Origin of the sequence: Kiloniella sp. (assembly GCF_965205715.1) — a bacterium.
Taxonomy (GTDB): Bacteria; Pseudomonadota; Alphaproteobacteria; order Kiloniellales; family Kiloniellaceae; genus Kiloniella.
This window is the reverse complement of sequence record NZ_CBDBHW010000014.1, coordinates 399,667-515,009: the sequence shown is the minus strand read 5'-3', so window position 1 is coordinate 515,009 and position 115,343 is coordinate 399,667. Positions and strand designations below refer to the sequence as shown.

General features: G+C 46.1%; 83 protein-coding genes (2 of these 83 only partly in view). 49 read left to right on the top strand and 34 right to left on the bottom strand.

Features of this window, described 5'->3' with window-relative positions:
* The 20 genes from ACOGW3_RS19255 to ACOGW3_RS19160 form a co-directional block, all read left to right on the top strand.
* Nucleotides 1-1,205 carry the 3' portion of an ABC transporter substrate-binding protein gene (locus ACOGW3_RS19255; RefSeq protein ID WP_419904447.1) on the top strand. The gene continues 424 nt to the left of window position 1, outside the view, so the window shows 1,205 of its 1,629 coding nt (coding positions 425-1,629); the start codon falls outside the window, past its left edge; its stop codon occupies nt 1,203-1,205.
* Between the two features lie 148 nt (nt 1,206-1,353).
* Nucleotides 1,354-2,610 carry an FAD-dependent oxidoreductase gene (locus tag ACOGW3_RS19250; protein ID WP_419904446.1) on the top strand — a complete coding sequence of 419 codons (1,257 nt, stop codon included), beginning with the start codon at nt 1,354-1,356 and terminating at the stop codon, nt 2,608-2,610.
* A gap of 12 nt (nt 2,611-2,622) precedes the next feature.
* On the top strand, nt 2,623-2,898 hold the full coding sequence (locus ACOGW3_RS19245; RefSeq protein WP_419904445.1) for a sarcosine oxidase subunit delta: 276 nt from the start codon (nt 2,623-2,625) through the stop codon (nt 2,896-2,898).
* A gap of 1 nt (nt 2,899) precedes the next feature.
* Nucleotides 2,900-4,819 carry a 2Fe-2S iron-sulfur cluster-binding protein gene (locus ACOGW3_RS19240; RefSeq protein ID WP_419904444.1) on the top strand — a complete coding sequence of 640 codons (1,920 nt, stop codon included), beginning with the start codon at nt 2,900-2,902 and terminating at the stop codon, nt 4,817-4,819.
* A 97-nt stretch (nt 4,820-4,916) separates the two neighbouring features.
* Complete coding sequence (gene istA, locus ACOGW3_RS19235) at nt 4,917-6,425, top strand: IS21 family transposase (RefSeq protein ID WP_419901087.1); 1,509 nt, start codon at nt 4,917-4,919, stop codon at nt 6,423-6,425.
* Nucleotides 6,422-7,234: an IS21-like element helper ATPase IstB gene (gene istB, locus ACOGW3_RS19230; protein WP_419901088.1), complete on the top strand. Its 813-nt coding sequence runs from the start codon at nt 6,422-6,424 to the stop codon at nt 7,232-7,234. Before istA (ACOGW3_RS19235) ends, istB (ACOGW3_RS19230) begins: the two co-directional genes overlap by 4 nt.
* Nucleotides 7,235-7,298: 64 nt before the next feature.
* The gene (locus ACOGW3_RS19225; protein ID WP_419904443.1) at nt 7,299-8,375 is read left to right on the top strand and encodes an aminomethyltransferase family protein; all 1,077 of its coding nucleotides are present in this window, start codon (nt 7,299-7,301) and stop codon (nt 8,373-8,375) included.
* A 13-nt stretch (nt 8,376-8,388) separates the two neighbouring features.
* Complete coding sequence (locus ACOGW3_RS19220) at nt 8,389-9,006, top strand: hypothetical protein (protein ID WP_419904442.1); 618 nt, start codon at nt 8,389-8,391, stop codon at nt 9,004-9,006.
* A gap of 120 nt (nt 9,007-9,126) precedes the next feature.
* Complete coding sequence (locus tag ACOGW3_RS19215; protein ID WP_419904441.1) at nt 9,127-10,086, top strand: GlxA family transcriptional regulator; 960 nt, start codon at nt 9,127-9,129, stop codon at nt 10,084-10,086.
* 520 nt (nt 10,087-10,606) lie between these two features.
* Nucleotides 10,607-11,965, top strand: coding sequence for an ABC transporter substrate-binding protein (locus tag ACOGW3_RS19210; RefSeq protein WP_419904440.1), 1,359 nt, complete (start codon nt 10,607-10,609; stop codon nt 11,963-11,965).
* Nucleotides 11,965-14,412, top strand: coding sequence for an ATP-binding protein (locus ACOGW3_RS19205; RefSeq protein ID WP_419904439.1), 2,448 nt, complete (start codon nt 11,965-11,967; stop codon nt 14,410-14,412). The genes ACOGW3_RS19210 and ACOGW3_RS19205 overlap by 1 nt, the downstream gene beginning before the upstream one ends.
* Nucleotides 14,402-15,763 (top strand): sigma-54-dependent transcriptional regulator, encoded by a 1,362-nt coding sequence (locus ACOGW3_RS19200; RefSeq protein ID WP_419904438.1) that lies wholly within the window; start codon nt 14,402-14,404, stop codon nt 15,761-15,763. Before ACOGW3_RS19205 ends, ACOGW3_RS19200 begins: the two co-directional genes overlap by 11 nt.
* 203 nt (nt 15,764-15,966) lie before the next feature.
* Nucleotides 15,967-17,313 carry an ABC transporter substrate-binding protein gene (locus ACOGW3_RS19195; protein ID WP_419904437.1) on the top strand — a complete coding sequence of 449 codons (1,347 nt, stop codon included), beginning with the start codon at nt 15,967-15,969 and terminating at the stop codon, nt 17,311-17,313.
* A gap of 106 nt (nt 17,314-17,419) precedes the next feature.
* Nucleotides 17,420-19,138, top strand: a complete 1,719-nt coding sequence (locus tag ACOGW3_RS19190) for an ABC transporter permease (protein WP_419904436.1) — start codon at nt 17,420-17,422, stop codon at nt 19,136-19,138.
* Nucleotides 19,139-19,173: 35 nt separating this feature from the next.
* Nucleotides 19,174-20,259 (top strand): ABC transporter ATP-binding protein, encoded by a 1,086-nt coding sequence (locus ACOGW3_RS19185; protein ID WP_419904435.1) that lies wholly within the window; start codon nt 19,174-19,176, stop codon nt 20,257-20,259.
* 52 nt (nt 20,260-20,311) lie between these two features.
* Nucleotides 20,312-21,757: a pyruvate kinase gene (pyk, locus tag ACOGW3_RS19180; RefSeq protein ID WP_419904434.1), complete on the top strand. Its 1,446-nt coding sequence runs from the start codon at nt 20,312-20,314 to the stop codon at nt 21,755-21,757.
* Between the two features lie 327 nt (nt 21,758-22,084).
* The gene (locus ACOGW3_RS19175) at nt 22,085-24,274 is read left to right on the top strand and encodes an OsmC domain/YcaO domain-containing protein (RefSeq protein ID WP_419904433.1); all 2,190 of its coding nucleotides are present in this window, start codon (nt 22,085-22,087) and stop codon (nt 24,272-24,274) included.
* Between the two features lie 390 nt (nt 24,275-24,664).
* On the top strand, nt 24,665-26,341 hold the full coding sequence (locus ACOGW3_RS19170) for a formate--tetrahydrofolate ligase (RefSeq protein WP_419904432.1): 1,677 nt from the start codon (nt 24,665-24,667) through the stop codon (nt 26,339-26,341).
* A 108-nt stretch (nt 26,342-26,449) separates the two neighbouring features.
* Nucleotides 26,450-27,346: a bifunctional 5,10-methylenetetrahydrofolate dehydrogenase/5,10-methenyltetrahydrofolate cyclohydrolase gene (locus ACOGW3_RS19165; RefSeq protein WP_419904431.1), complete on the top strand. Its 897-nt coding sequence runs from the start codon at nt 26,450-26,452 to the stop codon at nt 27,344-27,346.
* A gap of 40 nt (nt 27,347-27,386) precedes the next feature.
* The gene (locus tag ACOGW3_RS19160; RefSeq protein WP_419904430.1) at nt 27,387-27,800 is read left to right on the top strand and encodes a group II truncated hemoglobin; all 414 of its coding nucleotides are present in this window, start codon (nt 27,387-27,389) and stop codon (nt 27,798-27,800) included.
* 94 nt (nt 27,801-27,894) lie between these two features.
* Here ACOGW3_RS19160 and glnT read toward each other — a convergent pair whose 3' ends face one another.
* From glnT to ACOGW3_RS19130, 6 genes are all read right to left on the bottom strand, one after another.
* Nucleotides 27,895-29,211: a type III glutamate--ammonia ligase gene (gene glnT, locus ACOGW3_RS19155; protein WP_419904429.1), complete on the bottom strand. Its 1,317-nt coding sequence runs from the start codon at nt 29,209-29,211 to the stop codon at nt 27,895-27,897.
* 84 nt (nt 29,212-29,295) lie between these two features.
* Complete coding sequence (locus tag ACOGW3_RS19150; protein ID WP_419904428.1) at nt 29,296-30,636, bottom strand: FMN-binding glutamate synthase family protein; 1,341 nt, start codon at nt 30,634-30,636, stop codon at nt 29,296-29,298.
* Between the two features lie 10 nt (nt 30,637-30,646).
* On the bottom strand, nt 30,647-31,330 hold the full coding sequence (locus tag ACOGW3_RS19145) for a protein GlxC (RefSeq protein WP_419904427.1): 684 nt from the start codon (nt 31,328-31,330) through the stop codon (nt 30,647-30,649).
* A gap of 1 nt (nt 31,331) precedes the next feature.
* The gene (locus ACOGW3_RS19140; protein ID WP_419904426.1) at nt 31,332-32,228 is read right to left on the bottom strand and encodes a class II glutamine amidotransferase; all 897 of its coding nucleotides are present in this window, start codon (nt 32,226-32,228) and stop codon (nt 31,332-31,334) included.
* Nucleotides 32,229-32,378: 150 nt separating this feature from the next.
* Nucleotides 32,379-32,594, bottom strand: coding sequence for a hypothetical protein (locus ACOGW3_RS19135; protein ID WP_419904425.1), 216 nt, complete (start codon nt 32,592-32,594; stop codon nt 32,379-32,381).
* 21 nt (nt 32,595-32,615) lie between these two features.
* A complete protein-coding gene (locus tag ACOGW3_RS19130; RefSeq protein ID WP_419905959.1) occupies nt 32,616-33,905 on the bottom strand; it encodes an ammonium transporter in 1,290 nt (429 codons plus the stop codon).
* Nucleotides 33,906-34,130: 225 nt separating this feature from the next.
* On the opposite strand from ACOGW3_RS19130, the gene ACOGW3_RS19125 reads away from it, so the two are divergent.
* The 4 genes from ACOGW3_RS19125 (at nt 34,131) to ACOGW3_RS19110 (ending at nt 37,956) form a co-directional block, all read left to right on the top strand.
* Nucleotides 34,131-35,264: an aminomethyltransferase family protein gene (locus ACOGW3_RS19125; RefSeq protein WP_419904424.1), complete on the top strand. Its 1,134-nt coding sequence runs from the start codon at nt 34,131-34,133 to the stop codon at nt 35,262-35,264.
* Between the two features lie 69 nt (nt 35,265-35,333).
* Nucleotides 35,334-35,942: a dimethylamine monooxygenase subunit DmmA family protein gene (locus ACOGW3_RS19120; protein ID WP_419904423.1), complete on the top strand. Its 609-nt coding sequence runs from the start codon at nt 35,334-35,336 to the stop codon at nt 35,940-35,942.
* The gene (locus ACOGW3_RS19115; protein ID WP_419904422.1) at nt 35,939-36,904 is read left to right on the top strand and encodes a PDR/VanB family oxidoreductase; all 966 of its coding nucleotides are present in this window, start codon (nt 35,939-35,941) and stop codon (nt 36,902-36,904) included. The genes ACOGW3_RS19120 and ACOGW3_RS19115 overlap by 4 nt, the downstream gene beginning before the upstream one ends.
* 11 nt (nt 36,905-36,915) lie before the next feature.
* Complete coding sequence (locus ACOGW3_RS19110; protein WP_419904421.1) at nt 36,916-37,956, top strand: heme-dependent oxidative N-demethylase family protein; 1,041 nt, start codon at nt 36,916-36,918, stop codon at nt 37,954-37,956.
* Between the two features lie 98 nt (nt 37,957-38,054).
* On the opposite strand, the gene ACOGW3_RS19105 is transcribed toward ACOGW3_RS19110, so the two are convergent.
* Nucleotides 38,055-38,711 (bottom strand): helix-turn-helix domain-containing protein, encoded by a 657-nt coding sequence (locus ACOGW3_RS19105; RefSeq protein ID WP_419904420.1) that lies wholly within the window; start codon nt 38,709-38,711, stop codon nt 38,055-38,057.
* A 134-nt stretch (nt 38,712-38,845) separates the two neighbouring features.
* Complete coding sequence (locus tag ACOGW3_RS19100) at nt 38,846-39,778, bottom strand: LysR substrate-binding domain-containing protein (protein ID WP_419904419.1); 933 nt, start codon at nt 39,776-39,778, stop codon at nt 38,846-38,848.
* Between the two features lie 260 nt (nt 39,779-40,038).
* Here ACOGW3_RS19100 and ACOGW3_RS19095 point away from each other — a divergent pair, with 260 nt between their 5' ends.
* The 4 genes from ACOGW3_RS19095 (at nt 40,039) to ACOGW3_RS19080 (ending at nt 46,516) form a co-directional block, all read left to right on the top strand.
* Nucleotides 40,039-40,980, top strand: coding sequence for an ABC transporter substrate-binding protein (locus tag ACOGW3_RS19095; RefSeq protein ID WP_419904418.1), 942 nt, complete (start codon nt 40,039-40,041; stop codon nt 40,978-40,980).
* An 81-nt stretch (nt 40,981-41,061) separates the two neighbouring features.
* A complete protein-coding gene (locus ACOGW3_RS19090) occupies nt 41,062-42,102 on the top strand; it encodes a quaternary amine ABC transporter ATP-binding protein (protein ID WP_419904417.1) in 1,041 nt (346 codons plus the stop codon).
* The gene (locus ACOGW3_RS19085) at nt 42,102-44,072 is read left to right on the top strand and encodes an ABC transporter permease (protein ID WP_419904416.1); all 1,971 of its coding nucleotides are present in this window, start codon (nt 42,102-42,104) and stop codon (nt 44,070-44,072) included. The genes ACOGW3_RS19090 and ACOGW3_RS19085 overlap by 1 nt, the downstream gene beginning before the upstream one ends.
* Nucleotides 44,073-44,116: 44 nt before the next feature.
* Nucleotides 44,117-46,516: a DUF1989 domain-containing protein gene (locus ACOGW3_RS19080; protein ID WP_419904415.1), complete on the top strand. Its 2,400-nt coding sequence runs from the start codon at nt 44,117-44,119 to the stop codon at nt 46,514-46,516.
* Nucleotides 46,517-46,738: 222 nt separating this feature from the next.
* On the opposite strand, the gene ACOGW3_RS19075 is transcribed toward ACOGW3_RS19080, so the two are convergent.
* Nucleotides 46,739-47,614 (bottom strand): LysR substrate-binding domain-containing protein, encoded by an 876-nt coding sequence (locus ACOGW3_RS19075; RefSeq protein ID WP_419904414.1) that lies wholly within the window; start codon nt 47,612-47,614, stop codon nt 46,739-46,741.
* A gap of 230 nt (nt 47,615-47,844) precedes the next feature.
* Between ACOGW3_RS19075 and ACOGW3_RS19070 the strand changes: the two genes are divergently transcribed.
* From ACOGW3_RS19070 to tcuA, 6 genes are read left to right on the top strand one after another with little or no spacing between them, the layout of a single operon-like run.
* A complete protein-coding gene (locus tag ACOGW3_RS19070; protein ID WP_419904413.1) occupies nt 47,845-49,410 on the top strand; it encodes a trimethylamine methyltransferase family protein in 1,566 nt (521 codons plus the stop codon).
* Nucleotides 49,410-50,732: an aspartate aminotransferase family protein gene (locus ACOGW3_RS19065; RefSeq protein ID WP_419904412.1), complete on the top strand. Its 1,323-nt coding sequence runs from the start codon at nt 49,410-49,412 to the stop codon at nt 50,730-50,732. Before ACOGW3_RS19070 ends, ACOGW3_RS19065 begins: the two co-directional genes overlap by 1 nt.
* Nucleotides 50,729-53,164, top strand: coding sequence for a GcvT family protein (locus ACOGW3_RS19060; protein ID WP_419904411.1), 2,436 nt, complete (start codon nt 50,729-50,731; stop codon nt 53,162-53,164). The genes ACOGW3_RS19065 and ACOGW3_RS19060 overlap by 4 nt, the downstream gene beginning before the upstream one ends.
* A complete protein-coding gene (locus ACOGW3_RS19055; protein WP_419904410.1) occupies nt 53,161-55,581 on the top strand; it encodes an FAD-dependent oxidoreductase in 2,421 nt (806 codons plus the stop codon). The genes ACOGW3_RS19060 and ACOGW3_RS19055 overlap by 4 nt, the downstream gene beginning before the upstream one ends.
* 2 nt (nt 55,582-55,583) lie before the next feature.
* Entirely contained in the window at nt 55,584-57,272 is a 1,689-nt protein-coding gene (locus tag ACOGW3_RS19050) for a thiamine pyrophosphate-binding protein (RefSeq protein WP_419904409.1), read from the top strand.
* Between the two features lie 2 nt (nt 57,273-57,274).
* The gene (gene tcuA, locus ACOGW3_RS19045) at nt 57,275-58,768 is read left to right on the top strand and encodes an FAD-dependent tricarballylate dehydrogenase TcuA (protein WP_419904408.1); all 1,494 of its coding nucleotides are present in this window, start codon (nt 57,275-57,277) and stop codon (nt 58,766-58,768) included.
* 71 nt (nt 58,769-58,839) lie between these two features.
* On the opposite strand, the gene ACOGW3_RS19040 is transcribed toward tcuA, so the two are convergent.
* The 18 genes from ACOGW3_RS19040 to ACOGW3_RS18955 all read right to left on the bottom strand — a co-directional run bounded on the left by ACOGW3_RS19040 (nt 58,840) and on the right by ACOGW3_RS18955 (nt 78,807).
* Complete coding sequence (locus ACOGW3_RS19040; RefSeq protein WP_419904407.1) at nt 58,840-60,198, bottom strand: NAD(P)/FAD-dependent oxidoreductase; 1,359 nt, start codon at nt 60,196-60,198, stop codon at nt 58,840-58,842.
* Nucleotides 60,199-60,217: 19 nt separating this feature from the next.
* Complete coding sequence (locus ACOGW3_RS19035; protein ID WP_419904406.1) at nt 60,218-61,717, bottom strand: aldehyde dehydrogenase; 1,500 nt, start codon at nt 61,715-61,717, stop codon at nt 60,218-60,220.
* Between the two features lie 3 nt (nt 61,718-61,720).
* On the bottom strand, nt 61,721-62,626 hold the full coding sequence (locus ACOGW3_RS19030) for a dihydrodipicolinate synthase family protein (RefSeq protein WP_419904405.1): 906 nt from the start codon (nt 62,624-62,626) through the stop codon (nt 61,721-61,723).
* 13 nt (nt 62,627-62,639) lie between these two features.
* The gene (locus ACOGW3_RS19025; protein WP_419904404.1) at nt 62,640-63,353 is read right to left on the bottom strand and encodes a GntR family transcriptional regulator; all 714 of its coding nucleotides are present in this window, start codon (nt 63,351-63,353) and stop codon (nt 62,640-62,642) included.
* A gap of 201 nt (nt 63,354-63,554) precedes the next feature.
* A complete protein-coding gene (locus ACOGW3_RS19020; RefSeq protein ID WP_419904403.1) occupies nt 63,555-64,625 on the bottom strand; it encodes a GlxA family transcriptional regulator in 1,071 nt (356 codons plus the stop codon).
* A 266-nt stretch (nt 64,626-64,891) separates the two neighbouring features.
* On the bottom strand, nt 64,892-65,899 hold the full coding sequence (proX, locus tag ACOGW3_RS19015) for a glycine betaine/L-proline ABC transporter substrate-binding protein ProX (RefSeq protein ID WP_419904402.1): 1,008 nt from the start codon (nt 65,897-65,899) through the stop codon (nt 64,892-64,894).
* Between the two features lie 101 nt (nt 65,900-66,000).
* Nucleotides 66,001-66,927 (bottom strand): glycine betaine/L-proline ABC transporter permease ProW, encoded by a 927-nt coding sequence (gene proW, locus ACOGW3_RS19010; RefSeq protein ID WP_419904401.1) that lies wholly within the window; start codon nt 66,925-66,927, stop codon nt 66,001-66,003.
* Between the two features lie 24 nt (nt 66,928-66,951).
* Nucleotides 66,952-67,965: a quaternary amine ABC transporter ATP-binding protein gene (locus tag ACOGW3_RS19005; RefSeq protein ID WP_419904400.1), complete on the bottom strand. Its 1,014-nt coding sequence runs from the start codon at nt 67,963-67,965 to the stop codon at nt 66,952-66,954.
* A 142-nt stretch (nt 67,966-68,107) separates the two neighbouring features.
* On the bottom strand, nt 68,108-69,214 hold the full coding sequence (locus ACOGW3_RS19000; RefSeq protein ID WP_419904399.1) for a mandelate racemase/muconate lactonizing enzyme family protein: 1,107 nt from the start codon (nt 69,212-69,214) through the stop codon (nt 68,108-68,110).
* A gap of 233 nt (nt 69,215-69,447) precedes the next feature.
* Nucleotides 69,448-70,218, bottom strand: a complete 771-nt coding sequence (locus ACOGW3_RS18995) for an SDR family NAD(P)-dependent oxidoreductase (RefSeq protein ID WP_419904398.1) — start codon at nt 70,216-70,218, stop codon at nt 69,448-69,450.
* Nucleotides 70,219-70,249: 31 nt separating this feature from the next.
* Nucleotides 70,250-71,797 (bottom strand): IS66 family transposase, encoded by a 1,548-nt coding sequence (gene tnpC / locus ACOGW3_RS18990; RefSeq protein WP_419901110.1) that lies wholly within the window; start codon nt 71,795-71,797, stop codon nt 70,250-70,252.
* A 55-nt stretch (nt 71,798-71,852) separates the two neighbouring features.
* Entirely contained in the window at nt 71,853-72,215 is a 363-nt protein-coding gene (gene tnpB / locus ACOGW3_RS18985) for an IS66 family insertion sequence element accessory protein TnpB (RefSeq protein ID WP_419901111.1), read from the bottom strand.
* Nucleotides 72,215-72,553 (bottom strand): hypothetical protein, encoded by a 339-nt coding sequence (locus ACOGW3_RS18980; RefSeq protein WP_419901112.1) that lies wholly within the window; start codon nt 72,551-72,553, stop codon nt 72,215-72,217. Before ACOGW3_RS18980 ends, tnpB begins: the two co-directional genes overlap by 1 nt.
* Before the next feature lie 109 nt (nt 72,554-72,662).
* A complete protein-coding gene (locus ACOGW3_RS18975) occupies nt 72,663-73,439 on the bottom strand; it encodes an SDR family NAD(P)-dependent oxidoreductase (RefSeq protein ID WP_419904397.1) in 777 nt (258 codons plus the stop codon).
* Between the two features lie 116 nt (nt 73,440-73,555).
* The gene (locus tag ACOGW3_RS18970) at nt 73,556-75,088 is read right to left on the bottom strand and encodes a trimethylamine methyltransferase family protein (RefSeq protein ID WP_419904396.1); all 1,533 of its coding nucleotides are present in this window, start codon (nt 75,086-75,088) and stop codon (nt 73,556-73,558) included.
* A 562-nt stretch (nt 75,089-75,650) separates the two neighbouring features.
* On the bottom strand, nt 75,651-76,463 hold the full coding sequence (istB, locus tag ACOGW3_RS18965; protein WP_419901088.1) for an IS21-like element helper ATPase IstB: 813 nt from the start codon (nt 76,461-76,463) through the stop codon (nt 75,651-75,653).
* A complete protein-coding gene (gene istA, locus ACOGW3_RS18960) occupies nt 76,460-77,968 on the bottom strand; it encodes an IS21 family transposase (protein WP_419901087.1) in 1,509 nt (502 codons plus the stop codon). Before istA (ACOGW3_RS18960) ends, istB (ACOGW3_RS18965) begins: the two co-directional genes overlap by 4 nt.
* Before the next feature lie 323 nt (nt 77,969-78,291).
* A complete protein-coding gene (locus ACOGW3_RS18955; protein WP_419904395.1) occupies nt 78,292-78,807 on the bottom strand; it encodes a YkgB family protein in 516 nt (171 codons plus the stop codon).
* A 181-nt stretch (nt 78,808-78,988) separates the two neighbouring features.
* On the opposite strand from ACOGW3_RS18955, the gene ACOGW3_RS18950 reads away from it, so the two are divergent.
* The gene (locus ACOGW3_RS18950) at nt 78,989-79,573 is read left to right on the top strand and encodes a TetR/AcrR family transcriptional regulator (protein ID WP_419904394.1); all 585 of its coding nucleotides are present in this window, start codon (nt 78,989-78,991) and stop codon (nt 79,571-79,573) included.
* Nucleotides 79,574-80,308: 735 nt separating this feature from the next.
* Here ACOGW3_RS18950 and ACOGW3_RS18945 read toward each other — a convergent pair.
* Nucleotides 80,309-81,541, bottom strand: a complete 1,233-nt coding sequence (locus ACOGW3_RS18945) for an ISL3 family transposase (protein WP_419901077.1) — start codon at nt 81,539-81,541, stop codon at nt 80,309-80,311.
* Here ACOGW3_RS18945 and ACOGW3_RS18940 point away from each other — a divergent pair.
* The 4 genes from ACOGW3_RS18940 (at nt 81,528) to ACOGW3_RS18925 (ending at nt 89,664) form a co-directional block, all read left to right on the top strand.
* Complete coding sequence (locus ACOGW3_RS18940; protein WP_419904393.1) at nt 81,528-81,662, top strand: hypothetical protein; 135 nt, start codon at nt 81,528-81,530, stop codon at nt 81,660-81,662. The genes ACOGW3_RS18945 and ACOGW3_RS18940 overlap by 14 nt on opposite strands.
* A gap of 458 nt (nt 81,663-82,120) precedes the next feature.
* Nucleotides 82,121-88,021 carry an LEPR-XLL domain-containing protein gene (locus ACOGW3_RS18935; protein ID WP_419904392.1) on the top strand — a complete coding sequence of 1,967 codons (5,901 nt, stop codon included), beginning with the start codon at nt 82,121-82,123 and terminating at the stop codon, nt 88,019-88,021.
* A 95-nt stretch (nt 88,022-88,116) separates the two neighbouring features.
* Nucleotides 88,117-88,551 carry an IS200/IS605 family transposase gene (gene tnpA, locus ACOGW3_RS18930; RefSeq protein ID WP_419901154.1) on the top strand — a complete coding sequence of 145 codons (435 nt, stop codon included), beginning with the start codon at nt 88,117-88,119 and terminating at the stop codon, nt 88,549-88,551.
* A 123-nt stretch (nt 88,552-88,674) separates the two neighbouring features.
* Nucleotides 88,675-89,664, top strand: a complete 990-nt coding sequence (locus tag ACOGW3_RS18925) for a hypothetical protein (protein WP_419904391.1) — start codon at nt 88,675-88,677, stop codon at nt 89,662-89,664.
* Here the strand turns inward: ACOGW3_RS18925 and ACOGW3_RS18920 are convergent.
* Entirely contained in the window at nt 89,597-89,752 is a 156-nt protein-coding gene (locus tag ACOGW3_RS18920) for a hypothetical protein (RefSeq protein WP_419904390.1), read from the bottom strand. The genes ACOGW3_RS18925 and ACOGW3_RS18920 overlap by 68 nt on opposite strands.
* Between ACOGW3_RS18920 and ACOGW3_RS18915 the strand changes: the two genes are divergently transcribed.
* The 8 genes from ACOGW3_RS18915 (at nt 89,739) to ACOGW3_RS18880 (ending at nt 110,997) form a co-directional block, all read left to right on the top strand.
* A complete protein-coding gene (locus ACOGW3_RS18915; RefSeq protein ID WP_419901077.1) occupies nt 89,739-90,971 on the top strand; it encodes an ISL3 family transposase in 1,233 nt (410 codons plus the stop codon). The genes ACOGW3_RS18920 and ACOGW3_RS18915 overlap by 14 nt on opposite strands.
* A gap of 68 nt (nt 90,972-91,039) precedes the next feature.
* A complete protein-coding gene (locus tag ACOGW3_RS18910; RefSeq protein WP_419904389.1) occupies nt 91,040-102,241 on the top strand; it encodes a hypothetical protein in 11,202 nt (3,733 codons plus the stop codon).
* Between the two features lie 316 nt (nt 102,242-102,557).
* Nucleotides 102,558-102,920, top strand: a complete 363-nt coding sequence (locus tag ACOGW3_RS18905) for a DUF3467 domain-containing protein (RefSeq protein ID WP_419904388.1) — start codon at nt 102,558-102,560, stop codon at nt 102,918-102,920.
* Between the two features lie 92 nt (nt 102,921-103,012).
* Nucleotides 103,013-104,911, top strand: coding sequence for an HlyD family efflux transporter periplasmic adaptor subunit (locus ACOGW3_RS18900; RefSeq protein WP_419904387.1), 1,899 nt, complete (start codon nt 103,013-103,015; stop codon nt 104,909-104,911).
* A gap of 12 nt (nt 104,912-104,923) precedes the next feature.
* On the top strand, nt 104,924-107,092 hold the full coding sequence (locus tag ACOGW3_RS18895; protein ID WP_419904386.1) for a hypothetical protein: 2,169 nt from the start codon (nt 104,924-104,926) through the stop codon (nt 107,090-107,092).
* A complete protein-coding gene (locus tag ACOGW3_RS18890; protein ID WP_419904385.1) occupies nt 107,085-109,064 on the top strand; it encodes a hypothetical protein in 1,980 nt (659 codons plus the stop codon). Before ACOGW3_RS18895 ends, ACOGW3_RS18890 begins: the two co-directional genes overlap by 8 nt.
* On the top strand, nt 109,064-109,921 hold the full coding sequence (locus ACOGW3_RS18885) for an efflux RND transporter periplasmic adaptor subunit (RefSeq protein WP_419904384.1): 858 nt from the start codon (nt 109,064-109,066) through the stop codon (nt 109,919-109,921). Before ACOGW3_RS18890 ends, ACOGW3_RS18885 begins: the two co-directional genes overlap by 1 nt.
* A gap of 209 nt (nt 109,922-110,130) precedes the next feature.
* Nucleotides 110,131-110,997: a TauD/TfdA family dioxygenase gene (locus ACOGW3_RS18880; protein WP_419904383.1), complete on the top strand. Its 867-nt coding sequence runs from the start codon at nt 110,131-110,133 to the stop codon at nt 110,995-110,997.
* Nucleotides 110,998-111,070: 73 nt separating this feature from the next.
* Here the strand turns inward: ACOGW3_RS18880 and tnpA (ACOGW3_RS18875) are convergent, their stop codons facing one another.
* Nucleotides 111,071-111,505, bottom strand: a complete 435-nt coding sequence (tnpA, locus tag ACOGW3_RS18875) for an IS200/IS605 family transposase (protein ID WP_419901154.1) — start codon at nt 111,503-111,505, stop codon at nt 111,071-111,073.
* 49 nt (nt 111,506-111,554) lie between these two features.
* On the opposite strand from tnpA (ACOGW3_RS18875), the gene ACOGW3_RS18870 reads away from it, so the two are divergent.
* A complete protein-coding gene (locus ACOGW3_RS18870; RefSeq protein ID WP_419904382.1) occupies nt 111,555-111,869 on the top strand; it encodes a TauD/TfdA family dioxygenase in 315 nt (104 codons plus the stop codon).
* Between the two features lie 364 nt (nt 111,870-112,233).
* Here the strand turns inward: ACOGW3_RS18870 and ACOGW3_RS18865 are convergent, their stop codons facing one another.
* The 3 genes from ACOGW3_RS18865 to ACOGW3_RS18855 all read right to left on the bottom strand — a co-directional run bounded on the left by ACOGW3_RS18865 (nt 112,234) and on the right by ACOGW3_RS18855 (nt 113,895).
* A complete protein-coding gene (locus ACOGW3_RS18865) occupies nt 112,234-112,503 on the bottom strand; it encodes a hypothetical protein (protein ID WP_419904381.1) in 270 nt (89 codons plus the stop codon).
* Between the two features lie 325 nt (nt 112,504-112,828).
* Nucleotides 112,829-113,653, bottom strand: coding sequence for a universal stress protein (locus tag ACOGW3_RS18860; protein ID WP_419904380.1), 825 nt, complete (start codon nt 113,651-113,653; stop codon nt 112,829-112,831).
* On the bottom strand, nt 113,626-113,895 hold the full coding sequence (locus ACOGW3_RS18855; RefSeq protein ID WP_419904379.1) for a hypothetical protein: 270 nt from the start codon (nt 113,893-113,895) through the stop codon (nt 113,626-113,628). The genes ACOGW3_RS18860 and ACOGW3_RS18855 overlap by 28 nt, the downstream gene beginning before the upstream one ends.
* Here ACOGW3_RS18855 and ACOGW3_RS18850 point away from each other — a divergent pair.
* A complete protein-coding gene (locus ACOGW3_RS18850; RefSeq protein ID WP_419901077.1) occupies nt 113,882-115,114 on the top strand; it encodes an ISL3 family transposase in 1,233 nt (410 codons plus the stop codon). The genes ACOGW3_RS18855 and ACOGW3_RS18850 overlap by 14 nt on opposite strands.
* A gap of 43 nt (nt 115,115-115,157) precedes the next feature.
* Here the strand turns inward: ACOGW3_RS18850 and ACOGW3_RS18845 are convergent, their stop codons facing one another.
* A protein-coding gene (locus tag ACOGW3_RS18845) for an NAD(P)-dependent oxidoreductase (RefSeq protein WP_419904378.1) crosses the window boundary here: on the bottom strand, nt 115,158-115,343 show its 3' end. Its footprint extends 897 nt past the window's final position; only the last 186 of its 1,083 coding nucleotides appear in the window; its start codon lies off the right edge, out of view; it ends in the stop codon at nt 115,158-115,160.

Below are 115,343 nucleotides of genomic sequence, written 5' to 3'. Positions count from 1 at the left end.
ATGGAAAAACTCTGACTGCAGAAGATGTTTTGCAGACCATGCAGAGACACTCTGGTGATGAAACAAAGTCAGGTGCATTGGGAATTATGCGCGGTATTGAGTCAATGAAAGCTGACGGAAACACTTTTTCCGTAACTTTGACGAGCCCCAATGCTGATCTCCCTTATCTGCTTACTGATAATCATCTAATTATACAGCCAAACGGAGGCTTTGATGCCCCAGATGCTGGTATTGGTACTGGGCCATACAAGATTGCCTTTAATGAACCCGGCATTCGTCACGGTGGCGAAAAATTTTCAAACTATTGGGATGACAGCCGTGGGCACGCAGACCAGATTGAGCTCATAGTTCTAAACGATGCTACTGCACGTACCGCCGCGCTTCAAAGTGGCCAGGTTCACATGATAAACCGTGTGGATCCCAAAATTGCAGATTTAATGGCAAATGCTCCAGGCATTTCAGTAAAAAGTGTCTCAGGTCGCGGACATTATGTCTTTGTCATGCATACAGATACAGAGCCCTTTAATAATAACGATCTACGTCTTGCCTTGAAATACGCCATAGATCGAGAAGAAATGGTTGATAAAGTACTACGCGGGTACGGTTCTGTTGGTAATGATATGCCTGTAAATGGTGCATACCCATTGTTTTCTGACGATATTGAACAACGAACATACGACCCAGATAAGGCTAAATTCCATTTCAAAAAATCTGGATATGATGGCCCTGTAACTTTACGCACTGCGAACAGTGCTTTTTCTGGAGCCATAGATTCAGCGCAATTATTCCAACAAAGTGCAGCTAAAGCAGGGATTACGGTTGACGTAAAACGTGAGCCAGATGACGGCTATTGGTCAGAAGTCTGGAACAAACAACCATTCTGTGCTTCATATTGGAGTGGAAGGCCCGTCCAAGATCAAATGTATTCTATTGCCTATCTGTCTAGTGCTGACTGGAATGATACCCGGTACAACGATCCAAAATTTGATAAATTGCTATTCGAGGCTCGTGGTGAGCTTGATGAGGTCAAGCGTATAGCCATGTACCGAGAAATGGGCCTTCTGATTAGAGACGAGGGTGGTTTAATTCTTCCAATGTTTAATGACTTTATTGCCGCAGTAAGTGATGAAGTGGGGGGGTATGAAGATGATCCAAATGGTGAGTTGATGGGGGGGCATGCTTTATCAAAAACCTGGTTGGCATAACTCAAAATAGCTGTAACACATAATTAATTAAGGAGGTCCAACATATTTATGTTGGGGCTCCTTTTTTTAGCACCATAAAAACAAGGTCAAAGAGTAATGTTCTCTTTCTTGTGTTGCTATGCGAGCTGTTGTTTTCTCAGTCATCCCAATGATTGAGGTCCTTATGCCCTTCTCTATGCTAAAGTATGGAATACGCTCTAAGCATCGTCCATTTTTGGACATTCCACCAACACCAGATCTGAAAAAAAGTTACGATGTTGTTATCATCGGAGGAGGTGGTCACGGTCTTGCTGCTGCCTATTATCTAGCCAACACCCACGGTATTACTAATGTAGCTATTCTTGAAAAAGGATACTTGGCCGGCGGTAATACAGCGCGTAATACGACGACTGTGCGATCAAATTATATGACTGCGGCATCGATCAGTTTTTACAAAGAAGCACTATCTTTGTTTGAAACGATGTCGCACGATCTTGGTTTCAACATCATGTTTTCACAACGTGGGCAACTAACATTGGCGCATTCAGATGCGACTATGCGTAGTTTTCATCTGCGTGCCGAAATGGGCAAACATATGGGCACCCGTATCGAAGTTGTTGATACGCATACCGTCAAAGATTTGTGCCCGCACCTTAATATGGATGTGGGAGGGCATCACGAAGTACTCGGAGGATTATGGCACGCAGATGGTGGTACAGCACGTCATGATGCTGTGGCTTGGGGATACGCTAAACGTGCGTCTGAAAAGGGTGTTGAAATTCACCAGCGTACAGAAGTCACTGGCTTCAAAGCTTCTGGTGACAAAGTTACACATGTCAATACGAACCGCGGCCAGATAAAGGCAGGGCATATTCTACAAGCAGCTGGCGGATTGAACGGGCAAATTGCTGAATTGGCTGGCGTACGGCTTCCTATTCGTTGCTTCCCTTTGCAGGCAATGGTCACCCAACCACTTAAACCATTTTTGAACACGCTGTTATCTTCGGCAAATATGCATACCTATCTCGTTCAGTCTTCACGTGGGGAGGTTGTTATCGGTGGTGGATCTGATCCCTACCAATTGGCTTCAACCCGTTCAACATTTGATCAAAAGGAACATCTTGCCGAAGGAGCTGTGCACTTGTTTCCATTCCTGCATAACGTAAAGGTATTACGGCAATGGGCCGGAATAACAGACATGACACCGGATTATAGTCCGATCATGGGGTCTTCGCCCCTCCAGAATTATTGGTTGGATTGCGGTTGGGGAACCTGGGGATTCAAAGCAACGCCGGCTTCTGGCAAGCGCATGGCGGAAATCATTGCGACAGGACGTGTACCAGACATTTTAAAACCCTTCAGTCTTGAGCGCTTTGAGAAATTTGAGCTTCTGAACGAAATGGGCGCTACGGCAGCAAGCCACTAGAGGATAACGATAATGAAACTTATGACCTGTCCGGTGAACGGCTCCCGCAATATTTCAGAATTTCAATATTTTGGCCCCGTCCGTGATACGAGTGTTGATGTCCCTGAAAATCTTACTGAGCATCTGTTTTTGTTTCCGAACCCGATTGGAATTTTACAAGAGTGGTGGCGACACACACCATCTAACACAATTTTTATAGCCGAGCGCAATACGGCAAGTGACGAGATAATGGCCACGTATCTTCCCCAAAAAGCCGCTTCATTTATGGCTAACAAGGAGGATGTTTGAAATGTCGTCACGTCTTGAAAGCCCATGGGGTAGCCGGATCAATCGTTCTGAGAAAATACAATTTTCCTTTGAAGGAAAAGCGTATGAAGCAAACGAAGGTGATTGCATCGCAAGCGCTTTAGCTGCAAATGGGCAATGGGTATTGTCCCGTTCATTTAAATATCATCGGCCTCGTGGTGTGCTCACTATGGCAGGTCAGGATGCAAATACACTTGTTCAGTTGAAAGGTGAGCCTAACGTCCGTGCGGATATACGTCCGGTTAGGAATGGGATGACTGTTACCGCACAGAATGTACATGGCAGCTTGAAGAACGATAAGGGCGCGATACTGGATAGATTTGGTCGATTTATGCCTGTTGGGTTCTATTACCGCAGCTTTTTTCAGCCCGGAATGAAAAGTTGGCTAAAATTCTGGGAGCCCATCATTCGAAATTTTGCTGGATTGGGGAAGGTGAGTTTTGATGCTGAGACGCCAAAATATAATAAGGTTAATCTGCATTGTGACGTGATGGTTATTGGGGCAGGTCCTGCTGGGTTATCAGCTGCACTGAGTGCTGCAAACGCTGGAGCAGATATTATTCTCATAGATAACAACCCCGAAACAGGGGGAGCTTTAACCTATGCAAGATTTGATTCTGAAGGTGTATGCGCTCAAGATACCCTTCAAAATTTACGCCGGCTGACGGATGATTGTGATAATCTGAAGATCATATCAAATGCGACTTGCAATGGGTGGTTTGCTGACAACTGGTTACCCGTCTTACAGGGTGAAATACTATATCGGGTTCGTACCAAAGAGGTTGTTGTCGCCACTGGGGTACATGAACAACCGTTGATATTCAGAAACAATGATTTGCCCGGTATTTTGCTAAGCTCTGCTGTTCAACGTCTTATGCGACATTATGCGGTGTGTCCTGGTACACGAGCCGTTATTTTTGCCGGTAATCGTGATGGTTATTTGGCTGCACTAGATCTTTTAGAGGCTGGTGTGCTTGTGGAAGCGATATTAGACCCGCATGTTCAAGGTGGTGATACTGATTTTTCTGATAACTATTCCCTACAGGGGACGAGGGTTCTTCATGGTGTAAAGATTGAAGAAGCTTTGGGAATGGCAGGTAACTCGCATGTCAAAGCTTTACGAGTTACTCACTCAGATAATAGCTCGGAAACTCTCCCATGTGATCTCGTCGTCATCGCGACCGGCTACACCCCTGGATACCAGTTGCCATTACATGCTGGTGCCAAGTTGTCTCATAATGATGCTACTAAAGAGTTTTACCTGACCAATTTACCAAAACATATGCATATTGCTGGTTCTGCGATGGGATATTTCGATTTGAAAACGGTTTTGCGCAGCGGAGAAATTGCTGGAGTAAGAGCGGCGTTAGCCGCAGGTTTTTCTGCAACTATGCCTGAGAGCCTCAACGACAATACTGCTAGCCAGATGAATTATTTTTCGACCCTGATAGCAAATCCAAATGGCCGTGACTTCGTTGATTTTGACGAAGATCTTCAGGTGAAAGATATCAAGAATGCAATTGCTGATGGCTATAGCGAACTTGAATTGATCAAAAGGTACTCGACGGTTGGAATGGGGCCTTCACAAGGTCGCCATTCTGCACTTCCAACTGCCAGAATAGTCGCTAGTGAAACCGACCGTTCTGTTGCTCAGGTGGGAATAACGACGTCACGACCACCGTTCGGACCGGAAAAGTTAGGGCTTTTGGCAGGCCCCCATCACGTACCCTATCGACACACAGCAATACACAAGCAGCATGTCACCAGCGGTGCAAAAATGACACCCGTAGGAGCGTGGTGGCGCCCGCTATATTATGGAGTGTTCAGCGACAATAACCTTGGCCGGTTGCGACAACCACCTTGGCCGGTGGATCTGATCATTAAAAAGGGCGTGCCCGTTTGATAATCAGATCCACCGGCCAAGGCTTAATTTGGTGTTAGTTACAAGCTGCTGTGAGTTGATAAATTAGGAACCTCTAGATGTAATTGGAGGAACCTGTTTGCCGTATAAATTTATCACAGATGAACAACTGAGACTTTACATGACAGATAGAAAAACTCATGGTCAACGAACCGCCGCTGCCCGCGCAGGGTTTAGCGAACGCACGGCCCGCCGATTTGACGTTGATGCGACTTTACCGTCACAACGCAATATAAAGCGAGGGCGAACAGTTTCTGATCCGCTTGAAGATATCTGGGATAAGGACATCCTTCCCATTTTGGATAAAGACAACTCGGTCAAACCCATTACTTTGTTGCGCCACATACAGAGCCTCTATCCGCTCCGTTTTCCCGATGACCGTGTCAAGCGCACGTTAGAGCGCCGAGTTCGGGGATGGCGGGCTCTGAATGGCCCTGAAAAGGATATCATTTTCAGGCAAACACCTGAGCCGGGTTACATGGGCCAATCAGATTTCACGGATGCAGCCGACTTAAGTATTACCATTGCAGGAGATCCTTTGGTGCATCGGCTCTATCATTTTGTTCTGGTATATAGCCGATGGGAACATGTTGGGGTCGTACTTGGCGGTGAGAGTTTTACAGCCCTTGCGGAGAACTTACAAAATGCGCTTTGGTCCTTGGGGGGCGCTCCTGAAAACCACCGGACCGACAGCCTGTCTGCGGCCTTTCGGAATTTGAGCGTTGAGGAAAAGGAGGACATTACCAAACGTTATTCTGCTTTTGTTGAGCACTACGGTATGGAGGCCAGTCGAAATAACAGAGGGGAATCACACGAGAACGGTGCCATTGAATCTCACCACGGTCACCTTAAGACTGCGATAAAGCAGGCCCTGATTTTGCGTGGCAGTAATGACTTTGACACTTTGGATGAGTATCGGCGATTTTTGGACGAGCTGATTGCTAGACGGAACAAACATCGTGACCAAGATATCCAAACAGAGTTGAAATCTCTCAAGGCGTTACCTCCTCGGCGAACAACAGATTACACTGAAGTCGTGTCGAGAGTTACCAAAACAAGTGGTTTTTTAGTTAAGCAGGTTTTTTATAGCGCCCCTTCTCGCCTAATTGGTCAACGCTTGCGTGTCCATATTTACGATAACCGGATAGAAGCCTATCTAGGCAGCACTCATGTCGTCAGCCATTCTCGTGAGCGGGGGCACGGCAAAGGCCCCCGCATTCATGTTATCAATTATCATCACGTCATTCATGCTCTCAAACGTAAACCTCAGGCACTCGCCAATTCTATTTATCGTGACAGTATTTTTCCAAGAACCGAGTACTCCCTGGCCTGGACATTGTTTCAGAAAAAGTTGTCCCGCAGAGATGCGTGTCGTCAGATGGTTGGGATACTTTTCCTTGCGCACGAAGAGGCTTGTGAGGCCGAAGTCGCGCACCTGATTTCGAGAGAAATCAATGCAGGAAGGCTACCTTGCGCAAAAAAACTTAAGCTGAATATCACAAAAAAGAACACGGATTTACCTCCTGATATTCCCGTGGTTCAACCTTCATTATCAGTCTTTGATACTCTGTTGGAGGATCGGGCATGACAAACATTGAAGTGGATCAGCACAAGCTGCCTCTTATGCTAACTGACTTACGATTACCCAGCTTTCACAAACACTGGCAAGATATCGCAATCCAATCCGACAAGGAGGGCTGGTCAGCAGCCAGGTTCCTTGCCGTTTTGGCCGAATATGAATTGGCCGAAAGGGACACGCGACGCATTCAACGCCATCTCAACGCATCAAACCTGCTGGGCGGAAAAACTCTGGCCACTTTTAACTTCAAGCGGCTGCCTAACGTGAAAAAGGCGCAGGTCGAAGCCTTGTCTGCCGGTGACTGGATTGACGCAAGAGCAAATCTGATTGCCATTGGAAATTCAGGGGGAGGAAAAACTCATCTCCTATGCGCCGTAGGTTATGCTCTTATAGAGGCTGGATACCGTGTGCTCTATACGCAAACCAGTGATCTGGTGCAAAAACTCCAGGCTGCCAGACGTGAACTTATGCTCGAAAACGCCCTCGCAAAACTCGATAAATTTGATCTCATCATTCTCGATGATATTACCTATGCACAAAGGGATATATCTGAAACATCCGTGCTCTTTGAATTGATCGCCAGACGATATGAGTACCGAAGTATTGCAATTGCTGCCAATCAACCTTTTAGCGGATGGGACAATATTTTTCAAGATAAGGCCATGACCGTTGCAGCAATCGATCGTCTTGTTCACCACTCAACCATTCTTGAGATGAATATCGACAGCTACAGACAATGGGAAGCCGCCCAAAATCTCAAAAAAATGTTGCGGAAAACCACAAACAAAAAGGTGAAAAATATGCCTGAAGCATCGTAAATAAACGTCAGATCACAGCCGCATCAAAAGCGGCCAAGGTGGTTGACGCAACCGGACAAAGTGGTTGACGCTCTACAATGGAGATACAAACAACGCGAAAACCATAATTCAAGATGAAGTTCGTAACGTTAGAAAAAACGTTGGTATGTTGGATGTATCTACACTGGGCAAGCTTGCCATTCGGGGGCCTGATGCAGGGGCGTTTCTCGATCGGATTTATACAATGGCACATGCTAAACAGCCCGTTGGTCGTGTACGCTATTGCTTGATGTTAAATGATATGGGGTCGGTAATTGACGACGGTGTCGCTTTTCGTATCGCAGATGATTACCTCTATGTGACTGCGACTACAGGGGCCGTCGCGCGTGTTTTTTCCGAAATGCTTTGGCTTAATGCACAATGGCAAATGAATGTTGATATACAAAACATTACAGCGGCTTTTGCGGGAATTAACGTTACGGGACCAAACGCACGTAAGGTTCTTGAAAGTTTGACAGGTGATATTGATTTATCACCCAAAGCCTTTCCTTTTTTAGAAGGTCGTACAGGTTTTATTGCAGATTGTCTGGTCCGGATAATGCGTATTGGCTTTACCGGTGAACTGAGTTTTGAACTTCATACGCCACAATCTTATGGCTCAGTTCTGTGGTCATCCTTATCCGAGGTAGGGGGCGAATTTTTCCTGAAACCTTATGGTCTTGAAGCTTCTCGTATCTTAAGGCTTGAAAAGGGTCATATTATCATTGGGCAGGATACTGATGCCCTGTCTACACCAGATGAATTGGGGATGGAGTGGGCGCTATCACGAAAGAAAGAATGTTATCAAGGAAAAACAGCGATTGAGGCCCGTCGGGCTTTGGGTACAAAACGTAAACTTTGTGGGTTCGAATTACCTGACAATCATGGCGTAAAAATTGAAGAATCATCATTGGTTATACGTAACGATGAACCAGTTGGTTTTGTTACTTCACTTTGCCATTCGCCGACCTTAAATAAGTCAATAGGCATGGCATACGCACATCCGGAAGATGCCGCCCCCGGGTCGCAACTAAATATTCGTGGGCTTTGTGGTCGAGAGCTTATGGCAGCAGTCGTATCTCCACATTTCTTTGATCCCGACAACATACGCCAGGATATATAACAGGATATATAAGATGAAATTGTTTGAGGATCCCCACCGTAAAACACCTTTCTGGGAAGTGATGCCTGTTGTGGCCAGATCTCTTAATTGTTCACGAAACATAGTGTTGGATTGTTCAAAAGTTGAACGGTTCGGTCTTCGTGGGCAAGGGACGTCTCGATGGCTAAAAGACCAGTCATTGCCTTGGCCTGATCAAATTAATTCCATGTCGCGTATGAGTTCTGGTGCAGAAATTGTCCGGTTAGGTGAAAACGAGGTGCTAATCCTGGAAAGTCTGACAAATCCAAGTGACACAGTTAGGGATCTGAAACGGAAATGGGCTGAAGATAAGGAACTGGATTCAAAAGGTTTTGATGCGTACCGCGAGGAAAGTTGGTCCTGGCTTAACCTCTCTGGTCCAGGAGCATTGCAGGCCATGAAAAACCTCACAACACTCGATATGCGAGAGCGGAGTTTTTCAAACTTGGAAGTAGCTCAAACCCGCGCAGCACATCTTGATGCTGTGATTATCCGATCCGATCATTTCAGCAGCCCTGCTTATAATTTATTTTTTGACACAGCTTCATTTGAGTTCGTTGTCAACGTGGTTGCTGATGTATTCGCCGATGCTAATTTCTTTACGTTGAAATAATACGGCGCAATACCTGTGAATGTCCTTCGCTGAGGGTCGTTTCGGGCAGGATTAAAGTGATAATGCCAAGAAATCCGAATATTGAAAATGCGGCATGATCCATATGTTGGGATAAAAGGGATGTTGAAAAAAAGAGAGCTACGGCGAGTTACCTTAGTTATTTTGCCCAATTCAACCTCTTATGAAGTTGGTTTAACAATAAAAGCTCTGAAAACGGCTAATTTAATTGCTAGCTATTCGGTCTTTACTTGGCAAATTGCAACTCTTGATGGACAGGCAATTGAGTTGGATGATGAGTTTGTTATGCAGCCACAAATTAAGGTTGGTGAAGATGAGGCTTTTGATTTGGCCCTTATCTATGGCGGAGAAGGTTTCAAAGCATCAAAATCACTGACTTTGATTAATTGGCTGAAACGTCTTGATCGGCAAGGTGTTTATCTGGGGACTATTGGTAGAGCTTGTCATGAACTCGCGAGTGCAAATTTACTTAATGGGTATCAATGTTCTATTCCAATAGTTTATCATGACAGTTTCCGTGAACTTTTTCCATCTGTGGGAATACAGGATGCACTCTATACTTGGGATCGAAACCGTATCACTTGTACCGGCCATGTTGCATCGCTTGATATGGTCCTCAATGTGATAAAGCATCGATGCGGAGCTGAGATTGTCAGTCAAGTTGCAGAAACTTTGAACCATCAAGTGCGAAAAGAGTCTTCTATAAATCACCGTAATCTTATTCTGGAAAAAATGTCAGGAAAGTTAGCCAAAGCTGTTCGGGTTATGGAAGATAATATAGAAATACCTTTTACATCAGAAGAGATTGCGGCTGAAATTGAGACCTCAAAACGTCAGGTTGAGAGGCTTTTTGCACGCCACCTCAAGTCAACTCCACGACGGTATTATAATGGATTACGTCTTAAACGAGCTCGTTCTTTATTACGGCAGACATCTTTGACCGTTAGTGAAATTTCTGTCGCCTGTGGCTTCGCATCATTTTCACATTTCTCTAAGGCATACAGAGGATATTTCGGCACCGTACCTAGGAAGGATCGCTCGTTAAGTTCAACATACGGCTGAATTTGAATGTGATCTCCTTCAAGCCTGTTATTCTAGTATTTCTTTTGGCGGTGTAGGAGGCTTTATATGTTATTGGTTGGGGCTAACAGTCTCATAACCTGAAGATTTTAGGTTCAAATCCTCCCCCCGCAACCATTAAAAAGCCCCTCATCTTGTATAAGTTGAGGGGCTTTTTGACGTTTGAGAAGTTAGTTCTCTTTATTCAAATCACAATACAACGAATGTGGTTCACTCTCTGATTTTAAAAATAACATTGGGTAAAGGGTGAGGGTGAAGTGAGTTATTGGCACGAGGATTGCTGATAATCGATGAGCCGTCTTTTTAAATGCACTGTAAGTGTGCTTCTTTTAAGCCAGTTTTCGCGGGTTAGTGAGATATTTGTGAATACATAAGCCCGTATTTATTACTTGGATGATGAAGCGTAACGGGTCAATAGTGACGCATGATGGTTAACTGTGTGTTATAAATGACCCGAGAGTGTCGTTTGATGGTGAATTGAATTGGGATTTGAGTGTTTATTATGTTTGGCAAAAAAATAGTCGGGATAAATATCATCCGGGCTTTGATTGTTCTGGTTATGCTTGGCTGTTGGAAGAATGCTTTTGCATCGGGTGAAAGCTCCTTGGAAACGGCTCAACCGATCATAATTCTCACCTCTTATGCCGAACAGTATGTTAAGCCACTGGAAAAAGCATTTCGTGAAAAATACCCCGATATACGGTTACGATTTTTATTTAAAAAAACACCGGCAGCGGTGGCTCATGTTCTAAATGACCGTCAACCATCGCCAGACCTTTTTATGGCGAGTGCAGTGGACGCTTTTGAAAGTCTTAAGAAGGCAGGTAAATTACAACGTAGTATTAAAAAAAAGCCTCATCGGTTAGGCAATTTATATCTTGATGATAAGGATGGTTATTATCGAGGGGTGGCACTGGCTGGTTATGGTGCCATGTGGAGTAGGGAATACCTTGCGGCTCATAAACTGGTGCCTCCCTCTAGTTGGAGTGATCTCTTACACCCTCGTTATCAAGGTCATATCGCAATCACGTCTCCTATGCGATCGGGAACAACCCATGTAATTGTCGAGACCATATTACAGTCCTATGGTTGGGAAAAGGGATGGGCATATCTTATGGAGTTGGCAGGAAATCTCTCGACGATAACTGCCCGCAGCTACGGCGTTCGAGATGGGGTTTTAAGAGGGCGATTTGGAATTGGCCTCGTCGTAGATTTTTTTGCTTTGGGGGCGCAAGCCAAGGGGAAATCAATTGGATTTTCCTATTTTCCCAAAACAACTCTGATGCCTGCTAGCGGGGCAATTCTGACGAAGTCTTCTGTTCCAAAGCTATCCATGGTGTTCCTCAATTTCCTCACCTCTTTAGAGGGGCAGCGTCTCCTATCTCATAATGATATCATGCGGTTACCTATCAGGCCTGATGCTTATGATGTCTTCCCAGATAACTTTCCCCGCCCCTTTAATCGGGGAGACTTTATAGAACCTATTTTCTTTGACAAAGATTTGTCTTCGAAACGGTATCAATTGGTTAATACAATGTTTGATCAATTGATCACTTATCGGCTGAGACCTTTAAACAGAGCCTGGAAATTACTCCATAACTTAGAGGTCCGATCTGAGGCCCCAGAAGATGTTGCAATCATTAAAAAGGCTCGAAATCTTCTGGTATCGGTTTCTGTCGGAGAGATGATGTCAACTGAAGCGGCGTTTCTAAATCAATTTTCACATGTATTCCCGGGTACTTCTAAATCTTCTCTACAAAGCCGATTGGAAGAGGATTGGCAGGACGAAAGTGAGAAATCCTTTCAAAAGGCCATGATGTTGTTACATGAATTAGAACTTAAAAATGAAAGTATACAGTAGTGACTGAGACGACGCGTTTAACTTGGTCTAGTTTGCCGAGGCGTAAATATACCTGGTTCAGGGAACGTTTACGTACAATCGGCATTCGTTTGTTCCTTGCCTTTGGAATTGTTGCAGGAACGACTGTCCTTTCAGCCTTTATCGCTGGTTTGGCGTTTGAGCGACTCAGTGGTGACTTGTCTCGGCTGACAAACATTCAATTGCCCGCGACCTCTCTTGCGGCTCGTATTGCTGAAATTGGAGGGGATGTTCGAGCTGATATGCCCAGCCTATTGACAGCGGGATCTGAAAAAGAACGCTTGAAAATTCGACAAAATATTGAAGAACAAATTAGTCGTCTCAAGGCACTTCTTGACCTAAACCCCGATCTTATTGACAGCGAAAATCGGGATGAAATTTTAACCATTCTCCCGGAAATTTCCACGAGCTTACGGGACGTGGACAATAATGTTGGTCAACGTTTTAAACTGAAGAGCAATAACGAACGGCTTATTGAACGCCTACGCTGGGCGCACGCGGATTTTCTTGCTGAAATTGATCCCATTGTCGAGGATGCGAGCTTTAATATGGCAAGCGCCCTCGATCGCCTTGTTCAATCAAACCGATCGAGTGACCTAAATAGCGAACTGACTGCGATTAACGACATGACCCAAATGCGAGAGGCCGTTATGCGGGTCAATGCGGCCAGTAATTTGGCTGTTGGTCTGATCATGCGCGGGGCAACGCAAGGCTCTTTGGATGATATCGAAGTAACCCGCCAGTTCCTTGCCGAGGTGGCCGATACATTGGAGGTTTCCATTGAGTTAATCGAAGCCGATGCCTCGAGTGTTTCCCTGCGTCAGGCTGTTAATCAAATATTGGGTTATTCACGTGGAGAGAACGACGTTCTCGCTCTTCGCAAAAGAGAACTGCTTTTTGAAAGCAAGGGTCGCGCACTTCTTCGTGAAAATAATGATTTGTTTTTTAAGCTTGAAAAGGTTGTGTCGGCACAAATTCTCGCGGCTGAACAACGGGCTTTAGAGGCTACCCTTAATGCTGAAAAACGCATTTCGCAAGAAAGGTTTATCCTGATTCTTTCTGCCTTGGTATCGGTCACGATCTTTATTTTTGTCGGTTGGGGCTATGTGGGAAACCGGATTGTATCGCGGCTCAGTGAGCTACGAAAAAATATGGCGGCGATTGCCACGGGCGATCTCGACGTCAATGTGAAAGTTTCGGGTCAGGATGAAATCTCTGAAATGGCCGAAGCCTTGCTCGTGTTCAGAAACACGGCCCAGGAGGTGGAGAATTCGAACGCCAAATCCATCATTAATAACTCGCTTGTCGGCCTGGTGAGCACGGATGCACAAGGGGCAATCGAATTTGTTAACCCAAGTGCGGAATCTCTGTTTGGTGTTGCACAGACAGATGTTGCCGGAGCACTTTTTGTGGATACCTTTCTTGCCGAGGGCCAGGGGGAATCGTGGCGAGAATTACTGGGAAACAAGGCCAATAGCCTGAAGGAAATCAAAGGCCGGCGAAGGGATGGTTCTGAATTTTTCCTAGATGTTGCTGTCCGCAGCTACAAGCTGCGACGGGCTGATAAGTTTTTGATAACACTGGAAGATGCGACAGAGCGGCGAGAAGCCAGAAGGCTGTTGGAACAGCGAATTCAAGAGAGAACGGCTGAATTGCATAAGGCAAACGAGTTGCTGACCAACGAAATTCAAGAAAAGATTTCTGCACAGGAAGAACTGCTTCAGGCCGCGAAGCTCGCTGTTTTGGGCCAGATGTCTGCTGGTATCGCTCACGAATCAAATCAGACACTGGCTGCGATTACCTATAATGCCCACAACGCCAAGACCCTGCTACAAAGGGGACAAACTGATGAGGCACATAGCTTTATCGAAAAAATAGGTCGGATCGCAGAGAGAATGGGCAAGACAGTTAATCATCTAAAAGTTTTTGCCCGTCGTCCCTCTCAGAATATCGAACCAGTATCGGTAGCATTGTGTCTCGATCAGGCACTGTCCCTTTTCGAAGAACGCATTCGCGGCGACAGGGTGGATGTTGTGCGGGGGGAAATAGACGCTGGATTGAGTGTTCTCGCCGAATTGGTGCGTCTGGAGCAGGTCATTGTTAACCTTATATCCAACGCCCTGGATGCCATGAAGGGGCAAAGTGCTCCTCGATTGGAGCTCCGGGTTGATAAAAAAGCCAGCCGATGTGCAATAGAGATTATCGATAACGGCTGTGGTCTTGATGAGGAGCTTAAAGGGCAAATTTTTGACCCTTTCTTTACCACCAAAGAGGTTGGTGAAGGCTTGGGACTTGGGCTCTCCATCACGCAAAAGATCGTCACCGACCTTGGCGGTGTTTTGGAAGTTGATAGTAAAGAAGGCAAAGGCAGTTGCATGCGGGTTGTCCTCAATTGCACTGATCAGGAAAGAGTTGAAAATGATTTGTAATAAGGTCCTTCTTGTCGAAGACGAAAAAGATGTCCGCGAGGCCGCAAAGGTAACTCTGGAGCTGGAAGGGTTTGAGGTTACAGAGGTGGACAGCGCGGTATCTGCCCTATCTATTCTTTCAAGCGATTGGATGGGGGTGGTAGTAACGGATGTCCGCATGCCTGGAATGGATGGCATGGAATTGCTCTCTACGCTTAAACAGCTGTATTCAGAACTGCCTGTCATCCTGGTGACCGGGCATGGCGATGTCTCTATGGCCCTGAGTGCGATTAGATCCGGGGCCTATGACTTCATTGAAAAGCCGGTCGCTCCAGAGCTTCTCATTGATGTTGTGAAACGGGCAATGCAGACACAAACTCTCATCTTGGAAAACAAAGACCTGCGCAGCCGTCTGGCTGCCATGAGCCAGCTTGAAGGGCGTATTATCGGCTCCAGCGGTTCTATGGTTTCGCTTCGAAAGCTTCTACATAATCTGGCAGAGGCCGATGTAGATGTCCTGATCCACGGCGAAACCGGTACCGGTAAAGAGTTGATCGCACGTGCTTTACACGATTTTGGCGAAAGAAAAGACGGCCAGTTTGTTGCCCTCAACTGTGGCGCTTTGCCTGAAACGGTTATTGAGAGCGAGTTGTTTGGCCATGAAGCCGGTGCCTTTACCGGGGCGAACAAGCGCCGCATTGGTAAAATAGAATACTCCGCCGGGGGCACTTTGTTTCTTGATGAAATTGAGAGCATGGCAATGCATCTCCAGGTGAAATTGCTCCGTGTCCTGCAAGAGCGCGTGGTCGAGAGGCTAGGGGGGAACGCAACAATTCCCGTTGATATTAGGGTGATCGCCGCGACCAAAAGTGACTTGCTGGAGTTGGCAAAACAAGGATCGTTCAGGGATGATTTTTACTATCGCCTTTCTGTTGCACAACTTGAAATTCCCCCGTTAAGAGATCGCCTCGGTGATGTCCCTATGCTCTTTACCCATTTTGTCCAATTAGCAGCTGACAGATTAAAAAAAGAGGTGCCGAATATTGAGCCCAGGCATCTTGACGATCTCGCAAGTCGCAAGTGGGAAGGCAATGTCCGCGAGTTGCGAAATGTCGCCGAACGTTTTGTCCTGGGTATATCCCGACGCTTAACGGGAGGGACTTCACTGGAGAGTGATAACTCTGAAGGGGAATACAATCTCGACCAACAAATGGCAGTTCACGAGCAGAGAATAGTCGAAGCCGCCTTAACGCGTAACAAAGGCCGGGTTACGGAAACGGCTGACGAGTTGGGTATTCCCCGTAAAAAGCTCTATTTAAGGATGAAACGTTTTGGCATCGACAAGACAAGTTTCAAGGATCTTGAAGACTGATCCACCTCTGACCCAATAACAAAAAAATCTTGAGTTGAATATGACGCATTTTAGAAAAAAGTATTTATTAACTGTATAATTAATGAAAATAAAACAAGTGGTTATGCGATTTATAAAAACTGGCATCCTCCTTGCTATTTAAGATGTGAGCAGCTGCTCAAGTGGCTGCTTCAACGAAATAGAAAAACTGGAGGATACAGAAAATGAGGCTTCACTTTTCAAAGGTACTATCTGGCGTAACGCTGGCCGCGGGTATTGCTTTGTCACCCTATACGGTACTTGCCGCAGACGACACACTTACCATTGTTACATCCTTTCCCTCGGATCTGACAAAGGTCTTCAAAGCAGCATTTGAAAAAGATAATCCAGGCATCAAACTGGAAATTCTAAAGAAAAAAACCACAGCTGGTATTAAGTATATCCAAGAAACAAAAGCCAAAAACAAAACGGATTTGTTCTGGGCCTCAGCGCCAGATGCCTTTGAGATCCTGAAAGACGACGGGCTCTTACAAAAATACAGCAGCTCTGTTACCGGTATTCCCGACAAGGTCGGTGCTTTCCCTATCAACGATCCCGAAGGTTATTACAAAGGTTTTGCTGCGGCCGGCTACGGTATCATGTGGAACACGCGTTATACTAAAGCGAAAAAGCTCCCTGCACCTCAGGAATGGGATGACCTGCGCAAGCCGATCTACCATGGTCACGTCGGTATGTCTGCACCCTCCCGTTCAGGGACAACCCACCTGACAGTTGAAACCTTGCTTCAGGGCGAAGGTTGGAACAAGGGTTGGGGCCTTATGAAAGAAATGGCCGGTAATTTTAAAACTGTTACTGAGCGTAGTTTTGGTGTTCCTGATGGCGTAAACAGTGGTAATTTCGGCGTCGGCATCGTGATTGATTTCTTTGGTCTGTCTTCCAAGGGATCCGGTTTCCCGGTTGATTTCCGTTATCCTTCAATGACGACACTGGTTCCTGCAAACATTGGTATCGTTAAAGATGCACCAAACGAAAAAGCTGCCGGCGAATTTATCGACTTCCTATTGAGCTCAACAGGTCAGGAACTTTTACTCGATCCAAAGATCCGTCGTCTGCCGGTTAACCCAAAAACCTATGCGAATGCCCCTGAAAACTTTCCAAATCCTTTCAAGGACAGTTCCATTGGTTCTGCGGTGAAGTTTGATCTCGCTAAATCCAAAAATCGTTACAACCTGGTGAACTCCTTGTTTGACGTGATGATTACCTATCGTTTGGACGACCTACGTGAAGCAACTAAAGCAATCCAACTCGCGGAAATTGCTTTGGCAAAAACACCAAATACTGAAGCCCAAAAACTTTTGAATGAAGCACGTGGACTTGTTGCGGCTCTACCGATTGACGAAGCAAAATCTATGGATGAAGACTTTGCGGCAATTTTTAAAAAGAAACGTAAAAAAGCCACTGATAAAGTAACTGGTCGTCAGGCCGAGGTGGAGCAGGAATGGGATGCCATGGCTGTTGCCAACTATGCAAAAGCTAAAGAGCTGGCAGAAGAAGCTCTTTCTAAAATCTAACCAGTAAACAAGACGTCACCCTGTCTGGCACGGATGTTTATCCGTTTTTCTTGTGAACATCCGTGCCCCTTTTTGTTTGCGAACTTTCCTTTTTCAGGAGAATTCTATGTCTACGGTAACTTGGGCCCGTGCTACTGCTATGCGTGGCCAATGGGGTCCCGGAATAGTCGCTGCGTTTATCGGCCTCTTTCTCCTTGTCTTTCTTGGTATCCCAGTTGCGAAGGTAATTTTTGTTGCCTTTCAGGACCCAAGCACGGGGGCCTTTACCCTCGTCAATTTTATGGATTTCTTTAATACATCGCTATTTCAGGAATCATTCTTTAACTCATTTTACGTCGCGTCGATATCGGTAGTAGTGGCAACCTTTATTGCCTTACCTCTGGCCTATTTCACGACCCGTTTCAACTTTGGCGGCACAGCGCTTATCCAAACCCTGGGTATTGTTCCTCTGATCATGCCCCCCTTTGTTGGCGCCGTTGCGATGCAACTCCTGTTTGGTGGGAACGGGAGTGTAAACCTGCTCCTGGACGAGAACTTTGGCTTTACCATTCCTTTTATGGAGGGGTTGAACGGGGTTATTTTTGTCCAATCCATACACTACTTCCCCTTTATCCTGATCAATCTGTCGGCCAGCCTGTCTAATATTGATCGCTCTATGGAAGAGGCGGCGTTGTCACTTGGCTCCTCAGGGATGCGGCTGTTCCGTCGTATTGTCTTCCCCCTTGGTATGCCGGGTTATATTGCCGGGGCATCCCTGGTTTTCCTTAAGGTTTTTGATGACCTTGGCACACCACTGCTCTTGAACGTTAACAACATGCTGGCACCACAAGCCTATCTGCGGATTTCTTCCGTCGGCATCTCCGATCCTATGGGCTATGTGATTTCTGTCATTCTCGTTGTCTTCTCGCTCTTTTCTTTGTGGGTGTCGTTTCTGGCAATGAAAGGCAAGGACTATGCGACCACGCAAAAGGGTGGCGGTGGATTGATGAAGCGAGACCTTAGCCCGCTTGAAAAAGCCGCCTGTTATGGCGTAATCCTTTTTATTCTCGGGATTGTTCTCGCCCCTCATATTGGCCTCTTGTTACTGTCGTTTGGCACTATCTGGTCCTTTAGTGTGCTGCCGGATGCTTACACTTTTGATCACTATCTCGAGGTGTTTAATTCGGCGGGCCAGTACATTAGCAATACCTTGCTCTATGCAGGGATCGCCGGATTGGTCGATGTCATCTTTGGAACGGCCATCGCCTATGTAGTTTGGCGGACCGGGATTGCGGGGCGTAAAGCGCTTGATTTCCTTGCCATGTCTGCCCTTGCAGTACCTGGTGTGGTCTTGGGTATTGGCTATCTGCGTACTTTCTATGAGGTGGATGTGCCAATGACGGATACATCTCTGGCAAACTTCTGGCTGATCATCGTCATCGCTCTTTCTGTTCGTCGTTTGCCCTATGCTCTTCGTGCCTGTGTCGCGGCACTCCAGCAAGTTGCCGTTTCTCTCGAAGAAGCTGCTGAAAATCTTGGGGCGACCAAGTGGAGCACTGTTCGCAGGATTGTTGTCCCGCTTATGGGCGGCGGAATTCTTGCGGGATTTGTTACCAGCTTCGCCACCGCGGCGGTTGAGTTATCGGCAACCATCATGCTGGTCTCAAGCGAATCAGATGCGCCTCTTGCCTATGGAATCTACGTCTTCATGCAGTCAGCTGCGGGACGGGGACCAGGAGCTGCACTTGGCATACTTGCGGTCTTAATCGTTGCTCTGGGCACCTATGCCTCTCACCGAATTATTGAGCGGACCAAGCGCGAACACGCGCTTTCTCCTGATCAATAATCGGCTCACGTTTATAATAAGAAGGACAAAAAGAAATGTCTTTAAGTCAAACAAAATCGGTTGGAATTAACATTGAAAACGTTGGCCTGAGTTTTGGTGATGTCGATGTTCTCAAAGGGATAAATTTGAACATTAAGCCCGGTGAATTTTTTGCTTTCCTAGGGCCATCTGGGTCAGGAAAATCAACTCTTTTGCGTGCCATTGCCGGCTTTGGCCCGACCCCAACGGGGCGGATATTGATTGGCGGGGATGATGTTACCAAGCTCCCGCCCTGGAAGCGTAATGTGGGCATGGTTTTTCAGAGTTACGCCCTCTGGCCACACATGAGTGTTCGCAAAAACGTCGCCTTTGGATTGGAAGAACGAAAGGTTCCCAAAACAGAAATTGATGGGCGCGTTGATGAGGCACTTGACCTTGTCGATCTAAAGCACTTGGCTGATCGCAGGCCTTCACAGCTGTCCGGTGGGCAGCAGCAACGTATTGCTTTGGCACGGACGATTGTTGTTGAACCACGGATATTGCTTTTGGATGAGCCGCTCTCAAACCTCGATGCCAATCTGCGGGTGCAAATGCGCCGGGATATACTGGCTTTGCAGCGGAAGCTGGGGCTTACAACGATTTTTGTGACACATGATCAAGAAGAGGCCAACACCACATCTGATCGCATCGCTGTCTTAAACGAAGGCATTATTCAACAGGTCGGATCTCCTCAAGAGCTGTATGACAAACCTGACAACCGTTTCGTTGCATCTTTTCTCGGCACGGCAAACATCCTTGACGGCGCGTTTAAGCTGGAAGGTGGCAAACCGCTTTTTGTCAGTGACAACAACTTCCAGATCCCATTAACCTCGGATGTTCAAGGTGAGGCGAGTATCGTGTTCAGACCACAGGGCGTTTCTCTCTATGAAGCTGGTACAGCGCCTCGCAACGGTGAAATTTTAATCAAGGGGGAGGTTCTTGATCGGGAATTCCTCGGGGGCATAGTGCGATATAGTGTTAATGTCGCCGGTCATGATCTACTTGTCGATGAGGTTCATAAGCGGGGAAGGGGGCACTTTGAAGAGGGCGCGCAAGTAGAACTCACAATTCCGACGGATGATCCTGTCGTGGTTCGGGTATAGTGGGATGAACAACCCAATATCCCAAAACTCGCAGATCCTGGAGGATTGGGGCATGCTCCATCCTCTGCCTCATCCCATGCCCCAATCCCGTGGGCGTGCGACAAAAATTATTGCAACCCTTGGCCCTTCCAGTCAGGATCGCCGAAACATCTATGCGTTATTAGAAGCCGGCGTGGATGTCTTTCGTCTAAATTTTAGCCACGGAAGCCACGATGCCCACCGAAAAACCATCTATCTGATCAGAGAAATTGAAGCCGCCATTGGCCGCCCCATTACCTTACTTGCGGACCTTCAGGGTCCAAAGCTTCGTATCGGTCAAGTGGACAAGGGAACGATGATCAAACAGGGCGAGCTCTTTGACTTGGTTTTGGATGAAATTATTGGGAATGGGAAACAAGCTACTTTACCCCATGCGGAAATATACCGCACCGTAAAACCCGGCAGCCGCCTGTTGCTCGATGATGGCCGCTTGTCTCTACGGGTAACGGAAACTTCAGATCGAAAAATCTCTACCACCATTGAGGTCGGTGTCGTTTTAAGTAGTTGTAAGGGGGTTAATGTTCCTGATGTTACCCTGCCTATTGGTTCAATGACGGCAAAAGACCGTTTGGATCTAACATTCGCTCTGTCTCAAGGCATCAAAATTTTTGCTTTGAGTTTTGTGCAGGTCGTCGAGGATGTGCACGAGTTGCGTACACTGGCTAAAGAGCCGATTTCAATTGTATCCAAACTGGAAAAACCTTCTGCCTTGGATCACTTGGCAGGTATTGTCGAGGCCTCTGATGCCGTTATGGTTGCTCGGGGCGATCTAGGTGTTGAGCTAAGCCCCGATCAGGTTCCGATAGCACAGAGAAAAATCGTTGCGACCTGTCGCCAACTCGGGAAACCGGTCATCGTTGCTACTCAGATGCTTGAATCTATGATTTCTGCGCCGACCCCAACTCGTGCAGAAGCATCTGATGTGGCAAATGCAGTTTATGCGCGGGTTGATGCTGTAATGTTAAGTGCGGAAACCGCAGCCGGGAGTTATCCGATCGAAGCCGTTAGCGTTATGGGTGATATCATTGAACGAGTTGAAAGTGATGTTTTTGAACATGGCATTCCAACGGTGAACTCCAACCTTGAACCTAAGGGAAAACAGGTTCCCTTTGCGATGAGCAAGGCAGTAAAAGAGCTTTGTAAATCTTTGGACTGTGAAACGATTGCTACTTTCACGACAAGTGGATCTACGGCAGTCAGTATGGCGCGTGAACGGCCCGAAGCCCATATCCTTGGGTTGACGGCGAACACGGATACGGCAAGGTTTTTAAGTCTGGTCTGGGGCGTCCAAAGTATCGCAACCCCAGATGCATCTAATTTCTCGGATATGGTGACGATTGTTCGAGAAACACTATTAGAGGACAAACCCGATAAGAAAGGAGAGTTGGTAATTGTAACAGCAGGTGTGCCTTTTGGAACACCGGGTGGAACCAATTTAATTCATGTGGAAAACCTCTAGTTAAAACAAATGTTTAATTAAAATATATTTTGGGTTGGAAAAAACCTTGAACTGATGCAGCTGTATGCCCCGACCTAGGCAGCTTTGATTATGATCCCACTAGAGGCTATCAAAACCTCAGTGGTTGCTGCCCCGGAACCAATAAAAAAGTCCCTACTGTTAACGCGGTGGGGGCTTTTTGTGTTGTTTGGGGGCATGTGGATGGCTGAGAACTGGTCAGAAGTTACTCGTAATGAGTGGATTAATTTAGTACTAAACCAAGCATAATATTTGTACTTACGTTTAGCCGATTCTTTGATGGCACGTTTTCAAGAAAGATATAGTCAAATGGAAATCACTGTAAACTTTTTAGACAACCTTCGGCTTGAGGCGCAGTTTGATGATTTTACGGTAACGACCGATCAGCCTATTCGCTATAAGGGCGATGGAACCGCACCAAGTCCTTTTGATTATTTTTTAGCCTCTTCCGCTCTTTGCGCTGCATACTTTGTAAAGCTTTATTGTCTGTCGCGCGATATCCCAACAGATGATATCAGAGTTTCGCAAAATAATATTATTGATCCCGAAAACAGATATAACCAAACCTTTCAAATTCAAGTTGAATTGCCATCCAACATTTCGGAACGTGATCGGGCAGGGATTATAAGGTCGGCTGATCGCTGCACAGTGAAAAAAGTCATCCAGCAAACGCCTGAGTTTAAAATTGACCCCGTGGAAAATTTGGATGATGCGTCGTTGTTGCAAACGCTTGAGAGCGATGGCAACACGATTATTGTGGGTAAAGATCTTCCTTTAGAACGAACGATTGCTAACATGACGTCGATCCTGTCCGATGTTGGTATTAAAATTGAAGTCTCGTCTTGGCGTAATATTGTGCCGAATGTTTGGTCACTTCATATCCGCGAAGCAGCGTCCCCGATGTGTTTTACCAACGGGAAAGGGGCGACGAAGGAAAGTGCACTTTGTTCGGCCTTGGGTGAATACATTGAGCGTATGAGCTGTAATTTCTTCTATAATGATTATTATTTCGGTGAAGAGGTCGCAAATAGCAAATTTGTACATTACCCCAATGAAAAATGGTTTAAAGCAGGGCCAGATGATACTCTGCCAGAGGGGCTGATGGATGAAAGATGCCTGCAACTCTATAATCCAGATTCCGAATTAAGAGCGTCCCATTTAATTGATACAAACTCAGGGCTTGTGGAGCGTGGAATCTGTGCCTTACCCTTTACCCGCAACTCAGATCAGAAGACGGTCTATTTTCCGTCCAATTTGATAGAAAATCTATTTGTTAGCAATGGTATGAGTGCGGGAAATAATCTGTATGAAGCAAAGGTTCAGTGTCTATCTGAAATTTTTGAACGGGCAGTAAAACGTCAAATTATCGAGGAAGAGATTATCCTTCCCGATGTGCCAAAAGAAATTCTTGCTAAATACCCACATATCCTAGTCGGTATAGAGGAGTTAGAAGATAAAGGCTTCCCCGTTTTAGTTAAGGATGCGTCTTTGGGCGGTAAGTTTCCCGTTATGTGTGTGACCTTAATGAACCCGAAAACGGGTGGTGTTTTTGCCTCCTTCGGTGCACACCCAAGTTTCGAGGTGGCGTTGGAACGTTCTCTCACGGAACTATTACAAGGACGTAGTTTTGAGGGGCTAAATGACGTGCCACCTCCGACTTTCGATAGCAATGCGTTGACCGAACCGAATAATTTTGTTGAGCATTTTATTGATTCAACTGGTGTCATATCGTGGAAGTTCTTTAGCTCGAAGCATGATTATGAGTTTAGCGAATGGGATTTCAGCGGCACGACAGAGGAAGAAAATGAACGCCTGATGAATATCCTCGCTGACCTTGGGAAAGAGGTTTATGTCGCGACCTATAATGACTTTGGTGGAGCTGCTTGTCGGATATTGGTGCCCGATTATTCAGAAATTTATCCGGCAGACGATTTGATTTGGGATAATACCAATCAGGCACTGACGTTCAGAGAAGATATTTTAAATATTCATGCATTAACGGATGAAAAGCTTGAAGATTTGCTTGAACGACTAGAAGGTCCCGAATTGGATCCTTATACTGTAATATCAAGTTTGATCGGAATAGTGTTTGATGAAAATACGGTTTGGGGCAAGTTGGATATTCGTGAACTGAAGATATTGATTCATTTAGCTTTGGAACAATATGAAGACGCGCAAGAGAACATCAGCGACTTCTTAAACTTCAATGATAATACTGTGGAGCGTGTTCTATTTTATCGGGCTATGAACGCGGTGCTTGATATTACAATTGATGATGACTTGAATGTCGATGATTATGTACCAAACCTCATCAGAATGTTCGGTTCTGAAGTCATGAAAAATGTTGTTGGGGCTGTTACAGGGGATGTTAAATTTCCCGGCTTAACAAAGACGAGCATGAAACTCGAAGGATTAGATAAACATCTGAGATTGATTGAAAGCTATAAAAAGCTGCATAAGGCGAGGGAATTACAACTAAATCGTCGAGACTGTTCTTAAGAATAATCCAATTCTCGTTATTTACGCAGCCAACAATCAACAAGAAACCATCGACGAAAGTCGGTGGTTTTTTGTTTGAAGGCATAAATATTCGATTTTCAAGCCTAATTATTGCGTAATTGCGTTAATACAAAGCTCTACCTCCCAGCCCAACAAATTCTCATCGAAGTCAAAGATGCTGTATTCGCTATACTGGACGGACTGTAGAAATTCGTGATTAAGCTACTCCGAATCATTAATTTCTAATTTTATGAGTTTAAATGTCTAAAGTATTTTTATGATCCAAATACCTTATGATTAGTTTGAATATACGAATTTGCCCTACAGGAATAATTGTTTAACAATGTGAATAAATATTATCTATAAAGCCACCCCAGGGAGAGAATAATTATGTCGTACAAAAGTGATATAGAGATAGCCAGAGAAGCACAAAAGCGACCTATTCAGGAGATTGGGGAGAAGCTGGGTATCGGAAGCGATCATCTTTTGCCTTATGGGCATGACAAGGCAAAGGTAAGCCAGGAGTTTATCAATTCAGTACAAGATCGTGAGAACGGTAAACTCATTTTGGTAACGGCGATAAATCCGACACCTGCAGGTGAAGGTAAGACGACAACGACGGTCGGTCTTGGTGATGGGCTGAACCGCATTGGCAAGAAGGCGGCGATCTGTATTCGAGAAGCTTCTCTAGGGCCTTGCTTTGGCATGAAAGGTGGTGCCGCGGGGGGAGGCTATGCCCAAGTTGTTCCCATGGAAGACATGAATTTGCATTTTACCGGGGATTTCCACGCCATCACCAGTGCACATAATCTGTTAAGTGCCATGATCGACAATCATATTTATTGGGGTAATGATCTCAAGATCGATGAGCGCCGGGTAACCTGGCGCAGGGTATTGGATATGAACGACCGTGTCTTGCGCGATGTCGTAACCAGCCTTGGCGGCGTGGCCAATGGTTTTCCACGGCAAACTGGGTTTGACATTACCGTAGCGTCGGAAGTAATGGCGATCTTGTGTCTTGCGACCAGTCTTGAGGATTTACAAGAGCGATTGGGGAATATTATCGTGGCCTACCGCCGCGATCGCTCTCCAATCTATTGCCGTGATGTCAAAGCCGATGGCGCCATGACCGTGTTGCTTAAAGATGCGATGCAACCCAATTTGGTGCAGACCCTGGAAAACAATCCCGCCTTTGTGCATGGCGGTCCCTTTGCCAATATCGCACATGGTTGTAACTCTGTTATTGCAACGACGACGGCGCTCAAGGTAGCTGATTATGTCGTCACCGAGGCGGGCTTTGGCGCTGATCTCGGGGCCGAGAAGTTTATGAATATCAAGTGTCGCAAGGCGGGGCTTGCTCCCGATTGTGTCGTGTTGGTCGCAACAGTTCGGGCGATGAAAATGAACGGTGGTGTGGCCAAGGCGGATCTGGGTGCGGAAAATGTGGCCGCGGTAAATAATGGTTGCGCAAATCTTGGTCAGCATATCGGAAACTTGAAATCCTTTGGCGTTCCTGTTGTCGTTGCGATTAATCACTTTGTGACAGATACCGAAGCAGAAGTGCAGGCGGTCAAAGATTACGTTGCCAGCCAGGGCTCTGAGGCGGTCTTGTGTCGTCATTGGGAACTGGGTTCAGAAGGCGTTGAAGAGTTGGCGTCCCGTGTCGCGGAAATTGCCGACAGTGGGATATCGCAATTTTCACCGCTGTACCCCGATGATCTCCCTCTCTTTGACAAGATTAGCACCATTGCCAAGCGGATCTATCGGGCTGATGAGGCAATTGCCGATCAAAAAATACGTGATCAATTGCATCAGTGGGAAGAGGCTGGGTTTGGCAATCTTCCGATCTGCATGGCCAAGACACAGTATAGCTTTTCAACGGATCCCAATTTAAGAGGGGCTCCCAAAGGGCATTCTGTGCCGATCCGTGAAGTCCGGTTGTCAGCCGGAGCAGGCTTTATTGTTGCGATCTGTGGTGAGATCATGACGATGCCAGGGTTGCCGAGAACGCCAAGTGCTGAAGCGATCATGCTCAATGATTTGGGCTATATCGAAGGCCTTTTCTGATTGTTAAGTGGATAGCTAAAGGGGAGAAAGCTGGTTGAGTTTGATCTCTTCCTTTAACAAGCAGGGTATAAGAATGATGTCATATTTGACTGGTTATAGGGTGATGTTGTGAGCGTCGTACCCCTCAAGGATCATCGGCTGATTGATGGCCGGGCAGTTAAAGCTCGGATCTTGTCAGAAGTACGGGCTTATGTGGATCATGTTTGTGTCGATGGCAATATTGGACGGCTAGTCTCAATCAGCATCGGCGATACACCAGAGGTCGCCGTTTACGCACGTAACCAAGCGAGGGGCGCCGCACAGGCAGGTATTCGTTTTGATCAGCAATTGTGGGGCAGTGATGTCAAGCAGGAAGAATGCAAAACACTGATTACCCAAATGAACGATGATCCAGATGTTCTGGGCATCATTCTACAGCGTCCGGTACCGGGTCACATCAATGTTCGATCCCTTCAATCCGCGATACACCCGCTTAAGGATGTGGAGGGCATGAGTCCGGCTTCGATCGGGAATATTGTCTATTCTGATGTTGCCTTGGCACCCTGTACCGCAGCGGCTTCTGTTGAGCTGATTAAGGGAACCGGGCTTGATTTAAAAGGGCTTGAAGTTGTCATGATCGGACATTCCGAAGTCGTTGGTAAACCAGCTGCATTCCTACTTATGGCTGAGGGGGCTACCGTTACAGTGTGTCACCATATGACGCGATCGGTTGCTATGCATTCTCGACGTGCGGATGTGGTGGTGGTTGCCGTGGGGAAACCACATTTCCTAAAATCAGATATGATCAAACCCGGTGCTGTTGTCATCGATATTGGGATTAACCAACTGACCGATGCCAAAGGCCAACACTCGATTGTTGGTGACGTTGATACTGAGAATGTTCTGGAAGTCGCGGGATGGATTACCCCGGTTCCTGGTGGTGTTGGCCCTGTAACCGTTTCTATCCTGATGCGCAACGCAACCGTTGCCCATCAGCGGCAAAAAGAGGCGGGTTGGATCAAGTGAAAAACGTGCTCAATAATCAACTCGAAGCGGAGAAACGTACATGCCAAAGCGCATGATAGATCATATTGGCGGGGAGGAGCCCCTTCATAAACTGGTTGAGGTTTTCTATGACTTGATTGAGACCTTGCCGGAAGGAGAAAAGTTACGAAAGCTTCATTTGCGTGGACATGGATTGGATCATGCTCGAGTTGAGCAATTTAATTTTCTATCCGGCTTTCTCGGTGGGCGTCGCTATTACGAAGAAAAACATGGTCATATGGATGTGAAACTGATGCATGCCCATGTGCCAATATCGCAACAGGATGCGGAAAATTGGCTTACTTGTATGGATCAGGCTCTGATACAGTTGAAGCTCAGCGGGCCTGAAGTTGAAAAGTTACGTGGTATTTTCCGGCGTATTAGCATGTTGCTTGTAAATGATCTTACGGAATGGGGCCTGCCTAGAAATGCCTGATGAAGTTCTGGAACTGTGTACTTATTATAAAAAAAACCGACGCAATATCAGTTGCGTCGGTTTTTTTTATCTAGAATTCAATTGCCCTGAGGGTTTAAATATCGAGTGTGTTTTCTTTTTCCCATTGGGAGAAATGGGATACGAAAGAATTCCATTCCTGGTGTTTCATCTTCAGGTAGGCGGCCGAGAATTCTTTGCCCATCATTGCCTTCAAAGACTTGTCTTTGTCGTATTCCCGCAGAGCATCTAGCATATTTAACGGTAGCTTCGGCGCATCAGTAACTTTGTGGCCTTCGGCGTACATATCGATGTCCCAGCGTTTTCCCGGATCGGCGTTGGTGCGTACACCGTCCAGACCCGCAGCAATCATGATGGCTTGAAGCAGATACGGATTTACCGCCCCATCCGGTAAGCGCAATTCAAATCGCCCAGGGCCCGGAACGCGCACCATATGAGTGCGGTTATTCCCTGTCCATGTCACAGTATTGGGGGCCCAAGTTGCACCGGACATTGTCCTTGGTGCATTGATACGCTTATAGCTGTTAACGGTCGGATTGGTGATTGCAGCCAGTGCGCTGGCATGTTTCATAATGCCGCCAAGGAAGGCACGCCCTTTATCCGACAGCCCCAATTCTTTGTCATTATCAGCAAATACATTTTTTGTGGATTTTTCACCAGGCGCATCCCACACCGAAACATGGGCGTGGCATCCATTGCCCGTCAAACCTTCGATAGGTTTGGGCATGAAGGTTGCTCTAAATCCATGCTTTTCAGCGACAGATCTCGTCATGAATTTGAAGAAGCTGTGCTTATCTGCAGTTGCCAGGGCATCGTCGAAATCCCAGTTCATTTCGAACTGACCATTGGCGTCCTCGTGGTCGTTCTGATAGGGGCCCCAACCAAGATCAAGCATGTAATCACATATCTCTTTGATGACATCGTAGCGACGCATAACGGCCTGTTGGTCGTAACAAGGTTTGACGGCAGTATCGAAAGGATCTGAAAGCTCTTCACCATCTGGGGTTAACAAGAAGAATTCAGCTTCGATTCCGGTTTTAACGTGCATGCCATCATCTGCAGCTTCTCTGATCAGACGGCGTAGGACGTTGCGGGGGGCCTGGGCGACATCTTCGCCTTCCATCACGCAATTTCCGGCAACCCAAGCCACTTCTGGGTTCCAGGGCAGTTGAATCACTGAAGATGGATCCGGAACTGCTAACATGTCTGGATGGGCCGGTGTTAAATCCAGCCAAGTCGCAAAGCCCGCGAACCCGGCGCCTTCTTCTTGCATGTCGGCGATGGCTTGTGCCGGTACAAGTTTTGCTCTTTGTCCCCCGAATAGGTCGGTAAAGGAGATCATGAAATACTTAACATTATTCTCTTGCGCGAAAGCAGCCAGATCTATCGTCATGGTCCGTCTTCCCTTTCCCTGTTGTTCTTAAAATTTAAGAGGCACAGCCTACATTGTAAACTGTGCCTCAATTTTTTTATGTTATTAAAATCCTGTTTTCCCTGGGTACCATTCCGTGCCAGCAAGGGGAACGCGCGCCATTGCAGCGGCTTCCATTGTCAGGGCACATAGGTCTTCTGGTTCCAAATTGTGAAGGTGATTTTTACCACAAGCTCGGGCAATAGTTTGAGCCTCTAGGGTTAGCACCTTCAGGTAATTTTTCAGACGTCGCCCCCCCTCAATGGGATCAAAGCGTGCCATGAGTTCTGGATCTTGCGTGGTAATACCAGCTGGGTCCTGGCCCTCGTGCCAGTCATCATAGGCGCCTGTTGTGGTCCCAAGTTTTTGGTATTCAGCTTCCCATTTTGGATCATTGTCGCCCAAGGCAACCAAAGCGGCAGTACCAATAGCTACAGCATCGGCACCGAGTGCCATTGCTTTGGCGACATCGGCACCTGTGCGAATACCACCGGACACAACGAGTTGAACTTCACGGTGCAGACCAAGATCTTGCAAGGCTTGTACTGCTGGGCGGATGCAAGCCAGTGTTGGCAAACCGACATGTTCGATGAAGACATCCTGCGTCGCAGCCGTCCCGCCCTGCATGCCATCAAGAACAATTACATCGGCTCCGGATTTTACGGCCAAAGTGGTGTCGAAATAAGGGCGTGTACCACCGATCTTTACGTATATCGGTTTTTCCCAGCCTGTTATTTCACGCAGTTCCAGAATTTTAATCTCTAGATCATCGGGGCCGGTCCAATCGGGATGACGGCAAGCTGAGCGCTGATCAATTCCCTTGGGCAGGTTACGCATTTCGGCAACCCGGTCGCTGATTTTCTGTCCCAGTAACATTCCGCCGCCCCCGGGTTTTGCACCCTGACCGATAACGATTTCAATCGCATCAGCTTTGCGTAAATCATCCGGGTTCATGCCATAGCGGGAGGGGAGGTATTGATAAACCAACTTGTTGGAATGACCGCGTTCTTCTGCTGTCATACCTCCATCACCTGTCGTCGTAGAGGTTCCCGCAGCGGAAGCGCCACGGCCAAGGGCTTCTTTTGCGGGGCCAGATAGAGCACCAAAGCTCATTCCAGCGATGGTCACAGGTGTATCCAGCTCAATTGGCTTTTTTGCGAAACGGGTACCAAGTGTCACCTTGGTTTCGCATTTTTCACGATAACCTTCTAAGGGGTAACGTGAAATAGAGGCGCCAAGGAACAGGAGGTCGTCAAAATGTGGAACCCGTCGCTTGGCACCGCCACCGCGAATATCATAGATACCCGTGGCTGCGGCACGGCGGATCTCTGCGTTGATTGAATTTGTGAAAGTCGCGGACTGGATTGGCGTCGTGCGCGGGATGGGATTATCGTTATTATCTGTCATGTCCATCTCCTTAATAGGCCGCGGCATTATCTACATCGAAATTGTATAGTTTTCGCGCAGATCCATATCGTTTGAAATCTTCGGGGTTTGCGTCTGATCCCGCACGGTCGAGTAAAACCTGCAAAATTCTTAGGTGTTTAGGTTCCATCTCTTTTTCGATGCAATCTGCCCCAAGACTTTTCACTGACCCGCGGACAAAAAGCCGGGCTTCGTAGAGGCTGTCCCCCAGGGCGTCACCCGCATCGCCACAAACCACGAGGTTGCCTGATTGGGCCATAAAGGCTGACATGTGACCGATGTTGCCGTGGACGACAATATCAATGCCTTTCATGGATATTCCGCATCGTGAAGAGGCGTTACCTTTGATCACGAGTAACCCGCCGTGGCCGGTTGCTCCGGCATACTGACTGGCGTCGCCTTCTACGATGACAGTACCTGACATCATATTTTCGGCGACGCCCGGCCCAGCAGAGCCGTGAACATTAATGGTGGCTTGTTTGTTCATCCCGGCACAGTAGTAACCAGTTGAGCCTTTAACCGTTACTTCTATTGGCGCATCGAGGCCGACAGCAATCGCATGACTTCCTTTGGCATTGATGACTTCCCAGGCGGTCTGGTTTGTGTCGTCTTTTTGAGCGTGGAGGGTTGCGTTTAATTCACGCAAACCTCGCTCTTCTAGATCAAATGTCTGCATATCAATGATTCCAAAAGTAAACAGTTGCGGGTTCTGGTTCCCAAACTTTGGCGTCTTCGATGCCAGGTAGATTTACCAGAGCTCGATATTCAGAGCCAAAGGCGACGTATTGATCCGTTTCTGCCATTACTGCAGGTTTACAGGCGATCGGATCGCGTACGACGCCAAAGCCATCTTTTGTACCCACGACGAAGGTGAAAAATCCGTCGAGGTCTTCAAGGCTACTTTCCAAGGCTTCACCTAATGTACTGCCCTGCTGCATTTTCCAGGTCAGATAGGCGGCGCCTACTTCTGTATCGTTAAGGGTTTCAATATGAATGCCTTCGCGGATGAGCTTGCGTCGTAAACTGTTGTGGTTTGACAGCGAGCCATTGTGCACGAGGCATTGATCCGAACCCGTAGAAAAGGGGTGTGCGCCCATGGTTGTGACAGCAGATTCTGTGGCCATGCGGGTGTGGCCTATACCGTGACTACCGCTCATTTTTGAAATGTTAAATCGAGAAGCAACGTCTTTTGGTAGCCCGACTTCTTTATAAATTTCGATGCTGTCACCAGCACTCATAACACATACGTCCGGGCGCAGGGTGCGAAGGACTTTACGTGCTTCAATCATTTTAGATGCTGGTATTTCTAAAACGGCATGGGTGTCTTTTCGTCGTATTGAGACTTGTGCGCCAATGGCTTTGCCTAGGTCACTATCAAGCGCCGCAAAGTCTTCTGATGCATTGTCAGACTGCACAGTCAGTTTGGCATGTTGATCTGTATTACTTCCGTAAATAGCAATGCCTGCACTGTCAGGGCCACGATCTGTCATGGTTACCAACATGTTTGTCAGTAAATCGCCTAGTTCAGGCTCCAATGTTTTGTCTTTTATAAATAATCCAACGATACCGCACATTGGCTTTGACCCTTCTTTGGTAATGAGATTCAAACGCTAGCACTGATTCGAAATCATATCAACTGAGAAGAAACTTTTTTTCATGTCAGGGAAAATCCAGGCGACGAATTTACTTCGCCGCCTGTAGTTCCGGCAGTAAAATAACGTTATTTAATAACGCTCGAGAGACCTGGTTATCTTTTCTCTTTCGCCAAGTCGCTTTGCATTCTCGAGATGTTCACTTTCCCGAATAAATTGAATGCGGTGCCAGCCTAGCCAAAACAGGACGCCGACAACGGTCATGGCAACCTCCCATCCCTGAAAAGGATAGACAGCACCAACTTCGGCCAGGTCTACGGCCCAATTTTCATAGCCAATAGTGGACATACTCAGTACTCCTTTTTCTGCTTATCTTTGGGCCAGGAAGGCTTTATCGGCTTCGATGATCTCAGCCTTTGAGTCTTCGTAGGCGTGGTGCTCAGCATAATCGAGACCCTGTAGTTCGACTTCTTCTGGGATGCGTAAGGCGCCAGCTGCATGTTGCATCTTGGCAACGGCCCAACCAGGTAAGAAACCAAGTACAAAGAACATAATGACCGCGCCGATTGTTTGCCCGAGTGGTGTGATTGCGGCATAACCTTCGAATGGTGAAGCAGGTACATCCCATAGAACAAAACCTGAAATGATTAGGCCAACAACGCCGGAATACCCGTGTACAGCAACAGCACCTACGGCATCATCAAGCTTGAACCGACGCTCTACCCAGTAGTGAAGTTTGTAAACAATCACAACACCGACTGCACCAATGACCATTGCCTGGATTGGGTGATAGAGATCGTTACCCGCAGAAGCGGTGATAATCCCGGCAAGACCACCTGAGAAGGTCCAGAAGGCATCGCCCTTTGAAACGACATATGCGGCCATCAATCCACCGGACAGAGACATCAGGAAGTTAACGGTAATTGCGGAAAGAGTTGTTGGTGCTAGATAGATATTGGTCGCGGTCCAAGTTGTACCTGTGATCTCACCACCGATAGCTTCAGGTGAAATAGCTGGTACGTTGCAGGCAGCGTAAAAGCCCCAAAATCCGGTATAGATCAGGAATATTCCGATTGTCAGCATCCAGGGGTTATGCGGTGGTATATCGCGTGGCGTACCATCTTTTGCGAATTTTCCGAGCCTTGGGCCGAGTACCATAAGTACCCCCAATGCATATCCGCCAGCAATGGCGTGGATCACACCTGATGCATAGGCATCATGATAGCCGAGGTATTTCACCATCCAACCGGCATAGTGCCAGCCCCAGGCAGCATCGATGATCCAGAAGACCGAACCGATAAGGACGGCATGCACCCAAAGCGCGCTGGAGCGAATCCGTTCTATGACTGAACCGGATACAATTGAGGCTGCTGTCCAGGAAAAGAGCAAAAATGCGGCCCAGAACACACCCGTGATTCTGTCCCCAAGGTTAGTACCCATATTCTCTGACCAGGGCAGATTGGCGTTACCTGCCTCATGGTTTAATCCTCCAAAGAAAGGGAAGTCCGGAAAGGCCCAATAGATCCACCATCCGAAGAAGAAGAATGTCACCGTTACCAAAGGTATGATCATGATATTTTTCATGAGTGTATGCATATGGTTGCGGCGTCTGCTCGCGCCCACTTCATACATGCAGAACCCGACGTGAATCAGGAACATAAAGACCACAGTTACCCAGTAGTAAAATTCAGTAAATATGGTGGTTAATGCATTTAGATTTCCATCCACTTTTCAAACTCCCCGTTCGCTTTTTCATTATGATAAAAGTTGCCTGGTAGTAATATTTTTTTCTTTTAATGTTGCGTTCAAAGGTGTCCTTCTGTCAACCTGTCTCTTAAAAATGACCAGAAATCGATTCTGGATAAATGAAACAGGGAGGATAAAATGACTGCATCTTGGAGGTTCTCAACACTGGGTGAACGCCACCGTGCCATGGGCTCACAACTTGAAGATTGGAGCGGAATGGGCACCGCGTGGTCTTATGACAAAGATCAGGAAGAAGAATATCTGGCGATTAGAACCAAGGCTGGATTTATGGATGTATCCGGTTTGAAAAAGGTTCATGTCATCGGTCCTCATGCAAGCCACGTCATTGATCGGGCCACCACTCGAAATGTTGAAAAGATCAAGCCGGGACGTTCCACTTATGCCTGTATGCTTAATGACGATGGAAAGTTTATCGATGATTGCGTGATCTACCGTATGGGCCCGAATAGTTTTATGGTGGTACACGGTTCAGGTCAGGGGCACGAGCAGTTGACTATGGCTGCAACAGGGCGTGATGTCGATATCAGGTTTGATGACAACCTGCATGATATTTCTCTACAGGGGCCAATGGCTGTTGATTTCCTGGAGGAATACGTCCCAGGTATCCGGGATGTTGTTTATTTCAGCCATATCCATACGACACTGTTTGACAAACCGGTCACGATTTCGCGTACGGGATATACCGGTGAGCGCGGGTATGAAATTTTCTGTCGAGGTCAGGACGCCCCGGATATCTGGGATACCTTGGTTGAAAGAGGTGCTTCAATGGGAATTATCCCAACACGCTTTACGACCCTGGACTGGCTGCGTGCTGAAAGCTATCTGTTGTTCTTCCCTTATGATAATTCCGAAATGTATCCATTTGAGAATGAAAAACATGGCGATACCCTATGGGAATTAGGTCTGGACTTCACTGTGTCTCCTGGCAAGACCGGGTTTCGGGGCGCAGAAGAGCACTATCGCTTGAAAGGGCAAGAGCGCTTTAAAATTTATGGCGTGAAACTGGATGGTCTTGAACCCGCTGAAGAAGGGGCGCCACTGATGAAAGACGGCAAGCAGGTCGGGGTTGTTACCATTGGTATGTATTCGCCACTAAACAATCACAACGTGGGTATCGCCAGAATGCCTGTGGATTGCGCAGTTGATGGCGTGGCTATGACCGTTAAGAATGAAAGTGGTGAAATTAACTGTATAGCGCATTCTATGCCATTTTATGATGTGGATAAAAAACGGCGTACAGCCAAAGGGTAGGGAGCTTGGTATTTCCTATAATTCACATACTTTTTTGACAAAACGGACAAATAAGGTGGTGTAGTGGACATGTCCAAGTTTAACTTTCCCAAATCGATTATCAGCCGACCTATCTATGGCACTCTTGAGGCTCGACCGGGGAAATCACATTTGATGATTGCTGATGGTGAGGGGGCTGAAGCGCTCTTTGACTTGGCCATCGCGGATGCCGAATTGATAGCCAAAAGTCATATTTTTTATTTTCCAAAAAATATTGGGACAGTTTATATAGAAAAACTGGAAAGTATGACTATTGCCCAGCTTCATGTTGGTCCCAGTTATGAGGCATCAGTCTCACGACTTCGTCGGGTGTTAGCTGATGCCCATATGGGGCTTCAGGTTTATCTTGCGGGTACAGAAAGTCTTATTGGACAAGCCATGCAAGAAGCTGTCAATGCAGGTATCCTCCATACGGCGATTCAAACAGAACACCGCGGTTCCGTCGGGCGTCGTATGCAGTGTGTGCATTGTAAAGGCATCACCGAGGATGTGATGGTTGATCCATTTGTCTGTTCTCATTGTGGATTAAACCTGTTTGTGCGCGATCATTATTCGCGCCGTCATGCGGCCTTTCAGGGGGTATGTGTGGATGCTGAAGATCCCGGAAATGTACCAACCCCAGTGGAGTTGTACTCATGAGCGCGGGAACAAGTAAAATTGCAGTGACAGTGACGGATGTTGTCGAACTCAACACGTTGGTTAAGCGGTTCAAATTCGAGCGGACAGACGGCGGACAGCTACCAACATTCTCTGGTGGTGCCCATACTGTTGTCGAGATGAAAGACGGTGATGTCACCCGTCTCAATCCCTATTCGCTGATGTCAGACCCGATGGATCAAAGGGCCTATACCATTTCGGTGCGGAGGGACGAGGAAGGTCGGGGTGGGTCTTTGTTCATGCATCAGAAAGTCAAAGTGGGTGACCAGATGGTCATTAGCTATCCGGTGAATTTGTTTTCATTAGATCTTAGGGCAAAAAAGCATTTGATGATCGCGGGTGGTATCGGGATTACCCCGTTTTTGGCGCAGATAAAGCAGCTCTCGGTTATGAACAACCATTTTGAGCTGCATTATACTGTTCGCACTGCCGCACTTGGATCATATGTTGATGAGTTGATCGATCATTACCCAAATAATGTGCAGATCTATTTCGATGATCAAAAACAGTCGATCAACCTTGAACGTTTATTAGAGGGGCAGCCTCTTGGCACCCACATCTATATCTGCGGTCCAAAAGGTATGATCAACTGGGTGCGGGGGGGAGCTGAAGCACAGGGTTGGCCCGATGAAGCAGTGCATTATGAAGAATTCCTCGCTCCGAAATCCGGCAAACCCTTTGAAGTCAAGTTGAGCGCTTCAAACAAGATCATCCAGGTCGGGGAACATCAGAGCCTGTTGGAAGCCATCGAGGCTGCAGGTGTTGATGCACCTTACCTTTGTCGAGGCGGGGCTTGCGGTCAATGCGAAACCAATGTGGTCGACTGTGATGGCACACTTATCCATCATGATCACTGGTTGGATGAAGATCAAAAATCAAACGGCAATAAAATCATGCCATGTGTCAGTCGGTTCGAGGGCAAGTCTCTCATTTTGGATCGCTAGGGAGAGATGACATGACGATACAATTCAACCAAGAAACCTTTCGCGGTGATTACACCTTTAAGAATTCGCAATGGGCGATAGACCGCTTTCCTTTTCCGTTCCACGAAGATAGTTACATGTATTCGGTAAATATGGAGCAGCACAAAGGCGGTCCAGAGGGCTCCGTTTATGAAAAACGTTTCGATGTGGATGAGCACTATGTTGCAGAGATGAAAGATCGGGCGTTGGTGCTGGCCGATGATCCTTTGCGGTGCCAATCCCTGCCACATATGACCTTGGCCGGGTGGGATCTTTTGGAACTGATCATGGTCAGTAAGTCAGAGGACTACCCTGATCTGTTCGAGTTACATCGCAATGGCAATAACTGGCATTGGATCAATAAGCCAATGGATATTGATCATAAATTCGTATTTATGGATGAAACCACGCTGCCTTATGGGCCCATGGAATACATTACCCGCCAAACTCAAGGGGATTTCGCCGTTCTGGATCAGCGTGATGATAATCTGTGGATGGACGCGGGTATGGTCACGACGCAGGCTGATTGGTCATTGGATTTCGATATTGGCATGAATTTCTTTGAATGGCATGCGCCAGTCCCCAAAGCACATGAAATGGGTATTTTTGTACGTGCCCTGAAATTTCTTTTAAATATTCAACAAGGTGCACCCGCAAGGCGGCTGAACTGGACAATGACGGTTAATCCTTTGCTTGATACCAGCCCGGAGAATTATCACAAATGGGGTATCGAAAAGACGACCTTAACGCCGGACAATGTCGGAGAGAAACAACATCTGCGGGTTGAGTTGCAAACGTTTTTCAGGCTACCCCGCTCTAACGCACTGGTGTTTCCGATCCGCTGTTATCTAATCAGGCTGGAAGAATTGGTCAGCGTTCCTAAATGGGGGCGTCGCTTCCATCGGGTAATACGCGATTTACCTGAAGAATTGGCCACCTATAAAGGCTTTATTGCCAATCGACCGATGATCGTCGACTATCTGTCAGAGTTTGATAACGGAGAAGAAACCTCTCCTGGAGTTTGGCGGGATTAATACTCATTAAAAAGAGTAACTAGAAAAACAGCACAGAATTACATTTTTAGGTTTTTCTGTGCTGTTCAAAACTAACTTACAAAGATAAATCCTGGGCGCTACGTTGCTTGTGAATATGAAATTACAGACAGGTAGCGGGCGGGCAATTTAATCAAAACCTCTGGACCGTGGGGGGCATCGGCGTCAAAGAACAGGGTGTCGCCCGGTTTTAGGGAATAGATTTTATTGCCGTGCCGATAATCTACTTCACCTTCCAGCATATATAGCATCTCGATACCTTCATGTTGGAAGGTGGGGAAAATATCGGACTCTTCAGTTAAGGAGATCAAATAAGGTTCAACCACAACGCCACTGGCGTTAGATCCTATATGCCCTAACAGATTGTATTGATGGCCTGCCCGTGTGCCATCGCGTTCCATCTCCACACCTTCACCAGATTTGGTGTGAACGGCATCGCGTGTTTCTTCAAATCTTCGAAAGAAAGCTGTGAGTGGTACACTCAGAGCATTAGACAGGGTTTGCAGAGTTGTTAGCGAGGGAGATGTATTGCCATTTTCAATCTTTGACAACATACCAATGGAAAGGCCAGTCAGTTTGGAAAGCTCGGCCACTGTGACGCCTTTTTGTCGACGGTAAGCTCTTACTTCACGTCCAATAGCGACCTCAAGAATCTTTTCACGTTCATCCCGCACCCGATGTGGATCCTGTGATAACGCTACTGTCGATATGTCGTTTTCCAACACTTCGGATTTCATTTGGCAAGGCCTTTGTTTATGGGTTTGTATTCTCGCGTCATCTAGGTGTTATAGTAGATAATCTGCTACGCTCATGCCAGATTTAGTTTCCTGACAGTAAGAAAAAACGCATAAAAATGAACAAGGGATGGTTTTTAATCGACTGTTCGATATCTTTTCCGAGTTGCACTGATATTCAACAACCAATCTTTGACGACCTGACATTCAGGAAATGAGGTCGCTTTATCTGAACGCAGTAGGTAATAACCGAATTGGGTGCGGATATCGGTCGGTCCAAGTGGACGCACCAATTTTCCCTCATTGAGTAATTCATCGACGAGATGCCCCCAACCAAGTGCAACGCCAAGACCATCAACCGCGGCCTGTATCGAGAGAGGATAGGTATTGAACAGGGCTGCCTGATCGAACTCAACGTTTTCAATGGTGTTGTGCGATAACCAAGTCTTCCAATTCATCCACTCCGAATGGCTACTGGAGACTTCAATTAACGCAAGCTTGCTCAGGTTTGATATTTCATTGGCCTGTGGGTTTGCCTTTAAAAAATCTGGCGAACAAACCGGAAATATAGTTTCGCCAAATAACAGCCGGGATTGAAAACCCGGCCAATTCCCATCTCCACGTAAGATAGAAAGATCAACCGTTTCAGCCAGGCATTCTTCATCGCTATCAGAAGCAACGAGCATGATTTTGAGATGTTTATTGCTGCGATTAAATTTGCGTAATCGCGGCATGAGCCACAGCGAGGCCACTGAGTTTGTCGCCGCTAGTGTTACAGGGCGGTTTTTAGGCTTATTGATAATTTGATTAGAGGCATCACGCAAAATCTGTAAGGCAGGCTGAATTTGATTCAGAAACGACCGCCCATCAGGGGTCAGGCTTATAGATCTGTGTCGACGTAAAAAAAAGGAGGCACGGTAGTGCAATTCCAATAATCGCACTTTTCGACTGATCGCAGTTTCACTGATATTCAGGTTTTTTGAAGCGCCGACAAAGCTTTCACAATCGGCTGCAGCTTCAAAGGCCAGGAGGTAATCAAGGGGCGGTAGGGTGTTTTTCTTGCTTTGCATTATTACGGAACCCGTCCCTCTACAGATGAAATCAGCCCAAATCAGAGCCTGTGGGTAATTTTTTTGTTAGGCACTATAAGTAAAAATGAGTCTCTATCTTATTATTTATACACGAATATTGAAATTAGGCACTAATTTCTTTGGGCATAGGCACTCAAAAATATTTGCAGAGAATCGCTCGTTTGTTGCCAAGATAATCCCTCAAACCGGGCGCCGCGTTCCGGACTAGATAATAAACGTAAAATCGACAGGGAATTACCATGAAATTGAGATACGTATTGTCTGCTACGGCCATTGCGGTAGCCGCTATATCGGGTGCACATGCTGATGACAGCAGTGATCCCATTATCATTCCAATTCACAACTGGTCCTCACAAATAGTGATGAGCCATGTGGTCGGACAGATATTTGAGAATATGGGGAACAACGTCGAGTTTGTAACCACTGACAGCCAAGCGGTTTATGAATCAGTTCGTCTTGGAGATGTGTCTCTCGAGCTCGAAGTTTGGGAAGGTGCATTTGGGGCCTCATTCAACGCTGCCAAAGAAAAAGGTGGCCTTCATGACGCCGCAAGCCACAACGCTGTTACCCGGGAAGACTGGTGGTACCCAATGTGGACCAAAGAAGCTTGCCCAGGTCTGCCGAGTTGGGAAGCATTGAATGATTGTGCTGCGAAGTTCTCTACACCAGAAACGGGTGATAAGGGGCGCTTTCTTGGGGGACCTGTAGATTGGTTGAAACATGATCAAGAGCGGGTTGATGCTCTTAATATGAATTTTGTTGTCGTGAATGCGGGGTCTGCAGCGGCAATCTGGGCTGAAATAGGTGCTGCTGAAAAAGAAAAAAGACCTATTGTCGTATTTAACTGGACGCCAAATTTTGCAGAAGCCGTGTGGCCAGGTGAATTTGTTGAATTTCCGACGTGGGTTGAATCTTGTAACGAAGACCCCAGTGTTGGTCCGAACCCGAATGCGACATACGATTGTGGAAATCCAGCAACTGGATATCTGAAGATCGCAGCCTGGGATGGGATGAAGGAAAAATGGCCCTCTGCCTATGGCGCTTTAACCCAGGTTTCTTTCACCAATCCACAGATCGCTGAGATGGCCAAGCTCGTTGATATCGAAGAGATGGAGCCTGAAGACGCCGCCTCAGCATGGCTTGAAGCCAACAAAGATGTCTGGGTAAATTGGACTAAATAAAAATCATACTAAATTGAAGTTTTTGGTACCCCCATCAGATTTTTTTCTGGTGGGGGCAATACACGAAATTAGAGAGATATTATGAACGATCCTACCCCGGTAAGTAATCCGGTGATTTCCTGCAAAAATGTTTGGAAACTTTTTGGCGGAAATCCTGAAAAATACCTTGCTGCAATGCAGGGTAGGCCATCGTTCGAGGAGATCCGCAGAGATGGTTATATAGCAGCCGTTCGTGATGTTTCCCTTGATATCGCACGCGGTGAAATGCTTGTGATCATGGGGTTGTCGGGATCTGGAAAATCCACCTTAGTACGTTGCTTGTCGCGCCTGATCGACATTACAGGTGGGGAAGTCAAGGTTGATGGTCAGGACATCATGGGCCTGAGCGAAAAAGAGTTAATTGACTTGCGTCGTAACAAGATGGGTATGGTCTTTCAAAGCTTTGGCCTACTGCCTCATCGTACCGTGCTGGAAAACGTTGCCTTCCCGCTAGAGATGCGGGGACAGGATCGTCATGATCGCCGCGAACGCGCATTAGAAGTTATTAAACTGGTTGGACTGGAGGGGCGTGAAGAATATTTCCCACGTGAGCTCTCTGGTGGCCAACAACAACGTGTAGGTATCGCGCGTAGCCTGGCGATTGAGCCGGATATCTGGTTTTTGGATGAACCGTTTTCTGCACTAGACCCGTTGATCCGCCGAGAAATGCAGGATGAATTCTTACGATTACAAGGCATGCTGGGCAAAACCATCGTGTTTATCACGCATGACTTTGATGAGGCATTACGTCTAGCAGATCGAATTGCGATTATGAAGGACGGTGCTGTCGAACAATGTGATACCCCGGATAAAATTGTCTTAAATCCGGCGACGGAATATGTTGCAAAATTCACCGAAGAGATTGAAAAGTCCCGTGTAATCCATGCAAGGGTTCTGACACGTCCAATCAACGGGCATGCTGTCGAGGGCGCCCCGGTTGCCGCCGATGCGACGATACTGCAACTTGCCCGTCAATTGGTGAGCGATAACCGCGAAATTCTACCCGTGGCAGCTAAGGATGGCAGCTTAATTGGTGGCTTGAACCGCCAGGAAGCCCTGGATATTCTGTTGGGTGCCAAATAATGGCGGTGGTAGAAACTCGTATGTTGGGTAAGGTTTCTCGACGGAGCCAAACCCAGATCGCGCAACTCATTTTTGCTCTGGCTATCATGGCTGCTGTGGCCAAACCACTTTTGCCTGATTTTATGATACGCATACCTGATTGGTTAATTCTGCCCTATGATATCTGGTTGCAGAGTGTCTTTGATTTCATCAAGGATGACCTCGGGCTCATTACCCTGACACGTGGTATTTCCGCAGGCCTGGAATGGCTCCTCGATATCACGGCAAACCTCCTATACGGAAAGCGGCGCTGGCCCAATATTGGCCCCATCCCCTGGACCGCAATAGCTGCCGTTGCTGCTATCATTGGTTATTGGCTCAAAGGTTGGCCCATGGCACTACTGGCAGGAGGGACTTTCGTCTGGGTTGCTCTGATTGGCCAATGGAATCTGGCCATGCAAACCATGTCGGTTATTGCCGTTGCAGCGCCAATGGCCTTTCTGATAGGGCTAATCCTTGGGATCTGTGCTTGGAAGTTTCCGCGTTTCGAGCGCTTCTTGATGCCGGTCCTCAGCATTCTCCAAACATTGCCCTTTTTCACCTACCTTCTACCCGCGGTTATCTTTTTTAAGGTTGGTCCCACGGCAGGGTGCGTTGCGACAATCATTTATGCCATCCCGCCGATGGTTTTGATGACTTCGCTGGGGTTAAAAAAGGTCTCAGAAGAGGTTGTCGAAGCTGGACATATGAGCGGCTCAACTCGTTGGCAAATGTTGCGCTACGTTTATCTCCCTGCAGCTCGGACAGAGATTTTGGTGGGGGTCAATCAGGTAATCATGCTGTGTTTGGCAATGGTGGTGCTGACTGCTTTCATCGGAATGCCGGGGTTGGGGGCAAAGCTTTTATCCTTGATGAACTCATTGAAATTAGGTCGAAGTTTTGAAATTGGCATCACGATTGTCCTGATCGCCGTCACTCTTGATCGCTTATCAAAAGCCTGGGTGGTGAAACAACCTCAACATTTCGAACGCGGAACGCCGTGGTGGATCCGGCATCGGTTTATGTTGATTGGCGTCGCGACGTTTCTTGGCTGTCTAGTTCTTGCTCAATTTGTACAGGTAGCCGACCATATTACGCGTAAGCAGGACTTATCGATCGGCAAGGAAATTGACACCGTTATTCGTGGTATTCTTGCCAATGACACCGTAACGGGTGTTACGGGCTGGTTGCGATGGTTCCTGATTACCTGGGTTCTAATTCCATTCCGTAATGCCTTGTTATGGTTACCAACAGGCAGTGTGTTACTGGCGGTTGCAGCACTTGGTTACTTTGTTGGTGGTCGGAAGTCTGCTTCGCTCGCGGTTATCTTCTTTGCCGTAATTGCCCTTACTGGCTGGTGGGATCGGTCCATGATCACACTTTATGCTGTGATATCTGCTGTCATTTTAGCGACCCTGATTGGCTTGCCGTTGGGCATTGCGGCTGCCCGCAATAAAAAGTGGTCTGAACCCATTCTCTTGGTGTGTGATACGGCGCAAACCTTCCCCAGTTTCATATATCTGATACCGGCCATTATGCTTTTTAGTGTTAATGATGTCGCTGTGGTGTTTGCCATCTTGATTTTCGCAACAGTGCCTTTGACCCGTTATACAATCGAAGGCATCCGATCAGTCCCAGGTGAGCTTCTTGAAGCTGCGGATATGTCGGGGGCGAGCCGCCATCAGAAATTAATGAAAGTACAACTGCCCCTGGCGCTACCCACTATGGCAGTGGGGTTCAACCAAGCCATTATGTTTGCCTTCTTCATGGTCATTATCGCAGCTTTTATCGGTACTCAGGATCTGGGGCAGGAGCTGCAAAAAACTTTAGCGGGGAATAACCTGGGCAAGAATTTTGTTCTGGGAATGTGTGTTGCGTTAATGGCTTTGACCTTTGATCACATCATTATGCGCTGGTCCAATGAGCGGCGTAAAGCACTGGGGGTTGGATAAAAATCGATGACAAAACTGACACCCAATCTATGGGGCGCGATGCCATGAATATTCAACCTGTGAACTTTCAACCCTTGAAAGCAGAGCCCGTATTTCCAAAACCTTATGAGCGTGCAGGTATCATCACACCTGGCCTGCCAATCCTGCCACACGGGGTGGAACGCCATCCCGTGCCGGGTGGGGGAAGCCGTGCCGTCCAGATTTACAAAGGCGATGAAATCACTGTGCAAGACCGCGAAGGCCTGCAACCCATTGAATTGGTGTTTTTTGCTCCTGATGGTGTATCAGATGCGGGGATGATAGGAGCAAAAGGTGGCCGTGATCCTCAAGGTTTGAAGTCAGCACTGTCTGGTGATCCTTCGGGTGTAAAAGTACTTCGGGCACTGGATACGGCAGGATTTGATATCGCCAAGGCTGACGGCACAATCGTTTTTGAATTTGGCTCTAAGGCAGGTGATTCTGCAAAATTTACTGCCTCATGTGATGGTTTGTTAATTGTCTGTGCTGCAGGGTGTGCGATGGAACCGCATGAACAATGGGCGCCGACTGAGGTCGTAATTTATTTACGCCGCGCAAGTCCGGGTGATCCCAAAGCTTGGTTGGCTCCTCCAGATCCACTTGCCGATCCTTTAAGGGATATCAATATTCTACCGGGTGAAGCGAAGCCCTATGTCGTAAAGGCGGGGCAATACATTCAGGTACTTGATGTGCAGGGTCGCGAGTGTTCAGACTTTCAAGCCTTTTCTCTGCGCGCTCTTGATAAGGGAATAGAACGCGATATCGACCCAACCACGACCCGATCTCTTATGGGCATGCTCTATCCTATGCCAGGGATATTTTCGAAGTATTTTTCGGTAGATCAGGAACCGCTGGTCGAGATTGTGCAAGATACAGTCGGGCGCCACGATACCTTCGGGCTGGCCTGTACTGCGCGTTATTATGAAGAACTTGGTTATCCCGGCCACGTGAACTGTTCCGACAATATGAACAGGGAATTGGCGCGATATAATATCCGACCACGCGGCGGTTGGCCCGCGATCAATTTCTTTTTCAACACCATACTAGAGGACACCAACGCGATCGGCATGGACGATCCCTATTCGCGCCCAGGTGACTATGTGTTGCTCCGAGCGCTGACTGATCTGGTTTGTATCTCCACGGCTTGTCCTTGCGATATCGATCCCGCGAACGGTTGGAACCCTACTGATATTCAAGTTCGGGTTTACGATAAACAAGAAGATTTCAAGCGCTCTATTGGATGGCGCAAAACTCCGGGGGCTGATTTGGAAGAAACAAAACAAACGGGTTTTCACGATTGCTTTGCCCGTCATACGCGTGATTTTGTAGAGTACGCTGGCTACTGGTTGCCTAATGAGATGACCAATCACGGCGCCATTGTCGAGTATTGGGCGGCACGTGAAAAAGCCGTGGTCATGGATCTGTCTCCGTTACGTAAATACGAAGTGACCGGTCCAGACGCTGAAGAGTTGATGCAGTTGTGCGTTACCCGGAACATCAAAAAACTAGCCGTTGGCGGCATCGTCTATACCGCGATGTGTTACGAGCATGGCGGAATGATTGATGACGGCACAGTGTATCGGTTAGGGGAAACTAATTTCCGCTGGATTGGTGGTAATGACCAGTCGGGTTTGTGGCTTAGAAAACAGGCGCAAGAGCGGGGATTGAACGTCTGGGTACGTGGTTCGACGGATCATCACTGCAATATTGCTATCCAGGGCCCGTTGTCTCGAGAAATTTTGAAAGAAGTAATTTGGACACCTCCGCAACAGGCGACGGTGGAGGAGCTGCCATGGTTCCGCCTTACCATTGGCCGCATTGGCGATTTTCACGGTCCCTCGGTGGTTGTCAGCCGGACCGGGTATTCTGGTGAGTTGGGATACGAGGTCTTTTGCCATCCAAAGGATGCTGAACAGGTTTTTGATGCAATATGGTCTGTGGGAGAACCGCTTGGAATGGTTCCGTTAGGCTTAGCCGCGCTGGATATGTTACGGATCGAAGCTGGATTGATTTTTGCAGGTTCAGAGTTCGATGATCAAACCGATCCTATGGAGGCCGGTATCGGCTTTACCATACCCTTGAAGTCGAAAGAGGATGATTTCATCGGCAGGACCTCTCTGGAGCAGAGAAAGGCACATCCGCAAAAGAAGCTTGTCGGGCTTGATCTCGAAGGGGGCGTGGTACCAACACCGGGTGACTGTGTGCATATTGGAAAACCTCAAATAGGTCTCGTTACTTCGGCTATGAAATCTCCAATATTGGGTAAAGTTATAGCGCTTGCCCGCGTTGATGTTGCTCATTCTGGACTTGGTACAGATTTGGAAATTGGACAGTTAGATGGAGATCAAAAACGCCTTAAAGCGACAGTGGTTCCCTTCCCACATTTCGACCCAACAAAAGAACGGGTAAAGGGAAATTACCCTTAATAGGGGGCATAAATAAGTTGCTTTGAATTTTTTCTTTTATCTGCCCTTATCCATCATGTAAATTAACTTTGGCTAACTGGGTTGGTGTTCTGGGATAAGATGATTCATTCGTTTTATTCAAAATAAAACTTCGGTGACAGGGTGCCCCGCAACCAACAAAATTCCCATCCACGATAATGGTGGGGCTGGGATTCTGAGCACGTATAAGGAATATGAAAAGAATTAGGCAATCGATTTAATCCATTCGACAACACGGTATTGCGGGCTATTTTTGTTTAGAGTGTTACGGCTCAATAAGTAGTATTGTCGAGAAGGCGTTATTGTATGCTTAAACGGTTGAACAAGACGGTTTGCTATGATGTCGTCGTCGATAAAGCTTCGAATACCGAGAGCTACTCCCTGACCATCGATTGCCGTTCTGATCGCAACGTTAGCGTCTTCAATAGTGATTCCGCTCTGTGAGGCTGGATTATTTAGGCCAACAGATTCAAACCATTGTTTCCAACTTGTGCGATCTCTGTGATGTATCAAGGGATAGTTCAGTAAATCGTCTGGTGTGGCAGGGGTGCCTAATTTCTTTATTAAAGAGGGACTTAAGACAGGGGTCGCCTCTACGCCAAAAAGCTTGTGTTTTTGGCAATCTGTCCAGCTTCCATCCCCCCAGGCAATGGCGAGATCCACATTCATATCGGTAAAATCGATTGCCCTCGGGGTGTGGTGAAGGCTCAGGTCAATGTCTGGATTGCTCACCCAAAAGGAAGACAGTTTGGGTGTCAGCCATCTTGAGGCGAGAATAGCACCCACTGCGAGGCTGACCTTTGGGCGGTCAGCCACCCGTAGATGAGAAACCGCTTCTGATATATTCATAAAGCCTTCTCTCACGGCACGGAGCAGGAACTCGCCTTCATGAGTGAGGACGACTTTTCTTGTACGTCTTTCAAAGAGAGAACATCCGAGTTGTTCTTCTAGTTTACGTATCTGGTGGCTAATAGCGGTCGGGGATACATAAAGAGCATTGGCTGCTGCTTTAAATGATCCATAGGTGCCAGCTGCTTCAAAAGCACGTAATGATGTCAGAGATGGTAGTGAACTAATCATGTCTAAATGTCAAAGTTACAGATGAATCAAGTTTATAGTGCTTTGTGTATAGGTAAAATGTCGGTTATACGCATAAGGGACTGTAAGTAATAAGTATGCAAGGAAAATGAAATAAAACAAATTATTATATAGATGAATGTAAGTTATCTGTATTTTATTTTATATCATTTGTCAGAAAATTTCCCTTATAGCAAGGTTGCTCCAATTAATACCACATCAGGAGCAGTCTCGTGAGTGCTATAGATACCGTTCGACCAGAGGCGCAATTAGCACGCCGAGGTCGGAATGCGCGGAAAAAAGAACGTCAAAAGATCACCAAGACCGAGGCTGTATCTCCAGGACTATTAGGCGGGAGATATAAACCGCTTACTGAAGAAGAAGTGGAACTGGTGCATGAAACAGCTCTTTCTCTTCTTGAAAATACAGGCTTAAGCCAGGCTATTCCTTCTATGGTGGATAAGGTTGTTGCCGTGGGAGGCAGGTTAACGGACGATCAACGCCTATTGTTTCCGCGAAAATTAATTGAAGCCACTCTAAAAAATGCGCGTCGAGACATTGTCTTATACGGACGTAAGCCCGGTTATGAGATGGATATCTCCGGTAGTCGGGTACATGTTGGATCAGGGGGAGCTTCCCCAAATATAGTTGATCTGGAAACTGGTTGTTATCGCGGTGCAACCGTTAAAGACCTCTATGATTCAACACGTATTATTGAAAGCATGGAGCACATCCACTTTCACAGTCGAAACTTGGTTTGCCGCGATGCAGAAGATCCCTTGGATCTTGATGTAAACACAGCTTTTGCCTGTTTGTCAGGTACTGCTAAACATATTTTCATGTCTGCATCAGAGCCCCAGCATATCGAACAGATTAAAGAAATCTGTTATGCGATAGCTGGTGGAGAGGAAGCCTTTCGGTCGCGTCCTTTTTTGAGCATTCATGTTTGTCACGTGGTTCCGCCCATGCGTTTTGCAGAAGAAGCCTGCGAAACACTTGAGCGAGCCATTCTGGCTGGTTTACCCGTGCAGCTTATATCAGCCGGTCAAGCCGGGGCGACCAGTCCAGCCTCTATTGCAGGATCTCTTGTTCAAGCCATTTCCGAGTGCTTGGCAGGTCTCGCGTTTTCTCAACTTGTCGATCCCAATGTAAAAGCAATTTTTGCCCCCAAACCCCTTGTTGCCGATCTGCGGACAGGGTCAATGTGCGGTGGTGGTGGTGAGCAAGCTGTGCTCATGGCGGCGGCAGCACAAATGGGACGTTATTACGATTTGCCAACGAGCTCTATTGCTGGAATTACAGATTCAAAAGTGTCAGATGCGCAGGCAGGGTACGAAAAAAACCTGGCGGTAACACTGGCCGCACATGCCGGGGCAAATATTATTACCCAAGCATGCGGCATGCACGCCAGTCTTCTCGGGGTCTCTCTCGAGGCCTACGTTATTGATAATGATATGCTAGGTGGCATATTGCGGTCCATACGCGGTGTCGAGGTTAGCGTGGATAGCTTGGCAGCGGAAGTTATTGATGAAGTGGTCCGAGGCGAAGGCCATTATCTTGGCCATGACCAGACGCTTAGCCGTATGGAAAGTGATTACGTTTATCCCACAATTGGTGATCGTCGTTCGCCCTCTGACTGGGAAGATGATGGTGCAAAAGATGCCCGAGAACGGGGGCGGGATAAAGCACGTGAAATCCTTAACACGTTTTATCCAAACTACATTGCTAAAGAAATTGAAGACGATTTTCGTAGGCGCTTCAATATTTTACTCACCCCTGATCAGATGGGGAGAGTGTGATGTCAGGTGAAAAAAATCAAAGCGCCAATAGCATTCTGTACGATCGCGCCTGTAAGGTTATGCCAGGTGGTGTCGCCCATGAGTTACGGTATAAAAAGCCGTATCCCATTTATGTCCATGAAGCCAAAGGGTGTTATAAATGGGATGCTGATCACAGGCGTTATATCGATTATAAGATGGGTAGTGCATCTCAGATGCTCGGTCATTGTCATCCTGATGTTATTGCGGCGGTTGTCAATCAGGCTCGTTATACCCCTTTTACATCTGATTGTACGGCCTATGAAGTTGAATGGGCTGAAATGTTATGTGAGCTTTATCCTTGCGCTGATCAAGTTCGCTTTACGGCCTCTGGTACTGAGGCAACCATGCTTGCCGTTCGGGTAGGACGGGCTTATTCAAAGCGACCCAAAGTTTTAAGAATTGATGGCCACTATCACGGTTGGCATGACCACCTTCTGAAGGGATCGAAGCCCGGAATGAAAGAGGCACCTTCTTTGGGGGTGCCCCGGGATATTCAAAACCTTACAGTTGTAGCTCCAGCGAACATTGAATTAATAGCAGATGCCTTGAGTGACCCAGAAATAGGGACGGTTATCCTTGAGGCATCAGGGGCAAATTATGGCTCAATACCTTTGCCGGATTATTTCCTTCAGGCGTTAAGAGAACTGACGATTAAGTTTGGGCAAGTTCTTGTTTTTGATGAAATTATTACCGGATTTCGCTGGTCACCCGGTGGGCGCCAAGCCCGTGATAACGTTGTGCCCGATTTAACTTCACTTGCCAAAATACTGACAGGGGGGCTTCCCGGTGGCGCTTTGGTCGGAAAACAAGCGTTAATGCGCTATCTCGATCCTGGAGAGACTATTGATGGGATGTCTCCACCTATTAGCCATAAAGGAACTTTTAATGCAGCGCCCTTTATCGCTGCGGGTGCAATTGCTGCCCTGAAACATCTTAGAACCGGAAAACCTCAGGCCAGAGCGGATGCTGCGGCTGAGCGGTTAAGATCCGGCCTGCGTAAACTCTTCGATCAAGAAGATATAGACGGCGCTGTTTATGGTGAGTCCTCAACCTTTCATATCTATTTTGGGCCTTGCCAGAATAGATCGGTTGAGGGGCTTTCTCCGTCTGTCATTAGAGGAACGCCGAAGACCCTTATCACGGCTTTGAACAGAGAGTTGGCAGAGCGGGGGGTCAATCTGATGTCTCACACTTCAGGCGTTACTTCTGCCGCCCATGATGACGAGCACATAGATAATACGCTTCAGGTGTTTGAAGATGTTTTCAAAAAAATAAAACAAAGTGGAGAGCTCGCCTCATGATGACTGTTCCAGAGCATGCACGCACCGTTATTATCGGTGGGGGTGTTATCGGCTGTTCGATTGCTTATCACCTGGCACGTGAGGGCCGTAAAAATATTGTTGTTCTTGAACGCTCAAAACTTACCAGTGGAACAACCTGGCATGCGGCAGGATTGGTCAGGCGATTGCGCCCTTCGGCCAGCCTGACAAAGCTTATCAATTATTCGATAGACCTCTACGGCGAGCTTGAAAGGGAAACCGGGCAGCAAACGGGATTTATTCAAACGGGAAGTCTGTCAATTGCAACAAACGAAGACCGTCTGATTAATTTGAAACGGCAAGTTTCATTGGGACGTGCCTTCGGTTTGGAAGCAGAAATTGTTGATGCGAGTAGAGCCAAAGAACTATGGCCTCTGATTGAAGTTGATGATGTCATCGGCGCGGTATGGTCACCCACGGATGGGCGGGTAAACCCCTCCGATGTTACCATGGCATTGTACAAGGGAGCGAAGGCTCTGGGTGTGCAGTTCATCGAAGATACAAAAGTCGAGCAAATAGAAAAAGCAAACGGGCGACCCTCTGCTGTAGTTACAAACAACGGTAGAATTGCGTGTGAAGAGGTGGTCGTTTGTTCCGGATTGTGGTCCCGTGATGTTGCTGCCTTAGCGGGCGCCCACGTTCCGCTATACGCCTGTGAGCATTTTTATATGCTAACAAAGCCCTTGCCTGAAATAACCGGGCATTTGCCTACTCTTAATGATCAAGATGCCTTTCTTTATGGGCGGGACGATGTTGGCGGATTGCTGATAGGCTCGTTTGAGCCTCACGCCAAAGCATTACCGATGGATCGGCTTCCTGACCGCTTCTCCTTTGATCTTCTGGATGAAGATTGGGATCACTTTATGCCCATGATGGAAGGGGCATTAAGGCGAATACCTGCACTGGAAACCGCCGAAGTTCGTATGCTGCTTAACGGACCGGAAAGCTTCACTCTGGATAGCCAGTTTATGATGGGCGAAAGCCCGGAAGTTCCGGGGCTTTTTATACTTTCTGGGATGAATTCGACAGGAATTGCTTTGGCGGGTGGCGCAGGAAAAGCAATGGCTGAATGGATCGTGGCAGGTGAACCCACAATGGATTTACTTGAAGCAGATATCCAGCGATTTGGTCCTGAACAGAATATCGTTAAGGCATTGCATGAACGTATACCCGAAGTTCTCGGTAAACATTATGAACTCGCATATCCTGGGCGTCAGATGAAAAGTGCGAGAGGAATTCGAAGATCTCCTATTCACCAGGGGCTCAAAGAAAGCGGCGCCCAATTCAATGCCCGGAATTCATGGGAGCGGGCTGAGTTTTTTGCACCGGATGGTTTGCCCAGCCCATGGAAACTAACTTTCGGAATACCGCCGTGGCGTGAACTGGTTGGACAGGAATACCAAGCAGCGAAAGAAACTGCGGTCATTTATGATCAATCTGCCTTTGGGAAAATTTCAGTCCAAGGCAGAGATGCCATGACTTTCCTCAATCATATTTGTGCCAACGACATTAATGTTGAAGTTGGGCAGATAGTTTACTCGCAGATACTCAATGATCATGGCGGTATCGAAAGCGATGTCACAGTACAGCGCCTGGACACTGACGAATATTTGATGATTGTCGGCGCCGGGGAACTCGTTCGCGATCTGGCCTGGTTAAAACGCTATAAGGGCGATGCCAACGTTACTTTCGCCGATATGACTTCGGCGTATGCGATAATTGGACTGGCTGGCCCCAGAGCAAAAGACATACTTCAAGCAGCTTCCATGGCCAACATTCCGGATATTCGACCATTCAGGTTTGCAGATATAGAAGTCGGCTATTCTCCTGTACGGGCGGGGCGGCTCTCCTTTACCGGAGAAGATGGGTATGAGCTCTACGTGGCTGCTGACCAGGCTTCAAATGTCTATGAAGCGCTGATAGATGCCGGAGCAAAGAATGGCCTTCGTCATGCGGGCATGCACTGTATCGCTGGCCTGCGTATTGAGGCAGGATTTCGGGCGTGGGGGCATGAATTGTCACCAGGGACGCTTCCTTTGGAGGCGGGTACCAATCGATTTGTAGCTTATGACAAAGTTGGGGGCTTCAAAGGTCGCGATGCTTTGATTGAGGCACATACCAAACCGATAAAAAAACAGTGTGTTTCTATGATTTTTGAAAGCTCGGAGGCCATAGCCCTACATGACGAGCCAATTTTTTATCAGGGTCGGGCCGTTGGGCAAATTTCCTCTACTGCCTGGAGTTACCTATACGGCCGTTCTGTCGCTCTTGCTTATATAGATGCACCGTTGGAAGCCTTCACGGATGACAGCGTCATTATTGAAGGTTTTGAAGTCGAGATTGCCTGTGAAAGGTTTCAAACCAAGGCCTGTATAAATCCAGCGAAAATCGCCTTTAAGGGAAATATAAAATGACTGTTCGTCAAACACGCGTTCTGGTAATTGGCGGTGGGATCATGGGGGTGGCTACTCTCTACAATCTCGCAGCCAATGGGTGGACAGATGTCATGCTCTGTGAAAAAGCAGAGCTGACTTCAGGATCAACCTGGCATGCGGCGGGCCAAATTACCCACGCTGTTGGATCCCGGACAATGGGATGGATAAATAATTATTCCATTAACCTGTACAAAAAGCTGGAGAAGGAAACCGGGTTATCTATTTCCTGGCACGAATGTGGTGGTTTACGCGTTGCCAACACTGATCTGGAAGTCGATTGGTTGAAATCAATCCTCAATGTTGGAGAGTTGCTGGATCTGCCTATGGAACTGGTTGGGCCTGAAAAAATAAAAAAGCTTAATCCATTTTATAACACTAAAGGCATCAAGGCTGCCCTTCATACTAAAGCTGATGGCCATGTTGATCCATCGGGCGCTACTCAGGTTTGTGCTGCTGCGGCACGTAAACTTGGGGCCACCATTGATCGCTTTAACCGCGTAATAGGAGTGGTACAAAGGGAAGGGGGGGATTGGCTTGTTCATACGGAAAAGTACGACGTTATTGCTGAACACGTTGTCATCGCCGCGGGTTCCTACGCCAATCAAGTTGGTAAATGGTTTGGCCTGACAGTGCCCAGTTGTTCTGTTCTTCACCACTACCTCGTTACTGAAACAGTTCCGGAATTTGCAGAGAGAAGTGAAGAAATTCCCATCATGAGAGACAACTCTATGGGGGGCTATATCCGCCAGGAACAAAAATCGGCGTTGATCGGTATCTATGAAAATAAAAACTCGACGGAAGTTTGGACCGATGGTGCCCCGTGGGACTCAGTAAATGAGCTTTTTGAGGCTGATTATGATGGCATCGGGGATTATCTTGAAAGAGCCATGGACCGAATTCCCATCGTATCCGAATTAGGCATCAAGCGTGTCGTTCGTGGGGCTATTACTCACACGCCGGATGGAGGAATGCTTGTCGGTCCTGCCCCTGGACATGACAACGTATGGATGGCCTGTGGATCTTCAATTGGTTTGGCGTGGGGCGGCGGTGCTACCAAATGTCTTGCGGATTTGATGGTACACGGGGAAACAGAGATTTCCATGCGGGCGATGGATCCCAGACGTTTTGGCAACTGGATAGACGAAGATTATATTGTCAAAAAGACCAAGGAAGATTTTGAAATACGCCATAATACGCCTGTTCCTGGTATGCAACGGCCGCTCTGTCGACCCACAAACCGTTCCCCCATCCATGATAGATTAGCTTCTAAAGGCGCTGTATTTGGTGATATTTCAGGATGGGAACGACCGCGTTGGTTTGCGGATCGTGAAAATGTAGAAGATGTGAACGGGTGGCGCCGTCAAACTTGGTTCGATCAAGTAGGAAAAGAGCATACCGCCGTACGTGAAGCCGCAGGTATCATTGATCTCACTGCTTTTTCCCAGTTTATCGTATCGGGCAGAGACGCAGCAGAACTTCTGAACCGCTTATCTGCAAATAAGGTTCCAACTGGTATCGGTCGGGTTTCACTTGCTCACATGCTGACTGAAAAGGGCAATTTCGAAACCGAGATGACGATCACGCGATTGCCAGGAGATCGCTTCCTTTTGGGATCAGCCATTGCGGGAGAAATCAAGGATAAGGAATGGTTAGAGCGTCATATCAAACCGGATCAAAAGGTTACGGTCGAAAACCTGACCGGAAGTTGGGGCATGCTTGCGCTGTCGGGCCCAAAATCAAGAGATATCCTAAACCACGGTGTTGATATCGATCTGTCCAACGCAAAGTTCAAATGGCTTTCAGCACAGGAAATCAAGGTTTTTGGTGTTGAGTGTATAGCCCTCCGGGTCAGTTTTACTGGTGAACTCGGCTGGGAATTCCATGCTCCACACGAAAACATCGCCGCGATTTATGACGGTTTGATGGAAACGGGCCATGATTATGGCCTGAAGGACATTGGTTCACATGCCTTCAACTCTTTACGCATGGAAAAAGCGTACCGCGCTTCGGCCGAGCTTTCTCCTGAAATTGGCATGTATGAAGCTGATATGGATCGTTTCTTTATCCCGGATAATCGTCGTTTTATCGGGCGTGAAGCCACGCTGGAACGCAGTGAAAAAGGTATTACGAGCAAGTTGGTTTACCTGGCAGTGGATGTAGCTGACGCAGATTGCATCGGCGGCGAGGCTATTTTTCATAATGGATCTGTTGTCGGCCAAACAACATCCGGCGGTTACGGATATTCCATGGGAGCAGGCCTCGCTTTTGGTTTTGTAAAGCCCGATTTGGCGACTTCGGGGGTAAATTTTGAAATTCAAATTTTGGGTAAAAAACATAAAGCCAGGGTTCTAGCTGATCCTATTTATGACCCATCCAGTGCGCGTTTGAGGAGTTGAGTATGGCAACAAAAATAACGGGCGGTGAAGCCGTCTATCAAAGGTTGAAAGCAGCTGGAATTGATACTGTTTTTGGTCTTCTCGGCGGATCGATGCTGGAACTTTATGATGCGCTCTACAACTACGGTGACATCAAATATGTTGGTGGTCGGGATGAGCGGGCTGCTGGTCATATGGCTGACGCCTATGCTCGTGTCACCGGAAAGCCCGGTGTTGTCCTTGGTGCTCAGGCCGGGCCGGGTGTCGTCAATCTAGTTACGGCAGTTGCCGAAGCGCAACTGGCTTATTCGCCCTTGGTTGTTATTGCGGGTGCCATCCAACGATCGGATTTGAGTAAGGATACTTTTCAAGAAGTCGATCAGGTTGCTCTTTTTGCCCCTATTTGCAAAAGATCGATTTTGGTAACTGACCCCAATCGTCTTGTTGATATGGTGGATGATGCCATGCGTTTAGCCATGTCAGGTCGCCGGGGTGTTGTTGTATTGCACATTCCTCGTGATTTATTTGCGGCCAGTGTCGAAGCGCCGGGTACCAAACCAATACTGCTTGCTCAGGGTGGCGCTCCCACTCCAGGGCATATTGATACCATTGTTCAAAAATTGAAGGGGGCAAAACGCCCTCTCATTATTGCAGGTGGAGGCATGAAATGGGCCGAGGGTTCCAAATCCCTTGCTGCATTATCAGAAGCATTGGACATCCCTGTGGTTGCCTCAACAGGGCATGCAGATGTGCTACCAACTTCTCATCCCTTGAATGCGGGTCAGGGCGGTCCTCGTGGGAACTCGGTTGCCTCAGGTTTAACTAAAAATGCTGACCTGCTCTTGGTTTTGGGCGCTCGACTGGCTTTTAACTCTACTTTTTTGAGCAATGAGTATATCAACTCAAAGGCCGAAATTATTCAGGTTGATATCGAAGCTTCGTCCATTGGTCGATACTTCCCCGTCGTTCTCGGTATTCAAGCTGACGCAAAGCATGCCGCGGATGCCATTTTAAAACAGATTAAAGCTCAGGAGGTAAGAGGATCCAATTGGTCCGATTGGACAGAGCAATTTAAATCTAACCGTAAAGCTCTAAAAGTCGAAAGGGCAGAGGAGGCCGCAAATCCAGCCAATCCAATGCATCCTCGTCGAGCGCTTGGTGAAATACGTGAAGCTCTGCCAGATAATGCAATAGTGACCTTGGATACTGGAAATGCCTGTTTGCAAGCCGCCGATCGACTGAAACATGAAATGACACCGGGATTAATAACACCGCTTGATTTCGGGTTGGTTGGATTTGGCTATGCCGCGGCTCTCGGTGCTAAAGCTGCGTTTCCTGATCGTCCGGTAATATCGATTATGGGAGACGGTGCTTTTGGTTTTACCATGGCCGAAGTTACCACCGCCATACGTCACGACCTCCCTGTTATTTCCATTGTAATGGATAACGAGGCCTGGGGAGCGGAAAAAGCTTACCAGCAAACCTTTTTTGGCGGCCGATTACTCGGGGCGGAAATTAAATCTCCTCGGTATGATGATTTTGCAAGGTTGTGTGGAGCGAAAGGTTACGCGGTAAATGCGCCGGGAGAGCTTGGTCCGATCTTGCTAGAGGCAATTGCTTCCGGAGAAGCCGCGGTCATTCATGTCAAGATTGACCCAACAGCCCTAAATGCCTTGCGCAAGGATCTCTTTAAACAACCGAGTGAGGATTAATCGTGCCAGAGAGTAAAGAAAACGCATCCTGGGATGTTGTCATCGTTGGTGCTGGTAACGCTGCTTTTTGCGCAGCTTTGGCGGCAAAGGAAAACGGTGCCTCGGTACTGGTGTTAGAGCGCGCTCCACAGGAAGAAAATGGTGGTAATTCTCGCTTTACTGCTGGGGCAATTCGTTTTGCCTATGAAGATGAGGAAGACATCCGTGAACTCTGTCCTGATCTGCCCGAAGATCAAATTGCGATAACAGATTTTGGGTCTTACACAACGGATCAGTTCTATGACGATATGTTCCGGGTGACCGGATATCGAACAGACCCTGAGTTGTGTGAACGTCTGGTTATGTCCTCACGCGATACGATGAAGTGGCTGGGAGGTAAGGGTATTAAGTTTATGCCCATTTACGGCCGACAAGCTTTCAAAGTCGATGGTCGGTTCAAGTTCTGGGGCGGATTGACCCTAGAGGCCTGGGGCGGTGGTCCCGGACTGGTCGATGCGCAAACGGCAATCGCAAGAGATCAGGGCGTAGAGATACGTTATGGCGCAAAGGTAGTAAGCCTTTTAAATGACGGGCAGGGCGTCCACGGGGTTAAGGTCAAGCATAGTGGCGAGATAACATCGATTTCAGCCCGATCAGTGATCCTTGCATCTGGAGGTTTTCAGGCAAATTCTGAAATGAGAACAAGGTATCTTGGACCGGGTTGGGAGTTGGCAAAAACAAGGGGTTCCCGTTTTAACACCGGGGATGGCATACGTATGGCGCTCGATATTGGAGCGTCGCCTTATGGAAATTGGTCCGGGTGTCACGCTGTGGGGTGGGATTATAATGCCCCCGAGTTTGGCGACTTGAGTGTTGGCGATAACTTTCAAAAGCACTCCTACCCCTGGGGGGTTATGGTAAATGCCGATGGGAAACGCTTTGTTGATGAGGGCGCTGATTTTCGCAATTACACTTATGCCAAATATGGCCGTGTAATCCTATCCCAACCCGATAATTTTGCCTGGCAGGTCTTTGACCAAAAAGTAACCGGTATTTTACGCGACGAATACAGGATCAAACGGGTTACAAAGGTAACGGGTAACAGTCTTGAAGAACTCGCAGACAAAATGGAAGGCGTGGACAAGGCGGGGTTCCTAGCTGAAATCGCACGATACAATGCCTCGATACGCACTGACATCCCCTTTGATCCCAACGTCAAAGACGGCCGTTGCACTGAAGGTCTCGACGTTAAAAAATCCAATTGGGCAAACACAATAGATCAAGGCCCATTTGAAGCCTACCAAGTCGGATGTGGCGTGACTTTTACCTTTGGTGGACTACGTATAGATCCGGCCTCCGGACAAGTCCTGGATACCGATCTCGAACCCATCAAAGGTCTTTACGCTGCTGGAGAGTTGGTCGGAGGGGTTTTTTACTTCAATTACCCTGGTGGCACGGGTCTAATGAGCGGCGCCGTCTTTGGTCGATTAGCCGGCAGTAATGCTTCATCTTGTTAAGCCAATAATGGTCTGTATTTAAAAGATATTTTATACAAACCCTTCACTTAATAATTAATCGCTATTGGGTGTTACTCCCGTCCTGCGCGCCATTCTTTCCAGCGAAGATAAACATTCGCACCGATTGTTGAAATAGGGCGTGGTGGGAGTTTTTCAGGGGCATCCTCATTTTTAAATTCTTTGGTAATTTCGCTGCTGTACCCACTGGCTAGTTCTGCGGCTCCGATGCCTGTCATGGTGCCTCGTGCAGTGCCCAATCCGTTTTGGCAACAGGCGGAAAAGACGTTATCTTCAATTTCTCGCATAATGGACACGTTATTTTTACTAAGGCAGAGATGACCAGCCCAGCTATATTCCATCTTGAGACCCGCGATTTGGGGAAAGCGATCATCGAATTTTTTCTGCTGTACTTTCAGTGTACGATCAAGCTCGCCTTGTGAAACTTTCATCTCAGGTAGGAAACTTGCGCAAGTACGGGTGACGATCCGGTTTCCGCCAAGGGGAGTATCAATTCGGCGCATGGTTGTCCCCATTGGGTCAGCGGGTGTTATTCCCCATTTAGGTTGTCCGCCAACGGCTTTCAGCGTATTTGCATCCAGATCGGGCGTCATTGATGCATAAAGAAAGACATGCATTAAACGCCCACGGCTAAAGCCGAAGCTTTCTAGGTGTCCATTGTTGGCCACAATAATTCGGGGTGATGTTACCGTTCCCGTTGGTGTGGTGAGCAACCAGTCAGAACTGACTTTTGAAAACCGGGTGACAGGAGTATTTTCAAAGATCTGGACACTGCGTTGTAAACCATCCGCAACTCCCTGAATATAACCTGCAGGCTGTAACATTGCGGTACCAGGTGTATACAGACCGGACAGGTAATGACGGCTGCCCGTAAGTTCAGTCATTGCCTGTGCATCCAGCATTTCTGAGGGCTCATCTAGCCTTCCAAGATGTTTGGCATAGTCCTGATTATGCTTATTTCCTGCGTCGCTAGCTGCCCCGTTTACTTTGCCTGCCAGGTCGAAATATGCCGGGTTGATCTTGTATTCCTCTACAGCTTCTCTGGCAAAATCAATTGCCTTACGATTGAGATGGATCGTTCTCAAATCGCTGTTTTCGGCTTGCCCAGCATAACTCTCCGACGCCAGATCATGAGGTAGATCAATCATAAAGCCAGAGTTGCGTCCTGCAGCACCTTCGGCAATGGCCCCGGCCTCGAGTACAACAATTCGAGATCCTGGGTTTAATTGCGTAAGACGTCGAGCAGCGGAAAGCCCGGCGAAGCCCCCGCCGATGACAACAAAATCAGCGAGAATGTCTTTGTCCAGTGCAGGTGTTATCTTACGCGGAGGTAGTATATCCCGCCAGGCTGCCGCCCCTCTGTGTTCGGGTAATCGCTTCGCTTGATAGGTTTTCACTTCTTTTACTGCCATTCCCGAATTACCGTTATAATTATGCTACTGCTTCATCAGCGTTATCGGAGAGATCAATCCAAATGGTTTTCAGTTGTGTGTATTGATCATGAGCGTGGATAGAGTTATCGCGTCCACCAAATCCCGATTGCTTATATCCCCCAAAAGGCGTGGTGATATCTCCTTCACCATAGCTATTTACTGTCACGGTACCGGCCCGTATGGCACGCCCGCTGCGAATAGCGCGTTTGGCATTAGCTGTGAAAATTGAAGCTGCAAGTCCATAGTCCGTATCGTTAGCAACTTTGATGGCTTCATCGAAGCTTGAGACTGTAACAACAGATAGAACCGGGCCAAAGATTTCTTCACGGGCAAGAATATCATTGTTGCTGTTCACTTCAACAACAGTCGGCTCAACAAAAGCACCATCATGTGACTTGCCGCCGAGAACTACGCTTTCAGCCTGTTTCAAATATCCACACACCTTATCAAAATGTGCCTTAGATACTAAAGCACCCATGCGGGTTTCTGGGTTGAGTGGTTCGCCTATATTCCATTGACGAGCGTGGTGTTCAATTCGGGACAATAACTCTTCTTTTAGGTCCTGATGCACGATAAGGCGTGATATGGCGGAACAGTTCTCACCCATATTCCAAAAGGCACCGTTCACTACATGCTGGGCTACCATATCAAGGTTTTCAGCATCCTCCATGACCACACAAGGGTTCTTACCTCCCATTTCCAAAACAACTTCTTTCACGTTTGATTCCGCAGAATATGTCAAGAAGCGTTTGCCTGTCACAGTTGACCCTGTGAATGACACCATGTCGATATCCATGTGACGGCCAATCGGTTCACCAACTTCGGCACCACCACCGGGCAAGATATTTAGAACTCCTTTAGGAAGGCCGGCCTGGGTTGCCAGTTCAGCCAGATAAAGAGCCGTCAAAGTCGTTTCAGCAGCAGGTTTCACCACCACAGAACACCCTGCAGCAAGAGCCGGGCCTATTTTCCAAGCCAACATCAACAGCGGGAAGTTCCACGGCAAGACCAGACCAACAACGCCAATAGGCTCTCGCATTACCATCGCAATATGATCGTCAGAAGAGGGGGCAACCTGGTCATAAATCTTATCAATCGCTTCTGCGTGCCATTTGATGCAGTTGATAGTCTCTGGAATATCCACGGTTTCGCAATCGTATATCGTTTTACCGCTATCGATGCTCTCCATCACCGCCAATTCTCGGGCGTTACGGGAAAGAAGGATCGATAAACGGATCAAAATCTCTTTACGATCAGACGGAGCCATTTTGGACCACCTGGCATCATCAAAGGCTTCTCTGGCTTTTTCAACGGCGAAATTTACATCTTCTATGTCACAGGCGGAAATTTCAGCAAGTGTTTCACCTGTGGCGGGGTTTATTGTTGTAAATGTTTTACCTGAATTTGCTGGGCGAAAAGTACCATCAATGTAGGCATTGGTTGGCAGGATCATGTTCGCGGCGATAGATTTGTATTCTTCAGTGGTTAACAAGTCCATGGATCAGCCCTCTGCCTGTATTTTTGCAATCGTGGTTTTTAGTACGCGCACAACTTGTTCCAATGCCCGTTTATCGTCTTTATTAAGTCCCTTAAGCGGTGGACGCATCGGACCTGCGTCGATACCATCAAGTGTGACACCATGTTTTACACATTGGATAAATTTCCCACCTTGTTCCAGTACGCGCATCAACGGCATCATCGCTGACATAATGCGACGGCCTTTGGTAAAGTTGCCTTCGACAGCGCAGGCCTGATAAAGAGCAATATGTTCTTCAGCTAGGAAATTAGATCCGGCGCATACCCAGCTTTGTGCCCCCCAGGCGAAAAATTCCAATGCCTGATCATCCATACCACAGGCCATTTGGATATGAGGGTAATCACGGGCAAGTAAATGTACACGATTGATATCGCCAGAACTTTCCTTGATCGCACAAACATTACGGGAGCGGCCGACGAAATCGAGAAATTCTTCGCCCATATGGACACCCATGCGACCGGGGTAGTTATAGAGCATTATTGGAAGATCAGCAGCCTTATCGATCGCAAGTGCGTTCAATGCATTTTCACGCTCTGTTGGCACAGAATATGGTGGGGTTGCGAGCAAAATAGCATCCGCACCCAAATCTCTGGCTCCGGTGGCTAGTGCGATTGAATCTGGTGTCATCATGGCACCAGTACCGATGATCAATGGTAAACGCCCTTTGATTTGATCTTTGGTAAAACGTGCAATTTGAAGGCGTTCGTTGACGCTTTGCGCATAATTTTCACCTGTAGAGCCCCCGGATATTAAACCTTGAACGCCTTTATCAATCAGGTTTTCAATAACATCGGACAAACCATCATAATTGACATCGCCATCTGCATGAAGTGGCGTTACGAGGGGAGTATAAATCCCTTCAAATTTCATAATAGGGATCATTTTATCCTCTTGCGGCTTTTAAGGAAGGGGAGCCAAGCGGAATATCAAGTTGGTTTGGCATCACAAATAGTTCGATCTGGTTTTTTGACAAATTCCAATGGTCGGTCGCGAGTTGAGCTGCAGACGCTTCATCACGGTTTTCGATGGCTGTAATGATGGCATCATGTTGCGAGCTGGCTGCGGTTAAATTCTCTTCCATATGGGTATCTTGAGGCTGGTAAAACGTCATCCCAATACGGGCATGGTCAATCAGCAAGCGTTTAAAACTAGGCTTTAGATATATATTGTCGGCCATGTCGCCTGTGATTTCGTGAAATCTATTATTTGATAAGGCTCTGTCTTCACTTGCGCCAGTTCTCAACGCGTCCTTAAATAATTCCTGTGTGGCTTTTAAATCGTCTATTTGATCGGGCCGAGCATTTCTGGCTGCCAACCGCATCACGGCGCCATAAATCATTGGAGCAGTTAAGAAAAAATCACGTAGAGTGGTGTGGCTCATATCTGATATTCTCGCACCACGATTTTCGCGCAATTCAACATATCCTTCGCCGGCTAATTGACGAAAAACTTCACGAAGTGGTGTTCTTGAAACAGAAAATTCTTCAGCAAGCTGAGCTTCGTCCAAATCTGATCCAGGACGTCTCACCATAGTAAGAATTTCTTTCTTCAAAACGCCATATAAAGCACCCTTACCTTTTTTTGCATCTTCTTTCATTCGGATCTCCATTCCCTTGGCTGCCAACGACGGTTAATTTCTCACTCACAAGCAGGTTAATTTTTTAAGCAATCTCTAAATACAGATAAAATACATATTGTTTATTGTATGGTGCGGTAATTTGAAACACAAATAAAATCAATTAGATCTGTTAAAAATAAACACTATTTTGCCGGTGTTATTTAAATTTATCCCCCAACTTTATCCTAGTGCCGAAGCCTTCGTTAACATGCGGTCTTCTCTTGGATTTACGTTAAAGCAATTACGGTAAGATTTGGAGAAGTCAGAGAAAGAGACAAAGCCACACGCAATCGCAATTTCGCTAATTGGCAGGGCTGTTTGCTGGAGAAGGGACCGTGCTTTTTTTAGCCGTAATTGTTTGTAAAAACGCCTCGGGCTCGTATCTAGATGTCGGCAAAAAAGCCGCTCCATCTGTCTTTTAGAGCATCCAATTTCTTGTGAGATTTCAGCTGTAGTTAAGATATCTTCTAAATTACCCTCCATAAGATTAACAGCGAGGGCTAATTTTTTTGAGTATTTTTGCAGCGCCAGATCTCGTCGACGTTGCGGAAGGTAACTATGAGTTGGTTCATAGTTAAAGGCCTCGGCAACCTGCTCGGTCATCTCTCGACCACATTGATGCTCTATGACACTCAAAATCATATTGAGGCAAGCAGTGCGTCCACTACAGGTCAACCTTCTCCGATCCCAAGAAAATAGATCATCAGAAATTTCAATACCAGGATGCAATTCACGAACACTATCATGATAACTCAAGGGGATAGAAGATAAGTATCCTTCAAGAAGGCCACTGTTTAACAACTCGCAGAACGCACCACCGATGGACCCAATATACACACCTTTTCGATCTAAACGTTTGAGCCAATTCGATAAACTGTTTCCTCGTTCTTCACACGAATGCCACTCTCCAAAGATTAGGTTAAGGTCAAGATTGTCATTCTCTGCAACGCGAATATGGGCTGGTAAAATAAAGCTGTCACTGAGCTGAATATCTTCTCCGTCAATTGTTGCAACCTGCCAATTAAAAACACTATACCCGACAAGGAAATTTACGGTTGTTAGCGCTTGAACAATAAGGCTGATATCAACGGAGGAAGCGCCAGGTAAGACTGTCAATGTCAGGCGCCTTATTTCTCTTTGCTGTTTAGGAGTTCTAAAATAGTGAACCGGCGTGGTTTCATACTGATCCAACTTCGATGTGAGGGTAGAACAATGATAAGATTGATCTGAGCGATAGACTTTGCTTTGCATTGTTCTTTCTCCTTTTTTTGGATAGTGCCGCTCTATAAGTTAGTAAGGCAAAACTTAAAACACCTATTGAATACAATATGTATACACGTATACAGCGATTCATTTTTTATAGCAAGATTTGATACGTTCAAAATTTATAAAAATGAAAAAAAATTCATTGTAAAAGAAACAAGCCCCGCATGAATTTCACGGGGCTTGTTGTCCTATTAAAGGCCGATGAAATGGCCCCTTAGCTATGTTTTAGTAAAACACTAAAAATTATCAGCTTAATTGACTGCATTCCGTGCTTCGTTTAACCACTTATCAAATGTTGATCGATTTGCAGCGATCCATTCATCTACATGGCGATCGATATCACGAGCAGATTTCTCTCCATCGCGCATTTTAAGATTTTGAATGGAAATGTCGTTTACAGATACAGAAACCAACGAAAGGAATTTTGCAGCAGCTGGATTTTTATTAACAAAGTCTAGGCTAGCAATTGTTTTAACTTTATCTACAGCAAAGCCGAGATTTTTTCCATTAAAGCTAGTGTTAACGTCATTGTTCCCATCGGGAAGATCTGTCTTTGCAACAGAAAGCCATTCGACGTCCTTACCAACTTCAAGAACACCACCAACCCATTGAGGCGCCCATGTGTAGTAGAGGATTGGTTGACCTTCTTTATAACGAGCAATGGTATCAGCGATCAGGGCGAAATAAGAACCCTGATTGTGAGAGACAGTTTTGTTGAGATCATAAGCTTTAATCTGATGCTCAATAACTTGTTCACAACCCCAGCCACTGTTGCAGCCAGTAAGATCTGCTTTGCCATCGCCGTTAACATCAAATATTTTAGCAATCTCTGGGTCTTTAAATTGATCTAGGCTCGTAATGCCGTATTTATCAGCAGTATTTTTATCAATAAGATATCCCTGTAAAACGCCCGGAACCATCGTCCCGAGTTTCACCATGGTCTCGTCGCCTCCGGTTTTTTGGTAAAAGGTATCGTGAAGGATATCCCAGCCATGTACGGTAAAGTCCGCATCTCCGCTACCAAGTGCTAGGAATAGAGTTGCATACTCGGTTTCTTCCGGAGTTTTTACTTCATAACCCAACTCTTCAAGGCCGCGAACAGCAATGTAACCTTGAAAATGCTCTTCAGCGATAGTTGGGAAAATAGGGCGGACGGTTGTGCCTTCACCAGGCTTATCAGATGAAGCAATTGTTGGATTGGTTGCTAACAAAGAAGCGAGTATCGCTCCGCTTAAATAATACCCTTTAGTTAATTTCATTCTTACCTCCGATGTGATTTTTATTAATTTGGGTTCGTGTTTAGTCGTGTGCATATATTCAGATGTAATTTGCCTGTTTATCAGGTCGTATTTTTTCGTTTTTAAGTGGATCCAATCATGCGACGAACGAAGCCAACAGGCCCGCGCGTCTTAAAAGATTCTTCAGTTACGGTATCTTCTTTTTTCTCGGCTAATGCTTGGGTGTAACGATCCAAAATGATTGCCAGCAGGACAATACTGATGCCTCCGATGGTCGCGAGGCCCATGTCCAATCGGCCTATACCACGCAAAACCATACGCCCGAGACCTGCTACAGAAATCATCGATCCGATAACGACCATGGAGAGAGAAAGCATCAGAGTTTGGTTCACTCCAGCCATTATGGTGCGCTTGGCAAGTGGCAGTTCGACTTTAAAAAGCATCTGCATTTCCGAAGCCCCAAAGGCATGTGATGCCTCAATAACATCTGCAGGGACTTGTCGAATACCCAGGGTGGTTAAGCGCACGAGGGGAGGGAGTGCGAAGATGATTGTCACGATTACGCCTGGCACATTACCGATACCGAAAAGCATAACGATTGGTACCAGATATACGAATGCAGGGGTTGTTTGCATGGTATCTAGAATTGGACGTACAAGCCTGTCCGCTTTCGGTCGCTTGGCAACCAAAATACCTGTTGGAATTCCTATTAAGACACAAAAGAACAGTGACGTAAGAACCAAAGATAAGGTCAGCATGGTTTCTTGATATGCGCCAATTGCGCCAATAAATCCAAGAGCAAGTGCGGCCCAGAAACCCATCCGGATATCTTTTAACTGCCATCCTAAGAAAAATGTAATTGCGATCGCGACATAAGGGTGAAGTGAAAGCAAACCAGCTTCGACACCATTCAGAACAAAGTCGATAGGTTCACGGACAGATTTGAAAAAGGGACGAAAGTTACTTACGAGCCAATCGAGCCCACTCTCTACCCATGAACCAAGCGGGATCAAGGTTTCAGTGAAAGGATTTAGAAGATCAAATTCCATATTCTTAAAATTCCTTCTAGCTAGTTAAGCTTGCTCAGAGAGATTTGTTAGTAAATTTTGTTGAGTAATATGTCCCAAAATAGCGCCGGTATCGTTCAGGACATTTAAGGGCAAACCTTGGGTAGCTGCTGTCTTTACAACATCAGGGAGAGACATGTTTTCATCGATACCTTCTGCGCCATTTTTCTCTCCAGGTTCGATCATATCGATGGCTCTTAAGAGGTGGCCTGTGTTTGCTTTTTCGAAGAAATTTCGGACATAATCATCAGCAGGATTATTTGCCAATTCACGTGGCGTATCGATCTGAACGATCAAACCATCCCTCATAATTGCGATGCGGTCCCCTATACGGAGGGCTTCGTCAAGGTCGTGGGATATGAAGATAATTGTTCTTTTGTGTTCTGATTGAAGCCTTAGTAATTCATCTTGCATTTCTGTGCGTATGATCGGGTCAAGAGCAGAAAAAGCTTCGTCCATCAATAGAATTTCAGGATCATTCGCCAAAGCACGAGCAAGTCCAACACGTTGTTGTTGTCCCCCTGACAATTCAGTCGGCATCGACCTCTCATAGGCAATCAGGCCAACCTGTTTTAATGCATCACGGGAGCGTGCAATCCTTTCATCTTGCCCAAGTCCTGCTAATTCAAGGCCAAAGGCCACATTGTCGATGACTGTCATGTGGGGCATCAGCGCAAACGACTGAAAGACCATACTTATCTTTTTGCGTCTTAAATCCCGAAGGTCTTTTTTGTTTTGTTGAAGAATATCCGTGCCATCGAGGATAACCTCTCCTGATGTCGGCTCTATTAAACGGTTAAGCATTCTGACCAGTGTGGATTTTCCTGATCCAGACAAGCCCATGATCACAAAAATCTCACCTTCATTTACTGAAAAAGACGCGTCCATAACGCCGACGACATGTCCTGTTTCACTAAATATTTGGTCCTTGTTTTTCCCATTTTTTAAATCTGTTAGGGCCTTGTTGGGTTTATTCCCAAATATCTTGTACAGATTGGTTACTTTTAATTTTTGTATCACGACTGCCTCCTAGTTCACCCGTTTTCGGGTAATTTTTTCAAAGCTATCATAATGTATACAGAAAGAATACAAAAACAATACTTATAAAATTCAATGAAGATAAAAACGTTTCAACACAAGGAGTAAGGAGGCAAATTAATTTTTAAACAAAGCTATTTACTGGATTTCCCCATACGCCTCTTTCTGGGTTTATCCCTAAACCTGGGCCTTTAGGGACGTCTATCCATCCATCAGTAATATTAATGCCGTTAGCCTGATCATAGTTTCCATCAATGTAGGGCGCAGCTATCCACACTCCTTCACATAAGGAGGGCAGAACCGTGGCTCCTATATGCGTACAGGCGGCTGCAATGATATCACCACCCCATGCATCATCGCAGGTGTGTGGCATAGATCTTACGCGGCAGATATCTCTAATTGTTCGGAATGCACTTATCCCTCCAAGGCGGGTGACCTTGAAGCCAAATCCATCACAGACCCCATCGCTAATGGCTCGTAAGACAACGTTTAGATCTTCAGTGTTCTCATCAAGGTATATGGGGTGGCGAACCTGATGGCGGATGGATTGGATTTCCTCATATGTATTGCAGGGTTGCTCCATAATGAAGGGGATATCTTCACAAGCCATAGAAACCAAAAGAGTGTCGCGTGTTGTCCATCCACGGTTCCCATCGATTGCAAGGCGCACCCCAGGATTGATAACTTCGCTGACTTTACGAATTACGGCAATATCCTCTTCGATTGGACGACCTCCAACCTTAATTTGCAGCCGTGTATAGCCTTCTCGTTTTTTTTCAAAAGCAACCCTTGCGCTTTCTTCCGGTGTGTTTACACCGCAGGCGTAGTAGGAAGGTACCTTCTCTCGTTGTGCTCCACCAAGCAGGTCACAAACCCTGGCACCATATGCTTTACCGGTAATATCCCAGAGCGCAATATCGATGGCTGCCTTGGCGTAGTTGTGGCCATTTAATGTTTCGTCCATTGCCAAACGAACATTGTCGATTAACAGCGGATTTTCACCAATCAGGTTTGGCGCCATTTCAAAAAGTGCAGCGCGCGCACCCATAGCATGTTGAGGTTGGTAGACGGGGCCGACAGGGCAGGTTTCTCCATAACCAACGAGCCCCGTATCAGTCACAATTTCAACAATGGTACTGTCCAATTTGTCCACTGTTGTCCGCGCCATACGATAGGGAACACCCATTACAGGTAGATCATGCTGATAGATATGAATTTCAGAAATACGCATTTTAAACTTCCTTGTGAGCAAGCTTTTACATGAACTTATTAATGTGCGTTGCTATGGATTAAGGTGGATGATGCTTGGGCAGCTGTATGAGGGTCGCCAAAAAAAAAGGATGACTTTGACCATTGACCGAGCAATGTAACTCTGCCCAAACATGCCTTGAAAGATAACGATAGAATTACTGCTGGGGACTGCTGACAGTCATTCAATAGATGTATCTAAAATTGATTGATTGTTTATACCGATGGTAACGATAATTTGGCTGTTCGCCCACCATCCACTGTAATTACCTGCCCCGTTAAGAAGTCGGTACTATCCGAAGCAAGGAACACAGCTGTTGCGCCGATATCGCGTGCCATTCCCAAACGCCCAACCGGATGTAACCGCTTAAGTTCAGCCTCTACTTTTTCTTTGGGGCCTAAACTTTCAAGATAAATTTGACTGAGATCACTTTCAATCCACCCCGGAGCGATTGCATTGCAACGAATTCCATCGAGACCAAGATCAATTGCTAAAGCGCGGGTAAGCCCATGGATGCCAGCTTTAGAGGTGCAATAAGCCGAATGGTTCGGGTTTGAGGCGATCCCCTCAATGGATCCAATGTTGATAATTGATCCTGCCCTAAGTTTTCGCATAATCGGCACAGAATATTTGCACAGGAGGAAAGGGGCTTTGAGATTAATCGCCATCATGGCATCCCAATCGCTTTCTTCCATTTCCTCCACAGGCATTTCAAACATCAAGCCTGCATTATTGACCAAGATATCCAGCTGCCCATACTTAGCGGAAAAGTTATGAATAAGGGTTTTGATGGCAACTGAATCAGAAAGATCAATTTTATGGTGAGAAATGTTTTCCCCGCCAAATTCTAATAAATCATCTGGGACTTCAGAGCGCTGAGCAATAACAACATGCGCTCCTTCTTCGATAAAACACTCTACAATACCGCGTCCAATACCGCGCCCGCCACCGGTGATAAGGGCAACTTTACCGTCTAATTTTTTCATCGATATTCCGTGAGCGTGACGTTAACCGCACCTATTTTTGCATGATGTAAGGTGTTACGTTGTTTCTGTTGACGTTCCAGGGCAGCAGAGCTTCAAAGTCTTCGACGGTTTTTGCTTTAGGTAATTGGGTAAAAATGTGTCGAAGATATGAATATGGCTCGATCCCGTTAGCCTTGGCGGTCTCGACGATAGAGTAAAGATTTGCACTGGCCTTGGCACCATTTTGGGATTTTGAGAACAGCCAATTTTTCCTTCCTATTACAAACGGCTTAATTACGCGCTCCATTTCATTGTTATCAATTGGCAAGCGGCCATCATCAAGGTAGCGAATGAGCCGAGGCCACTGCTTATCAATGTAGTGCAAAGCCTTGCCAAGTAACGATGTCGGCGGCACCGACGATTTGACCTTGGTAATCCACTCTCTCAAGTCTTTAAGGATTGGTTTGGCCTTTTCCTTGCGTAATAGCCGACGTTCGTTATCGCTCATGTTTTTTGCGAGCTTTTCAATGCGGTACAAAGCTCTGATGGCCTCCATGGCATGATCGGCAAGGCCGGGTTTTCGCCTTTTGGACTTCTTCCGTGCCTTGATGACATCATTGAACTTACGCCGGGCGTGAGCCATGCATCCGACGCCGATGATTGTGCTGTCGGATGTCACATTCAGATAGACCTGATATCCATCACTAACAAGATACCCAGTGTAACCTTCCAACAATCGCCTTGCCACATCCTCCGCCCTGGAGGGATCGTAGTGGAACAGGATCACTGGCTGGTCCGGAGGGCCTCCTTTTTGCCCCCACATGTAGGATTTGCTTTGAGGTTTTTTCCCAGGTTCTTTCAAGACCTGAACGCCAGTCTCATCCATGGCAATGATATCGTAGTTTAGGAGATGGTCGGTAAACAGATTAATCAGGGGCTGAACAAGATCACCACATTTGATCACCCACCGCGAGAGTAATGTACGGTTAAACTCCACACCGGAGCGGTTCAGAACAGGTACCATACGATAGAGAGGCAGGCCATCCACATACTTTCCCGTTACCACATAAGCAAGAAGTCCAGCAGAAGCGATGCTTTTGGGGATGGGCTGTGGTGGCAAGGGCGCGATTGTTACGCCTTCTTCGCATGATTTACAGGCGTATTTGAAACGCACATGCTGAAGAACCTGCATTTTAGCCGGAATTATATCCAATTGTTCGGTGACTTCTTCCCCAATTCTGGCCATAAGACCACATCCGCAAGCGCAAATCTTTTCTTCTTCGGGGATATCGTGTTCAATCCGCACACGGGGCAAGTCTTTTGACAAAGAGCGGCGTCCACCCCTTTTACGGGTATGAGCTGGAACTTTGATCTCTTTATCATCGTCTTCTGCCCCTGTGTCGTCCTCAGCCGCTTCCTCTGCTTCATCAAACAAGAGACCTTGCTCTTGCGGGGATGTCTTCTCACTGGAAGCGGCAAACTGCTGATGACGCAATAATCTGTTTTGCTCTTCAAGAATATCAATACGCGCATGAAGACCACCTATTAAAATACGTGATTCTTCAAGGCTTTCAGGGAAAGAAATGGGCGCTTTTGACATAGCCGAAGTATACCAAATTTATACTCTTCAAAACAGTATAAAGTGCTGTAAATATTTAATATATCTCCGAATAATTTACAGGCTTATGCTCTTTCACATGACGGAGGTCAACACCATCCAGCAACCAGTTCAATTGGCGACCACTGAGCTCTATACGGGCTCCTTTGCTCAAGTGTCGTGGCCAATGAAACCGATCTTTTTCAAGGCTCTTTTGCCACAAACAAAATCCGTTTTTCTCCCAGTAAAGTAACTTGACCTTGTTGCTTAGACGATTAGAAAAAACAAAGAGGTAGCCAGAGAATGGATCAAGGCTGAGGATGTCGTCAACAAGCATCGACAAACCATTTATGCCGCGACGAAAATCAACGGGATTTGCGCAAAGATAAATGACGGGCAAAGCATCTGAAGGCCGCCGCATCACAGACCTTCAAGTGCATCTACAATAGATGTTAAATCCGATGTTCTCCCCGAAACAGGCCATTTGACTTCTAGCCCGTTACGAAGGCAAACCTGACAATACAATAAGCCTGGGCCATCAGCTGAACCATTTACAATCTTGTGTAAATTTTCATCTCGACTAGAAACAACAAAAAGACCCCGCTTAACAAGCTCCCCCTTTTGATGATAAAAATCCTTCAGGTCAAGATCGTGTGCCTCGGCATAAGCTTTCATGCCCACCCCGTTTAACTCACACGAACGCGCATGCTCAAGCCAATGGAATTCTGTTCGCGATAAATCGTTCTCAATTGCTGACATTAAACGCTCCATTCAAAAGAAAAATGAAGCATAACCATTATTCATTAGCTCAAACAGATGCGGTTAACGTCACGCTCACGATATTCCCCTGTAAATATGCTGACTTGGGTCAATAAACTGGCTTGGCACCGCTCACTTCTAGTATGGCACCAGCCATATATCGCGCTTCATCAGAAACCAGAAACAAGATGACATCGGCAATATCATCAGGTTCCGCAATCCGGCCCAGAGGAACAGAAGCATTTAATTCATCAATCGCTTGATCTGGATCCAATCCTCGAATTTCAAACCCAGATCTAATCATCGGTGTATTAACTTCATTCGGACAAACTGCATTAACTCGAATATTATCGACGGCGAGATCCCGTCCCATATTTTTTGTTAACGAAGCAACCGCCCCTTTACTTGTGCAGTAGGCGATATGGTTGGGACCCGGGTAAACACCCCATGTGGATGACGTATTAACAATAGCTCCACCACCGCGCTTACGCATATAGGGGGTGGCTGCACGTGAAAGACAAAAAACGGCTTTGACATTGACATCAAATGACATGTCCCACATTTCATCCGAGGTTTCTTCAATTGGACCGCGGCACATATAACCGGCATTGTTAATTAAGATATCAATAGCGCCAAACTTACCAATGGCGGTCTCTATAATCGAATCGCACCCCTGGCGGCTGGTTAAATCAGCCGCGCATATTTCAACTGAAAGGCCTTCTTCTTGCAGTTTACGTTGTGTTTTCGTGCATGCTTCCTGGCTAATATCGGTTAATAGGATCTGTGCCCCTTGCTTGGCTAGTCGGCGAACGACTTCCGATCCAATCCCACCAGCACCACCTGTGACAATTGCTGCTTTACCCTTAAAGCGTTGATTTTTTAGCATTTATTTAACCTCTAAAGTATCACTGGCACAGTGAGTACAGGCCTAAATTTGTCATGCAAAAAAGCACCGTCTCTATGACAAACAACAAGAGACGGTGTTAGTTGCAGGAATCTTATTTACTTGAATTGGTCCGGAATTTCCCGTTCTCGACGTGCAATGAAATCTTTCAGAGCTTCATCAACAGCCGTATCAATGGGAGGCATTTCATACTCGCTCAATAATTTTGCTGCGTGCTCATGCGCTCGTTCTGGTAAATCTTTAGCCCCATCGGCTTCCCACTGTTCAATGTTATTGTTGTCGAACAGTTTCGGCATAAAGAAAGCGCGCTCAAAATTTTTCAAAGTATGAGCATGCCCTAGGTAATGCCCTCCGGGACCAATATCTTTGACGGCTGCGATGGCTTCATCAAAATCATCCCAACGCGGTCCTTCTGTCATGCGGTATGCCATGGCACATTGTTCTGAATCTACGACAAATTTTGCCATACAACAGTGCATGCCTGCCTCATTCCATCCTGCAGAGTGCCAAATATAGTTTGCACCTGCCATCATGACGGCCATCATTGTTGTTGCACTTTCGTAACCCGACTGGGCGTCGAAATTCTTTGCGCCGCCAAGCGTGTTGGACGTACGCCAAGGCACTTCATAAAAGCGCGCCATTTGTCCAATCATAAAGTTCATTAAGCTGATCTCAGGTGTGCCTGCCATTGGAGCTCCAGAGGCCATAGACACTGTCGATAGATAGTGGCCGTAGATTGCGGGAGCACCTTTTCGAACTACCTGAGTATAGGCTAATGCAGCCAAGGCTTCTGCATTAAGCTGTGCGACGGCAGGTACTGTTGATGCCGGTGTGTTTGCACCACCAAGCACAAAGGGAGAACAAAGCACGGGCTGATTGTGACTGCTAAATGCCCGTAAGGCGCCAAGCATTGACTCATCCCAAACCAAGGGTGAGTTTCCATTAATGTTTGCGGTCGCGACGGCGTGGGTGTCGATAAAATCAGCACCGAACAGGATTTTGCACATTTCAATGACATCTGCGGCGTTCTCGCCAGTCGTAGACATCCCCATAAATGTTTTATCAGAGTGGATCATAGAAGAATAGGTGATCCAAAGGTGCCTATGGGAAACCGCGACATCCATGGGCTCACAGATAACATGCGCTGTTGAATGCAACGCTGGTGCAACGTGTGCCAATTTATGGAAATTATTCAGATCAGCCAGCTGCCCCCACCGTCGCTTGCCTTCAAGGTCTCGAATGAACGGCGCGCCGGTCATGGGGACAAATATAGATTTACCTTCGCCCAGAGTTACACTTTTTTGAGGATCACGGGCGTGTAACTTTATCGTACTTGGGATCGAACTAATTAAATCCATTATCATTGCACGATCAAAATAAACCCGCTCACCTTCTACACGGGCGCCGACACGTTTCCAGTCCCGTAAGGAAATCTCATCCCGAAAATCTACCCCAACTTCTTCAAGTATTTTCATGGAGGCGTCGTGTATACGTGCGATTTGGTCCTGAAGAAGTGGCTCCGTGTAGGGTAATCCGCGCGTAAGGTGTGGGAGCATGCCCGTTGGCGTGTTCTCTCTTAAAGTACGGCGCGCGCCGCGACCACCACGACGGGTTGTTTCTACAGCCACCATGATATATTCTCCAAATCAATATTGTGTACGTAATGTATACAATATCAGCGTTTCATTTTCTGTAAATAGAAAAAATGATCTTAAAATAGGGAGAAATTGATTTTTATATTTTTATCCAAAAAAGAAGAGGGGCTAATTCACGAACATGTTTTAATAAAAAAGATTGCTATCGGAATTACCTCTTTGGTTGCCCTAATGATAAGTAAAAATTCATAAAATATTGGCCTATTGCCCATATCAAACTCTTTAATTACCAATCTAGAATAAAGAGATGTCAGTAATGGCAAGCACGATGGCTCCTGTACCGGACAATCAATTGGATATACAAAATTTGGTGGTTAACCAGGTCATGGATGTGACGATCATACAACCCTGTGTCTGGCCACGTTTATTCTTTACTTAGAAAAACATTGGGGAGATTTTAAAAGACTTTTCGCTTTAATTCCATACCTGTGAACGGTTTAGCTATAAAGTTCTCAGTTCCGTGTAGAGCGTCAACCACTTTGTCCGGTTGCGTCAACCACCTTGGCCGCTTTTGATGCGGCTGTGATCTGACGTTTATTTACGATGCTTCAGGCATATTTTTCACCTTTTTGTTTGTGGTTTTCCGCAACATTTTTTTGAGATTTTGGGCGGCTTCCCATTGTCTGTAGCTGTCGATATTCATCTCAAGAATGGTTGAGTGGTGAACAAGACGATCGATTGCTGCAACGGTCATGGCCTTATCTTGAAAAATATTGTCCCATCCGCTAAAAGGTTGATTGGCAGCAATTGCAATACTTCGGTACTCATATCGTCTGGCGATCAATTCAAAGAGCACGGATGTTTCAGATATATCCCTTTGTGCATAGGTAATATCATCGAGAATGATGAGATCAAATTTATCGAGTTTTGCGAGGGCGTTTTCGAGCATAAGTTCACGTCTGGCAGCCTGGAGTTTTTGCACCAGATCACTGGTTTGCGTATAGAGCACACGGTATCCAGCCTCTATAAGAGCATAACCTACGGCGCATAGGAGATGAGTTTTTCCTCCCCCTGAATTTCCAATGGCAATCAGATTTGCTCTTGCGTCAATCCAGTCACCGGCAGACAAGGCTTCGACCTGCGCCTTTTTCACGTTAGGCAGCCGCTTGAAGTTAAAAGTGGCCAGAGTTTTTCCGCCCAGCAGGTTTGATGCGTTGAGATGGCGTTGAATGCGTCGCGTGTCCCTTTCGGCCAATTCATATTCGGCCAAAACGGCAAGGAACCTGGCTGCTGACCAGCCCTCCTTGTCGGATTGGATTGCGATATCTTGCCAGTGTTTGTGAAAGCTGGGTAATCGTAAGTCAGTTAGCATAAGAGGCAGCTTGTGCTGATCCACTTCAATGTTTGTCATGCCCGATCCTCCAACAGAGTATCAAAGACTGATAATGAAGGTTGAACCACGGGAATATCAGGAGGTAAATCCGTGTTCTTTTTTGTGATATTCAGCTTAAGTTTTTTTGCGCAAGGTAGCCTTCCTGCATTGATTTCTCTCGAAATCAGGTGCGCGACTTCGGCCTCACAAGCCTCTTCGTGCGCAAGGAAAAGTATCCCAACCATCTGACGACACGCATCTCTGCGGGACAACTTTTTCTGAAACAATGTCCAGGCCAGGGAGTACTCGGTTCTTGGAAAAATACTGTCACGATAAATAGAATTGGCGAGTGCCTGAGGTTTACGTTTGAGAGCATGAATGACGTGATGATAATTGATAACATGAATGCGGGGGCCTTTGCCGTGCCCCCGCTCACGAGAATGGCTGACGACATGAGTGCTGCCTAGATAGGCTTCTATCCGGTTATCGTAAATATGGACACGCAAGCGTTGACCAATTAGGCGAGAAGGGGCGCTATAAAAAACCTGCTTAACTAAAAAACCACTTGTTTTGGTAACTCTCGACACGACTTCAGTGTAATCTGTTGTTCGCCGAGGAGGTAACGCCTTGAGAGATTTCAACTCTGTTTGGATATCTTGGTCACGATGTTTGTTCCGTCTAGCAATCAGCTCGTCCAAAAATCGCCGATACTCATCCAAAGTGTCAAAGTCATTACTGCCACGCAAAATCAGGGCCTGCTTTATCGCAGTCTTAAGGTGACCGTGGTGAGATTCAATGGCACCGTTCTCGTGTGATTCCCCTCTGTTATTTCGACTGGCCTCCATACCGTAGTGCTCAACAAAAGCAGAATAACGTTTGGTAATGTCCTCCTTTTCCTCAACGCTCAAATTCCGAAAGGCCGCAGACAGGCTGTCGGTCCGGTGGTTTTCAGGAGCGCCCCCCAAGGACCAAAGCGCATTTTGTAAGTTCTCCGCAAGGGCTGTAAAACTCTCACCGCCAAGTACGACCCCAACATGTTCCCATCGGCTATATACCAGAACAAAATGATAGAGCCGATGCACCAAAGGATCTCCTGCAATGGTAATACTTAAGTCGGCTGCATCCGTGAAATCTGATTGGCCCATGTAACCCGGCTCAGGTGTTTGCCTGAAAATGATATCCTTTTCAGGGCCATTCAGAGCCCGCCATCCCCGAACTCGGCGCTCTAACGTGCGCTTGACACGGTCATCGGGAAAACGGAGCGGATAGAGGCTCTGTATGTGGCGCAACAAAGTAATGGGTTTGACCGAGTTGTCTTTATCCAAAATGGGAAGGATGTCCTTATCCCAGATATCTTCAAGCGGATCAGAAACTGTTCGCCCTCGCTTTATATTGCGTTGTGACGGTAAAGTCGCATCAACGTCAAATCGGCGGGCCGTGCGTTCGCTAAACCCTGCGCGGGCAGCGGCGGTTCGTTGACCATGAGTTTTTCTATCTGTCATGTAAAGTCTCAGTTGTTCATCTGTGATAAATTTATACGGCAAACAGGTTCCTCCAATTACATCTAGAGGTTCCTAATTTATCAACTCACAGCAGCTTGTAACTAACACCAAATTAAGCCTTGGCCGGTGGATCTGATTATCAAACGGGCACGCCCTTTTTAATGATCAGATCCACCGGCCAAGGTGGTTGTCGCAACCGGCCAAGGTTATTGTCGCTGAACAGTTCCGTGTGAAAAGGCGCGTTCCATTTCTTTGACTTTTCTTTTCTCGGTTATTTTTTCCTAAGTAAGGTTTTGTCTTCACAGAAATCAGTAAGAAAGCCCCACAACTTATATAAGCTGAGGGGCTTTTTTGTACTACCTTGATTACTCAGCCACGATATCAGAAAGTGAACGACCTGTTACGAAGAGTGAGGCAGCGAGTAGTCCTAGGTCTTTCAAAAGAAACTGGCCCGGCATTACCGAAATGGCAGGAAAACCGAGACTTGGCTCGAAAACACCAGGGGTGCTTACCATGAATGTAAGCGTGGTTACGAATAGCCCACTTGATAAAATCCCACCAATTGCAGAAAGCTTTGGCGAAAAAAAGCGCAACGCGATCAACAGGCCGATACAGACCTCGATAACACCGAGAATGTTAGAGAAAACTCGAACCGAGAATACTTCGTAAACCCAAGAAAGAAGGGGACTGTTCTCAATGAGAGGTACAAGGCCTTGAGCTTCATATGCGGTAAACTTCATACCTCCGAACCAGAAATAAATGATTGATAGAGTTGCGAAAATACCTGAGGTGCCAAGCAGGGTGAAAACCGCACTCAGTTTTGAGAGAGTTAAAGCTGGGTGATTGAAGGAACCCGAGCGGGATATTTTAGTGTCAGTCATGAGTATTCCTTGTTATTGAACCTTAATACCAAAATACATTAAGGTATATTATTTTATTGCTTGAGGTGAAAATTGGGGTTTTGGTATTTAAATTCAATAATTATCATATCACTATTCTGTGAACTGAATTTTTAGCTATTATGGCTATAGTAGGACGCAAATACCAAAAATGGAGTACCAGATGGCTCGACCCCGTAAATTTGATACAGACTCAGTTCTAGACGCGGCCATGAAGGTTTTTTGGAAAAAAGGTTATCACGGTACAACGACGGATGACCTGGAAGCTGAGACAGGATTGAAGCGTGGAAGCCTCTACAATGCCTTCGAAGATAAACGGGGACTCTATCTTGAGGTTCTGGATCATTATGGGCGACGAGAAATGGGAGAGGCGGCATTTCTGTTTCTCGAGGCAAGATCTTTTATTGAAGCCATACAAAACTTGATGGAACGGGCCATCAAGCAGACCGACAATGAAGGAGTACGCCGAGGTTGTCTGGCTTGTGATGCCGCTGTAGAGCAAGCTCCACGTGATCCAGAGGTTGCTTCGCGTGTGCAGGTGGCTCTCGATTTGTTGCGCAGAGCAATTGTAGAACGGTTGCGTGAGGAAGGGGGCTGGAGCGTCTCTTTAGAAGCTGAAGCTGACCATATAACCTCCACCTATATGGGTTTAAGGGTCTTTGCCAAGGCAGGTTATCCAATAATTGTATTGCAAAATATTTTGAATACTTCTGTCGAGCGCTACGAACGAGCATCTGGAAAGAGTTAGTGAAATCCATTATTTGATTGCTTATCGTGCTCGGATCCTGCTGGGGACTATCTTGAGAATAGGGTTTTATTTGAGAAAGTTAGCCCATTCTATTGACAGAAACGGACCATAACGAAGAACTTTCCCCAGAGTGTAAAAGGCTGTTTTAATAAGATATGAAAATAATATTACAAAAAACCGGTGGTTACGCACTTACGCGATCAATTTAGCGCGGTTGCCCATTTGGACTATGGCTTGTGATATCATTGACTATCTCTATTTCACAAGATAATCGCCTGGGTTTATAATTAGTTCTGTAAAGCTAAGTATAAATCATTAGTAAGGGCGATGGACTTGTAAACGAGTCGCTTTATGACCGACGCTAAATTATTTTATAAAAGTAACTTAAAAAGTTACTGTATTAATTTTAAACAATTTCTTACTCTTAGATAATAAAAAATACATGGCATGGTTGGAAATATAATTACAATTACATCCAATATAATGTAATCAAATTAGGTTAAATTTACTTAATTTATTGACTTAAACACCACTTGATGATAGTTTCTTCGGTGCTGGAAAAGCTCTTGGCTGACCAGCCGGGCTAGGGCTTGGAATAGTAATATACGCATTTAAAACAAGTAGTTATTTTGTTTTTATAAATGCTTTCTTTGATATTCTAATGCAAATTAGTGCGGTAATCCTATCCACGTATTTATAAGACAAGTTGGCACTTCTCCGCTTTGTTGAGTAGATTTAGGATTTCAAATAGAGCATAGATTGATTATCTGGAATGGATGATTGTCTAATTTTGAGTTTGAAGTATTCGGTATCCTTGATGCCTCTGGCTCGCTTACGGATCATTCCTATACTGACATTACCAGCCTCTATCCTGGCGCTTGTGAGCTTGTGTTTGGCGTAGTTGCAGATGCCCACACAATGTTTCCGTAGGGATTTCGCGAACTTTTTTAGATAGAGCATCTGTGACTGATCTGCTATCAGGCACCAACGTTCCAGTTGCTCCGCCATCGCCTCAAATGAAGCGGCACTCCACAGCAGCTGAAGCTGTTCTTTCAAGACGTAAAGTGCATTCAGGTTGCTATTGCTCTCCAGCAACCTTTGCAGCTTGTCACTTTGTTTTTCACTCAACTTATCCGCATTTTTGAGCAACAGATAATGTGTCCCTTTCATCAACTCTTTACCACTTGGATCGGCCTTTCTGAACTCAAGTCGACGCTGATTATGGATAGCTTTGCTGTAGTTTTTCATGACGTGGAAACGGTCAAATACTATGTCGGCCAACGGCAAGGACTCTCTGACAGCCTTTTGGTAGGCAGGCCCCATATCCATCGCTACGGCCTTTATTTTGCAGGCTGTATCTGGTTGCAGTTGTTTCAAAAACCTTGAAAAAACCTCGGCAGTTCGGCCTGCTTCAACCCAGATCAGATGACCGCCAACCATATCGTAGACCACCGTCATGTAGTCATGACCTTTCGCCCGGGCAACTTCATCTACACCAATATATTCCAAGCCAGTTAGCTCTGCAGGATCAAGCGTAGGGAGAGTTTCAATAAGGTATGCCCTGTCGATATTCTTGACCGTTTCCCATCGTATATCCAAATGTCTGGAAACCGCTTGAATAGACATATGCCGACATAATCCACTGATCAGTCGGCAAAATCGGTGAGTGAAACGGCACCCTTTATCAACAAAATCACACCCCTCAATGCGGCGTTCGCCCTTGTTAATATAAACCTGCGCCAGCTCAATCTCGACCACACAAGGATACCCAAAAAGGGGGATGTCGTTTACTTGTCGGCGGACATGCTGGTTGATGCTTCCCTTCTGGCCTGTAGCAGGGTCTATAGCCCTCCTACGCGCGTCTCGGCTGCAGTGAATGACAATCTTAACACCGCCGTCATCCAGTTTAATTTCATTTACACGTTGCCCTTTGAGGCCTAAAATATGCTGCGAGATGTTGATTGTCATATACCTGCTCTATGTAAAGTTATCAGAAACCATACATATCAACAGGTTACTTGGCGGTCGGCATCTTTTTCTACTCAACAAAGCGGAGAAGAGCCGACAAGTTTCTATAATTTTAAAATGACAAGTTTCGATTTGGCAGAGAAGGAAGCTTTGCCTGAGCGGAGTGAAATGTTTTTATTTGAAAATAGAGATATTAAAAAAATCTTCTGTTCTTTGATAGAGGAACTAACCTCAAAATTACGCCCTCTGTCACCTTTGTTTTCTCTATTCCTTCCTTTCAAAATTAAAAATCTCACTCCTATAATTACTTGCTTGTCCAAAGCGATCCTTATGTCATTACGATCTTCTTTTCGAGGCTCAAATCTGGAGTTAAGTCCGTTTTACTGTGTCTTGATGTTATCTCAAAACTCAACCCGAACCGGATTAGAAGAAAGAGACTATTTATTTATCAAGCTGTTTAAGAAATAAATTATAAACAGCTCGTAAATTTGCTCGCAGCACAGGAACTAGAAAAACTGCCGAAATCAAAAGTCTGAAGCCATGGGTCGTCACTCCAGGGTTTTTGACAGGAGAAATACAATGGCCGTTTCGTGTCCTCAGCTAGCTGAAAGAGCATCAGTAGATACTCCTCCTTCAATTTTATGGAATAAACCGCGTTACAAGCGATCTTCGGCGCAATCGATTTGCCGACATGGTTCTATTCCTTGGAAAAATATTTCCTGGAGGGAGTTCTCCTTTAAACCTCGTCCTTCAGTAAGGACAGTAAGTAATGGTGTTCCCGAGGGTATCAGTGGGGTTCATTTCGAACCCCTCGAAAGTCGTTTCCTTCTTTCTGCAGATAGCATTGTTCCCGGCCTGATCGGTGCTCTTGAAAGTGGATTAGCGGGTACAGACAGCAGTGACGGTTTTGCTGATATGCTCGAACAGTTGATAGAAGCGGGTGGGGACCCTGCTTTTGACAACCATGTACCAGGCTTGGCTTTGGATGAACCGGCAACTGATGGCGTTCTTGCACCTACCATTCGTGACTTACTCTCTATCGATACAGATCTAGATGAAGATGGCTCAACGGATGATAGCGCAGATATAATTGCTGACATCGCTGCTGATGCAAATGCTCAATACCATCTCGCGGATACACATGACATCGGTCAGATTGCAAAAGCACTAAACGCCGAAAACCTTGACGGATATATTCTGGATGAAGAAAACGCCCTGGGATTGATAGACCAAAATGATAACGGCCGGGTTAGCCTGTCTGAATTTTTTGAAGTCATTATCGTCGGTCAAGTATCAGAGTTTCTTGAACAATTCCCAGATATGAAAGACATGGGAGGTCTTTCAGCTACTAACTTTGACGACCTTATGGATGGGTACTTTGATGATACTGATGGCGCAATACAAGGTTTCCACGCATTTTTAGATGACCTTTCTGTTCCTTCTTTAATTTCTGGTCATGTAGAGCTTACCAGTTTTGCCTATACAAATAATGATGATCCAGGCGTTGATGCCTTTGATTTTGATTTTGATTTTACTCTGACACTAAGCGATCAGTACCTGATTGATCTTGGACTTGCTGTTGAATCCCTCGAAATTGACCTTCCCAAAGAATTTTATACCACCGGTGGACAGGTAGATTATTTCTTCCAACCCGAAGTGGACGTTATGGGAAGCCTTGCCATGGATTTGGGCTTTTCCGTAACCACTGATGGAGCAGCCGATTTTGGTTTTAGTGTTGCCGATGACATTGAGGTTAAAGCCTTTGTTGACCAATCTCTTGTGGGACTAAACGTCAATGTCGGCTTCCTGGGGATGATTGGAGATACAGGAAGTATTTTCGAACTTAACCTTCCATTTGACATAGAACTCATCGACCCAAGCAGCCCATTCCATATCGGATTCGGTCAAGCTGATTTTGAAGCAGCAGGGGATGGTATGATCGACGGGGTTGACGGCGTCTTCACCGCTACCAGGTCTTTAGATCCTGGTGAGTTGGTCTTAAATCAAGATGTAATTTTCAGTATGACGCTCGGCGATGATAACGGTATCGAACCCGTTGAAGTTACGGTTACAGCGGCAAGCACCGTGGGCAATACCACACATGCCGATTTAATTGTTGATATTAATGCAGCCCTGACAACGGCTGGGCTCGACGACATACTGGCTGCCAGTCTGGATGTATCAGACAAGATCGTCCTCTCACTTGTCGATAGTGACGCCACAGGGTTTGGTTTTATTGGCCAAGAACACTTTGCCTTGGCGGGGTTCGACCTGACAGCAACAGATGCTCTTACCCATGATTTTTCAGTGGATGGAGAATTGTTTGAAGCTGCAGTCTTAATGTCTCTCGGAGCAGCGCAACCAAAATTGGTCAACATGTCCTTTACCGTAACTGGGGCAACGGACACTGATGCTGATCGTCGGGCTGATTTCCTATCCCAGGCACAGACAATTATTGATACAGCCTTTGGTGTTGGTGAGATTACGGTTTCTCTGGATGGTACAGATCATATAACTTTTGATCCCGTTGACGGGGCCGATACTCTAGAGATAACCCGTGCCGTTGTTATGAGTGCCGAGTTTAACATTACCGCCACTGAACTTGCCGCGGCTACTTTTGATGAGTTGCTGTTTAACCACCCTGATGCAGATAACGATAACTTTAACATTCACCTTGAACTCCTGACCAAAGCAGGGGTCGCAGTTAGTGATGGTGACCTCAATACGGAGAGCTTGACCCTTACAGATGATCTGATCGTAGACGATGGTGGCGTCATAACCTTCCCCTTGGAAACAGATATTTCACCTGACTTTATTGATGTAGACCGGTTTGATCTCGAGGGGTCACTCCTGCTTTCAGGTACAGCATTTACCAGTTTTGATCCAACGACAGACTCATTTCAAAAATTATTAGATTTTAATTCTATCGGTGGCTCAGAAGTTGTCGGGTTAATTTCCCAACTCAAAGGGTGGTTAAACCGCATACCAAATACAGAAATGTTGGCTGGCTATGATATCCCCTTTGCCGAAGCCACACTCGGTGATCTTCTGGACTTTGCCAAGTTAATCCAAGACGAGTTGTTGATAGATGATGGCGGTAATGGTTTGGAAGAACTGGATGACGTGGCACGAGATGACCTTGATCGCTTGATCGGTAAAATTTCCTCGTTAGACGAAAATATTCTCTCCGTAACCTTCACGACCGCTCAGGAACTGGCTGCACGGTTAAGTTCTTTGAGTATTCCCAATGTATCTCTGGCTGGTGGTGTCGCCAATTACAACGTCGCCCTACAGGAACTTACATACGATATAACTGTTACGGCTAGTGGAGAAATCATCGATGATGCTCCTATAGATTTTGACTTAGATTTAGATCCGGTGACTGACGTAACAGTCATCGCGGACGTAGTTTTAGATCCAACACTTACTTTTGAAGCAACCATGGGGTTTGATCTCGCAACTTCAGCCATGATCGAAGTAACGACCTTATTAGAAGATCTGAATAATGGGGACGGGGTTCCAATTTCAACAGGGTTGGCACTAACAAGTGCGGAGGCTTTAACTCCCATTTTTGGTAGGCTCAGTGAAGATGCAACCTTTGACATCACCTTGGCAGGTATTAACGGGGGCGACCCACTCGAAGTAACGCTGACGAAGGCCGCAACTGATGACAATTTAACAACGGCTGATTTGATTGCAGATTTAAACGCCGCTTTCCTTGTTGCAGACGCTGATCCTGGAGCCGGAACCACAATTGTCGATATTAGTGCAGAAGTCGAAGCCGTCGAAATTGCTGGACGGATTGTGCTTCAGTCAATAGGGGCCGTTGATAGTTTTTCTATTGGTGTCAGCACCACAGATGCAGCCTATGACGAACTCGGTCTGAGAGGAACTTCGGCCACCACCGTATTCTTGACTGGTACAACTATATCTTCTGTCCCCGATACAGGTATCGCCTCTTTTGATGTTTTCCTCAATGGCAGTGGTAGCTCAACCACCATAGAGATCGATATGGCAGGGGCAAATACGGTTAATGATTTGGTTGAGGATATCAATACAGAGATCGGGTCAAGCGGGCTCGATGGACTTATTGCAGCGGCGCGTTCTGGTGACGCTATCGTACTTGCAGCCGTAGATGCATCTGTTGATGTATTCCGAATAGCGGATAACACGGACACCGGAGATCTTGGACTTGCTGCGGTTCAACTGGATGGATTGCAGGAAGACGGGAATTTCTTAAGTCAGGTTGCGGGCGTCTTTTTGATTGGGGAAAATTTCTTAGATACATCGATCAACCCCGTTGCAACGACCAGCTCTTCCTTTGGACGTCTGGTCGGGGATCAGACCTTTACCGTGGATCTTGGTGCTGCGGGAGATGATATAATAACGGTTACCGCGGCTTCTACAGTTGGCAATACAAAACTAGCAGATCTGATTGATCAAATTAATACAGAAATTTCTGGTAGTGCGGTCGCAGGTAAAGTTGTGGCTGTACAAGTTAACGCAGGGCAAATCGCACTTAGAACCACTTCAGATGATGTTGAAACCATTGAAATTACTGTGAGCAGTGCTCCTGAATTGGGGTTCCTAACAACAACGGGTATTATCGATGGTCCTTTGCGGATTTCAGCCGCTGATCTTGCACCTTTCTATTATGGACCAGCCACCGAGGCCAGCTTCTTCCTCAGCTATGATGATGGCGTAACCACCCCAGAAGCTTTTGTCCCTGGCGACATCGTTGATGGGACAGATGTTGTAACGCTTGCTGGACATACGCTGAGCACAGGGGAGGCAATACAATATAACAATACCAGTGCGGGAAGTGATATCGGTGGTCTTCTGGATGGTGGTTTCTATTTTGTCATCGCCAGTGATACCGACGGTGGTTTGCTTGCCGATGAAATTAAAGTAGCCGCAACCCTTGCCGATGCCGAAGCGGGCACAGCTATTGATTTGACGGGTGCGGGGGCAGGGGCGACACATGAGTTTGACCCTGCTGTTGCCTATGTAGTTCTCGAAGTTGATGAAACCCTGACTAACCGCCTTGTTTACGATTTAGTCTCGGATATTACCTTTGCTCTCAATGATGCATTTGGCGGAAGTTCAGAAAATCCCTTCCTGGCTGGGTTTGATGGACAACGCTTGGTTATAGAAGCCAAAGATGGTTCCGGGATTACAGCTTTTAATTTATTAGCAGATGCCAGCAATAGTGCCGTCACAGATCTACACCTTCACGAATTGGTCACGCCTTTAAATCCATTGGGCGTTGGCATGCTTAGTCTTGAAGCCGATCTCGCAGATTTACTGATCCACACTCAAGACGGTGAAATACATCGCATAACTCTTGATGGTGCTTTGGACATCATGGATGTGCTTGACGCGATAGACACCGATACCTCTTCGGATGTAACCGGGGGGGTAAATGGTGCGATGACAGGCATTGATCTTACGGATCATACTGGTGTAGCTGGACCTGAAGTCTTCCGGGTTGAATCGGTGAATGGATCTCGGGCTGTTTTTGCTTTGGGTATTCAAGCCGCTGATAACAACTCGTTGGTCGTAGATTTTGAATTACCGCTGCCTGTTGGATCCACTGAAATTGACCATGTCATCAATGGTGATGAAGTTGGCTCACTGGATCTGGAGGACCGCCTCTTTATACGTCAAGTTGATGACTCAACACCTGTTTTATCAGCTGATTTCACCCTTTCTATCTATGTAGAAGATGCCAGTGCTCAGTTTGGTTTTGTTGGCATCGAAATGGATAGTCTCGGTGTAGATCCCCATATACCAATTTTCGAGACCATGGAATTTGAGGTATCCCTGACCACCAATAAGGGTGGAGATCCTGAAAATAATGTCACCTTAGCTGAGCTTCTTGATGCGATCAGTCTGGATGTGAACAAGGATGGTGTTTTCGACGTTCATGACCAAGCCGAGGTTCTGACCTATCCAACCCTTGAGGTTTCAAGTGCACCAACGGAAGACGAGTTTGTCTTTGATGTCGTGCTACTGCCAGGGGCGGACTTTATTAGCCTCGGGGCAAATCCACAGCTCACCATGCATATGCATGACGCGGGTAATCTTTTTAATGAATTACCGGGTTCAGCGGAATTTGACGGTACAGATACTGGTATTGTTGATGTTGCCGATGATGAATTAACTCTTACCGCTCATGGATTTGAATCTGGGGATCGTATCGTTTATCGCGATGGGGATGGGGATGGGACACCGATAGAAGGTCTGGTGGACAATCAAGCATATTTTATCATCAAGATAGATGATGACACCATACAACTGGCTGAAACCCGGCCAGGCGCATTGGCCGATGTGCCAACGCCCGTAGATATTACAGGGCTAGGAAGTACGACAACCGGCCCGACAACAATGCATCGTTTATTGGCGAGTTTTGATCCGATCTTGCCAGATATGCATATCCATACCTCTGACTTCGACGATCTTGATAATTTAATCCGGTAAACCCCCGGCTATGCCGGGGGACTCTCAATGGTTTGACCGTTCCCACGGTCTTACATTTCTTTGTTTATTGACCAAAATAACAAAGGAATTAGCCGATGAGAGATTACAAAAGCCTTGCACATACGAGATGGGATTGTAAATACCACGTGGTTTTCATCCCTAAACGCAGGCAAAAAGTTATCTATGGCAACCTACGTCAGTATCTTGGTGAAATTTTCCATGAACTGGCCGGGCATCGCGAAAGTAAGATTGAGGAGGGCCATTTGATGCCGGATCACATTCACATGTGTATCAGCATACCGCCCAAACATGCTGTTTCAAAAGTCGTTGGATACCTAAAAGGAAAAAGCGCGATTGCCATAGCTCGAAAATTCAAAAATAAAGCACGGAATTTCAAGGGTGAAAATTTTTGGGCCCGTGGATATTTCGTCTCAACTGTAGGGCTCGATGAACAGATGGTGAGGGAGTATATCAGAACGCAAGAAGAGCGTGATAAGTACTTTGACCAAATGGATATATTCAATCCATAACCGCTTTAGCGGTTCCCAATTTGCCCCTTTAAGGGGCTCACCCGCTTAAGCCCCCGGCTTTGCCGGGGGTCATTTAACTTTGCAGAGGTCGGTTTCGAACACATCTTAGCTGCATTGACCCAAATGCGAGAATTCCTCAACGAGTTTGCGGGGCAAGACTTCCTTGGCGATGAAATACCTGTTCTTGGTTTTAGCTTCAATGAGTTGATGGATATTACCGGACGTTTCTCTGACGCTGTAGATGACATTACCAACAATGAACCGTTTAACGTACAACAGTTGGAACAAAAACTCCGGGAAAGCTTTGGCCTACCACCAGGTGCAGGTTTTATTTCATTGGCCTTGGTTGATGATATGGATGTCGAAGGCGACGCCGATAGTTTTGACATGTTACAGGTTGCCCTCGATCTCAGTCGTAGCTTTACCGAAGTCTTAACCCTAGATCTCGACCTTGATCAGTCTGTAGCGCCCTTTGGAGATCTCAGTCTGCTTGGACGAGCTGGAATGGGGGCTTCCGTTGTCATAGATGCAATACTAACTGTCGGTGTTGATCTGGATGATGATGATGGTGATATCCTTGATGACACTGATAACTTCGGCGAAGTCTTCCTCTTTACCCATGAAGATGACACCCATATTAACTTGGCCCTAAACGGAACAAGCACGGATATTACTTTCAATGCCTCGCTTGGTCCCCTTGGGGTCGCTATAATTGGTGGGGATGGAAGTTTTGATCTCGAGTTTGGCTTTAGTAATACGGGTGCCGGGGTTGGTGATAAAGCTTCCATTGATGATCCCGCAAGTATTTTAGCTACCTTTGGTGACTTTGACGCAGACTTGCCCTCAAGTTCCATGGTCTTGAATCTCCCGGTATTTTTCCCAACACCCTCTGATTACATCGGCGATATCGCATTTGATGCCAGTTTAATAATTGATGGTGTTGATGGCCTGATATTTGATGGATCCCCATCAATCAGTTTGCCGTCTGACCTCTCGCTTCCTGACTTCTATACAAGTTTTGGCATTCTCAATTCATTACCATTGGCTATCGATGGTCTGGATCTATTACTTGAGAACTTACAAAACATTCTTGGCTCTTCTCCGCTTTGTTGAGTAGAAAAAGATGCCGACCGCCAAGTAACCTGTTGATATGTATGGTTTCTGATAACTTTACATAGAGCAGGTATATGACAATCAACATCTCGCAGCATATTTTAGGCCTCAAAGGGCAACGTGTAAATGAAATTAAACTGGATGACGGCGGTGTTAAGATTGTCATTCACTGCAGCCGAGACGCGCGTAGGAGGGCTATAGACCCTGCTACAGGCCAGAAGGGAAGCATCAACCAGCATGTCCGCCGACAAGTAAACGACATCCCCCTTTTTGGGTATCCTTGTGTGGTCGAGATTGAGCTGGCGCAGGTTTATATTAACAAGGGCGAACGCCGCATTGAGGGGTGTGATTTTGTTGATAAAGGGTGCCGTTTCACTCACCGATTTTGCCGACTGATCAGTGGATTATGTCGGCATATGTCTATTCAAGCGGTTTCCAGACATTTGGATATACGATGGGAAACGGTCAAGAATATCGACAGGGCATACCTTATTGAAACTCTCCCTACGCTTGATCCTGCAGAGCTAACTGGCTTGGAATATATTGGTGTAGATGAAGTTGCCCGGGCGAAAGGTCATGACTACATGACGGTGGTCTACGATATGGTTGGCGGTCATCTGATCTGGGTTGAAGCAGGCCGAACTGCCGAGGTTTTTTCAAGGTTTTTGAAACAACTGCAACCAGATACAGCCTGCAAAATAAAGGCCGTAGCGATGGATATGGGGCCTGCCTACCAAAAGGCTGTCAGAGAGTCCTTGCCGTTGGCCGACATAGTATTTGACCGTTTCCACGTCATGAAAAACTACAGCAAAGCTATCCATAATCAGCGTCGACTTGAGTTCAGAAAGGCCGATCCAAGTGGTAAAGAGTTGATGAAAGGGACACATTATCTGTTGCTCAAAAATGCGGATAAGTTGAGTGAAAAACAAAGTGACAAGCTGCAAAGGTTGCTGGAGAGCAATAGCAACCTGAATGCACTTTACGTCTTGAAAGAACAGCTTCAGCTGCTGTGGAGTGCCGCTTCATTTGAGGCGATGGCGGAGCAACTGGAACGTTGGTGCCTGATAGCAGATCAGTCACAGATGCTCTATCTAAAAAAGTTCGCGAAATCCCTACGGAAACATTGTGTGGGCATCTGCAACTACGCCAAACACAAGCTCACAAGCGCCAGGATAGAGGCTGGTAATGTCAGTATAGGAATGATCCGTAAGCGAGCCAGAGGCATCAAGGATACCGAATACTTCAAACTCAAAATTAGACAATCATCCATTCCAGATAATCAATCTATGCTCTATTTGAAATCCTAAATCTACTCAACAAAGCGGAGAAGTGCCACATTCTTTCTGGTGATGTCTTTAATCTCCCCTTACCAATCGTGGGTGATACGCTTGCTGACGGGGCTGAGTTTATCGAAGATCTTCGTCTCGATCTCATAGCACCACTAATCAAACTTGTCGAAAATACACCTAAGAGCGATGAAGCCCTTGCGGACCTTCTCCAACAATTCCTCTTCGTCGTCCTTGGCCCCGGTGGTGCTGCAGTAGATGCGTTGGGTGATCTGGATTTCTTTACGGAACTTGCTTCACTGCCAGGTCTTGGATTGCTGTTGGATGACCTTGGGAATGTTGCTGATGCCGCTGATTTCTCTGACATTGATGACATTATTGATCTGGTCTTAGATCTATCAAACTCCCATTCAATTTGGAACTTTGATATCGGGCGCACCTATACGCCTGATCTTGATTTTGGTTTTGACCTTGGTTTCCCAGGACTTAGCCTCGAGATGGAAGGTGGACTAGGTGTAGAACTCGCTTGGCAAATGGGCATCGGATTTGGGATCAGTACGGATGATGGTCCCTTTATTGATATTAGCCGAGCGGAAGAACTGAGTGTATCTCTTGATGCCGGGTTCCTACCAGGTTCAAGTCTGGTTGGTTCTCTTGGTTTCCTTCAATTCTCAGCGGATGCAGGTACAGAGGATCTAGATGGCAATAATATAACCGATAATAATCACATTACGGCAGACTTCGCGGTCAATCTTGTCAATGGGACCGATATTACCGATGAACATCTCAGCTTCTATGAGTTGGGTGATCTAAACGCAATTATTGACTTTGATGCATCCGCAGAGCTCGATCTTGCTCTAGAACTCGCCTTCAACAAAGATCTGCTTCCCGATGTGATCTCTGCAATACTCCCAGCGATTGTCGCTGACTTTGAATTTGCGTGGAGTTTAGACAGCCCAGATATACTTGACGCCGGATTTAACTTTGATGTAGCGGGTGGCTTAGATCTGTTGGCATTTAACAATGTCGGTATAGATCTCGGTTCCTTTATCGGTGATTTCCTTGGCCCAGTAGTTGGTAAAATTCAAGAGATAACTGAGCCTCTCGAGCCTATCGTTGAAATCATTACCGCACCGATACCGGTAATCTCGGACCTTGCAGGTAAACCAGTTAGTCTGGTTGATTTGGCCTCTACTTTTGGTGAATTTGATCCAGGCTTTATCTATGCACTCGCGGATCTTATTAGCTTTGTGAACTCCATCCCGGCAGAACCTGGCTCTGTTATCATGCCTCTTGGTGATTTTGTTGTATTTGGCAGTGGTATATTGTCTCCGGAAGATCTCGCCGCCGAGGTTTTCTCTTTCGCAAAAGCAATAAATCCTGAATCTCTGAACTTCGATCAGGCAATATCTGACCTGTTTGATACTTTAGATCCACTTTCAGGTCTGTTTGATGAAGCTGGTAACTTTGTTCAAGGAGTCTTTGATGCAGCCCTTGGTGGTGATGCCAGCACACCTGAGGCTGGTTCTGTCGGAGGTCTGTTCGGTGGAGACTTTAACAGTCAGGACCGTGGTGGCTTCGAGTTCCCATTCCTGAATGATCCCAAACAAATCTTTGGTGCTTTACTTGGTAATCCCATTGTTTTGGTTACCTATGATCTGCCACCGTTGATCGTTGAATTCTCATATGAACAGAGCTTCCCAATCTATGGACCCCTGTGGGGAGCTATTGGGGCTGGTCTTGGCGTGAAAGTCGATCTGGCCTTTGGTTATGATACTCTGGGCGTGCAAAGGTTTGCTGAGGGTGGTTTTGAAAATCCACTGGATCTACTTGCCGGTTTCTTTATTTCCGATACCAATATGCCTGATGGCAGTGGAACTGACGTTCCAGAGCTACAATTCATTGGGGAAATAAATGTTGCAGCTGAACTAAATGCTGGGGTTGCCAGTGCCGGGGTTCAAGCAGCTATCATTTTGATTGTCGATTTTGATCTGAATGATCCCGACGGCGATGGCAGGGTAAGGGTTTCAGAACTTGTTGGTAATTTCCTTTATGAACTGAATTACGGTAGCCCTGTTCTGGCACCAATTGCAATATTTGATGTCTCTGGGGAAATTGCCTTCCAACTCCGGGCATATCTAGAGATTTTGACAGTCAAAATGACTTTCAACATCACTCCGCAAATCACATTATTTGAGTTCTCTATTGACTTTGACAGAGAGCCTTTCCTCGCAACAGAACGGGGTGATGGTTCGCTCTTGCTCAATATCGGGCCTAATTCAGAAAGTCGTCTCCATGGAGATACCAGAGATATAGCGGAAACAATTAACGTCTATCAATCAGGCTCCTTCCTATATGTCTGGTCAGATCAGTTTAATGTTTCTATCGGAGCCGCTCAAAAATACAGTGGTGACAGCATTATCGGTTTTGGTGGTGAATTTGATGACACCATCAATATCGACGCTTCAGTGATGGTTGCTGTTGAACTCGAAGGTGGCACTGGTGATGATGAAATCCATGCTTTGGGTTCTGGTGGTGGCACCATAAAAGGTGATGAAGGTGACGATACTCTAAGCGGTGGTGATGGTGCAGAAATCATTACTGGTGGTGAGGGGAATGACACCATAGACGGTGGCGCCGGTATGGACCTGATATTTGGCGATACTGGCCGTACCTCTGCCCGCCTGACTTCAGTTCTGATCCGCGATAAAGATGGCGATGATGTCATCACTGGTGGAGACGGTGACGATATCATATTTGGTGGAGGCGGCACTGATACCATCGGCGGCGACGGTCCTCTTGCTGACCTGCAAGGTTACGCAACCTCTGCCACCATTACAGATGATTTACTTGATCCTGGTGCAGGATCTCCTGGTGGAGACACTATCTTTGGCGATGGTGGACGGATCGTCTACGAACGCGATGGTGCCCCCTTGGCTGAACCTGAAATCCGATCTACAAACACACCTGATGGTAAAAAGGATTACCTCTTTGGCCATGGGGGTGCTGATTTAATTTATGCCGGTGCTGGTGATGACATCGTCGATGGCGGGGCCGGTGACGACGAGCTCTATGGAGAGTCCGGTTTTGATACGGTATCCGGTGGTGGCGATAGCGACACGATCTATGGTGGTACCGAGGCTGATGTGCTCTATGGTTTCCGTATAAGTACGGAAACTCATGGGGATCTTCCCGGCACTGATGGACAAGATACTATTGAAGGTAATGAAGGTAACGATTTTATCCGTGGTAACGAAGATGACGACACCATTTACGGTGGTCGTGGTACGGATATAATTTTCGGGGATGAAAATAACGATACAATCTTTGCCGGCAGTGACAATGATTACGTCTTTGGTGGTGCAGACAATGACACAGTAGAAGGTGGTACCGGCAACGATATCGTCTTTGGCGATGATGGTCTGGTGGTCTTCTTTGACTTTGGATCCCTCGCTTTTGCTGGTTCATTTGAATCCCCGGGACCAGGACATGTCATCGATGGCAATCACCGTCTGATAGGTGATGTCGCCCTTGATGGCGGTGACCCAATGATCCTTGATAACGACGATAACTTCAGAACTCTGGATTTGATAGTCACAGCTGTAGCTGGGACCGATGGCGATGATTTTGTCATTGGCGGTGAAGGTGATGACATCGTTATCGGTGGTGCGGGCGATGATACCGTCTTTGGTGACTTCGACCCAGATCAAGTTCTCGGTGGCATCTTTACCGCGCCAATTCCGGCCGATGAAGATATCCTGATCGGGGATGCAGGTCGGATCGAGTTTAAGGATCGCTTACGTGAATTGATCTCAACCGTAGTAGGTAATATTGCCGGTGATGATACTCTGTCTGGTAATGGTGGTGAAGACGTTCTGCTTGGCGGTGGTAATGCCGCGAAAGCAGATATTGAAACTGTGGTTGGCGATACGCTCTATGGACGTATGGATCCGGCTTACACAGACCCAAGTCTTGATGAAGAAGAGGGAATTAGTGACGATGACATAATCGTTGGTGACGACGGTCGCGTTGTCTATGACGCGGGTGTCCTTGATGAGATTTCCACTACAAAATATCCAGCCTCTCCAGATCCTGCTGATACAGGTGGTGCCGACTTTGTCGAAGGCAGCATCGGTGATGATATCATCTTCGGCGGTTTTGGTGATGACATCCTGACTGGGGCAACCGGCGAAGATATCATTGTTGGTGACCAAGGCGTGGTTGACTATGAGTTCTTTAATGGTGGCGAAGAAAGCGCGATCACCTGGATTTACAGTTATGATGACGACAACAGCTATGGTGGCGCAGATACCATCAGTGGTAACGAAGACAACGATGTCATAATCGGTGGTGCCGATGGCGATACCGTTACGGGTGATGAAGGACAAGACATCGTTATCGGTGACCAGGGCGAAGTCGTCTACAACGATGTCATTGGTAGCGATATCTTTAGGCCAAACCTCGACTTTGTACGTACGACAGACTTCCTTGTCGGTGGTGATGATGTGATATCCGGCGGTGCCGATAAAGATATCGTCATGGGTGGCTCTTTTGCAGATACCATCCGCGGTGATAACGACTTGGCTAATGCTGCGGTTGTGGGCGCAAATGATGATGTACTCATTGGTGACCAAGGTGAAATCGAATTCGACGATAGTGTTGATGATCCAAACTCTGAACTGCCCGCTATGGTCCAGATTGAGACCACGGATGTAACCAATGCAGATGGTGGTATAGATACCATCGAAGGCAACGAGGGTATTGATATTATCCTGGGCGGTGTCGAAGGTGATATCCTCCGTGGTAATCTCGGTGACGATATTATCCTGGGCGATGAAGCGATCTTACGCTTTGATGGTAGTGCTGTTGGTGCACCACCTTCCATGACAGGCCTTTTAGTTCCATTTTTCGATGACAACTTGCTTAGCCTCGATCTTATCGCGAGTAAAAACTTTGCATTAGGTAGCGATGATTTCATTTTTGGTAACGAAGGTAACGATATCGCCATGGGTGGTACTGGTGCAGACGTTATAATCGGTGACAATGAAGAATCAGCCCCCGGCGAATATGGCGTTCACGAAGCTAATGCCGGTCAAGATATCCTCATCGGGGATCAGGGACGTGTCACACTTTATGATGCCGTCGATGAATTACAAGTTGATGCTTTTGCCAATAACATTAGTAGGGTTGAAAGCACGGATGCCATCGAAGCTGATGGTGATGGTGATTATATCGAAGGTAACGATTTCGCTGATGTCATTATTGGTGGCGTGAATAATGGCAATGAAGATACGCTTCTTGGCGAAGCAGACATTCCTGATTACGTTGAAACCGCTGGTGACGATATCATCCTTGGGGATGAAGGCCTGTTGCGTTTCGATGTCTTGCCTGTTGAAGACATGGAAGGAGCCGGGGATGATGATGCCGGCCTGGCCATCCTCGATACACTTGATCAGATCATTACCTTTAAAACAGGTGATCTCACAGATGAGCCAACCCATCTCGGTGGCGCGGAGGTTATCTTTGGTAACGGTGGTTCTGATATCGTCATGGGTGGTACAGATAGCGATACCATTTATGGAGATCTCTACAGCAATGCCGTTGCAGGCAATGGCCTCTTTGATGATGTTGGTTTGGTTGATTCCAATGATCCCGGATCTGATGTCCTCATCGGTGATGGTGGTGAAATGCGCTTCATCGATTTTGAAGTCTTCAAGGGAGATATCAATGCTGACCATGTCACCATTATCCAAACCGTAGAAACCGGGGAGGGTGGTGCTGATACCATCGAAGGTAACGAGCATGGTGATGTCATCATGGGTGGTTTCGATGGCGATACTCTATTTGGCGAATCAAATACTTATCTCGCCCTCATGGTGCATATTGATGACGATAGTTTCGAAGCCGGTAATGATGTCATCCTTGGTGATAACGGCCAGATGAATTGGGTGCTTGAAGAAGACAATATTACCAATCGTCCAGATGTCGATGATCATGAAGATGGCACGCTGGTGACACTGGATAGTGACCGTCTGACTTTGGATCGGATCACTACAATTGATCCAACCCTGGGTGGTCAGGATCGCATAGAAGGTAATGGTGCCTCTGATACCATCTTTGGCGGAACCGACAGCGATCTGATCTGGGGTGATACTCCTGACGGTGATCCGATAGCAGCCCAGATTGACGCTGATGCTGAAGTTGATGGTGCTGATGGAGCTGACCTAGTCTTTGGCGACCACGGTAAGCTCTATCCTACATTGCCAACGATCGATGATTTCTACCTGAACAATAATTTCTTCTCCATCGACACGCAGGATGCTGATCTCGGGCGTTCCGATGTGCTCTTTGGTAATGGTAATGACGATATCATGCTGGGCGGTCAGGGCGATGACCTGATGTTCGGTAGTGATGGCGATGATGACATGATCGGTGGTCACAACGTAACCGAAGGCGAAGATGATCTCGATGATATGGATGATGCGTCCAAATATGGACTATCAACAGAAGTCGTAGCGTTATACTTCGCTGATCAAGAATTGGCTGATCTCAACCCTGCTGAGAATAAAGAATTCAATGACATCATGGATGGCGGTACCGACGATGATGTCATGGCCGGGGATAACGCCATTATCATCCGTCAGACCGATGATCTAAGCACCCGCTTCAGAATAGTTGGGGATGGTGGTGAACTCTACACCATGGACGCAGAAGTTCTGGGTGGAATAATCCTGGTAGATACCGGTTTTACAGCCAATATCACTGATGATTTCCAAATGCATCAGGACATGACTTTGGTTAGAACCGTTTATCTCCTCGACCATGATCAAGACACAGAAACTGATGGTTTGGCGAACAATGAGGATGGTGATCCTTTAACTAATGCCCGTCGCTTTGGTAATGACATCATGGTCGGTGGCCTCAATGATGACGAACTCTTTGGTCAACTCGGCGATGATATAATTCAGGGCGATGGCCAGCTAGAAGTTATTGATCCAGCCAAAGGCGCACTTGATGATTACGATCCGGCTCAAGATGCCGACCCAAGCTTTGATATCAGAAACCAAAATATAGACGGTCTTGATGTCACTCTACGGTTCAGTGTCTTCGAAGACCTCATGGATGGTAATGATTATATCGAAGGTAATGGTGGTAACGATCGTATCTATGGTGGCCTAGGCCAAGATGATATCGTTGGTGGTAGCTCAACACTCTTTACTTACCTTCTCGAGGATGGACCTGCTCCTAATTATATGGATCGCCCTGATGGCGCCGATTTGATCTATGGTGGTACTGGCAATACCAGCCTGCTTCAACGTAACGCTGGTTTTGAAGATGGTGATCTCGATATCTCCGGAGGCACTATTGTCACCGACGATATTCGCCATGCAGCGGATGCCGATGTTATCCTTGGTGATAACGGTGATATTTTCCAAATAGTTGAAATCAACAGCCCGGCAATCCCAGTTGAGTATGAATACGATGTCGAAGGTCGTGATTTTGATACAGGTTATAGTGAAGACCTGCCAATTAGAGTACGTGCCGTTAATCTCGTCGATTACGGTTATAGCTATGTAGATAACGGTGATCCTCGAGAGACTCTTACCTTTGATGCCACAGCCCGTGGTGCTGGCGATCTGATCTATGGTGAAAGCGGGGATGACATCATCCACGGTATGACCGGTAATGATGCGCTGTTTGGTAACAGTGAAGACGATGATCTCTACGGTGAGGTCGGAACCGATTTCCTGCTTGGCGGCACTGGCCGGGATGGTATCCTGGGCGATGATGGTTTGATCCTCACCAGCCGCAATTCAACAAAACCTGAACCTCTCTATGGCATCGCAGCCTTAGAAGAAGATGAAGGACCACTGAAAAACAACGAAGAACCCAACTTCAATTCACTCAATGTTGAGATTTCCACACCAGGTAACATCCAACGCGCGATTATCAATGTTGAAAATCAGCTGCAAAAAGATGCGGAACTCTATGCCTTTAGAACCGATGATGTCGAGGGTACAGTTTTCGCGCCACTGTTTGGGGAAGCGCTGCGGTTTAATGATATCGTCTTTGGTGGTTTGGGACAGGATTTCTTGCACACCGGTGATGGTGATGACGCCGTATCCGGTGCCGAAGCACTTCCAATTTATTATTCCGGGGAAGGTGTTGGATTTGAGGGCATAAACAACTTCCTCCTAGAACAACAGATGGCCCCAACAGTTGGTGGATCCGTAACAACTGATAATCCTTTCTGGTTTGCATTTGCTCCATCAAATCCAGGTGACATCCTAAGATTTGAAGGTGAAACCCCAGAAGAATTCGCTCTCTATGATGAGTACTTCCCACGTACTAAAGTGATGATTGATGCCGCTGCCGGCTCCGTATTTGAGGGCCTTAACTTTGAATTTGTTAATGCGGATGTTAGTGCGGGGCCAGATACCATTGAAGAAATTGGACATGGTCTGGTCACTGGTATGGCTCTGCTTTATGAAAATACTGGCGAAGCAGATGACGGCGGCCTAGAACATGGATTGACCTATTTTGTCATCGTGGAGGATGCTGATCATATTAAATTAGCAGCAACCCAAGCTGATGCTTTAAGTGGTACAAAAATTGGCATTGGTGGTTTTGGCGGTGGAGAAACACACAGTCTAACTCTTCGCGTTGATTTCATTCTCAATTTTGCGGAACACGAAGGCCCTGATGGTTTTGCATTCAGCGATGGAGCCAAACCAACTGATGGCGATGACCGTATCTTTGGTGATATCGGCAATGACTGGATGGTAGGTGGTTCTGGTCGAGATCACATGTATGGCGGCCGCGGTAATGATCTGCTCAATATGGATGATGACCATGATTCCGGAGCCAAAATCTTTAAACCAAAACCAAAACAAACTCTTGGCGACCCACTTGAAAACACCCTTTCTGATGAATACCAAGCCTATGCTGATATTGCCTATGGTGGGGCTGGTCGCGATGTCTTAATTCTGAACACCGGGGCCGATCGGGCAATCGATTGGGTCGGTGAGTTTAACAGCTACATCGTGCCGTTCTCTCCATTTGGTGCTTTCCATATCAGCCGGAGCTTACAGCCACAACTCGAAGAATACTTGCTGGAACTATCTGATTCTGATGGTGCTGATGTAAGATCAACAATTTCACTTGATCCTGCTGTCTTTGGCTCAACTCCGGATGCCCAACTATATGTTGATCATAAATTTGACGATGTCAGAACCGACGATCCAGACGCAGATCGTAATTTTGAGCCATTCGGAGAGCTTGGCATGGTTCGTCAGGAAGATCGGGATTGGCAAGAACAAACTGGCGCACCTGATGACCCACAACCCGGAAACTTGCAAGGCAAACGGGAGATCATGCGTCGGGAACTCTTCACCGATGACAGCGGAGGAGGAGGCGGTGCCATCCTCTCAAACATCGCTTTTGCTGCCGATGTTGGCGAATGGAACTCAACGGGTGGGGAATACCATGTCTCCCCAACAATAAAAGGTGAAGAAGCAATAAGCATCTTCCACCTTGATGCACAGATCCCTGGTTACGTAGAGGTTCTGGTTACTGCCTGGGCGGATAAAGATAAGCAGGGATATGATTCTAATTCCTATATCATCTTTGATTATCAGTCTGCCACTGACTTTAAATTTGCAGGTATCAATCAATCTCTCGATAAGATCCAGGTTGGTCATCGTACTGCTGAGGGATGGGTGATAGATACTCAATCAAACATGCGTTTGAGAGCAGGACAAGAATACGATTTAACCCTGACTTTACATGGTTCTATAGCAACTATCTACGTGAATGGTGGAAATGCGACTTCATTTGTTTATGAAGACAATCTCAACACCGGTTTACTCGGGTTGGGCGCAAACAATGCCAAAGCACATTTTGATGATTACCAAGTCCAAAAACTGCCACCTAACATTACCTACAGCCAATTAGATGAGTTCGATACCACCAGTAACTACGTGGCTCAGATCGGAAGTTGGTCCTTGGATAGCGGTAGTTTTGTAGGCAGTTCAGGAGCTGGTGAACTCGCTATTGCCACTGATGCTCTATCTGTAGAACCTTTTGCTCGGATTTGGTTACAGTCTTCTGTACAAACGGATGGCCTCGGCGGGTTTGTCTTTGACTATCTCGATGCCGATAACTTCAAGTTTGTTGCTCTTGATGCAGTAAACGATCAACTCGTTATCGGACATATGGGTAAAAATGGTCTTGTGATCGATAGCTTCACAGACTTTAACGTTAATGAAAACACGGGCCATCTACTTGCGATTACCATCCAAGGTGCTGGTGTTACTGTCGCAGTCGATAATGAAGATGTTCTGGGCTTTGCTTTCTACAGCCTGATAAATGATGGCGAATTTGGCCTACTTAATCAGGGCGGCGAAACTGTCTTTGACGATGCCTTGTTACAAACAGACGATCCAGCTTATATCGAAGCCTTAACAGGTGATTTCACGGCTGCTTCTACCGGTACGGGTTCTGGAAATGTAACGAGTGTAACACAAGATGATCTCGCGGCGATCATTGATGAAGCTGCAGAACGTTGGGTCCGCTCATGGTTAGTAACAGAAGAACAAATCGCTAATGCTCTCGTTAGTTCTTCGATCGTAGATCTTCCCGGAAATGTTCTTGCCCAGATTTCTGCCGATGGACATATGACGATTGACGTTGATGCGGCAGGAAATGGTTGGTTTATTGATAGCTCCCCAGGTGATGATAACGAATTCCGCCGTCATCTCGATAGTGATGCCCGCATGGCAACTCCAAACTCACCGGCACTTGGCCAAATGGATCTTTTAACTGCTGTAATGCATGAAATAGGACATAGTCTCGGGTTTGATCATACAGCTATTGGCAATTATGACCTGATGGGAACTGAATTATCAAATAGTGTTCGGCTCCTACCTGAGGGGTCAGATGATTTGATAAATAGCCAGTCAATCACTTCTGTTGAAACTAAATCATTAGAACAGGCCTCGGAAGATCAAATCCCATGGGATCGATTACACAGTGCTTTGGGGCTGAACTCAGGCGCTGAAACACTCGCCTTTGAATCAGACAGTGGTCAATTTATTGATTTACTAGACGAAGATGACGAGGAAGATGTTGAATTTGTTGATCTTCTAAGTGCTTCTGAAGACGATGCTGTCTTCCCAAGCGACAATAGTGGTGTTGATAAAGCAGATGATGCTGCCTTACTACCAAATGGTAAACTGAATACGTTGGATAAAAATTCACTATCCACTGATTTGTTATCTGTTCGGTTATAATCAAGCTTGGGTTGCTGGGTAGATAGGGATATCCAGGGGAACTATTGTTCCCACCACCCGTTACCCTAGTCTTTTGTTAATATTAGACGCGTATTGTGTTATTCTATTGGGGTCGTAAAAGCAGAGACTCTATTGCTTTCTACGTATCCTATGTTTGAGAATAATTGCTTCAAATAGCGATGAATGAGTGTGGTCTTCTCACAACGTAGTGTTGGGATCGCATATTTCATGTAAATCCCAAAAAAATATATACGACAAACATATAAAAACATTTTTTATGTCTTTGTTATTGTTGATCTATAGATAGGGATTTAATATGTCGGAAGAACAGCAAACAAGTGCTACAAGCGCTGATGCAGCCCCTGTGCCTCCCAAAGTCGTTTGGGACGACAGTGATCTACAAACCAGTTATGCAAACGTTGTAAATGTCACAAGCACCCGTGAAGAAGTGACCTTATTTTTTGGTACTAATTTAACCTGGAATGTTACCGATCCAGAATACAAGGTAAAATTAACGGATCGTATTGTCGTGAACCCCTTTGCTGCAAAGCGAATGTTGGCTCTACTTGCTGGTGTTCTCAAAGAATACGAAAGCCGTTATGGTGAACTTGATTTGCCTTCTAGAAACCCCAGCCCGACCAAAGCATCCAGTCCCCCTGCAAGCAACGGCAAGGGGTAACTTTATCGTGCCAGCCAAAAATTGGCATATGGCTAAATGGATAAGTTACTCACGAGAACAAGTATTTAATGTCCGGCTGATAGAGCACCGTCATGTACAGTGCTGATGAAAACGACGGCACTGGTAAAAGCGGACAAGGTGACACCCAGTCTGTAGCTTATCTGGATCAGGCTCTCTGGTCTCAATTGGAGACTGCGGAAGACTTATACACGCTGACAAGCACATGGTTAGCATTACAATGCCACCTTGTCACCGGAGTTGTTCGTGCCGTCGTCGTTATGAAATCCATCGAAAGTGGTGAGTTCGAACCCTTGGCTTATTGGCCAAAAGGCAAGGGGGCAACTCTTGGTCTGACGGCAGCAGCAGAAGCCGCGATGGAAGAGCGTAAAGGTGTTGCTTACGCGAAGAAAATTTCTCCCAATGATCCCGAACCTAAACAACGTTATTGTGACGTTGCTTATCCTTTTGTTATTGATGGGGAATTAACAGGCGTAGTTGCGCTTGAGATTGAATCCCGTCCCAAAAATCTCCTTACCAATGTGATCCGAAAATTACAATGGGGGGCATCTTGGATTGAAACTCGTTTTCTTAAAGACCGACTTGAACACCAAGAAAATCATAAAAAACAAATAGAAACGGTTCTTGATTTAACTTCTGCAATTTTACAAAAAACTCGTTTCCGAGATGCTTGTACAACCCTAGCCACAGAGCTCGCGAGTAACCTGGATTGTGAGCGCGTGTCAGTTGGTCACCTCAAAAGAGGTCGCTCACACATTGTTGGGTTTTCACATTCTGCTCATTTTGACAAACGGATGAATCTTATCCGTTGTTTAGAAAATGCTATGGATGAATCAATCGACCAATGGTCCATGTTGATCTATCCCCCTCCAGACAACCAAGTCGCGGCCGCACGAGCTCATGCAGAACTAAGCCGTGAGATTAGCAGTTCCACTGTAATGACGGCGCCTATGTCTATCGGAGACAAAATTGTTGGCGCGATAACCCTGGAACGCCATGACCATAACCCCTTTTCTGACGGTGACGCGCAGACCTTATCAATCTTGGCAGCCGTATCAGCCCCAATTCTTGAGGAGAAATATAAAAATGATCGGTGGATCCTATATAAAATTCTAGAATCAATAGCTCTACAAATTGGGTATGTTTTTGGGCCCCGATACTTGGGCAGAAAGCTATTTGTATTATTGTTAATAAGTTTTGGAACTTTTTTCACTCTTGCAAAAGATGAATACCGTATTACCGCAGACACAAAATTAGAAGGTGTCGTTCAACGGGCGATCGTTGCACCTTATGACGGATTTATATTTGATGCTTATGTCCGTGCTGGCGATAATGTGGAAGAGGGACAGGTATTAGCCTCTGTAGATGAAAGAGATATTGTCCTCGAGCGACTTAGCTGGCTCAGTAAACGCCGTCAGCATTTATTAGAATACGATCTAGCGTTAGCGGAGGGTAATCGCGCCCAGATCAACATCGTTAAAGCCCAGATTGATCAGGCCTCAGCGCAAATTTCCTTGTATGACGAGCAATTGTCCAGAGCAAAAATATCAGCACCCTTTAGCGGATTTGTTGTCTCTGGAGATTTGAGTCAATCTATTGGTGGTGCGATCGAACGTGGAGAGCTTCTCTTTGAAATAGCTCCTTTGAATGATTACAGAATTTTATTGAAGGTCGATGAAAAAGAAATTGCTGATGTTGCCTTGGGGCAAGCAGGCGAGATGGTTGTCTCTTCAATACCAGATCTCCCATTAGAGTTTATCGTAAAGAAAATCACCCCTGTCTCAGAAGCTGCTGAAGGAGCTAATTATTTTATTGTAGAAGCAAGCTTAACGTCCTCGTCTCACATAGATCGTCTCCGCCCGGGGATGGAAGGCGTTGGTAAAATCAATGCTGGGGAAAGAAAGCTACTCTGGATATGGAGCTATAAGATCCTCGACTGGTTCCGTTTAGCTTCCTGGCGTTGGTTCCCATAAAGTGTTCCCGAAATGACGGAAGAAACCTCTCCACTTTTTAGTTCTCTCTGGTATCTCGTCGCAGATTTAAAACCACGACTACGAAGCCATGCGCAAATTCATCGGCACCGGTTTCGAGGAGAGCTTTGGTATGTGCTCCAAGATCATAGCTCTAACCGTTACAATCGGTTTTCCCCATCTGCCTATCTCGTTATTGGTTTGATGGATGGACAAAAGACGATGGAGGAAATCTGGCTTATGGCGGCCAGTGAACTCGGAGATGATTGCCCAACTCAGGATGAGTGCATTCAACTCCTGAGCCGTTTGCACGGTGCAGATGTACTTCATTGCAATGTACCTCCCGACATTGTCGAGTTAACAAAGCGGGCAGATACGGTAAGACGAAGACGGTTCATCGCAAGCATTCGAAGTCCCCTGGCAATACGTATTCCTTTGTTCGATCCAGACAAGTTCTTAACGAAAAGCCTTCCCTTCACACAGTTTTTGTTTAGTTGGGGCGGCGCAATTTTATGGTTGATAATTGTCGGGTATGGCTTGCTTTTAACCGTATTACATTGGTCAGAATTTACAGAAAACATCAGCGATCGGGTTTTGGCAGCTGATAATCTCTTTTTACTATGGTTGGTATTTCCAATTGTTAAAATTTTACATGAACTGGGTCATGGATACGCTGTGAAAGTCAGGGGAGGTGAGGTCCATGAAATGGGCATCATGTTCTTGGTTTTGATGCCTATACCCTATGTTGACGCCTCTGCAGCGTCTGCTTTTTCAAAAAAATGGCATAGAGTTGTGGTTGGCTCTGCGGGTATTTTGGTTGAAATGCCGATTGCCGCAATAGCCATGTGGCTTTGGGTCGAGGCTGAACCGGGCCTGTTAAGAGCTGTTGCTTATAACGTTGTTTTAATAGCTGGGATTTCTACCTTATTATTTAATGGGAACCCGTTGTTACGCTTTGATGGTTATTACATATTTGCTGATTTAATTGAAATTCCAAACCTCGGTCCCAGAGGAAACAAACACATCGGCTTTCTAATTCAAAAATATCTTTTTGGAGTAAAGGAGCCCATTGCATCGGCTAACAACCAAAGTGAAGCCCGTTGGATGACGTTTTTTGCGATCGCTTCTTTTATGTACCGTGTTTTTATTCTTGTCGTAATTGTCTCCTTTATAGCGACCAAGTTTTTTGTTGTTGGCATTATCTTAGCAGCCTGGTCGGTTACATTGATGTTTATCTGGCCTTTAATCAAATCCTTGAAGTTTTTATTTGTAAGCCCCCGTTTAGAGGAGAAGAGAATGCAAGCGCTCAGTCTTACTTCATCTATATTGGCCGGGGCTATTGGGCTGATGTTTTTCCTACCATTACCCTATGCAACGATTACCCAAGGAGTGGTATGGGCGCCCGATAAATCAATTGTCCGCACGAATACATCTGGGGTGATTGCATCAGTTGTCGTCAAGCCTCGGGAAGAGGTCGTAAAAGGCCAGATCTTATTAATAATGCAAGATCCAATTTTAAAAGCAGAAGTAAGGGTTTTAGAGGCAACACTTACAGAGCTTAATGTCCGGTATGGCGGCCTCATTGTAGCGGATCAGGTAAAGGCACAAATCATTGCTGAAGAAAGAAAACATGTTGAAAAACAGTTGTCTTTTGCAAAAAGGCGAGCCTCAGATCTCGAACTGAAAAGCCACGCATCGGGAAAATTTCTAATTCGTATGAACGAAGATTTACCTGGCCGATATTTCGCTCGAGGATCACTGTTAGGCTTTATTGCAGGCGCAGAAAACAGTAATAACCAACCCACTATTCGTGTTGCGATCTCACAAGGTGATATTGATCTGATAAGAAACAGAACCCAAAAAATTGAGGTCCGTTTCTCTGATGATCTCGATAGAGTATACCCAGTACAAATACGTCAAATATCTCCCTCATCGACAAAAAAATTGTACAACCTTGCCCTGAGTACGGAAGGAGGGGGATGGGTTAGCCTTGATCCTCGAGATCCAAGTTCAGGGAAGACTGTAGAAGAGCTTTTTCATTTGGAGTTAAATCTCCCCCAAGAACGTACGTTATCGAATATTGGCGGGCGGGTTTATGTTAAATTTGATCACGGAAATGAGCCTGTGGGTTGGCAATTTTATCGGCTAATCAGGCAAGTGTTTCTCGAGAAGTTCAATGTCTAATACGCTTTCTAACTTTCAGAAGGTAACAGGCTTACTCACGCATGCTTACCCGCATAAAGACCTTTCCCAATTTGTGAGCGATAGTGCCTCACAAAAATTGGTCAATAAATGTATGAAGATTATAAAAAAGCCTTTGCTTAAATTTAAACTCAATAAAGCTGAAAAAGTCATTTCTGAACTTAGTGTTCTATATTCAATATTTGACGATGATGATCTTTTGAAAATTGCCGCGGATATTCGTCGAGAAAGTCAGGGAAAAACGATAAACTTCACGAATAAAACCAAGGCTATCGCATTGGTTCAAGAGCTAGCTTTACGGCACATGAAACTTAGCTATACCAAAGATCAATTAACAGCGGCATGGGTCATGTTGAATTCCGGGGTAGCTTCGGTTGATCGGGAAGTGGGTAAGACCATCACGGTAGGTTTGGCAGCTGTTGTTGGTGCTATTTTCGCAAAACCTGTACACGTTTACTCCTTTGACGAGGCTTCAGCACAAGCTTTGCAAGATCACTTTCAACCACTATGTCATGTTTTAGGTATTGCCACGTTTTCACAAAATGATCTTTTGGGCATAGATAAGAAATGGGACTTTCATAGCTGTTCCATAGTTTTTGGTACATTGAGAGAGTTTGTTTCTGATTATCTCGTGGATATGAAAAATCTTGGAAATAACGGTGGTTTCTTACGTCAAAAAATGGCTCTTTTTTGTCGAGAAGGGGCCGGGTTTCACCTTCGATTATCAGGCCTGCAATATGCCTTTATCGATGATGCTGATGTGTTGTTGAGTGACGAAGCATCTCGATCGATAACACTCTTTGGAAAACGAAACTATACTGATGAAGAATTATTTGCTTATGAGGCTCTTCTGATTGCAAAACGATTAGTGCCTGATCAGGATTTTATCCTCAATAAATTTGAGAACAGAATAGATCTGACGAAAGAGGGGACTGATCACCTAAGATCGCTTGCCTTTGAACGTGGCGGCCTATGGTATGCACAAGAACGAGGTTCACAAGCAGTCGTGCGCGCTCTTTGCGTTCAATATCTCTATCGAATTGAAGAACATTACCTTATTAATGGTAATATCGTTATTCCACTTGATCCCACCTTAAAGTCCGACCTTGAAGGCGATACCATAACCCCGAAATTAAAGTTACTACTAAGGATCAAAGAAGATAGAGGTGTATCTGCATCCCGGCATGTCATTGATCGAACTTTTGGGAAGAAGGTTCTTGCTTCCTATCTACACCTTGGAGGTATCGAAAACAGTGCGCCAGAGCTAACTGATGAGTTTGAACAGTCTTATGATGTATCCGTTTTAAACGTTGGGCCATTTCGCCGCCAACTTAGCAGTGAAATCGATACCGTCGTTTATCAGAACACCTCGGATTGGGCGCGTAAGATTACAATCAGAGCAGAAGCTTTAGTTGCTCAGAAGAAAAACGTGTTGATCGTGACGAGATCCGAAAAATTGACACACGTTCTTGAGGAAACTCTTTTGTTATTTGGTTTGCCATATCAAAAGAAAGCGCTCTCTCCCACAGCCGATCCCGAAGAAATGGCCCATAATCAACCTGAAAAAATTCAAATTATACCAGGATTGTTCGAAAAAGACCCTCGCTTAAGCCCAGAAAACCTCGGTAATAAAGAGGTTGTTATCATAGCAGAATGTCAAGCCTCAATGAGGATTGAACGCCAAATTGAGTATGATGTTGGTCATCAGATACAGACTGAAAAACATTTATCCTGGGACGATCCGATATTGTACGGGCAATGGGATAGAGGTCTCTTTCATTTCGTTCGTATATGTGCCGGCCTCTTTCCAAAGGGTGCGCAATTATTAGGAAAGTTGATTTTGGTTTGGGGGATGAGAAAGCAAGAACGTTACTTATCAAACCTTCGACAAAGTGTTGGGAAACATGATTTATTTATCAAGCGGACATTTTCTTTTACGGAAAGGGTTAAATAATGTTGTTGCGAAATAGACCCTCAGCACTCTCTGCATTTGTTGTTATGGCTTTTACTATTAGCAGCCTTATTTTAAGCATACCAATAAGGGCTGAAAATGTTGATTTTTCCAAAAATTCTTTTGATTGTGTCATTGAACCTCTTTGGACCGTAGATATTGGAAGCGCCGCTGATGGGATATTACAAGAGGTACAAGTTAAACGAGGGGATCTCGTCAAGAAAGACCAAGTATTGGCCAAATTAGAAAGCGATGTAGAAGAGGCCAATGTTGAATATTCTCGAGTTCGAGCGAGTAATTCTATAGCTATTGAAAGTGGCCGTAGTCGCCAAAGATATTATGAAAATAAAAAACTTAGGACACAAAAACTCTATAATAAAAATGTCGTTTCAATAGAAAACCTTGAAAGAGCAGAAACAGAAAGCTTGATTGCTGATTCAGAGTACAAGACCGCAAAATTTGAACAACGGTTGGCCAAAGTTGATTTGAAGCGGGCAAAAACACTCCTTAAACAACGGACAATTGTCAGCCCAATGGACGGAATTGTTACGCATAGGCACCTCTCTCCGGGGGCATTCGTATATGAACAAGCAAAAGTACTAACAATTGCTCATATTCATAAACTGAAAGTGGAAGTATTCTTACCTATATGGGCTTATGAATTCATTGAACCCGGACTGACAGGCATAATAACTCCGCTGGAACCGCTTGTCGGAGAATATCAGGCAAAAACAACGATTGTTGACAATGTCTTTGATGCTGCGAGTAATACTTTTGGTGTTCGCCTGGAAATGCCTAATCACAAACTGAATATCCCATCTGGTATTAAATGCTCAGTTCGTTTCGTCACCAGACCTTGATTAAATTAAATGACTTAGTCTGCGCGCAGTTCATTGAAATTATAAATAAGTAATGATATCAAAATATTATATCATTAATGTAATATAATACATTAATGATATATATTTTTTCAACTTTGAAATTAAAATCCATTTGACACTAACTGAACGTTTGTTCAGTATTGTGGTTCGTAAATAAACGCTACTTATGGACTTAAGGGAAACTGACCATGACATATCAAATGGAAACAGTACGAACAGCCGGTCAATTTTTGGAAGTTCACTGGACTGATGGCCTTAAACCATCGCGTTACCCATACTTTTGGCTCCGGGATCATTGTCGTGCTTCACACAGTATGAACCAGGAGACAAATCAACGTCAGGTCGATACCTTTTCCCTTCCTGTTGATTTAAAAGCCAAAGAAGCCAAACTTACAGAAGACAGAAAATCTGTTTCTATTCGTTGGGATAATGAAGAACAGGAAAGTTTTTATCCTGCATCATTCTTGCGAGAGATGGCGACAACAGGATTGCCAAAAGTTGATCATCCAAAGAGCTTATGGATGGCAGATGAGATTACGGATAGCCTGCCGAAAGTTTCCTATGATGATGTCATGGCTGGTGACGAGGGGCTTAAAAGCTGGGTAGAGCTGATTGATTATTACGGTTTTGCCATTGTTGACGGTACGCCTGCGACACCAGAAGCAACCGAAGCTCTGGCGCGACGCATTACCTACATTCGAGAGACAATTTTCGGTGGTTTCTGGGACTTTACAGCCAATCAGGCCTTTGCAGATTCCGCCTATAGTACCGTAGAAATCGGTCCGCACACGGATGGAACCTACAGTGTTGATTCTCCGGGTTATCAGATGTTCCACTGCCTGGAGTTTGACGGCACCGGTGGGGAGAGCGTCTTTGTGGATGGTTTTAGGGTAGCTGAAGAAATTCGCGCTCGTGATCCCAAGGCTTTTGATACCCTGACCTCTGTCCCGGTTCCGGCGCAGTATCTCGGCGATGGCGTCCATCTTCGTGCTGAACACCCCATCATTGGCCTGGACAGAGACGGTAGCCTAAAACAGATCGCCTATAATAGTTAAATGACCCCCGGCAAAGCCGGGGGCTTAAGCGGGTGAGCCCCTTAAAGGGGCAAATTGGGAACCGCTAAAGCGGTTATGGATTGAATATATCCATTTGGTCAAAGTACTTATCACGCTCTTCTTGCGTTCTGATATACTCCCTCACCATCTGTTCATCGAGCCCTACAGTTGAGACGAAATATCCACGGGCCCAAAAATTTTCACCCTTGAAATTCCGTGCTTTATTTTTGAATTTTCGAGCTATGGCAATCGCGCTTTTTCCTTTTAGGTATCCAACGACTTTTGAAACAGCATGTTTGGGCGGTATGCTGATACACATGTGAATGTGATCCGGCATCAAATGGCCCTCCTCAATCTTACTTTCGCGATGCCCGGCCAGTTCATGGAAAATTTCACCAAGATACTGACGTAGGTTGCCATAGATAACTTTTTGCCTGCGTTTAGGGATGAAAACCACGTGGTATTTACAATCCCATCTCGTATGTGCAAGGCTTTTGTAATCTCTCATCGGCTAATTCCTTTGTTATTTTGGTCAATAAACAAAGAAATGTAAGACCGTGGGAACGGTCAAACCATTGAGAGTCCCCCGGCATAGCCGGGGGTTTACCGGATTAAATTATGATCGGGCACCGTTCCGATTAGAAGATGATCATCAGGAAGATTTTTATCGAGGTCTTTGCCTGTTTAATGAATTGATCAATGATCGCCAATTTCAGCTGCGTTTTGGTTTGCGGCCGGGCAGGGTGGTCTTGTTCGATAACTGGCGTGTCATGCATGCCCGTGATGCCTATCAAGGCCACCGCCGTTTGTGTGGTGCCTATCTGAATAAAGAAGACTTCCTGAGTAAACTAAGCGTCCTACGCAAAGGGTAAGAACTCTTTATTTATCCTTCGGGATGGGTATTGCAAAACTTGTTGCACTCCCTGACTATCGGTCACTTCTGATGAAGTGACCGATAGTTGTTTCTGTACCAATGCTCAAACCTCACCTGATTTTTCTAACACATTACGCGCATTACGTTGAGAATACTCAGAAATGTTATTCTTCTATTGAAAATCAAGCAGCTAAAATCCGAACGCGATCATAGAGGGGCTTGCCTGTTAATTAGCCCTTATTCAGTCTAATCGAGTACGTTTGGGGCAATGTAATTTCCACATTTAATGTCTTTGGGAAAAATAAATGATCAATATGTTCTATTTAAAACAAAGAAAAAGACAAATTACGTTAGGTTCTGAGTTATAATCGGTTTGGATAAATATATTTTTTTTGTTCGCTTTGTGGTTCATTGTGTTCTCTTGGAATAACTTGAAAGATTGTTTCTTTCGCAATTATACGCATAACATCGTTTGTATCTTTAAAAGGTAAAAAGGTGCGTGCATCATTTAATAGATCACTCACACGCTCATATTGTTTTGCATAGAATATACCAGATAGTTTCTCACCAGTATTGAGAACTATCTCTACTTCTTTTTCTAATTTACTAATGACATGTGCTGGTTCGTTCATTGCAATTCTCCACTCTTTCGTGGCCTGGAATTACGGTATCTTTACTTATTCAAATGCCCTACACGCTAATAAATTGATTTTAATGAGAACATAGATTTATAAAAAATTTGATAACAATCGCAGTATTTTCCCTCGTATCAGAAGCATGAGCATTGGAAGTCTGGAGAATGTTAGCGGAAAAATTCTATGCAAATCGTTGTGCGGGTGAGGTTGCAAAAAGCAGGCGGTATTAAACATGCTAGACATCAAATCTTTACTTAAGAAATTTTGTGATCAACAAAAAGACGAAATTTAATAAGTTAGTTACCTAGAGTAATCCGCTGGTTTAGTGTGATAGAAATACCGGTATTTTTTGATTGGTAAAGAGCCGTTTTGTTACACCTCCAAAGACAATTTCACGGATCCGACTATGCCCCCATGCGCCAGCGATAATGAGACCTATATTTTCATTATGAGCAACAGAAAGAATAGTATTTTCTGGTGATGACCCTTCTTCATGTCGCTGAATACAGTTGATATCATGTCGTAAGAGATGTTCTTGCATCTCTTTGGCAGATATCGCGTTTCTTTCCAATTTACCAACGCTAAGCAGAACAACCTTTTGGGATACCTCCAAAAGGGGTAATGCGTTCTTAACCGCCCGGGCAGATTCAGGAGATCCATTCCAGGCTATTAAGATATTGTCGGTCATATTATCTGGAATTTTTTCTTCGGGGACAGCCAGTATGGACAGGCCATGTTCCATGATTAATGAATCACTGAATTCCCGTTCATTTACAAGGTTGTCCGAAGGCTGGCTTATGATCGTCAGGTCGGTAAAACGTGCGTTAAAGGACAGAATATCGTTTACTCGCCCTTCTTGTTGTCGCCACTCGCAGGTTTTTGAATGTAGCGAGAACAAATCCTCAAAATTGTTTTTTAATCTTTTTGCCTGATTATCAGCTTCTGCGCGTTTTAGTTCAATTATTTCTTGGGGAAAATATCCCATTACATCATAAGGGGTGCCGTAAAAAATAACCTCAGGTGTTTTGAGTGCATGGACGCCAATTATATGCACCTTCTCCCACTTCTTAGATAACTGAAGTGCTGCGTCTATTCTAATTTTATTGGTGGGTTCTTCGTCTATAAGGACTTGGATGTCTCGTAACATTTGCTCCTCCTTCCACTGGTTGCATTAAGTCCATAATAAGTACTTAAGTTGCAACTCATTATAACATCTAGCCGGAATAGAGAATAGAGACCATTTATGATGGGTAATTGGTATCGGGATAGGCAATAGGTTTGGCTCTTCTCCGCTTTGTTGAGTAGAAAAAGATGCCGACCGCCAAGTAACCTGTTGATATGTATGGTTTCTGATAACTTTACATAGAGCAGGTATATGACAATCAACATCTCGCAGCATATTTTAGGCCTCAAAGGGCAACGTGTAAATGAAATTAAACTGGATGACGGCGGTGTTAAGATTGTCATTCACTGCAGCCGAGACGCGCGTAGGAGGGCTATAGACCCTGCTACAGGCCAGAAGGGAAGCATCAACCAGCATGTCCGCCGACAAGTAAACGACATCCCCCTTTTTGGGTATCCTTGTGTGGTCGAGATTGAGCTGGCGCAGGTTTATATTAACAAGGGCGAACGCCGCATTGAGGGGTGTGATTTTGTTGATAAAGGGTGCCGTTTCACTCACCGATTTTGCCGACTGATCAGTGGATTATGTCGGCATATGTCTATTCAAGCGGTTTCCAGACATTTGGATATACGATGGGAAACGGTCAAGAATATCGACAGGGCATACCTTATTGAAACTCTCCCTACGCTTGATCCTGCAGAGCTAACTGGCTTGGAATATATTGGTGTAGATGAAGTTGCCCGGGCGAAAGGTCATGACTACATGACGGTGGTCTACGATATGGTTGGCGGTCATCTGATCTGGGTTGAAGCAGGCCGAACTGCCGAGGTTTTTTCAAGGTTTTTGAAACAACTGCAACCAGATACAGCCTGCAAAATAAAGGCCGTAGCGATGGATATGGGGCCTGCCTACCAAAAGGCTGTCAGAGAGTCCTTGCCGTTGGCCGACATAGTATTTGACCGTTTCCACGTCATGAAAAACTACAGCAAAGCTATCCATAATCAGCGTCGACTTGAGTTCAGAAAGGCCGATCCAAGTGGTAAAGAGTTGATGAAAGGGACACATTATCTGTTGCTCAAAAATGCGGATAAGTTGAGTGAAAAACAAAGTGACAAGCTGCAAAGGTTGCTGGAGAGCAATAGCAACCTGAATGCACTTTACGTCTTGAAAGAACAGCTTCAGCTGCTGTGGAGTGCCGCTTCATTTGAGGCGATGGCGGAGCAACTGGAACGTTGGTGCCTGATAGCAGATCAGTCACAGATGCTCTATCTAAAAAAGTTCGCGAAATCCCTACGGAAACATTGTGTGGGCATCTGCAACTACGCCAAACACAAGCTCACAAGCGCCAGGATAGAGGCTGGTAATGTCAGTATAGGAATGATCCGTAAGCGAGCCAGAGGCATCAAGGATACCGAATACTTCAAACTCAAAATTAGACAATCATCCATTCCAGATAATCAATCTATGCTCTATTTGAAATCCTAAATCTACTCAACAAAGCGGAGAAGTGCCATAGGTTTTGTCTAACCTAAGTACAATGAACTTTGTCTTGAGGTAGAATTCCTTCAAAAAAATCTTTTATATTTTGGGCAATCCTCAAACCCGTTGCTTCACGGATTTTTTCTTTCGTTTTCTGCACGTGTGGCAACACAACAACATTCTCACATGCTCTAAGTTCCGATAAATCATAACAATATTCATTCGATTTATAATC

What these genes read in the sequence shown, in the direction of transcription:
- ACOGW3_RS19250 (WP_419904446.1), top strand. Translation starts at nt 1,354, where the DNA reads ATGATTGAGGTCCTTATGCCCTTCTCTATGCTAAAGTATGGAATACGC.
- ACOGW3_RS19245 (WP_419904445.1), top strand. Translation starts at nt 2,623, where the DNA reads ATGAAACTTATGACCTGTCCGGTGAACGGCTCCCGCAATATTTCAGAA.
- ACOGW3_RS19240 (WP_419904444.1), top strand. Translation starts at nt 2,900, where the DNA reads ATGTCGTCACGTCTTGAAAGCCCATGGGGTAGCCGGATCAATCGTTCT.
- istB (WP_419901088.1), top strand. Translation starts at nt 6,422, where the DNA reads ATGACAAACATTGAAGTGGATCAGCACAAGCTGCCTCTTATGCTAACT.
- ACOGW3_RS19220 (WP_419904442.1), top strand. Translation starts at nt 8,389, where the DNA reads ATGAAATTGTTTGAGGATCCCCACCGTAAAACACCTTTCTGGGAAGTG.
- ACOGW3_RS19215 (WP_419904441.1), top strand. Translation starts at nt 9,127, where the DNA reads ATGTTGAAAAAAAGAGAGCTACGGCGAGTTACCTTAGTTATTTTGCCC.
- ACOGW3_RS19210 (WP_419904440.1), top strand. Translation starts at nt 10,607, where the DNA reads ATGTTTGGCAAAAAAATAGTCGGGATAAATATCATCCGGGCTTTGATT.
- ACOGW3_RS19200 (WP_419904438.1), top strand. Translation starts at nt 14,402, where the DNA reads ATGATTTGTAATAAGGTCCTTCTTGTCGAAGACGAAAAAGATGTCCGC.
- ACOGW3_RS19195 (WP_419904437.1), top strand. Translation starts at nt 15,967, where the DNA reads ATGAGGCTTCACTTTTCAAAGGTACTATCTGGCGTAACGCTGGCCGCG.
- ACOGW3_RS19190 (WP_419904436.1), top strand. Translation starts at nt 17,420, where the DNA reads ATGTCTACGGTAACTTGGGCCCGTGCTACTGCTATGCGTGGCCAATGG.
- ACOGW3_RS19185 (WP_419904435.1), top strand. Translation starts at nt 19,174, where the DNA reads ATGTCTTTAAGTCAAACAAAATCGGTTGGAATTAACATTGAAAACGTT.
- pyk (WP_419904434.1), top strand. Translation starts at nt 20,312, where the DNA reads ATGCTCCATCCTCTGCCTCATCCCATGCCCCAATCCCGTGGGCGTGCG.
- ACOGW3_RS19175 (WP_419904433.1), top strand. Translation starts at nt 22,085, where the DNA reads ATGGAAATCACTGTAAACTTTTTAGACAACCTTCGGCTTGAGGCGCAG.
- ACOGW3_RS19170 (WP_419904432.1), top strand. Translation starts at nt 24,665, where the DNA reads ATGTCGTACAAAAGTGATATAGAGATAGCCAGAGAAGCACAAAAGCGA.
- ACOGW3_RS19160 (WP_419904430.1), top strand. Translation starts at nt 27,387, where the DNA reads ATGCCAAAGCGCATGATAGATCATATTGGCGGGGAGGAGCCCCTTCAT.
- glnT (WP_419904429.1), bottom strand. Translation starts at nt 29,211, where the DNA reads ATGACGATAGATCTGGCTGCTTTCGCGCAAGAGAATAATGTTAAGTAT.
- ACOGW3_RS19150 (WP_419904428.1), bottom strand. Translation starts at nt 30,636, where the DNA reads ATGACAGATAATAACGATAATCCCATCCCGCGCACGACGCCAATCCAG.
- ACOGW3_RS19145 (WP_419904427.1), bottom strand. Translation starts at nt 31,330, where the DNA reads ATGCAGACATTTGATCTAGAAGAGCGAGGTTTGCGTGAATTAAACGCA.
- ACOGW3_RS19140 (WP_419904426.1), bottom strand. Translation starts at nt 32,228, where the DNA reads ATGTGCGGTATCGTTGGATTATTTATAAAAGACAAAACATTGGAGCCT.
- ACOGW3_RS19135 (WP_419904425.1), bottom strand. Translation starts at nt 32,594, where the DNA reads ATGTCCACTATTGGCTATGAAAATTGGGCCGTAGACCTGGCCGAAGTT.
- ACOGW3_RS19130 (WP_419905959.1), bottom strand. Translation starts at nt 33,905, where the DNA reads ATGTTCCTGATTCACGTCGGGTTCTGCATGTATGAAGTGGGCGCGAGC.
- ACOGW3_RS19125 (WP_419904424.1), top strand. Translation starts at nt 34,131, where the DNA reads ATGACTGCATCTTGGAGGTTCTCAACACTGGGTGAACGCCACCGTGCC.
- ACOGW3_RS19120 (WP_419904423.1), top strand. Translation starts at nt 35,334, where the DNA reads ATGTCCAAGTTTAACTTTCCCAAATCGATTATCAGCCGACCTATCTAT.
- ACOGW3_RS19115 (WP_419904422.1), top strand. Translation starts at nt 35,939, where the DNA reads ATGAGCGCGGGAACAAGTAAAATTGCAGTGACAGTGACGGATGTTGTC.
- ACOGW3_RS19110 (WP_419904421.1), top strand. Translation starts at nt 36,916, where the DNA reads ATGACGATACAATTCAACCAAGAAACCTTTCGCGGTGATTACACCTTT.
- ACOGW3_RS19105 (WP_419904420.1), bottom strand. Translation starts at nt 38,711, where the DNA reads ATGAAATCCGAAGTGTTGGAAAACGACATATCGACAGTAGCGTTATCA.
- ACOGW3_RS19100 (WP_419904419.1), bottom strand. Translation starts at nt 39,778, where the DNA reads ATGCAAAGCAAGAAAAACACCCTACCGCCCCTTGATTACCTCCTGGCC.
- ACOGW3_RS19095 (WP_419904418.1), top strand. Translation starts at nt 40,039, where the DNA reads ATGAAATTGAGATACGTATTGTCTGCTACGGCCATTGCGGTAGCCGCT.
- ACOGW3_RS19090 (WP_419904417.1), top strand. Translation starts at nt 41,062, where the DNA reads ATGAACGATCCTACCCCGGTAAGTAATCCGGTGATTTCCTGCAAAAAT.
- ACOGW3_RS19085 (WP_419904416.1), top strand. Translation starts at nt 42,102, where the DNA reads ATGGCGGTGGTAGAAACTCGTATGTTGGGTAAGGTTTCTCGACGGAGC.
- ACOGW3_RS19080 (WP_419904415.1), top strand. Translation starts at nt 44,117, where the DNA reads ATGAATATTCAACCTGTGAACTTTCAACCCTTGAAAGCAGAGCCCGTA.
- ACOGW3_RS19075 (WP_419904414.1), bottom strand. Translation starts at nt 47,614, where the DNA reads ATGATTAGTTCACTACCATCTCTGACATCATTACGTGCTTTTGAAGCA.
- ACOGW3_RS19065 (WP_419904412.1), top strand. Translation starts at nt 49,410, where the DNA reads ATGTCAGGTGAAAAAAATCAAAGCGCCAATAGCATTCTGTACGATCGC.
- ACOGW3_RS19060 (WP_419904411.1), top strand. Translation starts at nt 50,729, where the DNA reads ATGATGACTGTTCCAGAGCATGCACGCACCGTTATTATCGGTGGGGGT.
- ACOGW3_RS19055 (WP_419904410.1), top strand. Translation starts at nt 53,161, where the DNA reads ATGACTGTTCGTCAAACACGCGTTCTGGTAATTGGCGGTGGGATCATG.
- ACOGW3_RS19050 (WP_419904409.1), top strand. Translation starts at nt 55,584, where the DNA reads ATGGCAACAAAAATAACGGGCGGTGAAGCCGTCTATCAAAGGTTGAAA.
- ACOGW3_RS19040 (WP_419904407.1), bottom strand. Translation starts at nt 60,198, where the DNA reads ATGGCAGTAAAAGAAGTGAAAACCTATCAAGCGAAGCGATTACCCGAA.
- ACOGW3_RS19035 (WP_419904406.1), bottom strand. Translation starts at nt 61,717, where the DNA reads ATGGACTTGTTAACCACTGAAGAATACAAATCTATCGCCGCGAACATG.
- ACOGW3_RS19030 (WP_419904405.1), bottom strand. Translation starts at nt 62,626, where the DNA reads ATGAAATTTGAAGGGATTTATACTCCCCTCGTAACGCCACTTCATGCA.
- ACOGW3_RS19025 (WP_419904404.1), bottom strand. Translation starts at nt 63,353, where the DNA reads ATGAAAGAAGATGCAAAAAAAGGTAAGGGTGCTTTATATGGCGTTTTG.
- ACOGW3_RS19020 (WP_419904403.1), bottom strand. Translation starts at nt 64,625, where the DNA reads ATGCAAAGCAAAGTCTATCGCTCAGATCAATCTTATCATTGTTCTACC.
- proX (WP_419904402.1), bottom strand. Translation starts at nt 65,899, where the DNA reads ATGAAATTAACTAAAGGGTATTATTTAAGCGGAGCGATACTCGCTTCT.
- proW (WP_419904401.1), bottom strand. Translation starts at nt 66,927, where the DNA reads ATGGAATTTGATCTTCTAAATCCTTTCACTGAAACCTTGATCCCGCTT.
- ACOGW3_RS19000 (WP_419904399.1), bottom strand. Translation starts at nt 69,214, where the DNA reads ATGCGTATTTCTGAAATTCATATCTATCAGCATGATCTACCTGTAATG.
- ACOGW3_RS18995 (WP_419904398.1), bottom strand. Translation starts at nt 70,218, where the DNA reads ATGAAAAAATTAGACGGTAAAGTTGCCCTTATCACCGGTGGCGGGCGC.
- tnpC (WP_419901110.1), bottom strand. Translation starts at nt 71,797, where the DNA reads ATGTCAAAAGCGCCCATTTCTTTCCCTGAAAGCCTTGAAGAATCACGT.
- tnpB (WP_419901111.1), bottom strand. Translation starts at nt 72,215, where the DNA reads ATGCGGCGGCCTTCAGATGCTTTGCCCGTCATTTATCTTTGCGCAAAT.
- ACOGW3_RS18980 (WP_419901112.1), bottom strand. Translation starts at nt 72,553, where the DNA reads ATGTCAGCAATTGAGAACGATTTATCGCGAACAGAATTCCATTGGCTT.
- ACOGW3_RS18975 (WP_419904397.1), bottom strand. Translation starts at nt 73,439, where the DNA reads ATGCTAAAAAATCAACGCTTTAAGGGTAAAGCAGCAATTGTCACAGGT.
- ACOGW3_RS18970 (WP_419904396.1), bottom strand. Translation starts at nt 75,088, where the DNA reads ATGGTGGCTGTAGAAACAACCCGTCGTGGTGGTCGCGGCGCGCGCCGT.
- istB (WP_419901088.1), bottom strand. Translation starts at nt 76,463, where the DNA reads ATGACAAACATTGAAGTGGATCAGCACAAGCTGCCTCTTATGCTAACT.
- ACOGW3_RS18955 (WP_419904395.1), bottom strand. Translation starts at nt 78,807, where the DNA reads ATGACTGACACTAAAATATCCCGCTCGGGTTCCTTCAATCACCCAGCT.
- ACOGW3_RS18950 (WP_419904394.1), top strand. Translation starts at nt 78,989, where the DNA reads ATGGCTCGACCCCGTAAATTTGATACAGACTCAGTTCTAGACGCGGCC.
- ACOGW3_RS18940 (WP_419904393.1), top strand. Translation starts at nt 81,528, where the DNA reads ATGTTGATTGTCATATACCTGCTCTATGTAAAGTTATCAGAAACCATA.
- ACOGW3_RS18945 (WP_419901077.1), bottom strand. Translation starts at nt 81,541, where the DNA reads ATGACAATCAACATCTCGCAGCATATTTTAGGCCTCAAAGGGCAACGT.
- ACOGW3_RS18935 (WP_419904392.1), top strand. Translation starts at nt 82,121, where the DNA reads ATGGCCGTTTCGTGTCCTCAGCTAGCTGAAAGAGCATCAGTAGATACT.
- tnpA (WP_419901154.1), top strand. Translation starts at nt 88,117, where the DNA reads ATGAGAGATTACAAAAGCCTTGCACATACGAGATGGGATTGTAAATAC.
- ACOGW3_RS18925 (WP_419904391.1), top strand. Translation starts at nt 88,675, where the DNA reads ATGCGAGAATTCCTCAACGAGTTTGCGGGGCAAGACTTCCTTGGCGAT.
- ACOGW3_RS18915 (WP_419901077.1), top strand. Translation starts at nt 89,739, where the DNA reads ATGACAATCAACATCTCGCAGCATATTTTAGGCCTCAAAGGGCAACGT.
- ACOGW3_RS18920 (WP_419904390.1), bottom strand. Translation starts at nt 89,752, where the DNA reads ATGTTGATTGTCATATACCTGCTCTATGTAAAGTTATCAGAAACCATA.
- ACOGW3_RS18905 (WP_419904388.1), top strand. Translation starts at nt 102,558, where the DNA reads ATGTCGGAAGAACAGCAAACAAGTGCTACAAGCGCTGATGCAGCCCCT.
- ACOGW3_RS18900 (WP_419904387.1), top strand. Translation starts at nt 103,013, where the DNA reads ATGTACAGTGCTGATGAAAACGACGGCACTGGTAAAAGCGGACAAGGT.
- ACOGW3_RS18895 (WP_419904386.1), top strand. Translation starts at nt 104,924, where the DNA reads ATGACGGAAGAAACCTCTCCACTTTTTAGTTCTCTCTGGTATCTCGTC.
- ACOGW3_RS18890 (WP_419904385.1), top strand. Translation starts at nt 107,085, where the DNA reads ATGTCTAATACGCTTTCTAACTTTCAGAAGGTAACAGGCTTACTCACG.
- ACOGW3_RS18885 (WP_419904384.1), top strand. Translation starts at nt 109,064, where the DNA reads ATGTTGTTGCGAAATAGACCCTCAGCACTCTCTGCATTTGTTGTTATG.
- ACOGW3_RS18880 (WP_419904383.1), top strand. Translation starts at nt 110,131, where the DNA reads ATGACATATCAAATGGAAACAGTACGAACAGCCGGTCAATTTTTGGAA.
- tnpA (WP_419901154.1), bottom strand. Translation starts at nt 111,505, where the DNA reads ATGAGAGATTACAAAAGCCTTGCACATACGAGATGGGATTGTAAATAC.
- ACOGW3_RS18865 (WP_419904381.1), bottom strand. Translation starts at nt 112,503, where the DNA reads ATGAACGAACCAGCACATGTCATTAGTAAATTAGAAAAAGAAGTAGAG.
- ACOGW3_RS18860 (WP_419904380.1), bottom strand. Translation starts at nt 113,653, where the DNA reads ATGTTACGAGACATCCAAGTCCTTATAGACGAAGAACCCACCAATAAA.
- ACOGW3_RS18850 (WP_419901077.1), top strand. Translation starts at nt 113,882, where the DNA reads ATGACAATCAACATCTCGCAGCATATTTTAGGCCTCAAAGGGCAACGT.
- ACOGW3_RS18855 (WP_419904379.1), bottom strand. Translation starts at nt 113,895, where the DNA reads ATGTTGATTGTCATATACCTGCTCTATGTAAAGTTATCAGAAACCATA.